General features: G+C 71.9%; 104 protein-coding genes and 1 tRNA gene (2 of these 105 running past the window's edge). 52 read left to right on the forward strand and 53 right to left on the reverse strand.

Annotation, left to right across the window (positions count from 1 at the left end; genetic code table 11):
- On the forward strand, positions 1 to 810 hold the 3' portion of the coding sequence (locus ACFY3C_RS10965; RefSeq protein WP_390770527.1) for a PAC2 family protein. Its footprint begins 228 nt before the window's first position; 810 of the gene's 1038 nt are visible here — the last part of the coding sequence; its start codon lies beyond the left edge, outside the window; its stop codon occupies positions 808 to 810.
- Between the two features lie 69 nt (positions 811 to 879).
- On the opposite strand, the gene mshC is transcribed toward ACFY3C_RS10965, so the two are convergent.
- The 4 genes from mshC to ACFY3C_RS10985 form a co-directional block, all read right to left on the reverse strand.
- Entirely contained in the window at positions 880 to 2109 is a 1230-nt protein-coding gene (gene mshC / locus ACFY3C_RS10970; protein WP_390770528.1) for a cysteine--1-D-myo-inosityl 2-amino-2-deoxy-alpha-D-glucopyranoside ligase, read from the reverse strand.
- A 93-nt stretch (positions 2110 to 2202) separates the two neighbouring features.
- Positions 2203 to 3021, reverse strand: coding sequence for an SCO1664 family protein (locus ACFY3C_RS10975; protein ID WP_390770529.1), 819 nt, complete (start codon positions 3019 to 3021; stop codon positions 2203 to 2205).
- Entirely contained in the window at positions 2985 to 3575 is a 591-nt protein-coding gene (locus ACFY3C_RS10980) for a DUF3090 domain-containing protein (RefSeq protein WP_386574682.1), read from the reverse strand. The genes ACFY3C_RS10975 and ACFY3C_RS10980 overlap by 37 nt, the downstream gene beginning before the upstream one ends.
- Before the next feature lie 91 nt (positions 3576 to 3666).
- Positions 3667 to 4353 (reverse strand): histidine phosphatase family protein, encoded by a 687-nt coding sequence (locus tag ACFY3C_RS10985; RefSeq protein ID WP_386574681.1) that lies wholly within the window; start codon positions 4351 to 4353, stop codon positions 3667 to 3669.
- A 62-nt stretch (positions 4354 to 4415) separates the two neighbouring features.
- On the opposite strand from ACFY3C_RS10985, the gene corA reads away from it, so the two are divergent.
- Complete coding sequence (corA, locus tag ACFY3C_RS10990; protein ID WP_386574680.1) at positions 4416 to 5411, forward strand: magnesium/cobalt transporter CorA; 996 nt, start codon at positions 4416 to 4418, stop codon at positions 5409 to 5411.
- Between the two features lie 7 nt (positions 5412 to 5418).
- On the opposite strand, the gene ACFY3C_RS10995 is transcribed toward corA, so the two are convergent.
- Together ACFY3C_RS10995 and ACFY3C_RS11000 are read right to left on the reverse strand one after the other, a co-directional pair.
- Positions 5419 to 6207 carry a ferritin-like domain-containing protein gene (locus tag ACFY3C_RS10995; RefSeq protein WP_390770530.1) on the reverse strand — a complete coding sequence of 263 codons (789 nt, stop codon included), beginning with the start codon at positions 6205 to 6207 and terminating at the stop codon, positions 5419 to 5421.
- Positions 6208 to 6408: 201 nt separating this feature from the next.
- On the reverse strand, positions 6409 to 7464 hold the full coding sequence (locus ACFY3C_RS11000) for an LLM class F420-dependent oxidoreductase (RefSeq protein WP_389187688.1): 1056 nt from the start codon (positions 7462 to 7464) through the stop codon (positions 6409 to 6411).
- Positions 7465 to 7637: 173 nt separating this feature from the next.
- Between ACFY3C_RS11000 and ACFY3C_RS11005 the strand changes: the two genes are divergently transcribed.
- Both ACFY3C_RS11005 and ACFY3C_RS11010 read left to right on the forward strand, forming a co-directional pair.
- Complete coding sequence (locus ACFY3C_RS11005) at positions 7638 to 8621, forward strand: aldo/keto reductase (protein ID WP_386574674.1); 984 nt, start codon at positions 7638 to 7640, stop codon at positions 8619 to 8621.
- Positions 8618 to 10798, forward strand: a complete 2181-nt coding sequence (locus tag ACFY3C_RS11010; RefSeq protein ID WP_390770531.1) for a helix-hairpin-helix domain-containing protein — start codon at positions 8618 to 8620, stop codon at positions 10796 to 10798. The genes ACFY3C_RS11005 and ACFY3C_RS11010 overlap by 4 nt, the downstream gene beginning before the upstream one ends.
- Positions 10799 to 10934: 136 nt before the next feature.
- On the opposite strand, the gene ACFY3C_RS11015 is transcribed toward ACFY3C_RS11010, so the two are convergent.
- Positions 10935 to 11651: a hypothetical protein gene (locus ACFY3C_RS11015; protein ID WP_386574671.1), complete on the reverse strand. Its 717-nt coding sequence runs from the start codon at positions 11649 to 11651 to the stop codon at positions 10935 to 10937.
- A 47-nt stretch (positions 11652 to 11698) separates the two neighbouring features.
- Here ACFY3C_RS11015 and ACFY3C_RS11020 point away from each other — a divergent pair, with 47 nt between their 5' ends.
- Positions 11699 to 11887 carry a DUF5703 family protein gene (locus ACFY3C_RS11020; RefSeq protein ID WP_005485166.1) on the forward strand — a complete coding sequence of 63 codons (189 nt, stop codon included), beginning with the start codon at positions 11699 to 11701 and terminating at the stop codon, positions 11885 to 11887.
- Between the two features lie 71 nt (positions 11888 to 11958).
- Here ACFY3C_RS11020 and ACFY3C_RS11025 read toward each other — a convergent pair whose 3' ends face one another.
- The 3 genes from ACFY3C_RS11025 to ACFY3C_RS11035 form a co-directional block, all read right to left on the reverse strand.
- The gene (locus ACFY3C_RS11025) at positions 11959 to 12798 is read right to left on the reverse strand and encodes a chaplin family protein (protein ID WP_390770532.1); all 840 of its coding nucleotides are present in this window, start codon (positions 12796 to 12798) and stop codon (positions 11959 to 11961) included.
- Between the two features lie 141 nt (positions 12799 to 12939).
- Positions 12940 to 13173, reverse strand: a complete 234-nt coding sequence (chpH, locus tag ACFY3C_RS11030; RefSeq protein WP_386574668.1) for a chaplin ChpH — start codon at positions 13171 to 13173, stop codon at positions 12940 to 12942.
- A gap of 146 nt (positions 13174 to 13319) precedes the next feature.
- Positions 13320 to 14645: a M20/M25/M40 family metallo-hydrolase gene (locus ACFY3C_RS11035; RefSeq protein WP_390770533.1), complete on the reverse strand. Its 1326-nt coding sequence runs from the start codon at positions 14643 to 14645 to the stop codon at positions 13320 to 13322.
- A 198-nt stretch (positions 14646 to 14843) separates the two neighbouring features.
- Here ACFY3C_RS11035 and ACFY3C_RS11040 point away from each other — a divergent pair.
- The 5 genes from ACFY3C_RS11040 (at position 14844) to ACFY3C_RS11060 (ending at position 23943) form a co-directional block, all read left to right on the forward strand.
- Positions 14844 to 14931, forward strand: a tRNA-Leu gene (locus ACFY3C_RS11040).
- A gap of 82 nt (positions 14932 to 15013) precedes the next feature.
- The gene (locus ACFY3C_RS11045) at positions 15014 to 17128 is read left to right on the forward strand and encodes an McrB family protein (RefSeq protein ID WP_390770534.1); all 2115 of its coding nucleotides are present in this window, start codon (positions 15014 to 15016) and stop codon (positions 17126 to 17128) included.
- Positions 17112 to 18398: an McrC family protein gene (locus tag ACFY3C_RS11050; RefSeq protein ID WP_390770535.1), complete on the forward strand. Its 1287-nt coding sequence runs from the start codon at positions 17112 to 17114 to the stop codon at positions 18396 to 18398. The genes ACFY3C_RS11045 and ACFY3C_RS11050 overlap by 17 nt, the downstream gene beginning before the upstream one ends.
- Before the next feature lie 266 nt (positions 18399 to 18664).
- The gene (locus ACFY3C_RS11055) at positions 18665 to 22525 is read left to right on the forward strand and encodes a Pls/PosA family non-ribosomal peptide synthetase (protein ID WP_390770536.1); all 3861 of its coding nucleotides are present in this window, start codon (positions 18665 to 18667) and stop codon (positions 22523 to 22525) included.
- A gap of 74 nt (positions 22526 to 22599) precedes the next feature.
- A complete protein-coding gene (locus tag ACFY3C_RS11060; protein WP_386574662.1) occupies positions 22600 to 23943 on the forward strand; it encodes a M1 family metallopeptidase in 1344 nt (447 codons plus the stop codon).
- On the opposite strand, the gene ACFY3C_RS11065 is transcribed toward ACFY3C_RS11060, so the two are convergent.
- From ACFY3C_RS11065 to ACFY3C_RS11080, 4 genes are read right to left on the reverse strand one after another with little or no spacing between them, the layout of a single operon-like run.
- The gene (locus tag ACFY3C_RS11065; protein ID WP_390770537.1) at positions 23940 to 24965 is read right to left on the reverse strand and encodes an L-idonate 5-dehydrogenase; all 1026 of its coding nucleotides are present in this window, start codon (positions 24963 to 24965) and stop codon (positions 23940 to 23942) included. The genes ACFY3C_RS11060 and ACFY3C_RS11065 overlap by 4 nt on opposite strands.
- A gap of 14 nt (positions 24966 to 24979) precedes the next feature.
- Complete coding sequence (locus ACFY3C_RS11070) at positions 24980 to 25744, reverse strand: SDR family oxidoreductase (RefSeq protein WP_386574660.1); 765 nt, start codon at positions 25742 to 25744, stop codon at positions 24980 to 24982.
- A 13-nt stretch (positions 25745 to 25757) separates the two neighbouring features.
- Positions 25758 to 27209 carry a GntP family permease gene (locus ACFY3C_RS11075; RefSeq protein ID WP_390770538.1) on the reverse strand — a complete coding sequence of 484 codons (1452 nt, stop codon included), beginning with the start codon at positions 27207 to 27209 and terminating at the stop codon, positions 25758 to 25760.
- A 39-nt stretch (positions 27210 to 27248) separates the two neighbouring features.
- Positions 27249 to 27767: a gluconokinase gene (locus ACFY3C_RS11080; protein WP_390770539.1), complete on the reverse strand. Its 519-nt coding sequence runs from the start codon at positions 27765 to 27767 to the stop codon at positions 27249 to 27251.
- Between the two features lie 142 nt (positions 27768 to 27909).
- Here ACFY3C_RS11080 and ACFY3C_RS11085 point away from each other — a divergent pair, with 142 nt between their 5' ends.
- Positions 27910 to 28611: a FadR/GntR family transcriptional regulator gene (locus ACFY3C_RS11085; RefSeq protein ID WP_390770540.1), complete on the forward strand. Its 702-nt coding sequence runs from the start codon at positions 27910 to 27912 to the stop codon at positions 28609 to 28611.
- 47 nt (positions 28612 to 28658) lie between these two features.
- Here ACFY3C_RS11085 and ACFY3C_RS11090 read toward each other — a convergent pair whose 3' ends face one another.
- Positions 28659 to 29033 carry a YchJ family protein gene (locus ACFY3C_RS11090; protein ID WP_386574656.1) on the reverse strand — a complete coding sequence of 125 codons (375 nt, stop codon included), beginning with the start codon at positions 29031 to 29033 and terminating at the stop codon, positions 28659 to 28661.
- Positions 29034 to 29148: 115 nt separating this feature from the next.
- On the opposite strand from ACFY3C_RS11090, the gene ACFY3C_RS11095 reads away from it, so the two are divergent.
- From ACFY3C_RS11095 to ACFY3C_RS11105, 3 genes are read left to right on the forward strand one after another with little or no spacing between them, the layout of a single operon-like run.
- A complete protein-coding gene (locus ACFY3C_RS11095; RefSeq protein WP_386574655.1) occupies positions 29149 to 29460 on the forward strand; it encodes a dsRBD fold-containing protein in 312 nt (103 codons plus the stop codon).
- Positions 29461 to 29472: 12 nt separating this feature from the next.
- A complete protein-coding gene (locus ACFY3C_RS11100; protein ID WP_386574654.1) occupies positions 29473 to 30777 on the forward strand; it encodes a phosphoribosyltransferase family protein in 1305 nt (434 codons plus the stop codon).
- A gap of 9 nt (positions 30778 to 30786) precedes the next feature.
- On the forward strand, positions 30787 to 31902 hold the full coding sequence (locus tag ACFY3C_RS11105) for a CapA family protein (protein WP_390770541.1): 1116 nt from the start codon (positions 30787 to 30789) through the stop codon (positions 31900 to 31902).
- Between the two features lie 9 nt (positions 31903 to 31911).
- Here the strand turns inward: ACFY3C_RS11105 and polX are convergent, their stop codons facing one another.
- The 4 genes from polX to ACFY3C_RS11125 all read right to left on the reverse strand — a co-directional run bounded on the left by polX (position 31912) and on the right by ACFY3C_RS11125 (position 36120).
- Entirely contained in the window at positions 31912 to 33639 is a 1728-nt protein-coding gene (gene polX / locus ACFY3C_RS11110) for a DNA polymerase/3'-5' exonuclease PolX (protein ID WP_390770542.1), read from the reverse strand.
- A gap of 47 nt (positions 33640 to 33686) precedes the next feature.
- Positions 33687 to 34313 (reverse strand): cytochrome b/b6 domain-containing protein, encoded by a 627-nt coding sequence (locus ACFY3C_RS11115; RefSeq protein WP_386574649.1) that lies wholly within the window; start codon positions 34311 to 34313, stop codon positions 33687 to 33689.
- Entirely contained in the window at positions 34297 to 35025 is a 729-nt protein-coding gene (locus tag ACFY3C_RS11120) for a molybdopterin-dependent oxidoreductase (RefSeq protein ID WP_390770543.1), read from the reverse strand. The genes ACFY3C_RS11115 and ACFY3C_RS11120 overlap by 17 nt, the downstream gene beginning before the upstream one ends.
- A gap of 78 nt (positions 35026 to 35103) precedes the next feature.
- Positions 35104 to 36120, reverse strand: coding sequence for a hypothetical protein (locus ACFY3C_RS11125; protein WP_386574647.1), 1017 nt, complete (start codon positions 36118 to 36120; stop codon positions 35104 to 35106).
- A 305-nt stretch (positions 36121 to 36425) separates the two neighbouring features.
- Here ACFY3C_RS11125 and ACFY3C_RS11130 point away from each other — a divergent pair, with 305 nt between their 5' ends.
- The 4 genes from ACFY3C_RS11130 to ACFY3C_RS11145 are packed head-to-tail and all read left to right on the forward strand — an operon-like array spanning position 36426 to position 38608.
- On the forward strand, positions 36426 to 37334 hold the full coding sequence (locus tag ACFY3C_RS11130) for a DMT family transporter (protein WP_390770544.1): 909 nt from the start codon (positions 36426 to 36428) through the stop codon (positions 37332 to 37334).
- Between the two features lie 33 nt (positions 37335 to 37367).
- Positions 37368 to 37883 carry an NUDIX hydrolase gene (locus ACFY3C_RS11135; RefSeq protein ID WP_386574645.1) on the forward strand — a complete coding sequence of 172 codons (516 nt, stop codon included), beginning with the start codon at positions 37368 to 37370 and terminating at the stop codon, positions 37881 to 37883.
- 21 nt (positions 37884 to 37904) lie between these two features.
- The gene (locus ACFY3C_RS11140; RefSeq protein WP_390770545.1) at positions 37905 to 38297 is read left to right on the forward strand and encodes a YidH family protein; all 393 of its coding nucleotides are present in this window, start codon (positions 37905 to 37907) and stop codon (positions 38295 to 38297) included.
- Positions 38285 to 38608: a DUF202 domain-containing protein gene (locus ACFY3C_RS11145; protein WP_386574643.1), complete on the forward strand. Its 324-nt coding sequence runs from the start codon at positions 38285 to 38287 to the stop codon at positions 38606 to 38608. The genes ACFY3C_RS11140 and ACFY3C_RS11145 overlap by 13 nt, the downstream gene beginning before the upstream one ends.
- A 74-nt stretch (positions 38609 to 38682) precedes the next feature.
- Here the strand turns inward: ACFY3C_RS11145 and ACFY3C_RS11150 are convergent, their stop codons facing one another.
- The gene (locus ACFY3C_RS11150) at positions 38683 to 39633 is read right to left on the reverse strand and encodes an NADP-dependent oxidoreductase (protein WP_390770546.1); all 951 of its coding nucleotides are present in this window, start codon (positions 39631 to 39633) and stop codon (positions 38683 to 38685) included.
- 113 nt (positions 39634 to 39746) lie between these two features.
- On the opposite strand from ACFY3C_RS11150, the gene ACFY3C_RS11155 reads away from it, so the two are divergent.
- From ACFY3C_RS11155 to ACFY3C_RS11165, 3 genes are all read left to right on the forward strand, one after another.
- A complete protein-coding gene (locus ACFY3C_RS11155; protein ID WP_386574640.1) occupies positions 39747 to 40046 on the forward strand; it encodes a hypothetical protein in 300 nt (99 codons plus the stop codon).
- Positions 40047 to 40213: 167 nt separating this feature from the next.
- Positions 40214 to 41236, forward strand: coding sequence for a phosphotransferase family protein (locus ACFY3C_RS11160; RefSeq protein ID WP_390770547.1), 1023 nt, complete (start codon positions 40214 to 40216; stop codon positions 41234 to 41236).
- Between the two features lie 6 nt (positions 41237 to 41242).
- Positions 41243 to 42466, forward strand: coding sequence for an acyl-CoA dehydrogenase family protein (locus tag ACFY3C_RS11165; protein ID WP_390770548.1), 1224 nt, complete (start codon positions 41243 to 41245; stop codon positions 42464 to 42466).
- Between the two features lie 75 nt (positions 42467 to 42541).
- Here ACFY3C_RS11165 and ACFY3C_RS11170 read toward each other — a convergent pair whose 3' ends face one another.
- From ACFY3C_RS11170 to ACFY3C_RS11180, 3 genes are read right to left on the reverse strand one after another with little or no spacing between them, the layout of a single operon-like run.
- The gene (locus ACFY3C_RS11170; RefSeq protein WP_386574637.1) at positions 42542 to 43135 is read right to left on the reverse strand and encodes a TetR/AcrR family transcriptional regulator; all 594 of its coding nucleotides are present in this window, start codon (positions 43133 to 43135) and stop codon (positions 42542 to 42544) included.
- A 24-nt stretch (positions 43136 to 43159) separates the two neighbouring features.
- Complete coding sequence (locus ACFY3C_RS11175) at positions 43160 to 44830, reverse strand: AMP-binding protein (protein ID WP_386574636.1); 1671 nt, start codon at positions 44828 to 44830, stop codon at positions 43160 to 43162.
- On the reverse strand, positions 44827 to 45600 hold the full coding sequence (locus ACFY3C_RS11180; protein ID WP_386574635.1) for an SDR family oxidoreductase: 774 nt from the start codon (positions 45598 to 45600) through the stop codon (positions 44827 to 44829). The genes ACFY3C_RS11175 and ACFY3C_RS11180 overlap by 4 nt, the downstream gene beginning before the upstream one ends.
- Before the next feature lie 158 nt (positions 45601 to 45758).
- On the opposite strand from ACFY3C_RS11180, the gene ACFY3C_RS11185 reads away from it, so the two are divergent.
- Positions 45759 to 46979 (forward strand): exo-beta-N-acetylmuramidase NamZ domain-containing protein, encoded by a 1221-nt coding sequence (locus tag ACFY3C_RS11185; RefSeq protein WP_386574634.1) that lies wholly within the window; start codon positions 45759 to 45761, stop codon positions 46977 to 46979.
- Positions 46980 to 47059: 80 nt separating this feature from the next.
- Entirely contained in the window at positions 47060 to 48334 is a 1275-nt protein-coding gene (locus ACFY3C_RS11190) for a serine-threonine protein kinase (RefSeq protein ID WP_390770549.1), read from the forward strand.
- An 18-nt stretch (positions 48335 to 48352) separates the two neighbouring features.
- Here the strand turns inward: ACFY3C_RS11190 and ACFY3C_RS11195 are convergent, their stop codons facing one another.
- Positions 48353 to 51142 carry a penicillin acylase family protein gene (locus ACFY3C_RS11195; protein WP_390770550.1) on the reverse strand — a complete coding sequence of 930 codons (2790 nt, stop codon included), beginning with the start codon at positions 51140 to 51142 and terminating at the stop codon, positions 48353 to 48355.
- Between the two features lie 258 nt (positions 51143 to 51400).
- Between ACFY3C_RS11195 and ACFY3C_RS11200 the strand changes: the two genes are divergently transcribed.
- Positions 51401 to 52003 (forward strand): hypothetical protein, encoded by a 603-nt coding sequence (locus tag ACFY3C_RS11200; RefSeq protein WP_386574631.1) that lies wholly within the window; start codon positions 51401 to 51403, stop codon positions 52001 to 52003.
- 100 nt (positions 52004 to 52103) lie between these two features.
- Positions 52104 to 52808 (forward strand): 3-keto-5-aminohexanoate cleavage protein, encoded by a 705-nt coding sequence (locus ACFY3C_RS11205; RefSeq protein ID WP_390770551.1) that lies wholly within the window; start codon positions 52104 to 52106, stop codon positions 52806 to 52808.
- Here ACFY3C_RS11205 and ACFY3C_RS11210 read toward each other — a convergent pair.
- Positions 52778 to 53512: a hypothetical protein gene (locus ACFY3C_RS11210; protein ID WP_390770552.1), complete on the reverse strand. Its 735-nt coding sequence runs from the start codon at positions 53510 to 53512 to the stop codon at positions 52778 to 52780. The two genes, ACFY3C_RS11205 and ACFY3C_RS11210, sit on opposite strands and share 31 nt — an antisense overlap.
- Positions 53513 to 53661: 149 nt before the next feature.
- On the opposite strand from ACFY3C_RS11210, the gene ACFY3C_RS11215 reads away from it, so the two are divergent.
- Positions 53662 to 54729, forward strand: a complete 1068-nt coding sequence (locus tag ACFY3C_RS11215; protein WP_390770553.1) for an RNA ligase (ATP) — start codon at positions 53662 to 53664, stop codon at positions 54727 to 54729.
- Between the two features lie 250 nt (positions 54730 to 54979).
- Here the strand turns inward: ACFY3C_RS11215 and soxR are convergent, their stop codons facing one another.
- Entirely contained in the window at positions 54980 to 55438 is a 459-nt protein-coding gene (gene soxR / locus ACFY3C_RS11220; protein WP_390770554.1) for a redox-sensitive transcriptional activator SoxR, read from the reverse strand.
- 117 nt (positions 55439 to 55555) lie between these two features.
- On the opposite strand from soxR, the gene ACFY3C_RS11225 reads away from it, so the two are divergent.
- Positions 55556 to 56017, forward strand: a complete 462-nt coding sequence (locus ACFY3C_RS11225) for a MaoC family dehydratase (protein ID WP_386574626.1) — start codon at positions 55556 to 55558, stop codon at positions 56015 to 56017.
- Positions 56018 to 56034: 17 nt separating this feature from the next.
- On the opposite strand, the gene ACFY3C_RS11230 is transcribed toward ACFY3C_RS11225, so the two are convergent.
- The 3 genes from ACFY3C_RS11230 to ACFY3C_RS11240 form a co-directional block, all read right to left on the reverse strand.
- Entirely contained in the window at positions 56035 to 56658 is a 624-nt protein-coding gene (locus ACFY3C_RS11230) for a TetR/AcrR family transcriptional regulator (RefSeq protein ID WP_386574625.1), read from the reverse strand.
- A 92-nt stretch (positions 56659 to 56750) separates the two neighbouring features.
- Positions 56751 to 57038, reverse strand: a complete 288-nt coding sequence (locus ACFY3C_RS11235; protein WP_041665905.1) for a YiaA/YiaB family inner membrane protein — start codon at positions 57036 to 57038, stop codon at positions 56751 to 56753.
- 60 nt (positions 57039 to 57098) lie between these two features.
- Positions 57099 to 58250 carry an acyl-CoA dehydrogenase family protein gene (locus ACFY3C_RS11240; RefSeq protein WP_390770617.1) on the reverse strand — a complete coding sequence of 384 codons (1152 nt, stop codon included), beginning with the start codon at positions 58248 to 58250 and terminating at the stop codon, positions 57099 to 57101.
- Between the two features lie 90 nt (positions 58251 to 58340).
- Between ACFY3C_RS11240 and ACFY3C_RS11245 the strand changes: the two genes are divergently transcribed.
- From ACFY3C_RS11245 to ACFY3C_RS11255, 3 genes are all read left to right on the forward strand, one after another.
- Positions 58341 to 58982 carry a TetR/AcrR family transcriptional regulator gene (locus ACFY3C_RS11245; protein WP_386574624.1) on the forward strand — a complete coding sequence of 214 codons (642 nt, stop codon included), beginning with the start codon at positions 58341 to 58343 and terminating at the stop codon, positions 58980 to 58982.
- A gap of 46 nt (positions 58983 to 59028) precedes the next feature.
- Positions 59029 to 59742 (forward strand): ArsR/SmtB family transcription factor, encoded by a 714-nt coding sequence (locus tag ACFY3C_RS11250; protein WP_386574622.1) that lies wholly within the window; start codon positions 59029 to 59031, stop codon positions 59740 to 59742.
- A gap of 351 nt (positions 59743 to 60093) precedes the next feature.
- Positions 60094 to 61023, forward strand: coding sequence for a DMT family transporter (locus ACFY3C_RS11255; RefSeq protein WP_386575011.1), 930 nt, complete (start codon positions 60094 to 60096; stop codon positions 61021 to 61023).
- Positions 61024 to 61026: 3 nt separating this feature from the next.
- Here the strand turns inward: ACFY3C_RS11255 and ACFY3C_RS11260 are convergent, their stop codons facing one another.
- From ACFY3C_RS11260 to ACFY3C_RS11310, 11 genes are all read right to left on the reverse strand, one after another.
- On the reverse strand, positions 61027 to 62109 hold the full coding sequence (locus ACFY3C_RS11260; RefSeq protein WP_386574621.1) for a Zn-dependent alcohol dehydrogenase: 1083 nt from the start codon (positions 62107 to 62109) through the stop codon (positions 61027 to 61029).
- A 15-nt stretch (positions 62110 to 62124) separates the two neighbouring features.
- A complete protein-coding gene (locus ACFY3C_RS11265; RefSeq protein ID WP_390770555.1) occupies positions 62125 to 63513 on the reverse strand; it encodes an aldehyde dehydrogenase family protein in 1389 nt (462 codons plus the stop codon).
- A gap of 91 nt (positions 63514 to 63604) precedes the next feature.
- Positions 63605 to 64054, reverse strand: a complete 450-nt coding sequence (locus ACFY3C_RS11270; RefSeq protein ID WP_390770556.1) for a DUF3574 domain-containing protein — start codon at positions 64052 to 64054, stop codon at positions 63605 to 63607.
- Positions 64055 to 64073: 19 nt separating this feature from the next.
- The gene (locus ACFY3C_RS11275) at positions 64074 to 65414 is read right to left on the reverse strand and encodes an ABC transporter ATP-binding protein (protein WP_390770557.1); all 1341 of its coding nucleotides are present in this window, start codon (positions 65412 to 65414) and stop codon (positions 64074 to 64076) included.
- Positions 65415 to 65630: 216 nt separating this feature from the next.
- Positions 65631 to 66332, reverse strand: a complete 702-nt coding sequence (locus tag ACFY3C_RS11280; protein ID WP_390770558.1) for a class F sortase — start codon at positions 66330 to 66332, stop codon at positions 65631 to 65633.
- Positions 66319 to 67002 (reverse strand): hypothetical protein, encoded by a 684-nt coding sequence (locus tag ACFY3C_RS11285; RefSeq protein WP_390770559.1) that lies wholly within the window; start codon positions 67000 to 67002, stop codon positions 66319 to 66321. Before ACFY3C_RS11285 ends, ACFY3C_RS11280 begins: the two co-directional genes overlap by 14 nt.
- A 102-nt stretch (positions 67003 to 67104) precedes the next feature.
- On the reverse strand, positions 67105 to 68340 hold the full coding sequence (locus tag ACFY3C_RS11290) for an MFS transporter (RefSeq protein WP_390770560.1): 1236 nt from the start codon (positions 68338 to 68340) through the stop codon (positions 67105 to 67107).
- Positions 68341 to 68361: 21 nt separating this feature from the next.
- A complete protein-coding gene (locus ACFY3C_RS11295; protein WP_390770561.1) occupies positions 68362 to 69756 on the reverse strand; it encodes a CitMHS family transporter in 1395 nt (464 codons plus the stop codon).
- Positions 69757 to 69879: 123 nt separating this feature from the next.
- The gene (locus ACFY3C_RS11300) at positions 69880 to 72120 is read right to left on the reverse strand and encodes a molybdopterin oxidoreductase family protein (protein ID WP_390770562.1); all 2241 of its coding nucleotides are present in this window, start codon (positions 72118 to 72120) and stop codon (positions 69880 to 69882) included.
- Between the two features lie 120 nt (positions 72121 to 72240).
- Positions 72241 to 72858 (reverse strand): TetR family transcriptional regulator, encoded by a 618-nt coding sequence (locus ACFY3C_RS11305; protein WP_390770563.1) that lies wholly within the window; start codon positions 72856 to 72858, stop codon positions 72241 to 72243.
- 108 nt (positions 72859 to 72966) lie between these two features.
- Entirely contained in the window at positions 72967 to 73500 is a 534-nt protein-coding gene (locus ACFY3C_RS11310; protein WP_386574609.1) for a hypothetical protein, read from the reverse strand.
- 155 nt (positions 73501 to 73655) lie between these two features.
- On the opposite strand from ACFY3C_RS11310, the gene hmgA reads away from it, so the two are divergent.
- From hmgA to ACFY3C_RS11325, 3 genes are read left to right on the forward strand one after another with little or no spacing between them, the layout of a single operon-like run.
- Positions 73656 to 74969: a homogentisate 1,2-dioxygenase gene (hmgA, locus tag ACFY3C_RS11315; RefSeq protein WP_386574608.1), complete on the forward strand. Its 1314-nt coding sequence runs from the start codon at positions 73656 to 73658 to the stop codon at positions 74967 to 74969.
- A gap of 45 nt (positions 74970 to 75014) precedes the next feature.
- The gene (locus ACFY3C_RS11320; protein ID WP_386574606.1) at positions 75015 to 75764 is read left to right on the forward strand and encodes a GntR family transcriptional regulator; all 750 of its coding nucleotides are present in this window, start codon (positions 75015 to 75017) and stop codon (positions 75762 to 75764) included.
- Positions 75765 to 75790: 26 nt separating this feature from the next.
- On the forward strand, positions 75791 to 76954 hold the full coding sequence (locus ACFY3C_RS11325) for a type ISP restriction/modification enzyme (protein ID WP_390770564.1): 1164 nt from the start codon (positions 75791 to 75793) through the stop codon (positions 76952 to 76954).
- On the opposite strand, the gene ACFY3C_RS11330 is transcribed toward ACFY3C_RS11325, so the two are convergent.
- Together ACFY3C_RS11330 and ACFY3C_RS11335 are read right to left on the reverse strand one after the other, a co-directional pair.
- Complete coding sequence (locus ACFY3C_RS11330; protein ID WP_390770565.1) at positions 76951 to 77187, reverse strand: hypothetical protein; 237 nt, start codon at positions 77185 to 77187, stop codon at positions 76951 to 76953. The genes ACFY3C_RS11325 and ACFY3C_RS11330 overlap by 4 nt on opposite strands.
- A 209-nt stretch (positions 77188 to 77396) precedes the next feature.
- A complete protein-coding gene (locus ACFY3C_RS11335) occupies positions 77397 to 78107 on the reverse strand; it encodes a TetR/AcrR family transcriptional regulator (RefSeq protein WP_390770566.1) in 711 nt (236 codons plus the stop codon).
- A gap of 63 nt (positions 78108 to 78170) precedes the next feature.
- Here ACFY3C_RS11335 and ACFY3C_RS11340 point away from each other — a divergent pair, with 63 nt between their 5' ends.
- The 3 genes from ACFY3C_RS11340 to ACFY3C_RS11350 are packed head-to-tail and all read left to right on the forward strand — an operon-like array spanning position 78171 to position 81147.
- Entirely contained in the window at positions 78171 to 79127 is a 957-nt protein-coding gene (locus tag ACFY3C_RS11340; protein WP_390770567.1) for an ATP-binding cassette domain-containing protein, read from the forward strand.
- Positions 79124 to 79906, forward strand: a complete 783-nt coding sequence (locus ACFY3C_RS11345; RefSeq protein ID WP_390770568.1) for an ABC transporter permease — start codon at positions 79124 to 79126, stop codon at positions 79904 to 79906. The genes ACFY3C_RS11340 and ACFY3C_RS11345 overlap by 4 nt, the downstream gene beginning before the upstream one ends.
- A gap of 44 nt (positions 79907 to 79950) precedes the next feature.
- Positions 79951 to 81147 (forward strand): CaiB/BaiF CoA transferase family protein, encoded by a 1197-nt coding sequence (locus ACFY3C_RS11350; protein ID WP_390770569.1) that lies wholly within the window; start codon positions 79951 to 79953, stop codon positions 81145 to 81147.
- Between the two features lie 42 nt (positions 81148 to 81189).
- Here ACFY3C_RS11350 and ACFY3C_RS11355 read toward each other — a convergent pair whose 3' ends face one another.
- The 3 genes from ACFY3C_RS11355 to ACFY3C_RS11365 form a co-directional block, all read right to left on the reverse strand.
- The gene (locus tag ACFY3C_RS11355; protein ID WP_386574599.1) at positions 81190 to 81474 is read right to left on the reverse strand and encodes a hypothetical protein; all 285 of its coding nucleotides are present in this window, start codon (positions 81472 to 81474) and stop codon (positions 81190 to 81192) included.
- Positions 81475 to 81600: 126 nt separating this feature from the next.
- Positions 81601 to 82419 carry an anti-sigma factor domain-containing protein gene (locus tag ACFY3C_RS11360; protein WP_390770570.1) on the reverse strand — a complete coding sequence of 273 codons (819 nt, stop codon included), beginning with the start codon at positions 82417 to 82419 and terminating at the stop codon, positions 81601 to 81603.
- Positions 82416 to 82958 carry a sigma-70 family RNA polymerase sigma factor gene (locus ACFY3C_RS11365; protein WP_386574597.1) on the reverse strand — a complete coding sequence of 181 codons (543 nt, stop codon included), beginning with the start codon at positions 82956 to 82958 and terminating at the stop codon, positions 82416 to 82418. Before ACFY3C_RS11365 ends, ACFY3C_RS11360 begins: the two co-directional genes overlap by 4 nt.
- Before the next feature lie 211 nt (positions 82959 to 83169).
- On the opposite strand from ACFY3C_RS11365, the gene ACFY3C_RS11370 reads away from it, so the two are divergent.
- The 4 genes from ACFY3C_RS11370 to ACFY3C_RS11385 all read left to right on the forward strand — a co-directional run bounded on the left by ACFY3C_RS11370 (position 83170) and on the right by ACFY3C_RS11385 (position 89693).
- Positions 83170 to 84711 (forward strand): DUF4331 domain-containing protein, encoded by a 1542-nt coding sequence (locus tag ACFY3C_RS11370; protein WP_386574596.1) that lies wholly within the window; start codon positions 83170 to 83172, stop codon positions 84709 to 84711.
- 99 nt (positions 84712 to 84810) lie between these two features.
- A complete protein-coding gene (locus tag ACFY3C_RS11375; RefSeq protein ID WP_390770571.1) occupies positions 84811 to 86433 on the forward strand; it encodes a tetratricopeptide repeat protein in 1623 nt (540 codons plus the stop codon).
- Positions 86430 to 88046 carry a sulfite exporter TauE/SafE family protein gene (locus ACFY3C_RS11380; RefSeq protein ID WP_390770572.1) on the forward strand — a complete coding sequence of 539 codons (1617 nt, stop codon included), beginning with the start codon at positions 86430 to 86432 and terminating at the stop codon, positions 88044 to 88046. Before ACFY3C_RS11375 ends, ACFY3C_RS11380 begins: the two co-directional genes overlap by 4 nt.
- Before the next feature lie 27 nt (positions 88047 to 88073).
- A complete protein-coding gene (locus ACFY3C_RS11385; RefSeq protein WP_390770573.1) occupies positions 88074 to 89693 on the forward strand; it encodes a protein kinase in 1620 nt (539 codons plus the stop codon).
- Between the two features lie 3 nt (positions 89694 to 89696).
- Here ACFY3C_RS11385 and ACFY3C_RS11390 read toward each other — a convergent pair whose 3' ends face one another.
- Entirely contained in the window at positions 89697 to 90503 is an 807-nt protein-coding gene (locus ACFY3C_RS11390; RefSeq protein ID WP_386574592.1) for an SGNH/GDSL hydrolase family protein, read from the reverse strand.
- Positions 90504 to 90774: 271 nt separating this feature from the next.
- Between ACFY3C_RS11390 and ACFY3C_RS11395 the strand changes: the two genes are divergently transcribed.
- From ACFY3C_RS11395 to ACFY3C_RS11415, 5 genes are all read left to right on the forward strand, one after another.
- Positions 90775 to 91209 (forward strand): hypothetical protein, encoded by a 435-nt coding sequence (locus tag ACFY3C_RS11395; RefSeq protein ID WP_390770574.1) that lies wholly within the window; start codon positions 90775 to 90777, stop codon positions 91207 to 91209.
- Positions 91210 to 91598: 389 nt separating this feature from the next.
- The gene (locus ACFY3C_RS11400; RefSeq protein WP_390770575.1) at positions 91599 to 92420 is read left to right on the forward strand and encodes a glycosyltransferase family 2 protein; all 822 of its coding nucleotides are present in this window, start codon (positions 91599 to 91601) and stop codon (positions 92418 to 92420) included.
- Positions 92417 to 93466, forward strand: a complete 1050-nt coding sequence (locus tag ACFY3C_RS11405) for a glycosyltransferase family 2 protein (RefSeq protein WP_390770576.1) — start codon at positions 92417 to 92419, stop codon at positions 93464 to 93466. Before ACFY3C_RS11400 ends, ACFY3C_RS11405 begins: the two co-directional genes overlap by 4 nt.
- A gap of 34 nt (positions 93467 to 93500) precedes the next feature.
- Complete coding sequence (locus ACFY3C_RS11410) at positions 93501 to 94301, forward strand: polysaccharide deacetylase family protein (protein ID WP_390770577.1); 801 nt, start codon at positions 93501 to 93503, stop codon at positions 94299 to 94301.
- On the forward strand, positions 94294 to 98109 hold the full coding sequence (locus ACFY3C_RS11415) for a lipopolysaccharide biosynthesis protein (protein ID WP_390770578.1): 3816 nt from the start codon (positions 94294 to 94296) through the stop codon (positions 98107 to 98109). The genes ACFY3C_RS11410 and ACFY3C_RS11415 overlap by 8 nt, the downstream gene beginning before the upstream one ends.
- An 18-nt stretch (positions 98110 to 98127) precedes the next feature.
- On the opposite strand, the gene ACFY3C_RS11420 is transcribed toward ACFY3C_RS11415, so the two are convergent.
- Positions 98128 to 99549: a xylan 1,4-beta-xylosidase gene (locus ACFY3C_RS11420; protein ID WP_390770579.1), complete on the reverse strand. Its 1422-nt coding sequence runs from the start codon at positions 99547 to 99549 to the stop codon at positions 98128 to 98130.
- A gap of 110 nt (positions 99550 to 99659) precedes the next feature.
- Between ACFY3C_RS11420 and ACFY3C_RS11425 the strand changes: the two genes are divergently transcribed.
- Positions 99660 to 100754, forward strand: coding sequence for a DUF5925 domain-containing protein (locus ACFY3C_RS11425; RefSeq protein ID WP_386574583.1), 1095 nt, complete (start codon positions 99660 to 99662; stop codon positions 100752 to 100754).
- Positions 100755 to 100783: 29 nt separating this feature from the next.
- Entirely contained in the window at positions 100784 to 101554 is a 771-nt protein-coding gene (locus ACFY3C_RS11430; RefSeq protein ID WP_390770580.1) for a DUF72 domain-containing protein, read from the forward strand.
- A 61-nt stretch (positions 101555 to 101615) separates the two neighbouring features.
- Here ACFY3C_RS11430 and ACFY3C_RS11435 read toward each other — a convergent pair whose 3' ends face one another.
- Positions 101616 to 101987: a GntR family transcriptional regulator gene (locus tag ACFY3C_RS11435; RefSeq protein WP_386574581.1), complete on the reverse strand. Its 372-nt coding sequence runs from the start codon at positions 101985 to 101987 to the stop codon at positions 101616 to 101618.
- A gap of 72 nt (positions 101988 to 102059) precedes the next feature.
- Here ACFY3C_RS11435 and ACFY3C_RS11440 point away from each other — a divergent pair, with 72 nt between their 5' ends.
- Positions 102060 to 102989: a GNAT family N-acetyltransferase gene (locus tag ACFY3C_RS11440; RefSeq protein WP_390770581.1), complete on the forward strand. Its 930-nt coding sequence runs from the start codon at positions 102060 to 102062 to the stop codon at positions 102987 to 102989.
- Complete coding sequence (locus ACFY3C_RS11445) at positions 102970 to 103470, forward strand: DUF402 domain-containing protein (protein WP_390770582.1); 501 nt, start codon at positions 102970 to 102972, stop codon at positions 103468 to 103470. Before ACFY3C_RS11440 ends, ACFY3C_RS11445 begins: the two co-directional genes overlap by 20 nt.
- A gap of 43 nt (positions 103471 to 103513) precedes the next feature.
- Here the strand turns inward: ACFY3C_RS11445 and ACFY3C_RS11450 are convergent, their stop codons facing one another.
- Positions 103514 to 104134: a class I SAM-dependent methyltransferase gene (locus ACFY3C_RS11450; RefSeq protein WP_386574577.1), complete on the reverse strand. Its 621-nt coding sequence runs from the start codon at positions 104132 to 104134 to the stop codon at positions 103514 to 103516.
- Between the two features lie 138 nt (positions 104135 to 104272).
- Here ACFY3C_RS11450 and ACFY3C_RS11455 point away from each other — a divergent pair, with 138 nt between their 5' ends.
- Positions 104273 to 104407 carry a hypothetical protein gene (locus tag ACFY3C_RS11455; RefSeq protein WP_386574576.1) on the forward strand — a complete coding sequence of 45 codons (135 nt, stop codon included), beginning with the start codon at positions 104273 to 104275 and terminating at the stop codon, positions 104405 to 104407.
- Positions 104408 to 104435: 28 nt separating this feature from the next.
- Here ACFY3C_RS11455 and ACFY3C_RS11460 read toward each other — a convergent pair whose 3' ends face one another.
- Positions 104436 to 104885 (reverse strand): GNAT family N-acetyltransferase, encoded by a 450-nt coding sequence (locus ACFY3C_RS11460; protein WP_386574575.1) that lies wholly within the window; start codon positions 104883 to 104885, stop codon positions 104436 to 104438.
- A 60-nt stretch (positions 104886 to 104945) separates the two neighbouring features.
- On the opposite strand from ACFY3C_RS11460, the gene ACFY3C_RS11465 reads away from it, so the two are divergent.
- Both ACFY3C_RS11465 and ACFY3C_RS11470 read left to right on the forward strand, forming a co-directional pair.
- Entirely contained in the window at positions 104946 to 105668 is a 723-nt protein-coding gene (locus ACFY3C_RS11465) for a hypothetical protein (RefSeq protein WP_390770618.1), read from the forward strand.
- A 208-nt stretch (positions 105669 to 105876) separates the two neighbouring features.
- Positions 105877 to 106830, forward strand: a complete 954-nt coding sequence (locus ACFY3C_RS11470; RefSeq protein WP_390770619.1) for a lytic polysaccharide monooxygenase — start codon at positions 105877 to 105879, stop codon at positions 106828 to 106830.
- A 55-nt stretch (positions 106831 to 106885) separates the two neighbouring features.
- On the opposite strand, the gene ACFY3C_RS11475 is transcribed toward ACFY3C_RS11470, so the two are convergent.
- The 3 genes from ACFY3C_RS11475 to ACFY3C_RS11485 all read right to left on the reverse strand — a co-directional run.
- Entirely contained in the window at positions 106886 to 107749 is an 864-nt protein-coding gene (locus tag ACFY3C_RS11475; protein WP_390770583.1) for an esterase/lipase family protein, read from the reverse strand.
- A 254-nt stretch (positions 107750 to 108003) separates the two neighbouring features.
- Entirely contained in the window at positions 108004 to 108978 is a 975-nt protein-coding gene (locus ACFY3C_RS11480) for a hypothetical protein (RefSeq protein WP_386574545.1), read from the reverse strand.
- Positions 108975 to 111355: the 3' portion of a DNA polymerase III subunit alpha gene (locus ACFY3C_RS11485; protein ID WP_390770584.1), read on the reverse strand. 1087 nt of this gene lie beyond the right edge of the window; only the last 2381 of its 3468 coding nucleotides appear in the window; its start codon lies beyond the right edge, outside the window; the stop codon is at positions 108975 to 108977. Before ACFY3C_RS11485 ends, ACFY3C_RS11480 begins: the two co-directional genes overlap by 4 nt.

Here is a 111355-nt window from a genome sequence, read left to right on the forward strand (position 1 = left end):
ACCAGGTTGTCGGTGGTCCGGGTCGGCGGCGAGAAACCGCGCGACCTGGTGCTGGTCCGCGGCATCGAACCGTCCATGCGCTGGCGCTCGTTCTGCAACGAGCTGCTCGGCTTCGCGCACGAGCTGGGTGTGGAGCTGGTGGTCGTCCTGGGCGCTCTGCTCGGTGACACCCCGCACACGCGTCCGGTCCCGGTCAGCGGCGTCACGTCCGACCCGGACCTGGCCCGCCGCATGGACCTGGAGGAGACCAAGTACGAGGGCCCGACGGGCATCGTCGGTGTGCTGCAGGAGGCGTGCACGCACGCGGGCGTCCCGGCGGTGTCGCTGTGGGCGGCCGTACCGCACTACGTCTCCCAGCCGCCCAACCCGAAGGCCACGCTGGCGCTGCTGAACCGGCTGGAGGACCTGCTCGACCTGCGCATCCCGCAGGGCGAGCTGCCCGAGGACGCGCGCGCCTGGCAGGTGGGCGTGGACCAGCTGGCGGCCGAGGACAGCGAGGTCGCCGAGTACGTCCAGACGCTGGAGGAGGCCCGGGACACCGCCGAGTTGCCGGAGGCCTCCGGCGAGGCGATCGCCCGCGAGTTCGAGCGGTATCTGCGGCGCCGGGACGTGAGCCCGCCGGGCGGGCACGCCACGGCGGACGGCGGGGACGCCTCGTACCTGCGGGACAGCCCCGGCGGCAAGGCCCGGCCGCCCCGTCCGCCGAGGCCGGGAGCCTCCGGGACCGCGGAGGGCTCCTCGGAGGGCTCTGCCGACGGTCCCGCCGAGGGTTCGTCCGAGGGCGGCGACGAGGACACGCCGGAGGACTGAGCCGACGGATCGGGACGACGAAAGAGGGGCGGTTCCCTTGCCGGAACCGCCCCTTCGCCGTACCTGCGGTTACAGGGCCACGCCGAGCAGCGCGTCCACCACCCGGGTCACGAGACCGGGCGCGGCGGTGTCGGTGCCGCCCTCCGCCTCCTGGCGGGCCGCCCAGCGGTCCACGGCGGCGAGCGCCGCGGGGGCGTCCAGGTCGTGCGTGAGGGCCTCGCGGATCTCCTCCACCAGCGCGTCGGCGGACGGGCCGTCGGGCCGGGAGACGGCCGCGCGCCAGCGGCCGAGGCGGTCCACGGCGTCCTGGAGCACCTGGTCGGTCCACTCCCAGTCGGAGCGGTAGTGGTGGGCGAGCAGGGACAGCCGGATGGCGGCCGGGTCGACGCCGTCCCGGCGCAGCTTCGAGACGAAGACGAGGTTGCCCTTGGACTTGGACATCTTCTCGCCGTGCAGGGCGACCATGCCGGCGTGCACGTACGCCTTGGCCATGGGGAACTCGCCGGTGAGCACCTGGGCGTGCGAGGCGCCCATCTCGTGGTGCGGGAAGGCCAGGTCGGAGCCGCCGCCCTGGACGTCGAAGCCCATGCCGAGGTGGTCGAGGGCGATGGCCACGCACTCGATGTGCCAGCCGGGGCGGCCACGGCCGAGCGAACCGCCGTCCCAGCTGGGCTCGCCCGCACGGGCGGCCATCCACAGCATCGGGTCGAGCGGGTTCTTCTTGCCCGGGCGGTCCGGGTCGCCGCCGCGCTCGGCGGACAGCAGCCGCATCGCGGCCGCGTCCAGGCCCGACACCTCGCCGAAGTGCGGGTCGGACTCGACGGAGAAGTAGACGTCGCCCTCCAGCTCGTAGGCCGCGCCGAGGTCGCGCAGCCGCTCCACGAGCGGGACGATGCCGGGTATCGCCTCGACGGCGCCTATGTAGTGCTGGGGCGGGAGCATCCGCAGGGCGGTCATGTCCTCGCGGAAGAGGGCCGTCTCCTGCTCGGCGAGGGCGACCCAGTCGACGCCGTCCCGCTCCGCGCGCTCCAGCAGCGGATCGTCGACGTCGGTGACGTTCTGGACGTAGTGAACCTGCCGCTTGGTGTCGAGCCACACGCGCTGAACGAGGTCGAACGCGTTGTAGGTCGCCGCGTGACCCATGTGGGTCGCGTCGTACGGCGTGATGCCGCAGACGTAGATACGGGCGACGGGACCGGGGTCGAGGGTGACGAGGCCGCCGGTCGCGGTGTCGTGGATCCTCAGGTCGCGGCCCTGACCAGGCAGGGCGGGGACCTCGGAAGCGGGCCAGGCATGCATGTACATGAGCCTAACCGGCCACGAGCTGCCGATACGAACGGGATCGGGCCGGATGGCCCGTCGGGCCTTCTTGTACATCGGCCCCGGATGTGCTCACACCGGTGGCCAGGGGATCGCCGGCCACTCCCCGCTCGGCTCCGGGTGGTGGCCGGCGGCCAGCAACGCCTCGACACGCGCGCGCGTGGCATCGATTTCGGCCGTCGTGATGAGTCCGGCCAGCCGCACGGCCAGCTCCCCGCCGTCGGAAAGGGTCTTCTTCAGCCGTTGGAGCACCTCGACGGCCTCCGGGGTGAGCGGCTCACCGGCCCAGCCCCACAGCAGCGTGCGGAGCTTGTTCTCGACGTTGAAGGCGACCCCGTGATCGATGCCGTAGAGCCGCCCGTCCACGGTGGGCAGCAGGTGGCCGCCCTTGCGGTCGGCGTTGTTGATCACCGCGTCCAGGACGGCGAGGCGGCGCAGCCGCTCGTCGTCGGCGTGCACCAGCAGCGCGGTGCGGCCCTCGCCGACCTCGGCGAACCCGATCGCCTTCCAGCCGGGCTCGGGCTCCTCGCCGTCGACCAGGGCGAGCAGTTCGGCCTCGGCGCTCACGTCGATCCACAGCTGGCACATGCCCTCGCCGTAGGGACCGTCGCGCAGCACGGTCGCCGGGACGAGCCCCCAGCCGGTGGCCTCGGAGACCTCGTAGGCGGCCACCTCGCGGCCGGCCAGGGTGCCGTCGGGGAAGTCCCACAGCGGGCGCTCGCCGGCGACCGGCTTGTACACGCAGGATGCTTCCTGCCCGTCGTGGACGACCGTGCAGAACAGCGCCGCGTTGGACGCCTCGCGGATGCGGCCGCGCACCTTCAGCTCACCGTTGGTGAGCAGTTCGGCGGCGGTCACGCTCCGCGGCGGTATCCGTTCTGGCGCGGACATACGTGTCCTTCCGGGTCGAGCGGGAGGCTGCACAGCGGGCACGGCGGCCGCCCGGCGTTGACGACGTCCAGGGCGCGCTTGGCGAAGGCCCTGGCCTGCGCGCCGGTCAGCCGGACCCGCAGCATGGGGGGCCCGTTCTCCTCGTCCTGGAGCAACCGCTCCTCGGCCTCGGCGAGGTCCTCCTCGGTGTCGGCGTCCAGCTCCACGAGGGCCTGGGCCTCCACGATCATGCGCTGTTCCTCGCCGTCCCAGGCCAGGGCCATGGTGCCGACCCGGAACTCCTCCTCGATGGGGGTGTCCAGCGGGCCGGTGTCGGCGACCTCCGTGGGGGCCATGGCGGGGACGGCCGCACTGCCGCCACTACGGCGTACGACCTCGTCCAACAGCTCGTCCATACGCTCGGCGAGCGCGGCCACCTGGGTCTTCTCCAGAGCCACGCTGGTCACCCGGGAGCCTGCGGTGGCCTGGAGGAAGAACGTACGGCGTCCGGGCAGTCCTACCGTGCCCGCCACGAAGCGGTCCGGCGGATCGTAGAGGAACACCTGACGGGACACGTCCTGTCTCCATTGGATTCGAGAGTGGGTGCGGTGCGGGCCCTGCGTGAAGGCGACTGTACGGATCGCTTCACCCTACTGCGCCCGACGATCACGGTGCGCCCGCACCGCCCCCGACCGGTGCGTCTTCCCCCGGAGGTTCCTCGCGCGGGGCAAGGGAGGCGAAATCGCCGGTGTCGCCGAGACGAACGAGAAACGGCCTGAGACGGGTGTAGCGGATCGCGGTGACGGAGCACGGCTCCACCGAGATCCGCTGGAAGAGGTCGAGATGCAGTCCGAGGGCGTCCGCGACCAGTGACTTGATGACATCGCCGTGCGAGCACATCAGGTAGACGGCGTCGGCGCCGTGGTCGCGCTCCACGCGCGCGTTCCACTCGCGTACGGCCTCGGCGGCGCGGGTCTGCATGGCCCGCATCGACTCGCCGCCGGGGAAGGCCGCGGCCGAGGGGTGGGCCTGGACGACCTCCATCAGCGGCTCGTCCTTCAGCTCGGCGAGCTTGCGGCCGGACCAGTCGCCGTAGTGGCACTCACCGATCCGTTCGTCGGTGTGGGCGCGCAGCCCGGGCCGGGCTTCCAGCAGCGGCCGTACGGTTTCCTGACAGCGTTCCAGGGGGCTGACGACGACCTCGGAGATCGGCAGCCCGTCGAGGCGGCCGGGCAGCGCGGCGGCCTGTGCGGCCCCCCGCTCGTCGAGGGCGACGCCTGGCGTCCACCCGGCGAGCACGCCCGAAGTGTTGGCGGTCGACCGTCCGTGCCTGACGAGGATCAGCGTGGGCATGCGGCCCAGCGTAAGCGCATCACGAGGTGCGCAGGCGGCCCGGTGAGGGGAGAATGCGCTCCGTGATCGTGGACTGCGCCATCTACCGGGACGGTCACCGTACCGAGGGCCCGGAGCACCTGTCCGACGCCCTGGACGAGGCACGGGCGGCCGGCGGTTTCATGTGGATCGGGCTGTACGAGCCGTCGGAGCGGGAGTTCGACCTGGTCACCCAGGAGTTCGCGCTGCATCCACTGGCGGTCGAGGACGCCCTGAAGGCGCACCAGCGGCCCAAGCTGGAGGTGTACGACGACTCGCTGTTCATGGTCCTCAAGCCGGTGGTGTACGAGCAGGAGAGCGACACCGTCTCGGCCGGCGAGGTCATGGTCTTCATCGGCGACGGCTTCGTGGTGACCGTCCGGCACGGCGAGGGCTCGCCGCTCGCCGCCCTGCGGCACCGGCTGGAGGAGGACCCGGAGATGCTGTCCAAGGGCCCCACGGCGGTGCTGTACGCGATCGCCGACGCCACCGTCGACCACTACCTGGAGGTGGCGACGGAGCTGCAGACGGACCTGGAGGAACTGGAGGCCGAGGTGTTCCAGCCGGAGCGCGGCGGCACCCGCCACACCGCGTCCCGGGTGTACACCTTCAAGCGGCAGATCCTGGAGTTCCGCCGGGCCACCGTGCCGCTGGCGGTGCCGCTGACCCGGCTGGCCGGTACCGGCGCGCTCGGCATCGCGGTGCCCTTCGTGCACGAGAAGGCGCGGCCCTTCTTCCGGGACGTGAACGACCACCTCGCGCGCGTGAACGAGTCCGTGGAGGGCCTGGACCGGCTGGTGTCGGACATCCTGTCGGCGCATCTGGCGCAGATGAGCGTGCGGCAGAACGACGACATGCGGAAGATCTCGGCCTGGGCGGCGATGGCCGCGATCCCCACCATGCTGGCGGGGATCTACGGCATGAACTTCGACCACATGCCCGAGCTGCACTGGCTGTGGTCCTACCCGGCGGTGATCCTGCTGCTGGTCGCCCTGGAGGTGCTGCTGTACCGGACCTTCAAGCGGCGCGGCTGGCTGTGAACGCGGCTCAGACGTACTCGGGGGCGGGGGTGGCGGGCCCGCCGAGGGCGTTGCGGTGCTCGGGCATGCGCAGGCTCACCATGCGGTGCCAGCCCGCCAGCCGCTCGTAGGCGTACACGGCGTGGATACCGGCCGCGAGGGCCGCGGACCTGGCCCGCGGCCAGCCGAGGATGCGGCCCATGTGGGCCATCACGGCGAGGCTGACGTCGCGGTAGACACGGATCTCGGCGAGCGCGCACTCGCGCAGGGTGCGCTGGATGAGCCGGCCTTGTCCGGCGGCGGCGAAGCGGAGCAGTTCCTCGTGGGCGTAGGCGAGGTGGTTGTCCTCGTCGCCCGAGATCATCCGTACCGCCCTGCCGACCTCGGGATGGTCGCCGAAGTATCTGCGGAGCATCTCCATCTGTTCGGAGGCCCGCTGTTCGGTGACCCGGCTGTGCGAGAGGTAGACGATGACGTCCCGCACGGTGAGCGGCTCGTCCCGCCGGAGCTTGTCGTGGGCGAGACCGATGCCCTCGCGCTCCAGGAGCATCGTGTAGTCGGTCTCGGGCGGGACCGGGACCGGGGTGAGGCCGCGTTTCTTCAGCAGGGCGTGGAAGATGCGCCCGTGCTTGTCCTCGTCGGCACCGTGCCGGGCGATCTTGGGGGCCATCGCCCGTTCGCTCTGCGGTACCAGCGCGGAGATCCGGCCGTTCTCCCAACCGCCCTGGGACTCCCCGCTGGCGGCGATGGAGCAGAAGAGCCGGAAGGACTCGTCGTCGTCGAGGATCTCCTGGAACAGACTCTTGGCCGAGAACATGGCAGACACCTCTCTGCAGGATTCCGCAAAGAACGAGTCAAATGCGGACAGAGTGGAGCCGCAACAGCTGCGCGGGCCGACTCGGCCGAAAGGCGTAGCACCGGGGTCGTAACCGCGCGGCGCCCGGCGCGTTGTTCCCCGTGACGGCCGTGGCGGGGAAGACCCCCGAGCCCCCACCACGGCCGCGGAAAACTCCCCCTGTCAGGCGAGCCCGGCGCGCTCCATGGCCTCGGTGCCGGCCCGCAGGGAGGCGAGCCGCTCGTCCAGCGTGAAGCCGGCGGGGGCGAGGGTGAGGGTGGTGACCCCGGCGGCGGCGTAGGCCTTCATGCGGTCGGCGATGCGCTCCACCGAGCCGAGCAACGTGGTCTTGTCGATGAGGTCCTGCGGGATGGCGGCCGCGGCACCCTCCTTGTCCCCGGACAGGTACTTGTCCTGGATCTCGGCGGCTTCCTTCTCGTATCCCATGCGCTGGGCGAGCTGGTTGTAGAAGTTCTGCTTGCGGCTGCCCATGCCGCCCACGTACAGCGCCGTGTAGGGGCGGAAGGTGTCGGCCAGCCGGGGTACGTCCTTGTCGTCGCCGACGGCGAGCGGCAGCGTCGGGCAGATGTCGAACCCGTCGAGGGTCTTGCCGGCCTTCTCCCGGCCCGCCCGCAGGTACTTGACCGCGGTGTCCTCGAGGTGTTCGGCCGCGGGGAAGATCAGCAGCGCGCCGTCGGCGATCTCACCGGTCTGCTCCAGGTTCTTGGGGCCGATGGCGGCGATGTACAGCGGGATGTGCTCGCGCTCCGGGTGCACGGTCAGCTTGATCGGCTTGCCCGGACCGCCGGGCAGCGGCAGCGTCCAGTGCTCGCCCTCGTACGACAGCCGCTCGCGCGTCATCGCCTTCCGGATGATCTCCACGTACTCGCGCGTGCGGGCCAGCGGCTTGTCGAACTTGACGCCGTACCAGCCCTCGGAGACCTGCGGCCCGGAGACGCCGAGGCCGAGCCGGAAGCGACCCTTGGACAGCGAGTCCAGCGTCGCCGCGGTCATCGCCGTCATCGCCGGCTGCCGGGCCGGGATCTGGAAGATGGCCGAGCCGACGTCGATGCGCTCGGTCTGGGCGGCGACCCAGGTGAGCACCGTGGCCGCGTCGGAGCCGTACGCCTCGGCGGCCCAGCACACGGCGTACCCCAGCCGCTCGGCCTCCTGCGCCACGGCCAGATTGTCCGCGTCCATCCCGGCACCCCAGTAGCCGAGGTTGATCCCGAGCTGCATGGCCGATTCCCCTTACCCGTGAGTAACGTCGCTTGGCGGAGACCATAGCGCGGGGTCGGGGCCGACGGGCAGGGCATGCCGGGGATCGGGGGCACCCGGCCCTGCCGATCACACCGGACGGAGTTGTCCACAGGCAACCCACCGCACCAGTTCTGGCCAGTAATCTCGCGCACATGGAGCAGAGGCATCTCGGCCGCACAGGCCTGCGCGTGTCCCGGATCGGACTCGGCACCCTCACCTGGGGCCGGGACACCGACGAGCACGACGCCGCGGACATGCTGAAGGCGTTCTGGGAGGCCGGCGGAAGCCTAGTCGACACCGCGGACGTGTACGGCGACGGCGAGGCGGAGTATCTGCTCGGACAGCTGATGGACGGACTGGTGCCGCGCCGGGACCTGGTGATCTCGACCAAGGCAGGCAGCGTGCCGGACCCCGACCGGCGCTTCGACGGCTCCCGCGGCCATCTGCTCGCCGCCCTGGACGCGTCGCTGGCCCGCCTCGGCACCGACTACGTCGACATCTGGCACGTCCACGCCTTCGACCCCGACACCCCGCTCGAGGAGACGCTCCAGGCCCTCGACCTGGCGGTGAGCAGTGGTCGCGCCCGGTACGCGGGCGTCTCCAACTTCTGCGGCTGGCAGCTCGCCAAGGCGGCCACCTGGCAGCTCGCCGCGCCGGGCACCCGTACCCGGCTGGCCAGCACACAGCTGGAGTACTCGCTGCTCCAGCGCGGCGTCGAGCGGGAGGTGCTGCCCGCCGCGCTCGACCTGGGCGTCGGCCTGCTGCCCTCCTCCCCGCTGGGCCGCGGCGTGCTGACCGCCAAGTACCGGCACACCACTCCCGCGGACTCGCGCGGCGCCTCCGAGCACCTGGCGCCGTTCGTCGCGCCGTATCTCGACGACACCGCGACGCGCATCGTGGACGCGGTACAAACGGCCGCCGACGGGCTCGCGGTCACCCCGCTCCAGGTCGCCCTCGCCTGGGTCCGGGACCGGCCCGGAGTGGCCGCCCCGATCGTCGGCGCGCGCAACGCACAGCAGCTCACGGCGGCGTTGTCAGTGGAGGCGCTTAATCTTCCTGACGAGATCTGCCGGGCGCTCGACGATGTGTCGGCGCCCGTGCACCGCTATCCCGATCACGACTGGAGCACGCTGTGAGCACGGAGCCGGAGACCACGGAGGACACCGGGCCGGGGACCCCGGAGAACCCGGAGAGCCCGGAAACCCCGGAGCAGGACACGGCGGCCGACGACAGCCGGGGGACCGCCGCTGCCGAGACCGCGGAGGGCGAGACCACCGCCGGCGAGACGGCCGAGGGCGCAGCCGCGCCCGAGCGGTCGGAGGCCGCGGCCGAGCTGGCCGCGCAGCAGGTCGAGCGGGAGCGGATCGAGCGACGCAAGGCGGAGAAGAAGGGGCCCATCGAGAGCGGCACCAAGCTCAGCGGCAAGGCCGCCGACCTGCTCGCCGCGGTCCGCGCGGTGGAGAGCGGCGAGAAGCCGGTCGCCACGGCCTTCGCCGAGCCGGAGCCGGCCCCGCGCCGACCCGCCCCGGCGCCCGTACGGCCTGCGCAGCCCGCCCCGGTGGCCGCCGCACCCGCTGCCCCGGCCGCCGAGGCCGTCGAGACCGTGCGGCGTGTGCTGCGCGAGGGCGGCGCACCCGAGGCCTTCGCGCCCCAGGTGGCGGCAGCCCTCGGCGAGGGCGCCGACACCGCCCTCCGGGAGGACCCCTGGCAGCTGCTGCGGATCGGCAGCGTACGGCCGGAGCAGGCGGACGGGTTCGCGCGGGCGCTGCTCGGCGCGGCGTGCGGCCCGGACGACGGGCGGCGGGTCCGCGCGCTGGCCGTCTGGCTGCTGGAGCAGGCGGCGCTGGCCGGGCACACCGCCCTGGAACTGCCGGCGCTCACCACGGCCCTGGCCCAGCGGGGCGTGCCCGACGCGGACGCGGCCGTGCAGGACACCATCGCCGAGGGCGAGGCGCTGGTCTTCCAGGACGCCCTGGAGGAGCCCGGCGCCCCGGCCCCGCAGGAGGAGGACGGCGAGGAGGAGGAGCGCCCGGTCCGCGTCCTCGTCGGCCTGGAGCGGTACGCGCTCGCCGAGGAGAGCCTCGCCGACGGCCTGGCACGCCTGGTCAACTCGACCTCCAAGGAAGCTGCCGAGCGGTGGGAGGCGGCCGCTGCCGGGGCGGCCGGCGGTGCTGCCGAGCTGGCCCGCGCGGTCGCCGGGCACGGCCTGGTGCTGCACACCGGCGCCGAGGCGGCCCGCGCCGAACCGGCCGCCCTGCTCGGCGCCGCCCGCTCCGCCGGTCTGCGTGCCTTCGCCGTCTGCCACACCCCCGACGGCAGCCGTCGCCTCGCCGCGCTGGTGGGCGGGGGAGCGGAGGAGGCCGTGGGCGCCGTCGCCGGTCTCCTGTCCGGTGCCGAGGGCCCCGGCCGGGACGCCGACGGCGCCCTGGATCTCGACCTGCTGATCGTGCTGGACGCGCCCCAACTCGATGTGGAGAGCGCCGCGATGCTGGTGGAGTCGCTGCCCGACGGCGCCCGTCTGGTGCTGAGCGGCGACCCCGCGGTGCTGTGGTCGGCCGGACCCGGGCGGGTCTTCGCCGATCTGCTCGCGGCCCGTGCCTGCCCGCAGATCGCCTCCCGCACCCCGGACCCCGGCCCGCTCGGCGAGCTGGTCTCCGGCATCGGCGTCGGCGAGCTGAACCAGGTCGAGGCGCCCGGCAAGGAGATCGTCATCGTCCCGGTGCGGGACGCCGGCGAGGCCGTGCACCGGACCGTGCAGCTGGTCGCGGACTCGGTGCCACGGGCCATCGGCGTGCCGGCCGAGCAGACCGTGGTGATCACCCCGGGCCACGGCGGCGCGGCGGGCACCCGGGCGCTCAACTCCGCTTTGAAGGAACGCCTCAACCCGGGCCCCGGCCGCTTCGGCGGCTTCGACGCCGACGACCGGATCGCCTACTCCCCCGCCCCGGGCCGTACGGTGCCGGGCCGGGTGGTGAACGCCGACGCCGACGGGCTGCACCTGGAGTGCGCGGGCGCTCCCGTCGTCGTACCGCGGGAGCGGGTGGAGCAGTGCGTACGGCACGGCTGGGCGCTGACCGCGCACCAGGCGGTGGGCGGCCGCTGGCCGGCCGCGGTGGTCGTGCTGCCCGGCGACGCCGCGCAGACGCTCAGCAGACCCTGGGTGTACACGGCGTTCGGCCGGGCGGAGCGGCATCTGTCGGTGGTGCACGGTGTGGAGCAGGCCCTGCCGAAGGCCGTCGCCGAGGTCTCGGCCAAGCCCCGCTCGACGCGCCTGCAGACGCTGCTGCGCACGCAGGTCCCGCCGGCCGGCTGACGACTCATCCGCCGCAACGGCGATCAGCCGCAAGGCCGATCAGCCGCAACGGCGGATCTGGGGGTCCCCCCACGCCCTTGAGGCAGTGGGGGAGGTGCCGTACGGGCGTCCGGCCCCACGGCACCGCCGCCTCGGCTCACCGCTCGGCGTCGATCGGCTCCAGGTCCTCGTCCTGGTCCTCGTCCCGGTCCTCGTCGCCGTCGAACTCGAGGTCGTCCTCCTCCTCGATGTCGTCGGAGACGTCCTCGTCGAACACCGCGCTGACGTCGAACCGGCACACCACCCGCTGCGGGTCGACCTGCTCGAACGGCGCCTCCAGCCACTCCCCGGGCTCGGCCGGCTCGTCCGCGGCCGTGACCCAGAGCGTGGAGTCGCCCTCCTCCAGGCCGAACTCCTTGTGCCGGGAAGCGATCTCGTCCGGTTCGAACTCGCCGAACAGGACGCCCAGCGCCCCGTGGACCGTACCGGCGGCGTCCTCCCCCGCGCCGCCGTCGTCCTCGTACTCCACCGCTTCGACCCGCTGGGCCTGCGCCAGCAGCCGCTGGGGCTCCGCCACGGCGTAGTCGCGTCGGATCAGCACACTGATCGCGTTCGGTTCCTCGGGGCCCGCGTACGGCGGCAGCGAGTCGTCCGCACCGGGGATCTCGAAGGGCGTGACCTCGTCGTAGCGGTCGTAGAGCAGCTCGTCGTACACCTCGGCGGCCGCGGCCAGCTCGTTGAACGCCTCGTAGACGGCCGGGTCGTCCTCCCCCGACCTGGCTTCGACCGCCGCCAGGTGACGGTCGAGCGCGGTCTTGACCGCCTCGGCGGCGGCGCGTACCTCGGCAGCGGTGGGCTGCGCAGCATCAGACATAGTGCAGACGCTATCCGTACCGGGCACCAGCCCGCACAATAGATGCGATGCCGGAATACGAATTTGTCGACGTGTACGTACCGCGCGGGGTGTCCCGCAAGGACGCGACACGTCTGCTGACGGACCATGCCGAGTACGGACACTGGGAGTTGGACCGACTGAGCCTGCTGCGAGACGGCAGCCGCAGGGTGCGGTTGCGCCGACGGATCATCCGCCAGGTGCGGGCCACGTGGTGAGGCGGCACGCATGAACGGAGCGGGCCCCGCCGTCCTGGCAGGGCCCGCTCCGTTGTCCGGCCGCTGTCGCGCTACGCCGAGGCCCGGGCCTTGCGGTACAGCACGACGCCCGCGAGCAGCGCGCCCGCGCCCGCCGGCAGCGCGAGGCCCAGCGGCAGGTCACTGCCGGTGTGGGCGAGCTGGTCGGTGTTCAGGTACGTGCTGGTGTGTCCGCCCTGCTGCTTGACCTGGGACGAGCCGTTCGGGGTGTGGCCGCCGCCTGCGGGCGGGGTCCCCGGGTGGCCCGGAGTTCCCGGGTGCCCAGGCTGACCGGGCGTACCCGGGTGACCAGGCGTACCGGGATGGCCCGGGGTGCCAGGGTGGCCCGGCTGACCGGGCTGGCCCGGGTGCCCCGGCTGACCCGGCTGCCCGGGATGCCCCGGCTCGCCCGGATTCCCGGGCGGCTGGCTCTGCTGACCGCCGCCGTTGGCACAGTCGTTGCCCGTGGTGGCGTTGCCTGCCCCGACGACGTCCACGCTGTTGCCGCACACGTTCACCGGGACGTCGATCGGCACCTGGACGGTGTTGCCCGAGCCGACGCCCGGCGAGTCACTGGTGTCGCCGCCCGCGTGCGCACCGCCGGAGCCGCTGGAGCCACCGGACCCGCCGTGACCCCCCGCGTCGCCGCCGCCATGATTGGCGCATTTGTTGCCCACGGCCGGGTTGAGGAGCCCGACCACGTTGACGGTGTTGCCGCAGACGTTCACCGGCACGTGTACCGGCGCCTGCACCGTGTTGCCGGACAGTACGCCGGGCGAGCCGGCCGCGGAGCCGATCGCGCCCGAGTCGGCCTGTGCGTAGCCGCTCGCGGCGGCGATCACACCGGTGGCGGCCGCCATGGTCATCAGGCCCTTGCGGGTGCTCTGTCGCATTTCTGGATTCCCCCCTGCCTTCGATTCTCCGTGCATTCCACGGAAAGGAGTTCCGCGGTAAAAAGACCGGTCGGCCTCGGAGCGCATGGCGTGCGCCCCGAGGCCGACGGCTCGTGATAGACGCTCTTCAGAAAGTCGGCGTCAGTCGTTGATGCAGGTGTTGCCGAAGGCGGGGTTCAGGAGCCCGATCACGTTGATCGTGTTGCCGCACACGTTCACCGGGACGTGCACGGGCACCTGGACGACATTGCCGGAAACGACGCCGGGCGAGTGCACGGCGGCACCCTGGGCACCCGAGTCGGCAACGGCCAGGCCCGCGCCGGCGAGAACCAGACCACCGGTGGCAGCGGCGGCAGCGACGACCTTCTTGATCATTATTCCTCCTTGTAGGCAAATGCGATCCACAGTGCGGCATCGCATCACCTGTAACGAGGAGGGAGTAATGGAGCTACGAGCTTATCGTCGCATTCACTCTTCTCAGTCGATCTCGTACGGGCGCCCGAATACCTGCGCCCAAGACTTCACGACGCGTCGATAAACCGGTCCAGGACCCGCACGCCGAACTTCAGTCCGTCCACCGGCACCCGTTCGTCCACGCCGTGGAACATGCCGGCGAAGTCCAGCTCCGGCGGCAGCTTGAGCGGCGCGAAGCCGAAGCCGCGGATGCCGAGGTCGTCGAAGGACTTGGCGTCGGTGCCGCCGGAGAGCATGTAGGGGATCGCCTTGGCGGTCGGATCCTCGGCCAGCAGCGCGGACTGCATGGCCTCGACGAGCGCACCGTCGAAGCTCGTCTCCAGCGCCTTGTCGGAGTGCACGTCCTCGCGCCGGACGTGCGGTCCGAGCAGCCGGTCGAGGTCGCCGAGGAACTCCTCCTCGTGGCCCGGCAGGAAGCGTCCGTCGATGTGCGCGGTGGCCTCGCCCGGGATGACGTTGACCTTGTAACCGGCGTTCAGCTGAGTGGGGTTCGCGGTGTTGCTCAGGGTCGCGCCGATGAGCTTGGCGATGCCGCCGAGCTTGGCCAGGGTGGACTCCATGTCCTCCGGGTCCAGCTCGGTGCCGAGCGCGTCGCCCAGCTCGTCGAGGAAGGCCCGGGTGGTCTTGGTGACCCGCACCGGGAACTTGTGCCGGCCGACCCGGGCGACGGCCTCGGACAGCTCGGTGATGGCGTTGTCCCGGTGGATCATCGACCCGTGCCCGGCGGTGCCGGCCACGGTGAGCTTCATCCAGTGCATGCCCTTCTCGGCCGTCTGGATCAGATAGAGCCGCCGCTGCTCGTTCACGGTGAAGGAGAAGCCGCCCACCTCGCTGATCGCCTCGGTGACGCCCTCGAACAGGTCCGGGTGCCGGTCGACCAGATGGCGGGCGCCGTACGTGCCGCCGGCCTCCTCGTCGGCGAGGAAGGCGAGCACGACGTCCCGCGGCGGCCGCCGCCCGCTGCGCAGCCGGTCGCGCACGACCGCGAGGGTCATGGCGTCCATGTCCTTCATGTCGACGGCCCCGCGCCCCCAGACGCATCCGTCGGTGACCTCACCGGAGAACGGGTGGTGGGTCCAGTCGTCGGCGTTGGCCGGTACGACGTCCAGGTGGCCGTGGATGAGCAGCGCGGGCCGGGAGGGGTCCTCGCCCTCGATCCGGGCCACGGTGGAGGCGCGTCCCGGGTGCGACTCGAAGATCTTCGGCTCCAGCCCGACCTCGGCGAGCTTCTCCGCGACGTACTCGGCGGCCGTGCGCTCGCCGGGGCCCGAGTGGTCGCCGTAGTTGCTGGTGTCGAACCGGATCAGCTCGCGGCAGAGGTCCACGACCTCGTCCTCGCCGGTGACGCCCTTCGCCGTGTCCGTCTCGCTCACGCTGCGTCCTTCCGCTGTCTGCTGGTGGTCCCCCTCATCCTCTCTCCGGCCCGGCCCCGGGCCCAAGACCGGTCCCGGCCCGTCACACGCCGTTCACGCGGGACCGGGGCAGCCGGACGGGGTGTGATCAGCCACCCCCGAAAGCCTGGTAATGTTTCCTTCGTCGCAGCGAGGGAAACCCCGCACGACAGACACCTTGTCCGGGTGGCGGAATGGCAGACGCGCTAGCTTGAGGTGCTAGTGCCCTTTATCGGGCGTGGGGGTTCAAGTCCCCCCTCGGACACCAGTGAGGGCCCCTGTTCATCAGGGGCCCTCTGCTTTTCCTCGTTCCCCTCCTCCGGCCGGCCCCCGGGGTGGATCATGGGCCGGTGGCAGACGAGAAGAGCGTGGAAGCAGCGGCCCGGGACTTCGACCGGGCGGCGCTGAGGGACTTACTGGAGCGGGCCGAGCAGGTCCGGCAGCGGGTGGTCGAGAGGTTTCCGCTCGACGACTGGCCCCGTCTGCCCTTGCGCCGATACGCACTCGGCACGCCCTACGACCCGGCGCTCGGCCGCCCGTTCTGCTGGCTGATGGAGTACGGGACGGATGCGCTCGGCAGCATCCGCGGCGGCAGCGCGGCGAAGCACATCATCTACCGGAGCCGGCGGACCAGTGAGTGGCGCATGCCGGCCCAGCTGCGGAAGGTGCACGCGGACGAGGCGTGGGACGTGGTGCGCGAGCAGTTCGTCGCCGCGTTCGCCCTCGTGCGGGCCGGGAACTTCCGCGCCATCGACGACCTCGACACCCTGTCCTACGGGCAGGCGCTGGTCACCAAGTCCCTGGCCACCTACTTCCCGGACGACTTCCTGCCCATCTACTCGGCCTCCCACATCCGGCACTTCACGGATCTGCTCGGCGGCACCGGGCATCAGGCCTACGGGAACGTCCGTTCCTGGCAGGCCAACCGGGATCTGCTCGCCCTCGTCCGCGCCAGGCCCGAGTTCGACGGATGGCACCCCCTGGAGGTCATGCGGTTCCTGTACGGCGAGTTCTCCCCGAAGCCCAGGCGCCGCGACATCTGGAAGATCGCCCCCGGGCAGAACGCCCGGCTGTGGGAGGAGTGCCGGGAGGGACAGCACATCCGGGTCGGCTGGGACGAGGTGGGGGATCTCGGTGACTACGAGAGCGACACGGAACTCAAACAGGCGCTGGACAACGTCTGGCCGCAGTCGGCGGGCGGGAATCTGCGGCTCGCGCGGCAGCTGCTGACCTATCGCGACCTCGAACCCGGCGACCTTGTCGTCGCCAACCGCGGCAAGTCGGAGGTGCTCGCGCTCGGCGAGGTCACCGGCGGCTACACCTACGACGAGTCGTACCCCGAGTTCCGGCACAAGGTGCCCGTGGCCTGGGACGAGAGCTACGCCCAGGTCTTCCCGTCACCCGAGAACGCCTGGCAGCCCACCTTCGCGAAGGTCCCCGAGAAGCTCCTGCGGCGCATCAGGGAAGGACGCGCGATGCCGGCCGTGACGCCGGTGTCGGTGGAGGTTCCCGGCGCGGTCGAGGACGTGCTCGACGCGCTGGAACACAAGGGGCAGGTGATCCTCTTCGGTCCGCCGGGCACCGGCAAGACCAGGCTGGCCCTGAGTGCCGCGCTGGCGCTGACCGGGCGGCCGGACGCCATCGAGGCGCCGCCGGCCGAACGCTCGGCGGCCGTGACGAGCCTGCTGCCCGCCGCGGGGACCGACGAGGTGACCGAGGTCTCCCTGGTGACCTTCCATCCGTCGTACGGGTACGAGGACTTCGTCGAGGGATACAAGCCCGACCCGGCCTCGGACCAGGCCGGGCTGAACCTCAAGCGGCGCGACGGGATCTTCCTGCGGATCTGCGCGGCGGCCGAGAAGGCGCCCGACCGGACCTTCCTCCTGATCGTCGACGAGATCAACCGCGGGGACCTGCCCCGCATCCTCGGTGAACTCGTCACGCTGCTGGAGCTCGACAAGCGGGCGATCCCCGTGACCCTGCCCGTCAGCGGGCGGCAGGTCGGCATTCCGCACAACGTCCGGATCATCGGGACGATGAACACGGCCGACCGCAGCGTCGGTCACCTGGACGCGGCGATCCGGCGGCGCTTCGCGTTCCTGGAGGTGCCGCCCGATCTGGACTCCGTCGAGGGTTCCGTGGGCGCGCTCGACCTGGCGGCGTTCCTCGCCGGGCTGAACACCAGGCTGGTCCGGGAGTTCGGCCCCGACCAGCAGATCGGTCAGGCCTTCCTGCTGCGGGAGGACCGGCCCGTCACCACGGAGGAGGAGCTCAGCGCCGTCTTCTACCACGACATCGTGCCGCAGATCGAGGACCACGGCATGGGCCGGCCCGAGCCGCTGCGGGCCGTTCTGGGCGACCTCGTGGACCCGGACTCCGGCCGTATCGCGCGTATGACACCGCAGGACCTCCCCAACAAGCTGGCCGCCGAGTTCACGGAGCCGGACGATGCCGTCGAGCGGTGAGCGCCGCTCGGGGCTCAGGGATGTCCCGCTGGAGGAGCACAAGTCCGCCGTTCTGGAGCGGGACGAACTCACCGAGGCCGATCGCCGCACCCTCGAACCGCTCCTCTCCAAGAAGCGGCTTCGGCTGCGCGAGACACGAAACGGCTGGCACCTGGAGGCCGAGTCCACGGTCGGGGTACTCAGACTGGAGCGCGTACGGCTCATCATCACACCGAAGATGACCATCTCCGGCACCCGGCTGATCTCCTGGCTGTGCTATGCGCGCGACACACCCGTGCCGCACGACCCCACCCCCAGGAAATGGCTGACGGGCAAGGCCGGTTATGCCGACGCCGTCCCCCACGCCCTGCTCATGGAATGCCGGGCCCTGCTCACCGAGGGCCTGCGGCGTGACTACGTACGCACGGAGCAGGTGCAGCCCGTGCTGCGCGGGCAACTGGACCTGCGGGCGCAGCTGACGCAACGGTACGGCGTGGTCGACCAGTTGCACGTGCGGACCTTCGAACGGCAGGTGGACATCTGGGAGAACCTCATCTGCGGCGCCGCACTGCACGCTGCGATACCGCTGGCCACCGACGCGAGCCTGGCCCGGGCCCTGCGCGACACGGCCGAGCACTTCCCTCGTCCGCGGCCTGAGGTGACGCCGTCCCGTCTTCTGGCTCGCGCCCGCTACACCCGGCACAACTCCCGCTACCGCGCCTCCCACTCCTGGGCCAGGCTGGTGTTCGGCGGTGGCGGGCTCACCGACCTGCTGTGCGACCGCGGCCTGCCTGCGGGAAGCCTGCTCCTGGGGATGGACCTGCTCTGGGAACGCGTCGTACGACGGATGGCCGCCCGGGCCGCGGCCGATTTCGGCGGGCGACATGTGGACGTCACCGGCGGCCGTGCCATCAGGACGAGCGACGAGACCGGCCCGTACCCGCAGCCCTTCCGGCCCGACGTCCTGGTGCGGTTCGAGGATCCTCGGGCGCGCTTCCTGCCCGTCGACGCCAAGTACATCGGGTACGACGGGAAGCGGCTCAGCGCCGGCAACCGGCATCAGCTCCTCACGTACATCGCCGGATACACCACACCGGACGCCCCGCTCGCCGCCCTCGTCCACCCCAGTCCGGAGGGTGCCACGAGCCGTACCGTGCGTATCGACGGACCGGGCGGGCGGCACCTCGGGACCATCCGCGTCCTGGGCATCGACACCCGGCTGGCGCCCGAGCAGGCGGCACAGCCCCTGCGGGAACTCGTGGCGGAGTTCGCGGCGGGCGGCGGGAGCTGACGGCCACACGAATTGCCCTGTGTGTCCGCTCCCTTGCGGTGCGTGTGGGGCATCTCTCGTGGGGCATGAAAACAGCAGGTCAGCAGCGTCGGTCCAGTCCGCCCCCGGTCACCCGGACAGCCTTGCCGGGTGGCTGGACCAAGTGGCGGAGCCTAGCGTCGTACTAATATTTCCGGCTTGTTACCGAGCTGGAGCCGGACAACCCCAGGCAGACCTGCGGGCCCGCCAGCGCCCCGGAGGCTTCCGGGATCGAGACGCGAGGACCGATGGCAGCCATAGACGAGAGCAGCGCTCTCGGCCTGCTCGACGAAGAGTTCCGCACGCAGTTCGGCGACAGGGCACGCTTCTCCGCGGGGCCCGCCGCCTCACCGCGCACGCTGGTCGACATCTTCGACGCCTCCGTGCGGTCGTACCCCGACGAACTCGCCCTGGACGACGGCACCCACCGCCTCACCTACCGCGGACTGGCCGTGGAGGTGGAGCGGTTGTGGCGGCGGCTCGCCGAGGCGGGCGTCGGGCTCGGGGACCGGGTCGGGGTGCGGGTTCCCTCCGGGACCAACGAGCTGTACGTGGCGATTCTCGCCGTGCTCGCCGCCGGTGCCGCCTACGTCCCCGTGGACGCCGAGGACCCGGACGAGCGGGCCGAGTTGGTGTTCGGGGAGGCGGCCGTACGGGCCGTCATCGGGGCCGGGCACACCGTCACCACCCAGGGCGCCGCCGGCTCCCCCGCCGCCCGGCCCGGTGTCGAGCACGACGCCTGGATCATCTTCACCTCCGGGTCCACCGGGAAGCCGAAGGGCGTGGCCGTCACGCACCGCAGCGCCGCCGCGTTCGTGGACGCGGAGGCGGCCCTCTTCCTCACCGACGAGCCGATCGGGCCCGGCGACCGGGTGATGGCGGGGCTGTCCGTGGCGTTCGACGCGTCCTGCGAGGAGATGTGGCTGGCCTGGCGGTACGGCGCCTGTCTGGTGCCCGTGCCCCGGTCGCAGGTCAGGAGCGGTGCCGATCTGGGGCCCTGGCTGGTCGAGCAGGAGATCACGGTCGTGTCGACCGTGCCCACGCTGGCCGCGCTGTGGGAGCCCGAGGCCCTGGGCGACGTACGGCTGCTGATCTTCGGCGGCGAGGCCTGCCCGCCCGAGCTGGCGCAGCGGCTGGTCACCGAGGGGCGCGAGGTCTGGAACACCTACGGGCCGACCGAGGCGACCGTCGTGGCCTGTGCGGCGCTGCTCACGGGTGAGGAGCCGGTGCGGATCGGGCTGCCGCTGAACGGGTGGGAGCTGGCCGTCGTCGACGAGAGCGGGGAGCCCGTGCCCCTGGGGGACAGCGGGCAGCTCGTGATCGGCGGGGTCGGGCTCGCGCGGTATCTCGATCCCGAGAAGGACGCGGAGAAGTACGCGCCGCTGGAGTCGCTGGGCTGGGAGCGGGCGTATCGCAGTGGTGACCTGGTCAAGGCCGAGCCCGAGGGACTGATCTTCCTGGGGCGGGCCGACGAGCAGATCAAGCTCGGCGGGCGGCGGATCGAGCTGGGCGAGGTGGACGCCGCGCTGCAGGCGCTGCCCGGTGTGGCGGGGGCCGCCGCCGCGGTGCGCACCGCCCGTAGCGGCAACCAGCTCCTCGTCGGGTACGTCGTCACCCAGGACGGCTGGGACCAGGCGGCCGCCGTCGAGAAGCTGCGCGCGGAGCTGCCCGCCGCGCTGGTGCCGCTGCTCGCGCCCGTCGCCGAGCTGCCGACCCGGACGTCCGGAAAGGTGGATCGCAACGCCCTGCCGTGGCCGCTGGAGGGCGTGGAGGCCCCCAAGGCCGATCTGTACGGCACCGAGGCCTGGCTCGCCGAGCAGTGGGCCGGGGTGCTGGGCATCCCGGTGACCAGCGCCTCCGACGACTTCTTCGCGATCGGCGGTGGCAGCCTGGCCGCCGCCCAGCTCACCACCCGGCTGCGCACCCGCTACCCGAGCGCCGCCGTGCTCGACATCTACCAGCAGCCCACCCTGCGCAAGCTGGCCCGGCGCCTGGAGGCCTCGGCGCAGGACGACGGCGCACAGCGGACGGTCGCTCCGGTGCCGGTGCGCGCCCAGGCCGTCCAGCTCCTGCTGCTCGTCCCGCTGCTCACGCTGCTCGGGCTGCGCTGGACGGTGGTCCTGGCCGCCGTCGGGAACCTGCTGCCCGCCTACGCCTGGCTGCCGACCGCCCCCTGGTGGCTGCTCGCGGTCGGCGCGCTGCTGTTCTTCAGCCCGCCCGGCCGGATCGCGATCGCGGCGGGCGGGGCGCGGCTGCTGCTGCGGGGCCTTGCGCCCGGGCGGTACCCGCGGGGCGGGAGCGTGCATCTGCGGCTGTGGACCGCCGAGCGGCTGGCCGAGTTCAGCGGCGCCACCTCGCTGACCGGCTCGTGGCTGGAGCGGTACGCGCGGGCGCTGGGCGCACGGATCGGGCCCGAGGTGGACCTGCACTCGCTGCCGCCGGTCACCGGCCTGCTCCGGCTGGGGCGCGGGGCCGCCGTGGAGTCCGAGGTGGACCTGAGCGGGTACTGGCTGGACGGTGACCGATTGGAGGTCGGTCCGGTGCGGGTCGGCGCGCACGCCGTCGTCGGGACGCGCAGCATGCTCTTCCCGGGCGCGCGGGTCGGCAAGCGGGCCGAGGTGGCGCCGGGGTCGGCGGTCACCGGGCAGGTGCCCACCGGTCAGCGGTGGGCGGGCGCGCCCGCGGTCAAGCTCGGCAAGGCCAAGCGCAACTGGCCGAAGGAGCGGCCGCAGCGGGGCACGTACTGGCGGGTCATGTACGGCGTGACGGGCGTTGCGCTGAGTGCCATGCCGGTGTCGGCGGGTGTGGCCGCGCTGCTGGTCGCTCGTGTCTTCGTGGCACCCGGGGCCGGACTCACCGAGGCCCTTCGTGGAGCCGCGCTCGCGCTCGTCCCGGCCACGCTGGCCTTCGGGCTGGCGTACGCGCTGCTGATCCTGATCGCCGTACGCCTGCTCAGCCTGGGACTGCGCGAGGGTACGCACCCGACGCACAGCCGGGTCGGCTGGCAGGCGTGGACCGTGACGCAGCTGATGGACCGGTCCCGCGAGACGCTGTTCCCGCTGTACGCCGGGCTGGTCACGCCGGTGTGGCTGCGGCTGCTGGGAATGCGCGTCGGGCGGGGCGCCGAGGTGTCGACCGTACTCGCGCTGCCGAGCCTGACCACGGTCGGCGACGGGGCCTTCCTGGCGGACGACACGCTGACCGCGCCGTACGAGCTGGGTGGCGGCTGGGTGCGGATCGGGCGCGCGGAGATCGGGCGGCGGGCCTTCCTCGGGAACTCCGGGATGACCGCGCCGGGGCGGAGCGTGCCGGACGGCGGCCTGGTCGGCGTGCTGTCGGCGACGCCCAAGAAGGCGAAGAAGGGCACCTCGTATCTGGGTCTGCCGCCGGTGAAGCTGCCGCGCAGTGCCGCCGGCGGGGACCAGAGCCGTACCTACGAGCCGCCCGCCCGGCTGCTGTGGGCGCGCGGTCTGGTGGAGCTGTGCCGGATCGTGCCGGTGTTCTGCTCGGCGGGGCTGGCCGTGCTGACGGTGGCGGCGCTGTGTGCGCTGGGGCCGTGGGCGCCGCTGCTGTCGGGGCTGGTGCTGCTCGCGGCCGGGGCCGCGGCCGCGCTCACCTCCATCGTGGCGAAGTGGCTGCTGGTGGGGCGGCACCGCACCGGGGAGCATCCGCTGTGGAGTTCCTTCGTGTGGTGCAACGAGCTGGCGGACACGTTCGTCGAGGTGCTGGCCGTGCCGTGGCTGGCCGGGGCCGTGCCGGGGACCCCGGTGATGACGGCGTGGCTGCGCGGGCTCGGCGCCCGTATCGGCAAGGGCGTCTGGGTGGAGAGCTACTGGCTGCCGGAGACGGACCTGGTGACCCTGGAGGACGCGGCCACCGTGAACCGCGGCTGCGTCCTGCAGACTCACCTCTTCCACGACCGGATCTTGCGGACGGATACTGTGGTCCTCCGTGAGGGCGCCACGCTGGGTCCTGGCGGGATCGTGCTGCCCGGCAGCACGGTCGGGGCCCGTACGACCCTGGGTCCCGCGTCGCTCGTCATGGCCGCGGAGTCCGTCCCGGACGACACCCGCTGGCTCGGCAACCCGATCGAGGCGTGGCGTCCGTGAGCGCAGCCTTTTCGGGCTCGGTGAGCGGTGCACCGGCACGGAGTGGTGGCACAGCGCAGGGAGCGGACAGAGCAGTGGCAGTTCAGCAGTCGGTCGGCCCGGACCCGTACTTCCCGGACAACGGTGACTCCCGCTACCGGGTGCACCGCTACGAACTCACGCTGGACTACCGCCCGGGCCCGAACCGGCTGGCGGGCACCGCCCGGATCAACGCCATCGCGGGACGGACGGCGCTCACCGAGTTCCAGCTCAACCTGGCCGACTTCAAGATCGGCCGGGTGCGGGTGGACGGCCGGCAGCCGCACTACACGCACCGTGGCGGCAGGCTGCGCATCCGCCCGGCCAAGCCGGTGCGGGCCGGGGCCGCCTTCACGGTCGAGGTGCACTGGTCCGGGAACCCCGGCCCGGTGTCGAGCCCCTGGGGCGGGATCGGCTGGGAGGAGCTGTCGGACGGGGCGCTGGTGGCGAGCCAGCCGATCGGGGCGCCGACCTGGTACCCGTGCAACGACCGGCCGGCGGACAAGGCGTCGTACCTGATCTCGGTCACCACGCCGTCGGCGTACGCGGTGGTCGCGGGCGGGCGCCTGCTGACCCGTACGACGAAGGCCTCGACGACCACCTGGGTGTACGAGCAGGCCGCGCCCACGTCCAGCTATCTGGTGGGTCTCGCGATCGGCAAGTTCCAGACGGTGCTGCTGGGCGACCCGGGGCCGGGCGGCATCCCGCAGCACGGGCACATCCCGGCGCAGCTGCTGCCCGAGTTCTCCCGGGACTTCGCGCGGCAGCCCGCGATGATGGAGCTGTTCCAGGAGCTGTTCGGGCCGTACCCGTTCGACGAGTACGCGGTCGCGGTGACCGAGGAGGAACTCGATGTGCCCGTCGAGGCACAGGGGTTGTCGCTGTTCGGCTCCAACCACGTGGACGGGGCGCGGGGTTCGGAGCGGCTGGTGGCGCACGAGCTGGCGCACCAGTGGTTCGGCAACTGCGTGTCCATCGCCGACTGGCGGCACATCTGGCTGAACGAGGGCTTCGCCAAGTACGCGGAGTGGCTGTGGTCGGAGCGTTCGGGCGGCCGCAGCGCCCAGCAACTGGCCGCCGCCGCACACCGGTTGCTGTCCACGCTGCCGCAGGACCTCCGGCTGGCCGACCCGGGCCGCAAGTCGATGTTCGACGACCGGCTCTACGAGCGGGGCGGCCTGACCCTGCACGCGGTGCGCTGCGCGCTGGGCGACGAGGCGTTCTTCCTCATGGTGCGCAGCTGGGTGCGGCTGCACCGGAACGGTTCGGTGACGACGTCGGCGTTCACGGCGCACGTGGCCCGGTTCGCGGACGAGCCGGTGGACGGGCTGTTCGAGGCGTGGGTGTACGGGGCGGCACTGCCGCCGCTGCCGATGCAGGGCACGCGGGCGGCCGTCTAGCTCTCGAAGTCGAGCAGCACCTTGCACGACCGGCTCCGGTCGGCGGCCAGGGCGAACGCCGCCTCGGCCTGCCGTACCGGAACGACCGCGCTGATCAGCCCGTCGAACTCCGCGCGGGCCGCCAGCAGGCGCAGTGCCTCGTCGAACTCGGTGTCGAAGCGGAACGCGCCGCGCAGCTCGATCTCCCGGCTCACCAGGAGGTTCCCGGGGAAGGGGATCTGTCCTGGCGGCAGCATCCCGAGTTGGACGACCACGCCGCCGCGCCGCACCAGCCGTAGACAGGTGTCGAGGCCGGCGGCCACCCCGGAGGCCTCGACGGCCACGTCCGCCTCGGCCGGCCACCCGGTGTCGTCCGGGTCGTCGGCCCGGACGAGGGTGTCGGCGCCGGCGAGGGCCGCGTACCCGAGTGCCTCGGGCAGCAGGTCGGTCGCCGTCACACGGGCCGCGCCGGCCGCCTTCGCCGCGGCGACGACCAGGCATCCGATCGGCCCGGCCCCGGTCACCAGCACCTGCCGGCCGGACACGTCCCCGGCCCGCCGCATCGCGTGCAGCGCCACGGCGAGCGGTTCGGCGAGCGCCGCCCGCCGCAGCCCGAGCCCGTCCGGAAGGGGCCTCAACTGTCGGGCCGGTACGACCACTTGGCCGGCGAACCCGCCCTGTACGTGCGGGAAGCGGGCGGCGCTGCCGAGGTACCGGGTGTCCCGGCACACGTTCGCCCGCCCGGCGCCGCACTCCGGGCACCGGCCGCAGGGGGTGGCGGGGTGCACGGCGACGGCCGTACCCGGAGCCGGACCGGTGGCTCCGGGGCCGTAGGAGACCACGGTGCCCACGACCTCGTGCCCGAGCACCATGGGCTCCCTGAGCCGGAAGTCGCCGACCCCGCCGTGCCGCCAGTAGTGCAGGTCGGAGCCGCACACACCGCCGTACCGTACGGCCACCAGGGCCTGGCCGGGCCCGGGTTCGGGTACCGGCAGCTCCGCCACGCGCAGCTCCCCCGCGCCGTGGATCACACAACCCAGCATGTCCGCCGCCCCTCTCAGAGCACGCTCGTCATACCGCCGTCGACGTAGAGGATCTGCCCGCCGACGAAGTCCGCGGCGGGCGAGGCGAGGAAGAGCAGCCCGCCCACCAGGTCCTCGGTACGGCCCCAGCGGCCGGCCGGGGTGCGGCGGCGCACCCAGGCGCTGAACTCCTCGTCCTCGACGAGGGGCCGGGTCAGCTCGGTCTCGATGTAGCCGGGTCCGAGCCCGTTGACCTGGACGCCGTACGGGCCCCAGTCGGCGCACATGCCCTTGGTGAGCATCTTCAGCGCGCCCTTGGTCGCCGCGTACGGCGCGATGCCGGGCCGTACCACCTCGCTCTGCAGCGAGCAGATGTTGATGATCTTTCCGTGGCCGCGTTCCGTCATCCGCCGGGCCGCCTCGCGGCCGACCAGGAACGCGCTGGTGAGGTTGGCGTCCAGGATCCGGTGCCAGTCCGGGTCCGTGAACTCCAGCAGTGGGGCGCGCAGTTGCATGCCCGCGTTGTTGACGAGGATGTCGAGCGGGCCCACCCGCTCCTCGACGTCCGCGATCCCTGCGGCCACGGACGGACCGTCGGTCACGTCGAAGGCCGCCGTGTGGATGCGGTCCCCGGCCAGTTCCGCGGCCGCTTCGGCCAGCCGGTCCGGGTCGCGCCCGTTGAGGACCACCGTGCAGCCGGCCTCCGCCAGGCCCCGGGCCAGTGCCAGGCCGATGCCGCGGCTGGAGCCGGTGACCAGGGCCGTACGGCCGCCGATGTCGAAGAGGGGGTGAGCCGTCATGGCCGTACCGCTCCTAGATCACCAGGGACAGCAGCAGGACCAGTCCGCCGGCGACCACCGAGATGATCGTCTCCATCACCGACCAGGTCTTGACGGTCTGTCCGACGCTCAGCCCGAAGTACTCCTTCACCAGCCAGAAGCCGGCGTCGTTGACATGGCTGAAGAAGAGCGAGCCGGCGCCGATGGCGAGGACCAGCAGGGCGGTGTGGGTGGTCGACATGTCGGCCGCGAGCGGCGCGACCAGACCGGCCGCGGAGATCGTCGCCACCGTCGCCGAGCCGGTGGCCAGCCGGATCGCCACCGCGATCAGCCAGGCCAGCAGCAGCGCCGGGATCGACCAGTCCTTGGAGATGTCCAGGATCATCTGGCCGACGCCGGAGTCGATCAGCGTCTGCTTGAAGCCGCCGCCCGCGCCGACGATCAGCAGGATGCCCGCGATGGGCATCAGGCCCTTGTCGACCGTCTGCTGGAGCCGGTCCTTGCCGAACCCGGCGGCCCGGCCCAGCGTGAAGAAGCCGACGATGACCGCGGCGAGCAGCGCGATCAGCGGGGAGCCGACGACGTCGAAGACCCGCTGGGTCATGTCGGTGGGGTCGTCGACGACGATGTCCACCAGCGCCTTGGCCAGCATCAGCACCACGGGCAGCAGCATGGTGGCGAGCGTCGCGCCGAAGCCGGGCCGGCGCTCCAACTCCTCGGAGGCGCGCTGCGGGAGCATGCGGTCGGGGGCCGGGACGTCCACCCAGCGGGCGGCGAACCGGGAGAAGACAGGGCCGGCGATGATCACCGTGGGTATGGCGACGAGGATGCCGAGCGCCAGGGTCACGCCCAGGTTGGCGCCGACCGCGTCGATCGCGACCAGCGGGCCGGGGTGCGGCGGGATCAGGCCGTGCATCACGGACAGACCGGCCAGCGCCGGGATGCCGATGCGCATCAGGGAGTAGTTGCCGCGCTTGGCGACCATCAGCACGACCGGGATCAGCAGCACGATGCCGACCTCGAAGAACAGCGGCAGGCCGACCACGGACGCGATCAGCACCATCGCCCACGGCATCGCACGACCTCCCGCCCGTCGCCCGCCGCCACCCTTCTGGGGAAGGGCCTCCGGCCCTGCACCTCCCCATTTGGCGAGGATCGTGTCGACGATCTGGTCGGCGCCGCCGGAGTCGGCGAGGAGCTTGCCCAGGATCGCCCCGAGCGCGATCAGGACGCCGACGCCGGCCACCGTGGCGCCGAGCCCGGTGGTGAAGCTGGTGATGGCCTTGTCCAGCGGTGCCCCGGCGACGGCTCCGAGGACCAGCGACCCGATGGTCAGCGCCAGGAAGGCGTGGAGCTTGAACTTGGTGATGAGCAGGACGATGACGGCGATGCCCGCCAGGACGGCGATGCCGAGCTGAGCGTGGCCGGCCGAGGTGATGGGCTGGACGGTGTCCGCTGCCAGCATCTCGACGCTGAGTCTGGTCACGGGGGTTCCCTTGCAGGTACGGGGGACGGGGGTGGGGTGCTACGCGGATGTGTCGGAAAGCGCGTCGAGTGCCTTCACGGCTCGATCGGTGATCTCCTCGGGGCTGCCGCTGACGTCCACGGCGACTCCCTGCTCGTCGGACTCCAGGGGTTGGAGGGTGGCGAACTGGGAGTCCAGCAGGGCGGTCGGCATGAAGTGACCCTGCCGGTGGGACATGCGGTCCTCGATGAGCCGGCGGTCGCCCGTGAGGTGCACGAACACGACCCCGGGCGCCACGGCCCGGAGCCGGTCCCGGTACGACCGCTTCAGCGCCGAGCTGCTGACCACCCCGCCGAGCCCGGCCCGCCCGTGCGCCCAGTGACCGATGGCGTCGAGCCACGGCCACCTGTCGGCGTCCTGGAGCGGGATCCCGGCCGACATCTTGTCGATGTTGGCCTTGGGGTGGAAGTCGTCGCCCTCGGCGTACGGGACGCCCAGCCGGGCGGCGAGCAGAGGACCGATCGTGGTCTTGCCCGTCCCGGCGACGCCCATCACGACGACGACCTGGGGGGTGCGCATGACTGCCTCGCTGTCTTCCTCGACATCCGACGCCGACGTCCGGCGTCGCCACACTGAAACCTATTAGGTACGACTAATTCAAGAGTGTGTGACATATAAGTCTGACTTTTTGGCTCTGTGATCCACGCCGTACTCTGAGTGCATGAGCACACCGGGCCGGGGGCTGCACGGCCGCGTACTGGACACCCTCGGTCCCGCGATCACCGCCGGCGAGTACCCGCCGGGCAGCGTGCTGCGCACCGACGAACTGGCACAGCACTTCGAGGTGTCACGTTCCGTGATGCGCGAGGCGGTTCGGGTGCTGGAGTCCATGCACCTGGTCGAGTCCCGTCGCCGGGTGGGCGTGACGGTCCGCCCCAAGGCCGAGTGGAACGTCTACGACCCGCAGGTCATCCGCTGGCGCCTCGCGGGCGCCGACCGCCCGCACCAGCTGCGCTCCCTGACCGTGCTGCGTTCGGCGATCGAGCCGGTGGCGGCGGGCCTGACCGCGAAGAACGCCACGGCCGAGCAGTGCGCCGAACTCACCGAGTGCGCACTGGGCATGGTGTCCAACTCACGCGGCCACCGGTTGGAGGAGTATCTGGTCCACGACATCGCCTTCCACCGGGTCATCCTCACGGCTTCGGGCAACGAGATGTTCGCGCGTCTCGGCGACGTCGTCGCCGAGGTGCTGGCCGGGCGCACCCATCACGAGGTGATGTTCGAGGACCCCGACCCGGCTGCCGTGACCCTGCATGTGCAGGTCGCGGAGGCGGTGCGCGCGGGCGACGCCGCCCGCGCCGAACAGCTGACCCGCGAGATCACCGTGGGCGCCCTCCAGGAACTCGACATCCTGGCGCCCTAGTCGGCGAGACCGACAGCCGGCGTGACCGACAGCCGGCGTGGCACGTCCTAGTCGAGGAAGTCCCCGTCGACGTACACCCACGCCCCGTCCACCCGCTCGAACCGGCTGCGCTCGTGCAGCGAGCCGCCGCGGTAGGAGGCGCGGAACGTCACCGTGCCGGTGGTGTGGAAGGCGGACCCGTCGGTGCTGCCGAGGATCTCCAGCCCCGTCCACTTCATGCCCGGGTCCAGGTCCAGCCGCTCCGGCCGGGTCCGGGGATGCCAGGTCCGCAGCAGATACCCTGTGTCCCCCTTCACGAACGCGCTGTACCGCGACCGCATCAGCGCCTCGGCGGTCGGCGCGGCGGCGGACCCCGAGTGGAAGCGGCCGCAGCAGGCGTCGTAGGACTCGGGTCGGCCGCAGGGGCAGGTGCGCGTGGTCATGGCCCACATTCTGCCCGTGACCGGGGAGGCGCCCGCCGCCGGTGCGGTGCACAGTGGAAGAGGAGACGCGCCGGTGCGTCCCGTTGCCTCGCAGCGCAGTGAGGAGAGACGGACCATGACTCGACCCGTCAGCAACCGTCCTCCGTCCGTCAAGGAATGGCGGCTGAACCTGTACCTGTCCGAACACGACCCGGACACCACGGCCCGGATCATCCTCGACACCGGGGACAACGTCCTGGAGAGCCACGCGGAGGCCCGCAGGAGCCCCTATGACACGGCGGTGCCCGAGATCGGTGACGAACTCGCGGCCGGACGTGCGCTGATCGCCATGGGCCGCCTGCTGCTGCGCGCGGCCCAGGGCGACATGAAGGAGATGGGCGCGATCGAGATCGACACTCCCGCGCCCCTCTGGCCCACCCAGGGATGACGGAGCTGTGCCGTGCTCTTCACCGACCGAATCGAGGCGGGGCGGCTGCTGGGCGCCCGTCTCGAGTACCTGAGGGGTCAGGACGTCGTGGTGCTGGGACTGCCGCGCGGCGGGGTGCCGGTCGGCGCGGCGGTCGCGGAGGCGCTCGACGCCCCCTTGGACGTCTGCCTGGTGCGCAAGCTGGGCGTGCCCGACCAGCCGGAGCTGGGCATGGGCGCGATCGGCGAGGGCGGCGTACGGGTGATCAACGAGGAGGTGCTGCGCCTCACCGGCGTCAGTGAGGCGGCACTGGACCGGGTGGAGAGACACGAGCGCGAGGTGCTCGCACAGCGGGCCGCCCGCTACCGGGGCGACCGCACTCCCGTCGCCGTCGCGGGCCGGACCGCCGTGGTCGTCGACGACGGCGTGGCCACCGGCTCGACCGCGCGGGCGGCCTGCCAGATCGCCCGGGCCCGGGGCGCGGCGCGGATCGTGCTGGCGGTCCCCGTGGCGCCACGGGACTTCGCCCGGCGGCTCGGCGGGGACGCCGACGAACTGGTCAGCCTGGACACCCCGGACGACTTCCTCGCGATCGGCCAGTTCTACGTCGACTTCGCCCAGACCGACGACGACGAGGTCACGGCCTGTCTGCGGCAGGCGGCCAGGCGCCACGCCCGCTTCGCCGGCACCGGAGCCGAGGACCGCGAGGTGGAGGTGGCGGCCGGTGCCGTACGGCTGCGCGGGCGGCTCACCCTGCCCGAGGGCGCGACCGGGGTCGTCGCCTTCGCCCACGGCAGCGGCAGCAGCCGGCACAGCCCGCGCAACCGGTTCGTGGCCGAGGGACTGAACCGGGCCGGCCTCGGCACCCTCCTGTTCGACCTGCTCACCGAGGCCGAGGAGCGCGACCGGGCCAACGTGTTCGACATCGGGCTGCTGGCCGGGCGGCTGGCCGGCGCCACCGGCTGGCTGCGCGAGGAACCCGACGTCGAAGGGCTCGCCGTCGGCTACTTCGGCGCCAGCACCGGCGCGGCCGCCGCCCTGTGGGCCGCCGCCGAACCGTCGGCGCGCCCCGCCGCGGTGGTCTCCCGCGGTGGCCGGCCCGACCTCGCCGGGCCTCGGCTGCCCGAGGTTACGGCACCCACGCTGCTCATCGTGGGCGGCGCCGACCTGCAGGTGCTCGGGCTCAACCAGGAGGCACAGGCACAACTGCGGTGCGAGAACCGGCTCGACGTGGTCCCCGGCGCCACGCATCTGTTCGAGGAGCCCGGCACCCTGGAGCGGGTGACCGAGCTGGCCCGCGACTGGTTCACCGACCACATGGCACCCGCGCACGTGTAGGTGGGGATCATGCCCGAGGGGCTCGTCACCCTGTTTCTCGCCGGTGACGTGATGCTCGGCCGGGGCGTCGACCAGATCCTCCCGCACCCCGGTGACCCCGCCCTGCGGGAGGGCTACCTGAACGACGCCCGCGACTACGTCGCCCTGGCGGAGGCGGCGAACGGTCCGGTACCGCGGCCGGTGGCCCCCGCCTGGCCCTGGGGCGAGGCGCTGCCGGTGCTGGAGCGTGCCGCGCCCGACGTGCGGGTGATCAATCTGGAGACGGCGGTCACCGGGGACGGCCGCTTCGCGCCCGGCAAGGGAGTCCACTACCGGATGAGCCCGGCCAACCTGCCCGCTCTCGCCGCGGCGCGGCCCGACGTCTGTGTGCTCGCCAACAACCACGTGCTCGACTTCGGGATGCCGGGCCTCCTGGAGACGCTGGACTCCCTGGCGGCGGCCGGGCTGCGCATCGCGGGTGCCGGCCGGGACGAGGACGCGGCCTGGCGTCCGGCGGCCGTACCGCTGCGGGCGGGCGGACGTGTGCTGGTCTTCTCCTTCGGGATGCCGTCCAGCGGCATCCCGCACGGCTGGGCCGCGGGTGCCGAGCGGTCCGGGGTGGCCCTGGTCGCCGCGCCGACCGAGGACGCCGCGGCCGCCTTCGCCGACCGGCTGCGACAGGCCGGCCGCCCGGACGACATCGTGGTCGCCTCCGTCCACTGGGGCTCCAACTGGGGCTACGGCGTCTCGCACGCCGAGGTCCGCTTCGCCCACGCGCTCGTCGACGCCGGGGTGGACGTCGTCCACGGCCACTCCTCGCACCACCCGCGCCCGGTGGAGGTGTACCGCGACAGACTTGTGCTGTACGGCTGCGGCGACCTGGTCGACGACTACGAGGGCATCGGCGGCTACGAGCGTTACCGGGACGACCTGCGGCTGCTGTACCTGGCCTCGCTCGAACCCGGCACGGGCCGGCTGACCGGCCTGCGGATGGTGCCGCTCCAGGCCCGCCGGATGCGCCTGGAGCACGCGTCGGCCGAGGACACCGCGTGGCTGCGCGCCACCCTCGACCGGTGCAGCCATGACTTCGGCACCCGCGTCGAGCTGGGGGACGACGGCACGCTCATGGTGCGGCCCCTGCGGTGAAACGGGAGTTCAGCTCCGCCCGGCCTTGCGCAGGAACTTGCGCAGGCGGGTCAAGGGCCAGGTGTTGATCACGTCGTCCTTGGTGAGCCAGCCGCGCTGTGCGGTGGCGACGCCATAGCGCAACTGCGCGAGGTGGAGGACGGAGTGGGCGTCGGTGTTCACGGCGAACTTCACCCCGTGCTCCCGGGCCCGGAGGATGTCCTCGTCGCGCAGGTCCAGCCGGTCCGGCTGGGCGTTGACCTCCAGCGCGGTGCCGTGGCGGGCGCAGGCGGCGAACACCTCGTCCCAGTCGGCGTCGACGCCCGGCCGTTTGCCGATGAGCCGGGTGGTCGGGTGGCCGATGACGTTCACGTACGGGTTCTCGCAGGCCCGCAGGAGCCGCCGGGTCATCGCCTTTCGGTCCAGGTCGAAGTGGGAGTGCAGGGAGGCCACGCACACGTCGAAGCCGGCCAGGAAGTCGTCCGGCCAGTCCACGTCGCCGTCGGGGCCGATGTTCAGCTCCGTGCCGTGCAGGAGTCGCATCCTGCCCAACGTGCCGTCCAGTTCCCGTAGTTGCTCCCGCTGGGCGAGGATCTTCTCGTCGGTCATGCGCTGCATGTACAGGTTGGGCGCGTGGTCGGTGACCGCGTAGTAGGCGTAGCCGCGTGCGGCGGCGGCCTCCAGCATCGTCTCCAGCGGTGCGAGGCCGTCGGTGAGGTCCGTGTGGGTGTGCAGGTCGCCGCGGATGTCCCGCTCGGTCAGCACCTCGGGCAGCTCGCCGTGCAGCGCGGCCTCGATCTCCCCGCGGTCCTCCCGCAGCGTCGGCGGGATCCAGGGCAGGCCGAGCCGGTCGTACACCTCCTCCTCCGTGCGGGAGGCGAGCGACTCCCCGCTCTCGGCGTCGAACAGGCCGTACTCGGAGAGCTTGAGCCCCTGGTGGACGGCGATGGTACGGGTGCGGATGTTGTGCGCCTTGGAGCCGGTGAAGTACTGCAGTCCGGCCCCCCACGAGTCGGGCGGCAGCACCCGCAGGTCGACCTGGAGGCCCTTGCCGGTGCGGATCGACGTCTTCTTCGTGCCCTGTGCGATGACCTCGGCGGTGGACGGCAGGCCGCACAGGGCCTCCATGAAGGGGGCGGATCGTCTGGCTGCCACGAGGACGTCGAGGTCCCCGATGGTCTCCTTCATCCGGCGCAGGGACCCTGCGTAGGTGCAGCGCTTGCAGCCGGTCACTGCGGACAGCTCGGCGACGATCTCCTCGGCGGTCTCCAGGGCGAGGGACAGGGGGATCCGCCCGCCCGCGCGCTGCATCAGCTCGATGCCGTGCCGGAGGTTCTCCTGCGTCTTCTCTCCGAACCCCTTCAGGTCGGCCAGCGCGTCCGCCTCGATGGCCGCGGCCAGTTCGTCCACCGAGGAGATGTGCAGGTCCTCGTAGAGCCGCAGCGCCTTCTTCGGGCCGAGCGTGGGGATCGTGATCAGCTCCCGCACCCCGGCCGGGATCTTCGCCCGGCGTTCCTCGACCACGGCCATGGTGCCGGTGCGCAGGTACTCGATCACCTTCTCGGCGATCGACCGACCCACGTTCGGGATCTCCTTCAGGCCGTTCGCGTCCAGCTGGGAGATGTCGGCGGGATGGCCGCCGATGGCACGCGCGGCCTTCTCGTAGGCGCGCGCCTTGAAGGCGTCGCCTCCGGTGATCGCGATGAGGTCCGCGTACTCCTGGAGGAGCGCCTCGACCTCTTCATTGGGCCGGGCCACCCTTCAAGTCTAGGAAGGCGTCCGGGAAGGCGCGGTCCGAGTCGTCGTCACGGACGCCACAGGGGGTGTTCCCGCTTCGCCCACTGCCTGCTCACCGACCCGGTCCGCAGTCCCCGGCGTGCCTCCGGGTCCGCCAGTGCCATGCCGATGTGGCCGGCCAGGACCACGCCGATGGTCAGCGCCAGCCAGTCGTGGACGAAGGTCGCCGAGGTGCGCCACATCAGCGGAGTGAGGTGGGTGAACCACATCATCAGGCCGGTGCCGAGCATGACCAGGGTGGCCCCGGCGATCCAGGCGGCGTAGACCTTCTGGCCCGCGTTGAACTTGCCCGCCGGGCGCGAGGAGTGGCGCTTGTCGCGCACGAGCACGGCGCGCAGCCACACGCGGTCGTGGGGGCCGAAGCGGTTGAGGAAGCGCAGGTCGGTGCGGAAGGCCCGGGAGGCCAGGCCGAGCAGGACCGGGACGGGCAGGGCCAGCCCGGCGCACTCGTGGATGCGTACGACCAGTGCGCGGCGCCCGACGAGCACGGCCAGCTGCGGGATGTAGAGGCAGGCCGCGGTCACCACGCACACGCCCATCAGGGCGGCCGTTGTGCGGTGCACCCACCGTTCGGCCCGGCTGAAGCGGTGGACGCGCGCGTTCGTCGGGGCCGGGGTCTCAGCTCGTAGGCTCATCGGTCCGTCCGTTCGAGCGGCCGACCCAGGCGTCGACGTCGTAGCCGAGGTTCTCCCAGTAACCGGGCCGGACCTCGTCGGTCACGGTGATGCCGGAGAGCCATTTGGCCGACTTGTAGAAGTACATGGGGGCGACGTAGAGCCGGGCCGGGCCGCCGTGGTCGTGGCCGATGTCCTTGTCCTGCATGCGCAGGGCGACCAGGACGTCCGGGCGGCGGGCCTGGGCGAGGGTGAGGCTCTCGCTGTAGGTGCCGTCGAAGCAGGTGAAGCGGATGGCCCTGCCGCCGGCCCGGACGCCGGCGGCGTCCAGCAGGTGGGAGAGGCGTACGCCCTCGAAGGGGGTGCCCGGGACCCGCCAGCCGGTGACGCACTGGACGTCCTTGACCAGCCGGGTCTGCGGCAGGGCACGCAGCTCGGCGAGGGTGTAGGTGTGCGGGTGGTCGACCAGGCCGTCGACGGTGAGCCGGTAGTCGGCGGGGCTCTTGTGCGGGACGGACGCGGCGACCGAGTAGTAGCGGAAGCCGCCGCCGTTGGGCAGCAGGCCGGTCAGGCCCGTGGGGTCCTTGCCGGATACGGTGCCGAGGAAGCCCTCCAGGCCGCGTTGCAGCACCGGAGCGGCGGCGACGCCGAGGGCGCCCAGGCCGAGGGTGCCGAGGAAGACACGGCGGCCGATCGGCCTGCCCTCCGGTTCCTCGGCCGGTTCAGAGTTCACGTAATCATTCGAGCACTTCTGGCCTTTCCCGGGCCAGGGAGTCGGGCCACAGGTCAGACTTCCGTAATCACTTCTCACCTAAGGCCCAGCAAACGACGCCTCGGGCGACGGCCTGCCGAGTGCGCGGGAGCGGGCGGCGCGGAAGGCCTGCCAGGCGTCGCGGTGCGGGTAGGACCAGGGGGCCCGGGTGGCGTGCCGGCCTATGCGCTGGAAGAGGGCCGCGGCCTCGGCCGGGCGGCCGGCCGAGGACATGGCGAACGCCAGGTGGTTGAGGTCGGTGTGGCGGCGGGGGTGGTCGTCGTGCTCCCACTCCAGCCACCAGTCGAAGGCCGCGCGCAGAATCCGGCGGGCTCGGGGGCCCGACCAGTGCCCGGAGCCGACCGGGTCGCCGGCGGCCGGCCCGGTGGCGGCCAGGACCCGGTAGCGCTCGGCGTACGCGACCACCGGCAGGACGGCCAGCGGGGAGTCGGCGGGGGCCTCGGCGGCGGCCAGCTCGGCGAGGTCGTACACCTCGTGGGACTCGGCCCGGCCGCCCTGGGGCCGCTCGGCGAGCCGGGCGACCAGCAGGTGGTGTCCGTGGTGGTGCTCGGGATGCCGCTCGCGCAGTTCTGCGAAGGTGCGCAGCACCTCGTGCTCCGGTCCCTGGGTGCGGGCCAACTGGAGCAGGCCGAGCCAGGGGGTGGGGTCGGCGGGGGCGAGCGCGGCGGCGGTGCGGCAGGCCTCGCGGGCCCGGTCGGCGTCGTCCTTGCCGCGCAGGGTGCGCTGGACCAGGGCGAGGGCGTGCAGGGTGGCGGCGTCGGCTGAGCCGGGCTCGGCGAGCAGCCACTCGTGGGACCAGGCGGCGGCGTAGGGCTCCGCGGCGAGCACGGTGGCCCGGTGCCCCCGCCGGTCCCAGTCGTCGCCGGTGTGCAGCAGCAACGACCGGGCGACCTGCCAGCGGCCCTGGGCCAGCGCGGCCCGGGCGGCGAGGAGTTCGGCGTCGCCGAGCGCGTCGTCGAAGGCATCCGGTAAGACGCCGGAGTCGTCCGGGGCGGTGTCGCCGGACTGGTCCGTGAGGGCCCGGCGAGCGCCGAGCAGAGGCGGGAGTGGGGTCACCGCGGAACTTCCTGATTCTCGGGCTGCCATCGACCGATCACGCACAGCAAACCCCCAGCCAAGGTTTGCGTCAAGCGGAACCCGGGTTGGTACTCACTTCAACCATCTTGCGGGGCAAGGCACTTGACACGCAGACGCCCTGCTTGCCGTACCGCAGAGGCGAGGTGGGGACGGGCTTCTGTGGCGTACGCCATGGCGCCACGCGTCCGCGCGGCAGACCATGGCCGGACTGTTCCGGGTCTCTCCGGGGCGATGCGGCCCCGGGAGCGCTACAGTCGGCCACTACGCGTCCGTGGTCCGGCCGGATGATCGAGGTACGCAGCGTGTCCGTTCTGGTTCTCCTCCTCGCCGTGAGCGCGGCCGGCTGTGTCGGTTTCGGATTCGTGCTCCAGCAGAACGCCGCCCAGAAGGCACCGCTCGGCGACTTCCTGTCGTTCCGGCTGCTGCTCGACCTGATGCGGGTGCCGCGCTGGCTCGGCGGCATCGGCCTGATGACGGCCGGCATGGCGCTGGGTGCCGTCGCGCTCGGCAAGGGTGAGATCTCGCTTGTCGAGCCGCTGCTCGCCACGAACCTGCTGTTCGCGCTCGCCCTCTCCCGCCACCGGACCAGACAGTCCCTGGGCCGTCAGGGCTGGACCGGCCTCGCGCTGCTCGCGGGCGGCGTGAGCGCGTTCATCATGGCGGGCGAGCCGCGCGGTGGCAGCGCGGTCGCCGACCCGGTGCGGCACTGGCTGATCATCGGCGCGATGCTCGGCGCGGCCATGGTGCTCACGACGTACGCCAAGCGGTCCCGACTGAGCTGGGGCCCGGTGCTGCTGGCGACCGCCGCCGGGCTGCTGTACGGCGTGCAGGACGCGCTGACCCGGGTGAGCGGCACCCGCTTCTCCGAGGGCGGCTTCACGGAACTGTTCACCAGCTGGCAGCCGTACGGCGTGCTCGCGCTGGGCATCACCGGTCTCGTCCTGGTACAGAGCGCCTTCGAGACGGCCCCGCTGCGCATGTCGCTGCCCGCGCTCACCGCGGCCCAGCCGCTCGCCGGCATCCTGTGCGGGGTGGGCTTCCTCGGCGACCGGCTGCACACCGACACCGGGGCGCTGGCCTGGGAGGCCGCGGGGCTCGCGGCGATCGTCGCGGGCATCGTGCTGCTCGGGCTGCACCCGGCGATGCCGTGCGGCACGCAGGCGGAGCGCGCGAGGGACCTGACGGCACGCTGAGCCGGCCGCGCGGGGCCCTGCTTGGATACGGGCATGAACCCTGCTGACGAGATCCTCGACGTCGTCGACGAGCACGACCGGGTCGTCGCCCAGGTCGCGCGCGGCGAGGCGTACGCCCGGGGCCTGCGCCACCGGTGCGTGTTCATCCAGGCCCGGGACGCGGCCGGGCGGCTCTTCGTCCACCGTCGCACCGCGACCAAGCTGGTGTTCCCGGCCCTCTACGACATGTTCGTCGGCGGGGTCGTGGGAGCCGGCGAGTCCTACGACGAGGCGGCGCTGCGGGAGGCGGAGGAGGAGCTGGGCGTGACCGGCCTGCCCCGGCCGGCCTTCCTCTTCAAGTTCCTCTACGACGACGGGGCCGGGAACAGCTGGTGGTCGGCGGTGTACGAGGTGCGGTGCGACCTTCCGGTACAGCCCCAGGCGGAGGAGGTCCAGTGGCACGACTTCCTGCCCGAGGACGAGGTCGAGCGGCGGCTCGGCGCGTGGGAGTGGGTGCCGGACGGGCTGGCGGCGTACGAGCGCCTGAGGGCGTTCCGTGCCGCCCGTTGAGGCCCCGGTAGGGTCCTACGCGTGATCGAATTCGTGCGGAACGTCCGGCTCTGGTTCGCCCCGGAACAGGTACGCGAGGAGGGCAGCACCCCCGACTACCGGTTCTCGCTGGCCAACGAGCGCACGTTCCTGGCCTGGCTGCGCACCGCGCTCGCGCTGATCGGTGGCGGTTTCGCGGTGGACCAGTTCCTGCCGGACCTGCGCTGGGCGTCGCGGGTCGGCCTGGCGCTCGCGCTGCTCGGCGCCGGTGTGCTGTGCTCGCTGCGTGCGGTGAACCACTGGGTGGCCTGCGAGCGGGCGATGCGGCGGGGCGAGGATCTGCCGTCGTCCCGCTTCCCGGCGGTGCTGAGCCTGGTGGTCGCGGTGGTGGCGGTCGCGATGGTCGTGGTGGTGCTGGTCGGATGGGAGGGGTGAGCACCGAGGCCCGGGATCCCGGGCTGCAGCCGGAGCGCACCCGGCTGGCCTGGCGGCGTACCACGCTGTCGAGCACCGTGGCCGCCGTACTCGCCGTGCGGACCGTACTGCACGGCGGGCCCACGGCCGTCGGTGTCGTCCTGGGCGCCCTGTGCTGCGCGCTCTGGCTGGGCTTCCTGTGGGTGGCCCACCACCGGATCCGCGCGCTCGCGGCCGGCCCGCGCCCGGCCGCGCTGACACCCCGGCACGCGACGGCGGCGGTGCTGTGCACGGTGGCGATGGCCGCGTGCGCGGCCGTACTCGTGTTCTAGCCGGCGCCTTCCCCGGCCAGGTCCAGACGGCGCCTTCCCCTGCCGGGTCCAGGCGGTGCCTCCCCCTGCCGGGTCTAGGCGGTGCCCTCCTCGGCCTCCCAGTCCACCGTGACCACGATCTTGCCCCGGGTGCGCCCCTCCTGGCTCAGCCGGTGCGCGTCCGCCGTCCGCTCCAGCGGCAGGGCCTCCTGGACGTGCACGGACACGGCCCCCTGCTCCGCCAGCTCGGACAGGCGGGCCAGGTCCGCGGCGTCGGGGCGGACGAAGCAGTACCGGCCGCCGTAGCTCAGCACCTCGGCGTCGGCGATGGACGCGAGCCGGCCCTCGGGGGCGAGCAGGTTGGCGGAGACCTTCAGCGTGTCACCGCCGACGGTGTCGAAGACCGCGTCCACGCCCTCGGGAGCCAGTCCGCGCACCCGTTCGGCCAGGCCCTCGCCGTAGGTCACCGGCTCGCCGCCGAGGCGGCGTACGAAGTCGTGGTTGCGCTCGCTCGCCGTGCCGATCATCCGGGCGCCCAGGTGGGCGCCGATCTGGACGGCCAGCGAGCCGACCCCGCCGGCCGCCGCGTGCACCAGCACGGTCTCACCGCGCTTGATCTCCAGCGTCTTCACCAGGACCTGGTAGGCGGTGAGCCCGGCCAGCGGCAGCCCCGCGGCCTCCTCGAAGGACAGGTTGCGCGGCTTGCGGGCCAGGGTGCGCACGGGCGCGGCGACGTACTCGGCGAAGGTGCCCCGGGACAGGAAGTCCTCGCGGACGTAGCCGATCACCTCGTCGCCGACGGAGAACTCCGTGACGGCGACTCCGGGCTGCACCACCACACCGCTCACGTCCCAGCCCGGGACGACCGGGAAGACGGCGTCCAGGACGGGGTCGAGGTAGCCCTCGCGGCACTTCCAATCGACCGGGTTGACCGCTGCCGCGCGCACCTTGACCAGCACCTGGTCGGGGCCGACCTTCGGGTCGCGGACCTCCCCGTACTCCAGCACCTCGGGTCCGCCGTAGCGGCTGTAGCTGATGCCCTTCATGCCCTCGACCCTCCGGGGTACTCGTACGCCACGCAACCGGTGTGCCCGATATGTACCGTTTGCGCGCGTAGCCTGTCGGTCGCCACCGTTCCGCACCCCTCGAAGGTGAACACATGACCACGCTCCACCAGGAACACACCGAGCACGGCACCCACAGCCACGGCCCGGGCTGCGGGCACACCGCCGTCCAGCACCTCGACCACCTCGACTACGCACACGACGGCCATCTGCACCGCGAGCACGGCGGCCACTGGGACGAGTGCGAACCGGCCGGCCACACCGCACACGAGGGCCACGAGCACGTGCACCACGAGGAGTGCGGGCACGCCCAGGTGCAGCACGGCGACCACGTCGACTACCTGCACGACGGACACCGGCACGCCGAGCACGGGGACCACTGGGACGACCACTGACCCCTGCGACAGAAGGGCCGACGGCTCCCCGGGCAGCGCGCGGGGAGCCGTCGGCCTATCGTGGCTCCGGTCACGTTTCTCGCCACGTTCGGTGTATGCACTGGACGGCATACCGACCGGTCGGCATCATAAGTCGGGTCCAGTTCACCCGTTCGTAGGAGTGATGTATGAGCGCCGACCACCCGCCCGGACTCGATCTCGACCGGCTGCGCGGCCTGCTCGACCGTGAGCGGCCCGGTCTGGTGAACGGCCCGCTGACCGGCCGGCTGATCGAGGGCGGCCGGTCGAACCTCACCTACGCGCTCTCCGACGGCACCTCGAAGTGGGTCGTCCGGCGCCCGCCGCTCGGCCATGTGCTGGCCACCGCGCACGACATGAAGCGCGAGCACCGGGTGATCAGCGCCCTGCACCCGACGAACGTCCCGGTCCCCCGCCCGGTGCTGCTGTGCGAGGACGAGGAGGTGCTCGGGGCGCCGTTCTACGTCATGGAGTTCGTCGAGGGCACCCCGTACCGCACCGCGGACCAGCTCGCCCCGCTGGGCGAGGAGCGCACCCGGAACGCGGTGCTGTCCCTGGTGGACACACTGGTCGAACTGCACGCGGTGGACCCCGCCGAGGTGGGCCTGGGCGACTTCGGCCGGCCCGAGGGCTTCCTCGACCGGCAGCTGCGCCGCTGGGGCAAGCAGCTGGACGCCTCCCGCAACCGCGAACTGCCCGGCATCGACGAGCTGCACGCGGCCCTCGGACGCGCCCTGCCGACCTCTCCCGCGCCCGCCGTCGTGCACGGCGACTACCGGCTGGACAACGTCCTGATCGGAGCCGACGACAAGATCAAGGCGATCCTCGACTGGGAGATGTCGACGCTCGGCGACCCGCTGACCGACCTGGGCCTGCTGGTGATGTACAGCCAGCCGCTCGGGATGCCCCACTCGCCGGTGTCCACGACCGCCGAGGCCCCGGGGCACCCGTCCCCGCAGGAGCTGATCGAGCGGTACGCGGCGCGCTCGGGGCGCGACGTCTCCGCCGTCTCCTGGTACACGGCGTTCGCCTGGTTCAAGCTCGCCGTGATCCTGGAGGGCATCCACTACCGGTACACGCTCGGCCAGACGGTCGGGCGCGGCTTCGACCGCATCGGCGAACTCGTGCCCGTCTTCATCGACCACGGACTGACCACTCTTCAGGAAGGCTGACCGGACATGGACTTCGCGTTCGACGCGCGTACGGAGGAGCTGCGCGCCAAACTGCTCGCCTTCATGGACGAGTACGTCTATCCGGCGGAGGCGGTGGCGGAGGAGCAGCGGGCCGCGCTGGCCTCACCCTGGGACACCCCGACCGTGGTCGAGGAGCTGAAGGCGGAGGCGCGCAGGCAGGGCCTGTGGAACCTCTTCCTGCCGGACGCCGAGTACGGCGCCGGGCTGACGAACCTCCAGTACGCGCCGCTCGCCGAGATCACCGGCCGCTCCCCGCACCTCGCGCCCACGGCGACGAACTGCGCCGCGCCCGACACCGGGAACATGGAGGTGCTGGCGCAGTTCGGCAACGAGCAGCAGAAGAAGCAGTGGCTGGAGCCGCTGCTCGCCGGTGAGATCCGCTCGGCGTTCGCGATGACCGAGCCGGACGTGGCCTCGTCCGACGCCACGAACATCACCACGCTCATCGAGCGAGCCTCCGATGGCACAGACGACTATGTCATCACCGGCCGCAAGTGGTACATCTCCGGCGCGATGAACCCGGACTGCAAGATCTTCATCGTCATGGGCAAGACGGACCCGGACGGGGCGGACATCCGGCGCCAGCAGTCGATGGTCCTGGTCCCGCGCGACACCCCGGGCGTGACCGTCAAGCGCGCGATGCAGGTCTTCGGTTACGAGGACCACTCCCACGGCGGCCACGCCGAGGTGATCTTCGACCAGGCGCGCGTGCCGGTGTCGAACCTCATCGGCGAGGAGGGCGGCGGCTTCGCCATCGCCCAGGCCCGGCTCGGCCCCGGCCGGATCCACCACTGCATGCGGCTGATCGGCATGGCCGAGCGCGCGATCGAGCTGATGTGCAGGCGGGCCGTCTCGCGCACCGCCTTCGGCAAGGCGCTGGCCCAGCAGGGTGTCGTCCAGAACTGGATCGCCGACGCCCGGGTCGCCGTCGAGCAGCTGCGGCTGCTGGTGCTGAAGACGGCCTGGCTGATGGACACCGTCGGCAACAAGGGCGCCCACACGGAGATCCAGGCCATCAAGATCGCCACCCCACGCACGGTGGTCGGCATCCTGGACCGGGCGATCCAGCTGTACGGCGCGGGCGGTGTGAGCCAGGACTTCCCACTGGCCGAGCTGTACGCGAGTGCCCGCACCCTGATGCTGGCCGACGGCCCGGACGAGGTGCACCAGCGGTCGCTGGCGCGACGGGAACTGAAGAAGTACCTCTAGGGAAGCGCGGGTAAGGGGCGGCCGCCATGGGCGACCGCCCCTTACAGGTACGTCTGCGCAGGTACGCCTACGAGGCTACGGACGCAGCGCCCGCAGCAGCAGGTCGGCCAGGTGGTCGGCGACCTCCTGGGGGGTGAGGGGGCCGTCGGGGCGGTACCAGGTCGACAGGTGGTGGACCGAGCCGAAGTGGTAGTCCACGACCAGGTCGGCGGGGGTCGCCGTGGAGAAGACGCCCTCGCGCTGGCCTTCCTCGATGAGCGCGCGGAAGCGCTCGTGGTAGCGCCGGCGCTCGGCGCGCACCTGCTTGTTCTTCTCCGGGCTCAGATGGTGCATGGAGCGGAAGAAGATCGACGCGTCGTCGAGGTTCTCGATCGTCGTGACGACGACGTCCGCGGCCGCGCCCCTGAGCCGCTCCTCCACCGGCGCGTCCATGGTGGCGAAGTGGTCAAGACGCTCCTGCTGGACGCGCAGCACCCGCGCGTACACCTCGTGCAGAAGGTCGTCCTTGGAGCCGAAGTAGTGGTACAGCGCGCCCTTGGTGACGCCGGCCGCCTCCACGATCTCCTGCACCGAGGTGCGGTCGTAACCCTGCTCGGCGAAGAGGCGGGTGGCGGCGTTCAGCAGCCGCTGCGGAACGGGCGTCCCGTCTCCGTCCGTCGTCCTGGCCACTGCCGCCACCTGCCTTTTCCGTCGTTACTGCTGATTGTCGTGGGCCCGGGAACGCAGTTCCCGACGGAGGATCTTCCCACTCGTCGTCTTCGGCAAGTCGGGCAGGATCTCCACCTGGCGCGGGTACTTGTAGGCAGCCAGTCTCTCCTTGCAGTACACCGCGAGTTCATCCGGGTCCGCCTCGGCGCCCGGCCGCAGGCTGATGTAGGCCTTCACGGTCTCGCCGCGGTAGCCGTCGGGGACGCCCACGACGGCGGCCTCGCGTACCGCCGGATGGGTGTAGAGGACGTCCTCGACCTCGCGCGGCCACACCTTGAAGCCGGACGCGTTGATCATGTCCTTCTTGCGGTCGACGACGTAGAGCCAGCCCTGCGGGTCCATGAAGCCGATGTCGCCGGTGCGCAGCTCCCCGTCCGGGAAGGTCTCGGCGGTGGCCTCGGCGCGCCGCCAGTAGCCGGGGACCACCTGGGGCCCGCGGACGACGATCTCGCCCTGCTCGCCGAAGGGGACCTCCTCGCCCCGCTCGTCCAGGATGCGCACGAAGGTGTCGCCGCCGGGCACGCCCACGGCGAGCGTCCCGGAAGCCGGGTCGACGGGCGACTCCAGGCCGGGCGGGACGGCCGCGGCGGCCCCGCTGCACTCGGTCAGCCCGTAGCCGGTGCGGATGTACTTGCCGCACTGGGCGCGGAACTTCTCCACCAGAGCGGGCGGCACGGGGGCGCCGCCCGAGGCGATGCCCACGAAGGAGGCGAAGTGCTCCGCGGTGACGTCCGGGTGGGCGGCCAGCGCCATGTAGGCGGTGGACGGGCCGACGGTGTAGTGCGGACGGTGCTCGGCGAACGCGTCCAGGACGACGCCCGGCTCGAAGCGGTAGGCGAGCACCAGCGTGCCCGCGCTGGTGAGGCAGGACGCGAGCTCGCTGACCATCCCGGTGATGTGGAACAGAGGCGCGAGCGCGAAGTAGACGGGTGCCTCCGGCAGGGCGAGCCCGGTCCGCTGCCGCTCGGCGTTGTGCATGATGTTGCCGTGCGTGTTGGTGGCGCCCTTCGGGGTGCCGCTGGTGCCCGAGGTGTAGCTGATCAGCGCGATGTCGCCGGGGCCCGGGGCGCGGCCCTCGGGCGCCGTGCCACCCTGCCGGGCGACGGCCACGAGGTCGTCGGCGTCCGGGGCCTGGGGCAGCCGCTCGAAGGTGAGCACGCGCGCGTCGTGGCGCGTCTGGAAGTCCAGCTCGCACCCGGTGAGCACGATCCGCACCGGCGAGTCGGCGGCCGTGTCCCGCAGATACGACTCCCAGGCCCGGTCGGAGCAGATCAGCGCGGCGACCTCGCCGTCCCGCAGCACATGGGCGACCTCGGCCGACTTGTACATGGGGTTGACGGGCACGACGGTCGCGCCCGCCTTCCAGGCGCCGAGGACGGCCAGGACGAAGTGCGGGGAGTTCTGCAGCAGGACGGCGACCCGGTCGCCGCGCTCCAGACCGCGCCCGGCGAGGTGAGCCGCCACGGAGTCGCTCAGCTCGTCGACCTCGCGGTAGCTCAGCCGGGCGTCGAAGTAGGCGAGGAAGGTGCGGTCGGGGGCGTCGGCGACGGCCGCGCGCAGGGCGTGCACGAGCGAGTCGGCGGGGTCGACCGGCCCGCGCTGGACCTCGTTGAGCAGGGCCAGCCAGGGGCGTGCCGCGTACGGCGAGGCGCTCACCGGGTGGCCTCCCACTTCTGCTGGATGTGGTTCATGCCGGCGAGCCAGCGGTCGGGGGTGGCGGCCCGCGCCCGGTAGTACTCGGCGACCTCGGGGTGCGGCAGGATCAGGAAGCGGTCCTCCGCGACGCCCTGGAACAGCGCCTCGGCGACCGCCTCCGGTTCGATCGCGGTCGGCTGCAGCACCAGGTCGCCCGCGCTGCCGGTGGCGGCCAGCATGTCGGTGCGGACGCCCTGCGGGCAGATGGCGTGGACCTTGACGCCCCGGTGGCCGTAGGTGAGCGACAGCCACTCGGCGAAGGCCAGCGCGCCGTGCTTGGTGACGGCGTAGGAGGGGGCGCCGATCATGGTGAGGAGTCCGGCGGCCGACACGGTGGAGACGAACCGTCCGCGCCCGCGCTCCAGCCAGTCCGGCAGCAGCGCGTGGGCCGCCCGGACGTGGGCCATCACGTTGACGTCCCAGGACAGCGCCCAAGCCTTCTCGTCGAAGGATTCACCGGCACCCGCGTCCTCGAAAGCGACGCCGGCGTTGGCGCAGAAGACGTCCACGGCACCGCCGAGCGCGTCACGGGCGTCGCCGACGATCGCGGAGGCGTCGCCCGGCACGGCGATCCCCCCGATCTCCGCGGCCACCGCCTCGGCCTTCCCGGCGTCCAGATCATTGACGACGACGCGGGCGCCCTCGGCCGCGAACCTACGGGCCAAGGCGGCCCCGATCCCCCCGCCCGCTCCGGTGACGACCACTCCGGCATCCTGCACGGCTTCCACCATCGGTCTCCTTCGGCACGGCGAGATTCGGCTCGGCGATCGCCAGACTAACCAGTCGGTATGTGTAAAAGGAAGGGTGCCTGGCCCAACCTCAAGGGGCGCGGGGAACTGCGCGAGCAACCACATACGGCCTGCACCTTCCACACAACGGAGGTCACCCTATGCGCCTGTCCAGACGAAGCCTTCTCGCATCGGCCACGATGGCAGCCGTTCCTGTCACACCCCAACACCGCGAACAACTGCACACCGGCTTCGAAAGACTCGCAGCCGACGGATACGCCCTCCTGGCCGGCCAGAAAGTCGGCGTCGTCACCAACCCCACGGGCATCACGAGAGACGCCAGCCACATCGTCGACGTCATGCACGCCGACCCCCGCTGCGAACTCACCGCGGTCTTCGGCCCCGAGCACGGCTTTCGCGGCACCGCGCAGGCCGGCGGCTCCGAGGGCCGCTACGACGACCCGGCGACCGGCCTGCCGGTCTACGACACGTACCTGAAGAGCGGCCGCCCGCTGGCGGACATCTTCACCGCCTCCGGCGTCGACACGATCGTCTTCGACATCCAGGACGTGGGCGCCCGCTTCTACACGTACATCTGGACCCTGTACGACTGCATGGAGGCGGCCCAGCTCGCGGGCAAGAGGTTCGTCGTGCTCGACCGCCCGAACCCGGTCACCGGCCGCTCGGCCCAGGGCCCCGTCCTGCACAAGGAGTTCGCCAGCTTCGTCGGCCGCCGGCCCATCGCGCAGGCGCACGGCATGACGGTCGCCGAGCTGGCCCGGCTGTTCAACGGGGAGTTCCTGAGCACGCCGGTCCCGCTGGAGACCGTCCTGATGACGGGGTGGAAGCGCACGCGCTTCTACGACGCCTCCGGTCTGCCCTGGGTGCCGCCGAGCCCGAACATGCCGACCCCGGACACCGCGCTGGTGTACTCGGGCACCTGCATGTTCGAGGGCACCAACCTCTCCGAGGGGCGCGGCACGACCAGGCCCTTCGAACTCCTCGGCGCCGAGGACGTCGACGGGCGCTGGGCCGCCGCGGTCAACGAGCTGGGGCTGCCGGGTGTGCGGTTCCGGGAGGCGTACTTCGCGCCCACGTTCTCCAAGTTCCAGGGCAAGACCGTCGGGGGCGTGCAGATCCATGTGCGGGACCGGGCCGCCTACGACCCCGTACGCACCGGGATCGCCCTGCTGGTGACCGCGCGGAAGGTCTGGGACGGCTTCGCCTGGCGGTCGGACAACTGGATCGACAAGCTCACCGGCTCCACCCTGGTGCGGACGATGATCGACGCGGGGGCCCGCACGGACGAGGTGGTCGCCGCCTGGCAGGACGAGCTGGCGGCTTTCCACGGCATTCGAAAGGAATATCTGCTCTACAAGTGACCCGCGTTGTATGGCCAACTCTGCCCCGTCGCAGGACGATACGTCCACATCGCATCGTTCGGGGGACGAGGGAGCCCGGCATGGCGGATCCTGGGATGAGCGTGACTCCCTACTGGGAGCTGACCTTCGATGCGGACGGGGACGTGGACGGCCCCGAACGCGACCGGCTGCTGGCGCAGGTCACGGACCGGGGCGTCCGTGACCTGATCGTCTTCGCGCACGGCTGGAACAACGACCGCTCGGGCGCCACCGCGCTGTACCGGCGTTTCTTCGCCCCGATCCCGAAGCTCGCCCCGAAGGCGCGGATCGGGTACGTGGGGGTGATCTGGCCGTCGATGCGGTTCTGCGACGAGCCGATCCCGGACTTCCCGAGCGCCGCGCCCGCTCTCACGGTGGGCCCGGCGCTGGACCCGGACACCCGGCGCGCACTGCTGACGACCTTCCCGGACCGCGCCGAGCAGCTCGACCGGCTGGCCCGGATGCTGGACGAACAGCCCGGCGGGGAGCAGGGGTTGGCGGAGTTCGGGCAGTTGGTGCGACAGCTGGTCGGGACGGCCCGGCCGCTCGCCGCGGCGGACACCTCGCAGCAGGGCGAGCCCCTCATGTTCAGCGGGGACACGACGACCGCCTGCGAGGAGTTCGCCGCGGCGCTGACCGGGCCGCACGCCGAGTTCAGCCTGCCGAATCCCTGGGAGGGCGCCAAGGAGCTGCTGCGGCAGGCGACGTACTACACGATGAAACGGCGGGCCGGGACGGTCGGCGAGCACGGACTCGGGCCCTTCGTCGGGCAGTTGGCCCAGGCGGCTCCCGGTGTGCGGGTGCATCTGGTCGGACACAGCTTCGGCGGGCGGCTGGTGGCGTTCGCGCTGCGCGGGCTGCCCGAGGGAGTGCGCACGGTGAAGTCCGTGACGTTGCTGCAGGGCGCCTTCTCGCACTACGCGTTCGCGGCCCGGCTCCCCCAGGACTCGGGCACCGCGGGCGCGCTCAAGGACCGGCACAAGCGGATCGACGGCCCGCTGGTGTGCTGCTACTCGCACTTCGACGACGCGCTCGGCACCTTCTATCCGCTCGCCTCGCGTCTCGCGGGGGACGACCGCTCGGTCCTGGGCGTCGACGTCGCAGGCGTGCTGGGCCCCGAGTGGGGGGCCATGGGGCACGACGGGGTGCAGGCGGTACCGGGCACCGCGAAGCTGGACCTCGCCGCGGCCCTGAACGGGGCGCTGCCCGGCTCGGGCTGTGTGAACGTCGACGCGGCCGCGGTCGTCCACCGCGGGGGCCCGCCGTCGGGGGCGCACAGCGACATCGTGCACCCGGAGCTGGTGCGGGTGGTGCTGGCGGCGGGCCGTATCGACTGACCCGCCGCCGTTCGGACGTCACCGGTGTGACGTGTACTCCACGACCTGCTGGAAGGTCGGCCGGTTCTGCCAGCTGATCTTCCCGTGCTTGATGCCGCCCAGGGTGCGCTGGACGATCGAGTCGGCGCACCACTGGTCGCCGGCCGAGCACTGGTCGTCGGCCGGGTAGACCTGGGCGGCGGTCAGCCCTGCCGCCTGCTTCAGGGTGCTGATCAGGCTGTCCCGGCAGGCGCTGAGGCTGCCGCCGCCGCAGTACTGCTGGGCGAGCGGGCCCTGCACGGACTCACCGAGGACCGACCGGATGTCCTTGTCGACATAGCTCCACCAGCCGTACTGGAAGGAGCTTCCGGCGTGCGAGCCGGTCGGGCCGTGCCCGGCGGACGGGGCCTCGTCCACGGGCAGGTTGTCGGTGAACGCGGTGTACAGGTCGCTGCCCAGGCCGGGCTCGAACTCCGCCTTCACCAGCAGCGGCCACCAGGCGTCCAGGATGCGGATCGCGTCCGCGTTGGCGTACGCCTTCGAACCCGCCGACGTCTCCGTGCGCCTGGCACCCGCGGTCACCCACACCTGGAGCTTGTTCACCGCGGCGGCGGCCGTGGAGTCGGTCACCGGGGAGGAGTTGATCACCTTGAGCAGCTTGGGCAGCACGTCCTCGGCGCGCAGGTCGGCGAGGGCCGCGTCCGCCATGGCCTGCACCAGCTTCGTACGGGTCACCCCGCCGGCCGCGACCAGCTTCTTCACCCGGTCCTCGAGCAGGTTGCCGCGGTGCACCGACCCGTCGCCCCAGGGCGCGGTCGTGTAGTCCTTGGCCTGCTTGTTGTTCCAGGAGACGTAGTAGTCCTGGTCGACCGAGTTGGGGTGCGCGGAGGCCGGGGTGTAGTCGGCCGTGTTGGTGGCCGGGTCCCAGTTCCGCCACTCGTACGCCGGCTGCGCCCACACCGGGAACTCGGCGTCGACACCGCTCGCCCGGACCGGGTTGTCACCGCTGTTGTAGTACGCGGTGTGCTGGGAGTCGGCGTAGAACCAGTTGAAGGTGTAGTTGATGTGCTGGGCCGCGCTCTGGAAGTCCTTCGGGCCCTTGACGTAGTCGGGGTCGTTCAGCATCTGGAAGCCGATGATCGAGTCGGCCTCGTGCAGATAGGAGGAGCGCAGGGTGGTGTAGGCGACCTTCTTGCCGCCGACGGTGGCGCGGTACTCGACCGGGCCGTACTTCGTCCGCCACACCCGCATGGTGTACGACCCCGCCGCGGTCCCGTCGGCGGTCGTCGGCTTCCACGCGTTCTTCTGCTCGACCTTGTCCATCGCGGTGCAGGTGCCGTGGTACAGGTAGTGGGAGTCGTCCTGGCACAGTTCGACGGCGTAGGTGTCGATGATGTCCTGGCCCGAGGTGGTCGCGCTCCACGAGTAGTCCTGGCCGCGGCCCAGTTCGACGTACATGCTCAGGCCCGCGAAGGAGGCGCCGCGGGCGCTGATGCCCGGGCCCTGGATCTCCTGGAGCATGAGCAGCTGCGGTGCGAAGTAGCCGGTCTGCGGCCCGAAGACGGCGATGGGGTGGCCGCTCGCGGTGTACTTGCCGCTGACCACGAGGGCGTTGGACATGCCGCGCTTGGCGGAGCCGAGGGTGGTCCTGGCCGCCGTGGTGGAGGCGCCGGTGGCGCTCGCGGTGGCGGCGCTGCCCGTGCGGTCGTAGACGAGCGGCTCCTGGGTGACCGAGCCGGGGTCGGGCAGGGCCTCGCCCTGGGGGTCGTCGGGCTTGGACGCGTAGGGGAAGCTCTCGCCGTTGTGGACGGTCAGGACGGCCTCGGCGTCATTGCGCTCGCGGAAGGACTCCCAGACCTTGGTGCCCTCCGCCACGCCGTACTTGGACTGGGCGGCGATCAGGGAGAGCGCGTTGTTGACCTCGCCGCCCCCGCCGGAGCCGAACAGCGAGCCGACGACGGAGCCGAGCGCCACCAGGTCGGTGATCTTGAAGTGGTCTATGGTGCCGGCGTTGGTGATGGAGTCCTTGTGGCCGGTCAGGACGTACTCGCCGGGGAAGTAGCGGCCGCTGTCGGAGGCGTCGATGTAGGAGTTGATGCCGGCGAGGTAGGCGTTGGCGTCGGCCAGGGCCTGCTGCCCGCGGGCGCCGTTGTTCGCCACGGCGTTGTCGATCTGCGCCTGCAGGTCGGCCTCGGTGTACGGCGCGTTGCGGTAGAACTGCTGCTCAAGGCCCTGGTTGGCGGCCGCGCCGCCGGCGAAGGTGGTCAGCTGGCCGCGGCCCACGTGCCGGAAGACGTCCATCAGCCACAGCCGGTCCTCGGCGGCCGCGTACCCGGCGCCGAACTCGGTGCCGTACCGGGTGGTGCCTGTGATGTGCGGCACACCGGTCTTCTTGTCACGGACGATCGTCACGTCGCTGCGCCCGGCCGGCTTCTCGGTGGAGGCGACCTGGTCGGAAGGGACGCCGAAGGAGGCGTCGTTGAAGAAGGTGTTGATCTTCACGTCGGTGAGCGCCGAGTAGCCGGTCGCCAGATTGGCGTACGGGCCGAGCTGGTCCTCGGCGTGGGAGGGCTGGGTGCCGAAGGCCTGGTTGAGCAGGATCTGGGCGAGGGTGGCGTTGCCGTTCTCGCCCGGCGGCAGGATGTCCGAACACTGGCCGCCGCAGTAGTCGTTCGAGGTCGTGGCGCTCTCCGCCGCCGCTGCCTGCGTGAGCGGGGAGAGGACTCCCGCGACGAGAACGCATACGGATGCCGTCTTCAGGAACCCGGTGAGCCTGCGGGGAGTTCTCAGTTTGTCGAACAACACGTTGCGTGGGGTGCGCCGTGGCATGGCAGCTCCTCCCGACGGGGGTGGGCCGGACGTTACCGCCGGTATCCCCGGGATTGAAGATGAACATGCGTCAAGTTTCGGAGTCACGAGGACCGGTGCGCCCGGCGGTCAACCCGGGGCGCCTTATGGGAGGGCATCGGAAATCGGATGGAGCCGGATCGCGTGTCGATACGTCTACTCGGCGACGTCGCGCGAAAGCCGTACGGCGACGCCGAAGTGACCGAAGTGCGGACGCAGGTGTGACGGAGGTGCAGGGCGATGGCCGGATTCCGAAGTCTGGCGAGACAGGTGCGCGATCCGCGGTGTGATCTGGCACTGCGACGCTACTCACTGCGTAAGTGCCTGGAGCGGTTCGCTCCTTACGGGCACCGGGCGACCTGGGACCACTTGTGCTCCCGGGCCGGTTTCGGTCCGGAGGACCGCTCCCCCGACCCGGCGCGGCTCGTGGCCGCACTGGAGGAGTTGGAGGCGGCGCGAGAGGTCTGGCTCACCTATGAGGGCGAGTTCGCCGAGCGCCGCAAGAAGGAGAAGCACGACGGGCTGCGCCGGCCGGGCACCGTGGACGACTGGCACCGGCTGACCTGGGGCGGGTTCGGGGTCGCCTGGTGCGACGACCCACGGGTCCACCCCGACGAGCCGCTGGCCGAGGTGCTGCGCCGGCTGATCGCCGCGCTGGAGCGGGAACCGGGCTCGGCCTGCCCGGTGTGTTCCGGTGAGCGCCTCGTGTGGAAGTACGACCTGGACCACGAGCCCTCGTCCGGTCCGGTCTGCACGGACTGCGGGATCCTCGTGCCCCGGCCCGTGCTCACGCCCCAGGCGCCGGCGGGCGCCGGGTGGGGACAGCTGCTGATCTCGGCCTGATCGGCAGGGGGGTGGAACCGGGGGGTGCGCAGGGGGATGCCGCACCCCTTGCCGGGACGCGCCGTTGGGCACTGTCAGTGGCGTCCGGCACCATCGACTCATGATGCAGGTGTGTCTCAACGGCCGCCGCTCGGCCATGGACGGCGCGTGTGTGCCGTTGTCCCCCGAGGACTTGGCGCGGTCCGCCGCCGAAGCGGTCGCGGCCGGCGCCACGGAGATCCACGTCCACCCCAAGACACCGTGCGGGCACGACAGCCTGTCCCCAAGGGTCCTCACCCCGACCCTGGACGCGATACGGGCGCGGGTGCGGGTGCCGGTCGGGGTGACCACCGGCGCCTGGACCGACCCCGACCCGGCCGCCCGCCTCGACCGGGTGCGCAGCTGGTCCGTACTGCCCGACTTCGCCTCGGTCAACTGGCACGAGCCGGGCGCCGAGGAACTCGCCGCGCAACTGCTCTCCCTCGGCGTCGACGTGGAGGCGGGCATCTGGTCCGGCACCGACGCGGCGTCCCGTTTCGCGACCTCACCGCTCGGACCGAGGGCGCTGCGGGTGCTCGCGGAGGTGACCGACCCGGATCCGGCGACGGCTCAGGCGTCGGCGCGCACCCTGCTGGCCGAGCTGGGCGAGGCCCACGGCCGCCCGGTACTGCTGCACGGCGAGGAGGGCGGCACCTGGCCGGTGCTGCGTCTGGCCGGACGGCTGGGCCTGGCCACCCGCATCGGCCTGGAGGACACCCTGGCCCTGCCGGATGGTGAACGGGCCCGGTCCAACGCTCAGTTGGTGGTGGAGGCGCTCTCCCAGTAGGCGTGCGCCCAGCGCTCGTCGTGGGGCAGGGCCAGGAGTTCGCTGCGCACGGCGAGGTCGTACTCGCCCAGGGCGTGCAGGCGGGCGGCACCGGGGCCGGCCAGCCAGGTACGCAGCTCGGCGACGCCCGTCTTTTCGCTGTCGTCGTACCACCAGGAAAAGGGGGAGTTGTCGGAGAGCAGGTCGTAGAGCCACTCGTCGGCGCACTCGATGAGGTGTCTGTCGGCGACCGGTCCTCGGGGCCAGCCGTCGAGGAACGGAGCCACGCTCCCCGCGATCGTGGCACAGACGTCGAAGATCTCGTCGATGGGGTAGGGCGGTTCGGCGGTCGCCAGGGCGTCCTGCCACCAGGCGCGCAGGAAGGCATCGATCGCCGCGGCCTGCTCGGCCGGCCAGGAGCGCCAGTCCACCCGGCTCAACCCGTGGCAGCCGAAGTCGATCCCGCCGAGGGTGGCGTCGGCCATCGCCCGTGCGGCCTGCGGGAGCAGGCGGCGCATCGCGGCCGCGTGATCGTCGAAGTGGTCCGATACCTCGAAGAGGTACATCTCCAGCACGTCGGCGGGCATGCGGACGTTCGGCGTGCGCAGGTACGCGGTCTCCTCGGGCAGGTGACACCGGCCGCAGCCGGTCTCGTTCGGGCTCGTGAAGCCGTTGAAGACCGTGTCGATGTCCGCGAGGGCGGCGTCAAGTGCGCGTGATGTCATGGGAGTCGGCCCCGTCGTGACTCCGTGCGCGGCGTCGCCGCCGGCCGAAGATCACGACGTTACCAGCCTCTAATCCGCTCGCTCCACCCCTTTCCTGTGCGGAGAGTGGGTGCCGATGAAACCGAACTGAGGAACCGAGGAGTCCCCAGATGTCGACGCTGCGCGTCACCGCCGAAGTGCTGACCGTCCACGAGCATCCGAACGCCGATGCGCTCGAGTTGGCCCAGGTGGGCCTGTACCGGGCGGTCGTCGCCAAGGGTGCGTACCGCACCGGTGAGGCCGCCGTCTACATCCCCGAGCAGTCCGTGCTCCCGCCGGGGCTGATCGAGGAGCTGGGGCTGACCGGGCGGCTGGCGGGCGGCGACGCCAACCGGGTCAAGGCGGTACGGCTGCGGGGTGAGCTGTCGCAGGGCATCGTGTGCCGGCCGAAGGCGCTGGCGGACGTGGACCTGGCGCGGGCCGCGGCCGAGGGGACCGACTTCGCCGAGCGGCTGGGCATCACCAAGTGGGTGCCGCCGGTCCCGCCCACGATGGACGGGGACGTGGAGTCCGCGCCCGATCTGCTGCCCTGGGTGGACATCGAGAACATCCAGCGGTTTCCGGACATCTTTACAGCGGGCGAGGATGTGGTCCTGACCGAGAAGCTGCACGGCTCGGCCTGCCTGCTGACGTATCTCGCCGACGAGGACCGGGTGCACGTCTCCTCCAAGGGCTTCGGCGCCAAGTCCCTCGCCCTGAAAGAGGATCCGCGCAATCTGTACTGGCGGGCGGTGCGCGGACACGGCGTCACCGAGGTCGCGGCCCGGCTCGCCGAGCGGTTGGGGGCGCGCCGGATCGGCATCTTCGGCGAGGTGTACGGGGCGGGGGTGCAGGACCTGACGTACGGGGCCGACGGCCGGCGGGAGACGCTGGGGTACGCGGCGTTCGACGTGTCCGCCGAGATCGACGGCACGGTGCGCTGGCTGGACCCGGCCGAACTCCTCGACGGTGAGCTGCCGTTGGTGCCTCGGCTGTTCTCGGGGCCGTACGACATCGAGCGGGTGCTGGAGTTCGCGAGCGGGCGGGAGACGGTGTCCGGGCGGGGGCTGCATCTGCGGGAGGGCGTGGTGATACGGCCCCTCGTGGAGCGCTACAGCGGGGTGACCGGGGGTCGGGCGATCGCGAAGGCGGTCAGCCCGGCGTACCTGACGCGCAAGGGCGGGACCGAGTACGAGTAGGTGTCTGGTTGCCCGGTGCTGGGGCTTCGCTCGAGCAGGGGGACCCCCATCGCCCCAGCGGCACGACTGCCCGCAGCTACGCAGGCATCTCCAGCGGCCGCGCAGCCGACGGGGCTGCAACCCCCAGGGGCGCGGGGCTGTATCGATATGCGGCTCCGCCGCGTGGGCGCGACCAGCCCCCACGCACCCGCACCCGCACCCGCACCCGCACCCGGCGACGCTCCGCAGCCGCTACGGCGGAGGCCCGCGCTCAGCGGCCCTCCGCCATCAGCCGCGACCCCGCCCTCTGCTCACCGAACACATCGTCCGGGTTGGACAGGACGCACGTGTCCAAGGACAGGCAGCCGCAGCCGATGCAGTCGGTGAGGTGATCGCGGAGGCGGTTGAGCTGCTTGATGCGTTCATCCAGCTCGGAGCGCCACGCCTCGGACAGGCGGGTCCAGTCCTCGCGGGTCGGGGTGCGCTCCTCGGGGAGTTGCGCGAGGGCCTCGCGGATCGTGGCCAGCGGGATGCCGACCCGTTGGGCTGCGCGGACGAAGGCGACGCGGCGCAGCGTGTCGCGGGCGTAGCGGCGCTGGTTTCCGGAGGTGCGGCGGCTGGTGATGAGCCCCTTGGACTCGTAGAAGTGCAGGGCGGAGACGGCGGCGCCGCTGCGCGCGGACAGCTGGCCGACGGTCAGCTCGTGGATCTTCTCGGGAATCTGGGGCACTCCTCAGAGACTACCGACAGACACCATCCGACCGGTCGGGCCGGTATCCGTTGACATCACCCTCTCACCCGACCATGCTAAGCAGTTGCTTAGACATGCGAGCGAGAGGCCGGGAACATGGCAGAACCGAGGACCTTCACCTCCCCCGACGAGCTGAAGGGCGCGGTGGGCGAGCAGCTGGGCCACACGGACTGGCTGGAGATCGACCAGAAGCGGATCGACCTGTTCGCGGAGGCCACCGGGGATCACCAGTGGATCCACGTGGACCCGGAGAAGGCCGCGGCGGGACCGTTCAAGACCACCATCGCCCACGGCTACCTGACCCTGTCGCTGCTCCCGCTCTTCGGGCCGCAGCTCATCAAGGTCGAGGGCGTGCGGATGGGCGTCAACTACGGGACGAACAAGGTCCGCTTCCCCTCCCCCGTCCCTGTCGGCTCCCGGCTGCGCGCCACCGCGACGATCACCGGCGTCGAGGACGTCCCGGGCGGCGTCCAGGTGGCCGTCGCCTTCACCGTCGAGCGCGAGGGCGGCGACAAGCCGGTCTGCGTCGCGGAGTCGGTGTCCCGGTACTACCTCTGAGTTCCCCGGGGGGCGCCTTACTTGGCGCCCACCATCCGCAGCACGAGGTCGGCGTACAGCGCGCCGACCTCCTCGGGGGTGCGCGGGCCGTCCAGGGTGAACCAGCGGGCCACGTCGATGCACAGCGACAGCACGGCGAGGGTGGTGCCCTTGACGTCGAGCACGTCGAACTCGCCGGAGGCCACACCGTCCTCGATGATCCCCTGCACCTCGGCGTCCACCTGGCGGCGCAGCGCGACGATCTCGGCGCGGGCCTCGGGGCCGAGCGCTTCGAGTTCGTACTGCACGACCCGCGCGGTGGTGCGCCGCCCGGCGTGCCAGCGGACGAAGGAGCTGACGGCGTCGGCGAGCCGCTCCGCGGCCGTGCCCTCGCGCCGGGCCGCCGTCCGCAGGATGTCCAGGGCCTTGTCGTGGCCGATCCGGCTGATCCGGTGGAGCAGCTCTTCCTTGGTCTTGTAGTGGATGTAGAGCGCGGCCGGGCTCATGCCGGCGCGGCCCGCGATGTCGCGGGTCGTCGTCGCGTGGTAGCCGCGCTCGGCGAAGGCCTCCACGGCGGCGACCAGCAGTCGCCGGGCCGCCTCAGGGGTGACCTCTTCCCACGGCTCGACCTCGCCGCCGGCCGTCTCCTCCGCCGTACTCATCGCTCGCTCGCCCCTCTCCGTGACAGGAGCACCACCATACCGCCGTAGGTGAGCGCTCGCTTAGAGTGCCCGCTCAGAGCCTGCCGTGCTTTTCACAGCTTTTCGAAGGGGTCGTGCTCGGCGAGCAGCTTCTCCAGGCGGGCCTGGTCGACGCGGCTGACGATCTGCCCGGCCTCCTGACGGTCCCGGATCACCTTGGCGAGCGTGAAGGCGGACGTGACGAGGTAGAGAACGGCGATGGCCAGGAAGCCCCGCACCCAGGCGCTGGCGTCCAGACGGGCGATGCCGATGGCGGTGGCCGCCATGGCGACCGCGAAGGAGGCGACGGCCTGGCCGTAGAAGGCGGCCGTGCTCTGCTGTTTGACGGGTGTGTCACTCATGGGAGAAAGGATCGGCGGACGTGGCCTGCGCCACATCCGCCGAAGTACTCAGGAACGTACTCAGAAGGCGGAGACCCCGGTGAGCGCCCGGCCGATGAGCAGCTTCTGGATCTGGGTGGTGCCCTCGTAGAGGGTCATCACGCGGGCGTCGCGCAGGAGTTTGCCGGCCGGGTACTCGTCGATGTAGCCGTAACCGCCGAAGACCTGAAGGGCGTTGTTGGCGGCGCGGACGGCCGCCTCGGAGGCGAACAGCTTGGCCTTGGAGGACTCGACGGCGAACGGCTGCCCGCGGTCGACGAGGTCGGCGACCCGCCAGGTGAGCAGCCGGGCCGCGTCCACGTCGACGGCGATGTCGCTGATCAGTTCCTGCACCAGCTGGTGATGGGCGATGGACCTGCCGAACTGCTCGCGCTCACCGGCGTACCGCACGGCCGCGTCCAACGCGGCCTGGGCTATGCCGACACAGCCCGCCGCCACCGACATCCGCCCCTTGGCCAGCGCGGACATGGCGACGGAGAAGCCCTTGCCCTCCTCGCCGAGCAGCGCGGAGGCGGGCACCCGGACGTCCTGAAGGACCAGTTCGGCGGTGGCCTGGCCGCGCAGGCCGAGCTTGCCGTGGATGGCGCGGCAGGTCAGTCCGGGGGTGTCGGTGGGGACCAGGAAGGCGGAGACACCCTTGTGTCCGGGGGCGTCGGTGGAGCGGGCGAAGAGCAGGACGACGTCGGCCCAGGTGCCGTTCGTGATGAACATCTTGGTGCCGTTGAGGACGTAGTCGTCACCGTCGCGCACCGCACGGGTGGTGAGGTTGCCCGCGTCGGAGCCGGTGCCGGGCTCGGTGAGGCCGAAGCAGCCGACGTACTCGCCCGCGGTCAGGCCCGGCAGCCAGCGCCGCTTCTGCTCCTCGCTCCCCCAGGCCGCGATCGACTTGGCGACCAGCCCCAGGGACACCGACACGATCCCGCGGACCGAGGAGTCGCCGCGGCCCAGCTCCTCGGTGACCAGGCAGTACGCGAGGTGGTCGCCGCCCGAACCGCCGTACTCCTCTCCGATCGTCAGGCCCAGGAAGCCGACCTCGCCGAGCTTCTTCACGATGCCCCGGTCGACCTCCTCGGCGCGGTCCCAGGCGACCACGTGCGGGGCGATCTCGCGCTCCACGAAGTCCCGGGCGAGCTGCCGTACCGCGGTCTGTTCGGCGCTGAGCCCCAGGTTCACCACGAGATCACCCCACACCAGATGGATCTTGAAAGCCGGACATTTAAATTAGCACTGCTAGTTTCCTGTCGCAGCCCTACTATGTGCGCCATGGCCCGACCGCGCAAGCCCCTCCTCAGCACCGACCGGATCGTCGAGACGGCACGGGAACTCGTGGACGCGGAGGGCCTGGCGGCCGTCTCCACCCGACGGCTCGCCGCCGAGCTGGGGGTGAGCGGGCCCTCGCTCTACAACCACTTCCGCACCAAGGACGAGATCCTGGAGGCGGTCGCCGACTCGGTGAGCGGTCTGGTGGACCTGTCGATGTTCGAGGACGTCCGGGACTGGCGGACCGCGCTGCACGACTGGGCGATCTCCTACCGCGCCGCCCTGCGCGACCACCCGAACATCGTCCCGGTCCTCGCCCGCGGGCCCGGCCGCCGCCCCGCCGCGCTGCGACTCGCCGACGCCGTGTACGGCGCGATGGTCGCGGCGGGCTGGCCGCCGGCGCAGGCCACGTCCATCGGCGCGCTGATGCGGTACTTCATCATGGGCTCCGCGCTCGGCTCCTTCGCCGGGGGCTTCGTGGACGACGCGAGCGCGTACGACCCCGCCGACTATCCCCACCTCGGGCAGGCGCACCTCCTCGCCGAACAGCAGGAGAAGATCGACGAACGGGCCTTCGAGACGGGACTGAGCGCGCTGCTGGACGGGCTGGCCCAGCAGTACGAGCAGGTACGGCAGAGCGTGTGAGCACACTTCGGCCGGCGCCGAAGTGTCGGTGCCGCATGCTGAAGCCATGACCACCAAGGACTCCCGGGCCGCCGGCCTCGCCGCACTCGCCTCGCTGGTCGCCGACGAGACCCGGGCCGCATGCCTGCTCGCGCTCCTCGACGGGCGGGCCTGGACCGCCGGGGAACTGGCCCGGCATGCCGGGGTCGCCGCGTCCACACTGAGCGAGCACCTGGGCAAGCTGGTGGCCGGCGGCCTGCTCGCGGAGGAACGGCAGGGCAGGCACCGGTATGTGCGGCTGGCCGACGCTCGTGTGGCACAGCTCGTGGAGGACCTTGCCGCGCAGGTGCAGGTGCCTGCGGCGCTGGTACGGCCGCGCTCGCTGCGGGCGTCCAGTGCCCGGTCCGCCATGGCCCGGGGCCGTACCTGTTACGACCATCTCGCCGGGCGGCTCGGGATCGCGGTCACGGATGCGCTGACGTCGCGCGGGCTGCTTCGGCAGGACACCGGGTTCGCGCTGACGGATGCGGGGGTGGAGTGGTTCGGTACGGCGGGCATCCCACTGGACCGTTCGACCCGACGGCCCCTGGCCCGAGCCTGCCTCGACTGGACCGAACGCCGTCCTCACCTCGCGGGTACGGCGGGCGCCGCGTTGTGCCGGCACGCGCTGGACGTGGGCTGGTGCGTGCGGATCGGTTCCGAGCGGGCGGTGAGGGTGACTCCGTCGGGGGAGCGGACGCTTTTTCGGTTGCTCGGCATCGAGGCGGCGGGGTTGGGTTGAGTTCGGCTACGGGGGTGGGGGGTTGTGTGGTGTGCCGGGTGCGGGGTGCGTGGGGGCTGGTCGCGCCCACGCGGCGGAGCCGCATATCGATACAGCCCCGCGCCCCTAGGTAGTTGCAGCCCCGTCGGCCGCATACGCACCGCCCGTAGCTGCGGGCAATCGTGCCGCTGGGGCGATGGGGGTCCCCCTGCTCGAGCGAAGTCGAGAGCTTGGGGGAGGGTGGGCGCAGCGGCACCCGGCCGGCGCCGGTGAGCAACCCCGCCCCCGCCCGGCTACAGCACCGGGCAACCAGTGACGCCGTCCGATTTCCGCCAGCCCACAGCCCCTTCGCTGCCTAGCTTCAGGAGCATGATGAGTACCTCCCCGCGCCAAAAGGTCCTCCCCACCGCCGCAGCCGTAGTCTCCGTCGTGCTCTGGGCCTCCGCCTTCGTGGCGATCCGGACCGCGGGAGACGCCTACTCGCCGGGGGCGCTCGCGCTAGGGCGGCTGGTCGCGGGGGTCGTGGCGCTGGGCGCCATCTGTGTCGTACGGCGGGAGGGGCTGCCGCCCAGGAGTGCGTGGCGGGGTATCGGGCTGTCCGGGGTGCTGTGGTTCGGGTTCTACATGGTGGTCCTGAACTGGGGTGAGCAGCAGGTGGATGCGGGCACCGCCGCTCTCGTCGTGAACGTGGGCCCGCTGCTGATAGCCCTGCTCGGTGCCAGGCTGCTCGGCGATCCGATGCCGCCCCGGCTGCTGGCGGGGATGGCCGTGTCGTTCGCCGGTGCCGTGACCGTGGGGCTGTCGATGTCGGCCGGGGGCGGGTCCTCGGTGTTCGGGGTGGTGCTGTGTCTGCTCGCGGCGGCGGCCTACGCCGCCGGGGTCGTCGCGCAGAAGCCGGCCCTCGGGCACGCAAGTGCCCTGCAGGTGACGGCCTACGGGTGCCTCGTCGGTGCCGTGGTCTGCCTGCCGTTCGCCGGACAGCTGGTGCGGGAGGCGGCCCGTGCGCCGGTCTCGGCCACCCTCGACATGGTGTATCTCGGCGTCTTTCCCACCGCGCTCGCCTTCACCACCTGGGCCTACGCCCTCGCCCGCACCACCGCCAGCCGGATGGGCGCGACGACGTACGCCGTTCCGGCCCTGGTCGTGCTGATGTCGTGGCTGGCGCTCGGCGAGGTGCCGGGGCTGCTCACGCTGGTGGGCGGGGTGCTGTGCCTCGCCGGCGTGGCGGTGTCCCGGTCCCGGGTGCGCGGGCGGACCCGGCGGGTCGCGGCCGGGGAGCCGCGACCCGAGAAGGTCGGCTGAGCGTCAGAACACCACCAGGGACCGGCCGCCCTTGCCCGCCAGCATGTTCTCGAAGGCTGCCGGGATGTCCTCCAGGGCGATCCGTTCGGTGACCAGGGCCGAGAGGTCGAGCCGGCCCTCCCGTACGTGTTCGGCGAGCACCGGCAGATCGCGGGCCGGGTCGGTGTTGCCGTAGACGCAGCCGGACAGGGTGCGGCCCCACTGGAAGATCTCCAGGGCGTTGAAGGTGACCTCCTGGTCCTTGCCGCCGATGCCGACGACCGTCGTACGGCCGCCCCGGCGGGTGGACTCCCAGGCGGCGCGGATGGTGACCGCGCGGCCCACGCACTCCACGGAGACGTCGACGCCCTGCTTGTCGGTGAGGGCGCGGATCTCGCGGGGCGTGGTGTCGGAGGCGAGGACGAAGTCCGTGGCGCCGGCGGCGCGGGCGAGTTCCTCCTTCTCCGGGGAGACGTCGACGGCGATGATGCGGGACGCGCCCGCGATGCGCGCGGACTGGAGGGTGGCCAGGCCCACTCCCCCGACACCGAACACGGCGACCGTCTCGTCCGGCCGGACCTTGGCCGAGTGGTGGACGGCGCCGTAGCCGGTGAGGACGGCGCAGCCGAGGAGGGCCGCGTCGGTGAGCGGGACGCCCTCCGGGAGAGGCAGCACGCAGGAGGAGGCGACGACGGTCTCCTCGGCGAACGCGGCGACGTTCAGGCCGGGGTGGAGGTCGGTGCCGTCCGCGGTGCGGGCGTAGACGTCCGCGGTGCCGTTCAGCGCGTTGGCGCACAGCCAGACCTCGCCGAGCGTGCAGGCGTGGCAGGTGCCGCAGGACGGCGCCCAGTTGAGGACCACGGGGCTGCCGGGCGACACGTGGGTGACGCCCTCGCCCACGGCCACGACCGTTCCTGCGCCCTCGTGGCCGAGGACCACCGGGACCGGTACCCGCAGGGTGCCGTTGGACAGGGACAGGTCGGAGTGGCAGACACCGGCGGCGGCGAGGCGGACGCGGACCTGTCCGGGGCCCGGCTCGGGCAGCTCGATGTCGGTGATCTTCAGCGGGGCGCCGATGGCGGGCAGGACGGCGGCTCGTACGGCCATGGGTCGTGGACTTCCTTAGAACTGGAGGGACTTGGTCTGGAGGTACTCGGCGAGCCCGTGGCTGCCCAGTTCCCGGCCGACGCCGGACTGCTTGTAGCCGCCGAAGGGGGCGAGGGGGTTGAACCGGCCGCCGTTGATGTCGACCTGGCCGGTGTCCATGCGGCGGGCGAAGGCGACGGCCTCGGCCTCGTCTGCGGCCCAGACGGCGCCGGCGAGACCGTAGACGGTGCCGTTGGCGATGCGCAGGGCGTCCTCCTCGTCCTCGTAGCGGAGGATCGTGAGGACCGGGCCGAAGATCTCCTCCTGCGCGATCGTCATCTCCGGTGTGACGTCCGCGAAGACCGTCGGGCTGACGAAGCAGCCCTTCTCGCGCGGGGATTCGGGGCCGCCGGTGACCAGACGGGCGCCCTCGGCGACGCCCTTCTCGATGTAACCGCGCACACGTGCCTGCTGCTTGGCGCTGACGACCGGGCCGATACGATCGCCGTACTTGGCGGCGGCCGCGGCGGCCAGTTCGACGGCCTCGTCGTACCGGTCGCGTTGGACCAGCATCCGGGTCCAGGCACTGCACGTCTGGCCGGAGTTGGACATGACGTTGGCGACGCCGACGTTGACGGCCTTGGCGAGGTCGGCGCTCGGCAGGATGACGTTGGCGGACTTGCCGCCCAGCTCCAGCGCCACCTTCTTGACGGCCGCGCCGGCCACCGCGCCGATCTGCCGGCCGACGGCCGTGGAGCCGGTGAAGGAGACCAGGTCGACGCCCGGGTGCTCGGCGAGCGCCTGTCCGGCGACCGGGCCGAGGCCGGTGACGAGGTTGAACACACCGGCCGGGACGCCCGCCTCGTGGACCGCCTCGGCGAAGAGCTGGGCGGTGAGCGGCGTGTACTCGGCGGGCTTGAGGACGAGTGTGCAGCCCGCGGCGAGCGCGGGGGCGACCTTGGCGACGATCTGGTGGAGCGGGTAGTTCCAGGGGGTGATCGCGCCGACGACGCCGATCGGCTCGTGCAGGACGGTGGAGTTGCCGACCTTCTCCTCGAAGGAGTGGGTGGCGGCCAGGTCGGCGTAGGAGCCCGCGACGGCGATCGGCACGCCGGCGTGGACCGCCTGCGCGAACTGCGGCGGGGCGCCCAGTTCGGCGGTGACCGTCTCGGCGATCTCGTCCTTGCGGGCCGCGAGCGCGTCCCGCAGCGCGGCCAGGCGCGCGGCCCGCTCGGCCGGGGGTGTGGCGGCCCAGGCCGGGAGGGCGGCGCGTGCGGCGCGTACGGCGGTGTCCACGTCCAGGGCGCTCCCGGCCGGGACCCGGCCGATGACCTGCTCGTCGGCTGGGTTCACGACCTCGATCACGTCCCGGCCCTCGGCGGGGCGCCAGGCGCCGTCGATGTACAGGCCGTCGTGTGCCTTCATGCTGCTTCCTCCCGGCAGGGCTGCGTCGTCCGGCAACAAACTAGCGGCGTTAGTTTTCAGGCGCCATACTGGACCGGACGTCCCCGGGATATCAGAAGTCGACCTGCGCCCGTTCGTCCACCCTGCCCACGGACTCCTGGCCGAAAGCCTTCTCGTAGGCACGCCGGATGTCCTCGATGCTGCGGTCGCTCACGTCCGCCCGCCCCTCCGGGTACAGCAGGATCAGCTCGTACGACCGCTCCTTCTCGATGATGCCGTGCGCGTCGCGCCACTGCCCGCGCCCGCTCTGCACGGTGAGCCCGGCCGGAAAGTCGGGCGTGACCTCCTTGTCGACGAAGTCCATGAACTGCCGGTCGGTGACGGCCGGACCGCCGTTCGGGCGCGCCGTGCCGAAGAGGAGCCGGGTCTCGACGTACGGCTCTCCGCGGATGTGCGCGGCCGAGTCCGGGGTGGCGAGCGTGGCGTACGCGGTCGGCGCGGCGGCCAGCAGCAGACCGGCCGCGGTGAGGGCGGCACGGGTGGGGGTGAGGTGATTGCGCATGCCCCCACCCCTAGCGGGCTCACTCCTCCAGGTCCGGCAGCCGCGCCGGGGACGGGCTGATGCGTTCGCCGTGCTGGTCGAAGACGAACAGGTGGGCGATGTCGACGAGAAGAGGGACCTGCATGCCGTGCCGGAGCTGGAGGTCCGGGGTGGTGCGCACGACCAGGTCGCCGGGCAGCCGGCCCTCCACAGGCACGGGTGCGGGGCCGTCGTCCGGCGGGTCCTCCAGGACCACGACCGGCCCGGCGCGCAGGGCACCGGCCCGCTCCCTGAGCCGGTCCAGGACCGTGGAGCCCTCCCGGCGGCGGCGCCGCGCGGGGCGGCCGGACGGGCGCGGGGCCTCCAGCTCCGGTACGACGGCCGGGCTCGAACCGGTGTTGAAGTGGACGAGGACCTCGTGCCCCTGGAACTCCACGTGCTCCACCAGGCCGCTGATCGGCACCTCCCCGGGCCGGGCGGCGGCGGGCTTGGCTATCCGGATCGCCTCCGAGCGCAGTCCGACGATCACCTCACGGCCCTGCTGGACCCGCAGCAACCGGTGGTCGAGGGAGAGGGGTTCGGGCAGGCGCAGCGCCTGTCTGCCGAGGCTGATGGTCATGGCGCCGTCCAGCGGGGCGCGGACCAGGCCGCGCAGCAGATTGATGCGCGGGGTGCCGATGAAGGCGGCGACGAAGACGTTGCGGGGCAGTGCGTAGACCTCGCGTGGGCTGCCGACCTGCTGGAGCACCCCGCCACGCAGGACGGCGACCCGGTCGCCGAGCGACATGGCCTCGGCCTGGTCGTGGGTGACGTACACCGTGGTCACGCCCAACTCCCGGGTGAGCTGGGATATTTCGGCCCTTAAGTGGTTGCGGAGCTTGGCGTCGAGGTTGGACAGCGGCTCGTCCATGAGGAACGCGGAGGGGTGGCGGGCGATGGCCCGGCCCATGGCGACGCGTTGGCGCTCGCCGCCGGAGAGCTGGCTGGGGAAGCGGTCGAGCAGGTCCTCGATGCCGAGCATGCGGGCGGTCGCCTCCACGCGCGGGCGGGGGTCGGCGCCCGGGGCCTCGATGCGCAGCGGGAAGCCGATGTTGTCGCGGCTGGTCATGCTCGGGTAGAGGGCGAAGTTCTGGAAGACCATCGCGATGTGCCGGTCGGAGGGCTGCCAGTCGTTGGCGTACTCGCCGTCGAGGAGCAGTTCGCCCTCGTCGATCTCCTCCAGGCCGGCGATCATGCGCAGCACGGTGGACTTGCCGCAGCCGGAGGGGCCCAGCAGGACCAGGAACTCGCCTGGCGCGATGTCCAGCGAGAGCCGGTCCACCACGCGGGTGCCCCGCGTGTAGGACTTGCTCACGTCGTGCAGAGAGATGGCGCGTGTCATGGCTGGTGCCCCCGGGGGCTGTCCGGAGCGCCGCTGCTCCGTGGGTCCGAAGGCCGCGTGCGGGTCGTACGAGGCCTGTGGGTCACGGAAGTTAACGGAATGTGCTCGGCCGGGGAAGACGGGGCGCGACATCGGACGCCGCGCCCCTGGCAGGGGCGGAAACGGACGGCGGGATTCGGGTCGCCGGGTGCGGTCGCCGCCGTGCGCGTCGTGCGGTCACTTGGTCGCGCTCAGGTGGGCGAAGACCACCACGTTGCTCGAGTAGCCCGTGCGCCGGCTGAACAGGCCGCCGCAGGTGAGCACGCGCAGCTCCGGGCGGCGGACCGGGCCGTACACCTCCTTGTCGGGGAAGCCGGCCTTGTCGAAGACCTTCACCCGGTCCACGGTGTAGACGGCGGTACGGCCGTCCGCCCGCTTGGCCTCGATCGGCTTCCCGGGCTTCACCTGGGCGAGTGCGGCGAAGACGGCGGGGCCGGTCCTGGTGTCGCGGTGGCCGACGGCGATCGCGATGCCGGACTCGCCCGGCGTGGCGCCGCCCTGGTACCAGCCGACCTCCTTCGGCCGGCCGAGCGGTGGTGTCTCCAGCTGCCGGTTCCGGTCGAGCCGTAGCCCGATGACCGGCGCGTCGATCCCGAGTGACGGGATACGGAGGGATGTCGGGCGGGACCGGGGCAGCGGGCGGGGCGGGGGCGTCGGGCGGGCCGGGGCGGGATCGTCCCGGCCGGCGCCCCGCCCGTCGGTGCGGGCGGAGCCCGGGTCGGCGGCCGGGCCGCCCGCCTGGAGGGAGGCGGCCGGTCCGCCGGCTCCGCCGCACCGGACCCCCACCGTCACCAGGACGGCGGCGAGCAGGGCCGTCCTGACGAGACGGTAGGCGCGGGTCCGGTGCCACGGCCTGCATCTGCGCCTACGCGGCGCCATGCGGCCGTCGGCGGATCAGCCGGAGGTACGCCACTCCACTGACCGCGACCAGGCCCACGGCCGCGGCCGCGGCCACGGGCGAGAAGGCACCCGAGGTGTCAACAAGGCCGCCGGCGCCCGCGTGCACACCGCCCTTCGGGGGGTCGTTGTGGTCGCCGCCCTGACCCCAGGGGTCACCCTGGTTGTTCTGCTGGTTGTTCTGCTGGTGGTCCTCGATCTGGCCCGGACCGTGCGCCGCGTCGTCCTTGCTCAGCTCGCGGCAGTTGACGCGGAAGACCTTTTCCTTGGTGGCACCCGAGACGATCCAGGTGACCTTGTACTGACCGTCCGCCAGCCCCAGCGGGTCGGTGTGCCCGGCGCCGCCGGCGAGCGGGATGGCGCCGGTGACGGTGGCGGCCGTGGGCAGCGGGGGCTGCGGGGTGATGGTGTAGGCGATGCTGGAGAGGGTGTCGAAGTTGACGGCGTCGAGATAGAACCGGCAGACCTGCGACTCCTCCTTCCCCGTGCCGGGAAGCGCGTAGACCCGGTGGACCCTGATGTCGCCGTTTTCCCCTTGGGCCACCGCGGTCGGCGCCGCCACCCAGGATGCTCCACTCGCGGCGAGGGCTGTGAGGACGACGGTGGCGCCCGCGCGGGAGCCGACGGCACGTGGGAGTGTCAGGGTGGGCATGCGCATTCCTCCGAGTTCAGACGATTTTCATACAAATCGCTCTTTCGCCTGGACTCTGCTTCACGAGCACCGCACCCCGCGGCATCGACGCCCGGCGCGCCGTCAGATATCGCTCGTGCGGCGCAATGCCGAGCGCCCGGGCCGCTCCCGCGCCGCACGTCCCGGCCCTTCGGGTCGCCCCGGCGTCCGCAGCGCCACCCCCGACGACAGCAGCAGCAACGCCCCGAGCATCACGAACGGCGCGGCCACCCCCGCCACACCCGCGACCAGGCCCGCGGCGGCCGGTGCGGCGACCTGGCCGAGCCGGTTGCCGGTCAGCCGCAGCGCGAGCGCGGTGGAGCGGGCACCCTCGGGGGCGGCCTGGACGACCGTCGTCATGGACAGCGGCTGCCCGACACCGAGGCAGAAACCGAGGACGGTGAGCATGAGGCCGAGCACCCACACCGGCACGGGCAGGGCCACCCCGGCGCACAGGACGGCCGCGAGAAGGCAGGTCACGGTGAGCAGCGCGGGCCGGCCGAGCAGCCGGAGCAGCGGGGTCAGGACCAGACGGCAGGCGATGGTGGCCCCGGCGCGCAGGCCGAGCAGGACGCCGATCACCGAGGGGGCGATGCCCCGGTGCTCGCCGACCACCGGGAGGTAGGCGGTGAGGATGTCGGTGGCGGAGAGCACGGAGAGGCTGATGAGCATGCCCGCGGGCACGCCCCGGGCCCGCAGGATCCCGCCGACCGGCACCCGGTCACCTTGCGGGGAACGGGAGTTGACCGCCGTACGGTCCTCGATGCGCCACAGCGAGGTGAACGCGACCGCACCCCCCACGCCCGCCACCACGAGCGCCAGCGCGCTGCTGCCCGCCATGTCGGGGCCGCTGATCAGGGCGCCCGCGACGACCGGGCCGATGAGCTGGCCGAGGGAGGCGCCGATGGTGAAGTGCCCGAAGTTGCGGTCCTGTTCGTGCGGCGCGGACTGGCGGGCCACCAGGGACTGCGCGCCGATCACGAAACACAGGTGGCCGAGCCCCATCACTCCGCTCCACAGGGCCATCGCCCACAGGGAGTTGACGACTCCGCTCAGGACGCAGCCGCCGGAGACGAGGACCACGCCCACCGGGAGCAGGGGTGCGCAGCGGCCGTGGTCGGTGCGCCGGCCGAGCGGTACGGCGGCGAAGAGCGGGAGCAGGGCGTACACACCGGCGATGACGCCGACCGCCCGCTCGTCGGCGCCCAGGGCGAGCGCCCGGTAGGAGACGGCGGGGCGGGCCATCGACACCGCCCCCTGCGCGAAGCCGAAGGCGATGACGAGACGGAGCAGCCAGCCGCGGTTCCCACCGGGCGCCATGGACGTGTCCTCCTTGAGAGATCAGACGATGCCGAAGAGGATCCCCGCCCCGAGCACCACGAGGGAGGTCAGGGCGGCCCACTTCACGACGAACCTGGTGTGGTCGCCGAACTCGACCTTGGCCATGCCGACGAGGACGTACACGGCCGGGACGAGCGGGCTGGACATGTGCAGCGGCTGGCCGACGAGCGAGGCGCGGGCGATCTCGACGGAGGAGACGCCGTGCGCCTGACCGGCCTCGGCGAGCACCGGCAGGATGCCGAAGTAGAAGCCGTCGTTGGACATGAAGTACGTGAGCGGGATGCTCAGCACGCCGGTGACGAAGGCCATGTGCGGGCCCATGCCGGTGGGGATGTTGTCCACCAGCCACTTGGCCATGTGGTCGACCATGCCGGTGCCCTGGAGGACGCCGGTGAAGACGGCGGCGGCGAAGACCATGCCGGAGACGTTGAGCACGTTCTCGGCGTGGGCGGCGATGCGGGCCTTCTGGTCCGGCATGTGCGGGAAGTTGACGGTCAGCGCGAGCGCGGCGCCGAGCAGGAACAGCACCGGGATCGGCAGCCACTCCATGATCATGGCTGTGAGCAGGGCGACCGTGAGCAGCGCGTTGAACCAGTAGAGCCTGGGGCGCAGGGTGGCGCGGTTCGGGTCGAGGCCCTGGAAGCGCTCGTCCTCGGGCTCGTCGGGCAGGTCCGCTCCGGTGCCGGAACCACCGCTGCTCCGGGGGCCCTTGCCGGTGCCGGCACCGACCAGGACGGTCTCCGTGCGGGTCTCCTCCACCAGCACCTCGTCCAGCGTCAGCACGCCGAGCCGCCTCCGCTCGCGGCGGCCGAGGACGTAGGCGAGGGCGAAGACGAACAGCAGGCCCATGGCGAGCGCCGGGATCATCGGCACGAAGATGTCGCTGGCGTCCAGCTTCAGCGCGGTGGCGGCCCGGGCGGTCGGGCCGCCCCAGGGCAGCGTGTTCATCACGCCGTTGGCCATGGCGGCCACACCGGTCATCACGACCAGGCTCATCTTCAGGCGCTTGTACAGCGGGTACATCGCCGAGACCGTGATCATGAAGGTGGTCGAGCCGTCGCCGTCGAGCGACACGATCGCGGCGAGGACGGCCGTTCCGACGACGATTCGCAGCGGATCGGCCTTGCAGAACCTGAGGATCGCCCGGACGATCGGGTCGAAGAGGCCGACGTCGATCATCACACCGAAGTAGACGATCGCGAACATGAGCATCGCCGCGGTGGGGGCGAGGCCGGTGACGCCGTCGATGACGTAGTCGCCGAGCCCCGCGCCCTTACCGAGGAAGACGCAGAACAGTGCCGGGATCAGCACGAGCGCCGCGATCGGCGACATCTTCTTCAGCATGATCAGGACCAGGAAGGTCGCGATCATGGCGAATCCGAGGATGGTCAACATGAGTGGATACCTAACGTTCGCCCTTGAACATCCCACCTGGGGCTGGCGGTGCGACGACGTTAGGTCGCGTCAAACGGCGTTAACAAGACGTTGACACGCGAGCAATAAGCGCAAAACTCCAGGTCACGGCTGTGCGGCGAGCGCGGCGATCTCAACGGGTACTCCGTTGAGGACCGCGTTGCCCGACAGCGGGTCGAGCAGGCTGCCGTCGAGGAGCTGGTTGACGTTGACTCCGGGCTCCCGGACCGCGTGGCTCATCCGGGTCCCGGGGCGGTCGTGACCCCAGCCGTGCGGCAGGCTCACCACGCCCGGCCGGACGCCGTCGGTGACCTCGGCGGGGGCGACCACCTCTCCCCCGGCCCCCTTCACGCGTACGTCCGCCCCGTCCCGCACGCCGAGGCGCTCCGCGTCCTCGGGGTGGATGTGCAGGGTGCAGCGGTTGCTGCCGCCGGTGAGGGCGGGCACGTTGTGCATCCAGCTGTTGTTGGAGCGCAGATGGCGGCGGCCGACGAGGACGAGCCCCGCGGGGCGCTCGCGCAGGGCCGCCCGGAGCCGGGGCAGGTCGCCGGCGATCGGCTCGGGCAGCAGCTCGACCTTGCCGCTCACGGTCTTCAGCGGCTGCGGCAGCCGGGGCTGCAGCGGGCCGAGGTCGATGCCGTGCGGGTGGGCGAGCAGCCGGTCCAGGTTCAGTCCGTCGGGCCGTACGCCGAAGCCGTCGCCGTAGGGGCCGAGGCGCAGCATCAGGTCGAGCCGGCGCTCGGGGCCGGTGTCCCCGGTGAGCTGTGCGGCGAGTTCCTTCGGGTCGCGGCCGTGCACCGGGGAGTGGGGCTCCTGGACGGCCTTGCCGAGGGTCTGCTCGATCACCATCGCGTCGACCGCGCCCGGGTCGGCGCCGTGCATGCCGATCGCGGCCAGGGTCAGCCGGGCGAGGATCTCGGTCTCGGCCATGCGGCCGGGTTCGAGGGGGACGGCGGGGCGGCTGTAGCGGACCTGGTTGCGGACGGCGAGGGTGTTGAAGGCGAAGTCGTGGTGCGGGCTCTGCGCGGGCGGCGGCGGGGGCAGCACGACGTCGGCGTGGCGGGAGGTCTCGTTGAGGTAGGGGTCGACGCTGACCATGAAGTCCAGCGAGTCCAGGGCCTTGTCGAGGCGCCGGCCGTCGGGGGCGGACAGCACCGGGTTGGCCGCGACCACGACGAGCGCGCGGACGGGCTCGCCCGCCTCGGTGGCGGTGTCGATCTCCTCGGCGAGCGCGGAGAGCGGCAACTCACCCTTGGCCTCCGGAAGTTGCCGTACGCGAGAGTGCCAGCGGCCGAGCGCGAAGCCGTGTCCGGGGCCCGCCGGGCGGGGCGTCCTGTCGGTGGCGGCCTGCGGGAACAGGGCGCCGCCCGGCCGGTCCAGGTTGCCGGTGAGGATGTTGAGGACGTCGACCAGCCAGCTCGCCAGGGTGCCGTGCGGGACGGTGCAGCTGCCGATGCGGGCGTAGACCGCGGCGGTGGGGGCGGCGGCGAGTTCGCGGGCGAGGGTGCGGATGAGGCCGGGCTCGACGTCGCACGCCTCGGCGACGGCCTCGGGAGTGAACTCCCGCAGGGAGTCGCGGAGTTCGGGCAGTCCTTGGACGTGCGGGGCGAGGTCCCCGAGGTCGGTCAGGCCCTCCTCGAACAGCACGGTGGCCAGCGCGGCGAGCAGCAGGGCGTCGGCGCCGGGCCGGACGGCGACGTGCCGGTCGGCGAGCTTCGCGGTGCGGGTGCGGCGCGGGTCCACGACGGTGAGCCGGCCGCCGCGGGCGCGGAGGGCCTTGAGCTTGCCGGGGAAGTCGGGTGCGGTGCACAGACTGCCGTTGGATTCCAGGGGGTTGGCGCCGATGAGGAGCAGGTGGTCGGTGTGGTCGAGGTCCGGCACCGGGATGGCGTTGGCGTCGCCGAAGAGCAGTCCGCTGGAGACGTGCTTGGGCATCTGGTCGACCGTGGAGGCGGTGAACAGGCTGCGGGTGCGCAGCGCGCCGAGCAGGACCGGCGGGTAGAGGGCGCCGGCCATGGTGTGCACGTTGGGGTTGCCGAGGACGATGCCGAGGGCGTCGGCGCCGTACCGCTCCACGACCGGGCGCAGGCCCGCGGCGACCGCGTCGAAGGCCTCCTCCCAGGTGGCTTCGCGGAGGGCGCCGTCCTCGCGGACGAGCGGGGTGCGCAGCCGGTCGGGATCGCCGTCGACGGCGCCGAAGGAGGCGCCCTTGGGGCAGATGAACCCCTTGCTGAAGACGTCCTCGCGATCGCCGCGGGCGCCGGTGACACGGGTGCCCTCGATGGTGAGGGTCAGCCCGCAGGTCGCCTCGCACAGGGGGCAGATTCGCAGGGCGGTGCGGGACACGGGTCCTCCCGGAGGGTCGGCGGCGGCCGTACCGCTGGGGCACAGGCGGGCTCGGGCGAGCATACCGACCGGTAGGCATGGAGGGGAGCCCCTTGTCGCCACCAGGATCCTTACGAAGGCTCAGTCGAGCACACGCCCCAGGTACGCCCGCAGCAGTTCCCGTGTCTCGTGGATGATCGCCTCGTCGCCCTGGGGGTCGATCCGGAAGGCCAGCTGCACCAGGGTGTCCGCGCTCTCCACCGCGACCAGGAAGACGCGTCGCAGCTCGTCGTCCGGGGTGCGGCCGAGGTAGCCGGAGAGCAGGTCGGTGAGGCGGTCGGCGACCCGGGTGTTGGGTTCGGCCTGGCGGGCGCCGACCGGGATCTGGTTGCCGAAGTCCACGAGGGAGAAGCCGGGCGCGGTGCGCTTCATGCTCAGGTACTCGTCCAGTACGGCGTCCATGGCACCCCGCCAGTCGCCCCGCTGCGCCTCCTGGAGGCGCTGGGTGACGCGGTCGGTGTAGCGCTCCAGGTTGCGCTGGGCGAGGGCGTCGGCCATCTGCCGCTTGTTGCCGAAGAAGCGGTAGACCGAGCCGATGGGCACTCCGGCGCGCAGGGCCACCGCGCGGGTGCTCAGCTCGTCGTAGCCGACCTCGTCGAGGAGGTCGGCGCAGGCGTCCAGGATCCTGGTCAGCCGTTCGGCGCTGCGCCGCTGGACAGGCGCGCGACGAAGCGATGTCGCGTGGGGCACGGGCTTCATGATGCCTTTCCGCCGGAGTCCGGTGAACCTCGCCCCCCAGTACGGAAAAGGGTGCCCGTTGCACTCACAAGGGGCCGCTCGCACTCGTGAGGGGGCCGCCCGCACGCGTCAGGAGGTCGCCGCCGACCCCGTCTCCGCGCCGGACGCCGTGATGTCGGCGGTGCTCTGGACCGGCTTGCCGTGCACGGCCCACACCGTGCCGTCGTCGGCGTACAGGCGGGCGGTGACGTGGTGGGTGCCGTGCGGGACCAGACGGGGAGCCAGGTGGTACTCGGGTGCGTTCAGCCGGGCCACCGGGCGGCCGTCGACGAAGAGGGACGCGAGGCCGCGCCCGTGGACCGCCTTCGACCGCGCGCCGGCCGGGGAGAAACGGAAGTGGCGCAGCCTCAGCCTGACGTCCCAGCCGCCGGCTGCGTCCGGGGTCACCTCGACGCCGACCTCGGGCGCGTCCTCCTTGCCGACCTCGCGCAGATGCCGGCCGGCCTCGTCCGTGTCGTCCAGGACCTTGCCCACCGGCGAGGGTGAGATGGCACCGGCATCCCCGTGCGCCTCACCGGTCCCGCAGCCCTGCGCCCCGAGCGGCAGCAGGACGCAGACCGAGAGCAGGGTCAGGGCTCTGCGCCTCCACGACGTCCACGACATGCCGGGGAGATTAGAACAACGTTCCGCCAACCGAATCCCCCTGAAGTCTGGTTCCGACCCCTCCCCCGGAGGGAGGACGTCCCGGCGCCCTCTTGCGCCCGCACGCGCTCATTCCTACGGTGATACATAGGAATGAGGAGCGCAAGGGAGCGATCATGAGCGGGGACGCACGGAAGACCGCCGAGGGCCTGTCGTATCTGTCCGGGTTCGGCAATGAACACGCCTCGGAGGCGGTGCCGGGCGCCCTGCCCGAGGGCCGCAACTCGCCGCAGCGCGCGCCGCTCGGCCTGTACGCAGAGCAGCTGAGCGGTTCGGCCTTCACCGAGCCGCGGGCGCACAACCGCCGCTCCTGGCTGTACCGCATCCGCCCGTCGGCCGCGCACCCGGCGTTCACCCGGACCGACAACGGCGCGATCCGCACCGCTCCCTTCACCGAGACCGTGCCCGACCCCAACCGGCTGCGCTGGAACCCGCTCCCCGAGCCGGCGGCCGGCACGGACTTCCTGGCGGGCCTGTGGACCCTCGGCGGCAACGGCGACGCGAGCCAGCGCACCGGCATGGCCGTGCACCTGTACCACGCCAACTCCTCTATGGAGCGGGTCTTCTCCGACGCCGACGGAGAGCTGCTGATCGTGCCGGAGCGCGGCGGGCTGCTGCTGCACACCGAGTTCGGCAGACTCCATGTGGAACCGGCCCATGTGGCGCTGATTCCGCGTGGGGTGCGCTTCCGTGTGGAGCTGCTAGATGAGTCGGCACGCGGCTATGTGTGCGAGAACTACGGGGCGCCCTTCCAGCTCCCCGACCTGGGGCCCATCGGCGCCAACGGGCTCGCCAACGCCCGGGACTTCCGGGCGCCGGTCGCCGCGTACGAGGACGTGGAGGGCCCGGTGGAGGTGGTGAACAAGTTCTGCGGCAACCTCTGGACGGCGACGTACGAGCACTCGCCCCTCGACGTGGTCGCCTGGCACGGCAACCATGTGCCATACGTCTACGACCTGCGCCGTTTCAATGTGATCGGCACCATCTCGTACGACCACCCGGACCCCTCCATCTTCACGGTCCTGACCGCCCCGTCGGACACCCCGGGCCTGGCCGGCGTCGACTTCGTGGTCTTCGCGCCCCGCTGGCTGGTGGGCGAGGACACCTTCCGGCCGCCGTACTTCCACCGGAACGTGATGAGCGAGTACATGGGCCTCGTCGAGGGCGCCTACGACGCCAAGGCGGAGGGCTTCGTGCCGGGCGGCGGCTCGCTGCACAACATGATGTCCGCGCACGGCCCGGACCGGGAGACCTTCGACAAGGCGAGCGCCGCCGAACTGAAGCCGCAGAAGGTCGACGACGGGCTGGCGTTCATGTTCGAGACGCGCTGGCCGGTGACGCTCACCCCGCACGCGGCCGGGGCGGACCACCTCCAGCAGCGCTACGACGACGTGTGGCAGGGACTCGAGCGTCACTTCCGCGCGCTGTGACACCCGCGTTGCACGGAACGTTCCTCAACAGGTACGGATAGCCATGTGACCTCCTTCGCTCCGGATTCGATCGTCCTGAACCGCAAGCTGCCGCTGTGGTATCAGGTGTCGCAGTCGCTGCGCGCCTCGATACTCGGCCGCTCGCCGCGGGATCCGCTGCGCCTGCCCACCGAGGAGCAGCTGGCCGAGCACTACGGGGTCAGCGTGCTGACCATGCGGCAGGCGCTGAAGGAGCTGGAGGACGAGGGGCTGATCAGCAGGCACCGGCGGCGCGGCACGTTCATCGAGCCGGACGTGCGGCGCGGTGCTCCGGTGCGGCTTCTCGGCTCGGTGGACGCGATCGTGGCCCAGCAGTCCGGCATGACGACCGAGCTGCTGGACCACGGCAACGCCCCCGTGCCGGCCGATCTCGCCGAGCACTTCCCGGACCTCACGGAGGTGGCGACGTACCACCGCCTGCGCAGCGACGAGACGACCGGCGAACCGACCAACCACGCCCTCAACCACGTACGCCCCGAACTGGCCGCGCGCATCGACCTGGACGACCTGGTCCGCTGGCCGATGACGAAGGTGCTGCGGGACGTCGTCGGGGCGGACATCAGCCGCATCACGGACACCGTGGAGGCGAGGCTCGCCGACCCGGAGACCGCCCGCCTGCTGGAGGTGCCGCTGCTCAGCCCGATCCTGCACTACACGGGCGTGACGTACGACGGCGAGGGCCGGGTCCTGGACGTGGCGGTCATCCACTACCGGGGGGACCGCTTCTCCTTCACGGTGACCTTGGACGCCACCTGACCCGGCGACCGGAGGCAGGCCGTACCATGCCCAGCGTGACGCGCGACGACGCTCCGCTGCTCGCGGACCTCATGCCGTGGTCCGTCGCACCGCTGCGGCCGGGCCGCGCCTGGCCGACGGCGCCCGACGTGGCTTCCCTGAAAGCCCGCTGGGAGGCCCTGCTCAAGTCCGAGGGGCCGGACCGGGAGGCCCTGTTCGAGCCGACCCGCTCCCGCACACCGCAGTCCGCGGTGGGGCAGCTGCCCGGCCAGTCCACCGGCACGGAGCGGCTGGCGCGCGCCGAGGGCCCCTGCGCCGAGCCGGTGCGGGTCCTGGCGGCGCCCTTCGACGAGCAGTGGCTGATCCCGGACCACCGGCTGATCGACACGGCCCGCCCGGAGTTGTGGCGGGTGGCGGACGAGCACCAGGTGTTCGTGGTGGAGACGGGCACCGAGACGACCGAGCACACGCCCCTCCTGGCGACGTCCCTCCTCCCCACCCTCCGCACCGGCCGTATCCGCCCGCTGTACCGCCGCCCGGGCGGCACGGAACCGAACCTGGCACCGGGCCTGCTGGACCACCTCGCCGCCCGCCTCGGCACCCGCCCCACCCCACCGGACGTACTCGCCTGGATCCTGGCGACGATCCGCCCCGACCTCACCGTGCCACTCACCGAGGACAGGGAGCTCTGGTCCGGGGGCGTCGAGCTGGGCCACCGCATGCTGTGGTTGATGCGCCGCGACGGCGACCGCCCCAAACTCCCCGGCGGCCGCCGCCCCTACGTCCGCGCACCCCTCCCCACCCGCCCTCTCACCCTCGACTACGACCGCGACGAGGAGGCCCTCCACCTCGACGAGGGCCGCATCTCCCCCGTCCCACCGCAGGCCTGGGACTACGAGGTGTCGGGAGCCCGCGTCCTGGAGACCTGGTTCGCCGCCCGCACGACCCCGCCCGAGCCGGGGACGCTGGCCGCCATCCGCCCGACCACCTGGCCCCAGCCCTGGACCTCCGAACTCCTCGAACTGATCACGATCCTGTCCCTGCTGTCGGAACTCCGCCCACAGCGGGCCGCCTTGAAGCCGACCTCGACGATCACCGCAACCGACCTCCGCAAGGCGGACATCCTCCCGGCCCCGGACTCCTCCCACCGCCCCGCCTCGGTCCTGGACCACCACGAGGAGGGCCCGGAGGGCCAGTTCGCGCTGCTCTAGCGCGGCTTGTCCAAGGCGGCCTGCAGCCGTGCGATGTCCTCGACGTCCTTGGCACGACGGGGCCGGGACGGATCCCAGACGGGCATCATCCACTTGATCTCGATCTGGGCGCGCGGACCGACGATCGGAACCTCCAGGGCCCCGATACGGCCCGGCTCGGCGTCGAGCAGGCCATCGGGCCAGGGCGTTCCGGCCCAGGGCTCACCGGCGACCGTGATCCGCCCCGCAGCCACAGCTCGACGCCATGGCCGCGAGCCGCCTCCAAGTCCTGGTGGATCAAGATTAGTTGGCGCTCAGCGCACTCCTCGTCCAGCATCGGGCCACCGATCCGATCAAGGCAGCCTCACGGCGACTCCCAAGGGGCGCGGGGCTGTTCGACATGCGGCTCCGCCGCGTGGGCGCGACCAGTCCCCACACAGCCGCACCCGCCAAACCACGCAAGCTAGCGCGGCGAAAACGCGTCCAACACCCGCTCCAACGCCCGCTGAAGAACCGCCTCCAGATCAACCGGCCCCGGATCCTCCGTGAACGCCGCCGCCATCCTCGGATAGGCGCCGGAGGCGAGCCGGCCGGTCAGGTACGCGGCGCGGGCCGTGTTCTCCTCGTCCTCCGACCAGGGCAGGGCACGTACCCGCTCAGCGGTGTCGAACTCGTTGCGGACGTACGTGGTCACCACGCCGTTCAGCATCGCGATCAGTTCCAATTTGGTGCCGTTGGACGCCTCCAGCGGGTCCAGGCACACGAGGCAGTGCTCCAGATAGCGAAGAGCATGCGGGCTGAAGCCGTAGACGGGGGACATCAGGCGCGGCACCCAGGGGTGGCGGTGCATCAGCGCGCGCGTCTCGTGGGCCACCCGGAGCAGATCCGCCCGCCAGTCCCCGCTGGGTTCCCACGGGACGTGCTCCGCGCTCACGGCGTCCATCATCAGCTCGTACAGGTCCTCCTTGCGGGGGACGTAGTTGTAGAGCGACATGGTGCCGCAGCCCAGCTCGGCCGCGACGTGCCGCATCGACACCCCGTCGAGTCCCTGCGCGTCGGCGATCCGGACGGCCGCCGCCGCGACGTCGTCGCGCGTGTACGCCGGCTTCGGGCCCCGGCCCGTGCGCTCGGGACGCGCCCAGATCACTTCGGGGACGACCCCTCGGACTGCCATCGATCATCACCTCGGCCACCATCGTAGTTACGTACGGCGTACGCAGTGCGGTATGGTCGCGACATGACTACTACGTACGCTGTACTCAGTGAGGGGCTGGAGAAGCGCTTCGGCGCTGTCCACGCCCTGCGGGGACTCGACCTTGCCGTGGGGCAGGGGACGGTGTGCGGGCTGCTGGGCCCGAACGGCGCGGGGAAGACGACGGCGGTACGGCTGCTGACCACGCTGCTGCGGCCCGACGCGGGTTCGGCGCGCATCGCCGGGCACGACCTGGTGCGGAACCCGGCCGCGGTACGGAGCCGGATCGGGGTCACCGGGCAGTACGCCTCGGTCGACGGGGACCTCACCGGCCGGCAGAACCTGCGGCTGTTCGCGCGGCTGCACCGGGTACGGGGCCCGGCCGGCCGCGCCGACGAGCTGCTGGAGCGGTTCGGGCTGGCCGAGGCCGCGGACCGCAGGGCGTCCACCTACTCGGGCGGCATGCGGCGCCGGCTGGACCTCGCGGTGAGCCTGATCCGCCGGCCCGACGTGCTCTTCCTCGACGAGCCGACCACCGGACTCGACCCGGCCAGCCGCACCCGCATCTGGGAGGCGGTACGCGACCTGAAGGCGGACGGCACTACGGTGCTGCTCACCACGCAGTACCTGGAGGAGGCCGACCAACTCGCCGACGACATCGCCCTGGTGGACCGGGGCAGCGTCGCGCACACCGGCTCGCCCGCCGAACTCAAGGCGCTCATCGGGTCGTACGCCGAAGCCGTCGTCGCGCACGCCGACGGGCTGCCGGACGCGGCCGCCGTGCTCGACCAACTCACCGGCTCCGCACCCGTGTTCGACCGTGAGCGCAACGCGGTCGGCGCGGTCACCACCGACCCGACCCTCACCCTGCCCCGCCTGGTGCGCGAACTCGACGCGGCCGGGGTGCCGTTGCTCGACGCGAGTCTGCGGCCGCCGACCCTCGACGACGTCTTCCTGCGGCTCACCGGGGAGTCCGCCGACGACAGGGAGCTGGTCGCATGAGCGCGTTGACCCACGACGGACTGGCGATGACGGGCCGGCAGCTGCGCCGGGTCCGCAACAACCCCGGCCTCGCCGTGCTGACCCAGCTGATGCCGGTCAACATGCTGCTGTTCTTCGGCTACGTCTTCGGCAGCGCCCTGGCGATGCCCGGCCGCGAGTACCGTTCCTTCCTCCTGCCGGGGCTGCTGGTCGCGACCGCCGCCGGCGGGCTCATGACCGGGATGTTCCAGGCCGCCGCGGACACCCACCGGGGCGTGATGGACCGCTTCCGCACCATGCCGGTGAGCCGGGCCGCCGTACCGCTCGGGCAGGCGGTGGCGGACCTCGTCGTCACCACACTCGGCACCGTGCCCCTGCTGCTGGTGGGGCTCGCGGTGGGCTGGCGGATCGAGGGCTCCGCGCCCGCGGCCGCCACAGCCGTGGGTCTGCTGCTGCTCTTCCGGTTCGCCTGCACCTGCGCCGGGATCTTCCTGGGGCTGCTCACCCGCAGCGAGGACGCCGCCGGGCAGCTCGGCGCCTCCTCCTTCGTGCTGCCGCTGCTGTCGAACGCCTACATTCCCACCGGCAACCTGCCCGGCTGGCTGCGCACGCTCGCCGAGTGGAACCCGATCAGCGCGGTGACCACCGCCCTGCGGAAACTGTTCGGCAACGCGCGGGTCCCGGCGGACTCCGCCTGGCCGGTGGCCCACCCGGTCGCCGGGGCGCTGCTGTGGAGCCTCGTCCTGATCGCCGTGTTCCTGCCGCTCGCCGTACACCGGTACGCGCACGGCGAGCGATGACCCACTGCTGACAAAGTCGCCGGTCAGGGGAGATCATCCACCCCATGGATCTTCTCCCGCTGCCCCTGGAGGGCATCACCGTCGTCGCCGTCGAACAGGCCGTGTCCGCGCCCTTCGCGACCCGGCAGCTCGCCGACCTGGGGGCCAGGGTCATCAAGGTGGAGCGGATCGACGGCGGCGACTTCGCACGCGGGTACGACACCGCGGCCGGAGGGCTCGCCTCGCACTTCGTGTGGTGCAACCGGGGCAAGGAGTCCATCGCCCTCGACCTCAAGGACCCGCGCGGCCTGGACGTCGTACGACGGCTGGTCGCGGACGCGGACGTGTTCGTGCAGAACCTCGCCCAGGGGGCCGCGGCCCGGCTGGGGCTCGACGCGGCCACGCTGTGCGCTGCGGACCCGCGGCTGATCGCCGTGGACATCTCGGGGTACGGCCGCTCGGGGCCGTACGCGGACAAGCGGGCGTACGACATGCTCGTGCAGTGCGAGGCGGGGCTGGTGTCGGTGACCGGTACGCCCGGGCAGCCCGTCAAGGCGGGGATCCCGGCGGCGGACATCGCGGCGGCCATGTACGCCTTCTCGGGGGCGCTGGCCGCGCTGGTGCGGCGCGGCACGACCGGCCGGGGCGGACCGGTGGAGGTGTCCATGCTGGAGGCGCTCGCCGAGTGGATGGGACATCCGCTGCACCACGCGATGCACGGGGGTGAGCCCCCGGCCCGTACCGGGCTCGCACACGCCGTCATCGCGCCCTACGACGCCTATGCGACGGCCGACGGCGGGCGGGTGCTGCTGTCGGTGCAGAACGACCGTGAGTGGCGACGGCTCGCCGAGCAGGTCATAGGACGGCCGGAACTGGGGGTGGATCCGGCCTGTGCGACGAATGCGGCGCGGGTGGCCAACCGGGAGCAAACCGATGAGCTGGTCGCCGGGGCGCTCGGCGCGCTGAGCGCGGACGAGGCGCTGGCCCGGCTGGAGCAGGCGGGCATCGCCTGCGCACGGCTCAGGGATCTGCACGAGCTGGCAGAACATCCGCAGCTGACGGCCAGGGAGCGGTGGCGTCAGGTGGGTTCGCCGGTCGGGCCGCTGAAGGCGTTGCTGCCTCCCATCACACTGCCGGGCGGGGACGAGGCACGGATGGGTGATGTGCCCGCGCTCGGACAGCACACCGGGGCGCTGCTGCGTGCCGTGGGGATGACGGACGACGAGATCGCAGCGTTGCGCCGGGACGGCGTGGCGGCCTGAGCGCGGGCCTCCTGGATCGGACTCCAGGGACTGCCGGTTCGCTCAGTGACCGCTCACTGTCCGCCGACCGCCGAACAGCGAGCGGCGCAGCCGACGCAACGGCGCGAAGAGGGAGACGCGGCTGACCCGCCTGCCTCGGTCGCTGCGCTCGTGCGGAGTGTCACGTGCCGTCAGCTCACGCATCAGTGAAGTCGCCTCGGCCGCCTTCTGGTGCGGTACGGCGGGACCCGCCAGCACCGAGAGATGGCGGTCGAGGCGCGAACTGGTCGCGCTGCTCCCGCAGGTGATAGCAGGGACCCTGGCCCTGCTCCGTGTTATCTGCTCCATGTCACTCCCCACCCGTACGAGTCCACCCGGCCCGGGCAGAGTAACCCTATCTCCCCAGTGGGGCACGCGTGTATCGCGCCCACAGGATTCACCTTCCCCGCAAGGCGGTTGACCATCCCTCGACGACTACTCTCCGAATCCGACCGATTTCAGGGTGAGTTGGACAAGCGGCTGGCTGGTGGGCTGCGCTGACCCTCCGTCAGGCTCGACGGTTACAGCGAGTGACGTCGAGGACTTCCCGAGACCCTTGGCGACCAAGGGCGTGTCGCCCGCGAAGAGCCCGAGGGAGCGCGGTTGCACATGGGGGCGCATGAGCCAGAGCTGGTGCACGCGGCCGCCGGACGGGGTGCCGTATCCGCTGAGGGTGACGACGGCCCGCCCCTGTGATGCGGAGGCGATTACTCCGATACTGCGGCCCCGCGCGTCCTCGCTGTTCGCGGCGCGGGCGTCGGGAGCGGCCAGAACGTGTGCGATCTCACGCGCCTGGGCCCGTTCGGCGTCGAGCTGGTCCCGAGTGCGGTTCGCCTGGACCGCGAAGAGGGAGGCGACGACGAGGGCCGCGGCGGCGGTCGCCGTGGCGAACGGGACGAAGAGGGGGCGCCCACGGGGCGTACGGGAGCGCGACGGCGGAGGCTGGGTGCCCCAGACGTGCGGCGGCAGTTGGGGTGAGCGCTCCCGCGCGGGCGCGGGCGGCTGCTCCTGCGGGGTGGTGCGGACGGCGGCGAGGACCCGGTCGCGCAGGGCGGCCGGCGCGGGGGCCGCCGTGGACCAGGCGAGGCGCACCGCGTCCTCGGCCAGGGCCCGCATCTCGGCGGCGCAGCGGTTACAGCCCTTGAGGTGCTTCTCGAAGCGGCGCCGCTCGGCGGGGTCGAGGGCGTCGAGCGCGTAGGGAGCGGCGAGGGAGTGCAGATCCTCGCGGCCCAGCATGCGGCCGAGGACGCTCATGCGGCACCTCCCAGGCACTCGCGCAGCCGGGTGAGTCCGTCGCGCATCCGCGTCTTGACCGTGCCCAGCGGCAGTTTCAGTCGCTCGGCCACCTCACGGTACGTGTAGCCGTCGTAGTAGGCGAGCGTCACGGACTGCCGCTGCAGCGCGGTGAGCCGGTCCAGGCAGCGGCGCACCCACTCGCGCTCCAGACCGGCCTCGACCTCCTCGGCCACCTGGTCGAAGGCGGGTTCCCCGGCGCGCAGGGCCTCGCGCTGTTCGCGTTCGCCGGCCGCGCGGGCGCTGCGCACCCGGTCGACGGCGCGGCGGTGGGCGAGGGTGAGGATCCAGGAGAGGGCGCTGCCCCGGGCGGGGTCGAACCGGGCGGCGGAGCGCCACAGTTCGAGCAGCACCTCCTGGGCGACCTCCTCGGACTGGGCGGGGTCGCGCACCACCCGTCGCACGAGCCCGAACACCGGTCCGGACACCATTGCGTACAGATCCTCGAACGCCCGCTGGTCACCGCCCGCCACGAGCACGAGCAGTTCGTCAGCCTCCACCCCGTTCCCCCTTCCGTGGCCGCAGCCGGCCGCTCTGCCTCTGACTCCACGCATCCGCACGAGCGCACACCTCCGGCGGGTGATACGGATCAGCATGCCGAAAGCGCGGGTTTGAAAAGGGGAAAAGATTTTTTCCGTCCGACCAATCCGATCGGCTTCCCGGCTCCGTATACCCGTCCGTCAAGGCAAGTTGGCACTGAGGACGGACGGCATGACACCTCTCATCTCCAGGAGCGGCACGGGACGCAAGGGCCTGGTCACGCTCATCTGTGGTGCGCTGGCCGCCGGAGGGCTCGCAGCCGCCGGCGTCGCCACGCTGGAACCCGGGGCGGCATCCGCCTCCTCCCACCGGGAGGCCCCGCTGATCTCGGGGACCCCGCAGTACGACAACACGGACCTGTACGCGTTCGTGAGCCCCGACAAGCCGGACACGACGACGATCGTGGCCAACTGGATCCCCTTCGAGGAGCCGGCCGGCGGACCGAACTTCTACACGTTCGCGGACGACGCGCAGTACGACATCCACGTCGACAACAACGGTGACGCGCAGGGCGAGCTGCTGTTCCGCTACACGTTCAAGACGCACGTCAAGAACAAGAACACCTTCCTCTACAACACGGGGGCGGTGAAGAGCCTCGACGACCCGAACCTGAACATCACGCAGACCTACGACATCGACCTGGTCAAGCTGCACAACCAGAAGGTGGTCTCCAAGACACGGCTCGCGGACAACGTGCCGGTGGCGCCGTCGAACGTGGGCAAGGCGTCGATGCCGGACTACGGCAAGCTGCGGTCCCAGGCCATCTACAAGACGGCGGGCGGCGGCGCGACCTTCGCCGGCCAGGCCGACGACCCGTTCTTCGCCGACCTGCGGGTCTTCGACCTGCTCTACGGCGGGAACCTCTCCGAGGTCGGACGGGACACGCTCAAGGGCTACAACGTCAACACGATCGCGCTGCAGGTGCCCAACGACCTGATCCGCGAGTCGTCCAAGCAGCCGGTCGTCGGCATCTGGTCGACGACCCAGCGAAAGAACGCGCAGGGCTACTACGAGCAGGTCTCGCGCCTGGGCAACCCGCTGGTGAACGAGGTCGTCAACCCGCAGAAGGACAAGGACAAGTTCAACGCGTCCCAGCCCTGGTACGACGCGCAGTTCCTGAAGAACGTGACCAACCCCGAGCTGCCGAAGCTCATCGAGTCGATCTACAAGATCAAGGCACCCGCCGAGCCGCGCAACGACCTCGTCGACGTGTTCCTCAAGGGCGTCAAGGGCCTCAACCAGCCGCCGTACGTGAAGCCCGCGGAGGAGCTGCGCCTCAACACCTCGATCAAGCCGAGCATGCACCCCAAGCGTCTGGGCGTCCTCGACGGTGACAACGCGGGCTTCCCGAACGGCCGTCGCCTCACGGACGACGTGATCGACGCCTCCCTCCAGGTGGTCGAGGGCGAACTGGTCGGTTCCAAGAACGACTTGGGCGACGCGGTCGACAAGAACGACAAGGGCTTCGAGAAGTACTTCCCGTACGTGGCCCAGCCGACGGCCGGTTCCCGCGGCGCCCTGGCCAAGGGCACGTCCGGCAACGCCGACGTCCGCAGCCAGCTCGGCGACGCCCTGCAGCCGGCCGGGTCCTCCTCCGACGGCTCCGGCAACACGATGCTGATCGCCGCCTCGGCGGCCTCGGGTGCGGCCGGGATCCTGCTGATCGGCACCGCCTTCGCCTGGTGGCGCCGCCGGATGCAGCGGCCGTACTAAACCCCCCACCCCCCTGACCGGCGCGGCCCGTACCCCCCTCCCCCACGGCGGGCCGCGCCCTTTTTCTTCCGAGCACGACCAGGCGACCGAGGAGAGGGCATGTCCCCGCGTACGAACGACGACGAGGCCGGCGAGCGGCCGGTGAGCACGGGCGGGGACGGCGCTTCGGCACTTTCCGCTCCCGAAGCCGATCCGACCAGGTCCGAGGCGGGGCCGGCCGAGTCCGAAACGGGCCAGGCTCCGCCCGAGACCCAGCCGACCGGGTCCCAGGCGGAGCCGGTCGCGGGCGGGGCAGACCCCGCCGTGGCGGAAACCGCGGCCGTCGTCCCCGAGTCGTGTTCCTTCGCGTCCGGCACCGACCAGCGCGTCGCCGCTGTCCGCCGGGTCGCCGCCACCGGGCGGCGCTGGCGGGCGGTTCAACTGGGCAGCTGTGCCGCGCTGTTGGCCGTGGCGCTGACGGGTGGAGCCATCGCCGTCGGGGCGGCGCGGGACGGCGGGCCCGCGGTGGCGGCCGCCTCCACTGCCGTCGATCCCGGGGTGCTGGGCAGCGGGAACCTGGACGCGAGCATCACCGCACTTCAGGTGCATCTGCGGTCCCAGCCGAGGGACTTCGGCAGCTGGGCCACCCTCGGCCTGGCCTACGTCGAGCAGGCGCGGACCAAGGGCGACCCGGCCCGGTACCCACAGGCCGAGAAGGCCCTGAAGCGGGCCCTGGACCTGTCCCCCGGCAACGACCAGGCCCTGGCCGGCCGGGCCGCCCTCGCCGCCGCGCGGCACGACTTCAAGGACGCCCTGACCTACGCGGACCAGGCCCTGAAGCAGAACCCGTACAGCGAGCGCGCTCTGTCCTCGCGCATCGACGCCCTGGTCGAACTGGGCCGGTACGCCGAAGCGGACAAGGCCGCCAGGACCGCCGACACGCGCAAGCCGGGCGTGCCGGTCTTCACGCGGTACGCGTACGTGCACGAGCTGCGTGGCGACGTGACGACCGCCCGGCGCGTGCTCAAGCAGGCCCTCGCCGCGGCCACTTCACCGGGCGACGTCGCCTACGTGGCCGCCCAGCTCGGCCAACTCGCCTGGAACCAGGGCGACTACGACTCCGCACTCACCTACTACGCCCGGGCCCTGGCCGCCGACGAGAACTACCTCCCCGCGCTGGAGGGCCGGGCCCGCGCCCAGGCGGCGAGCGGCGACCGGGACGAGGCGATCAAGGGCCTGGAGACCGTGGTCTCCCGCTATCCGCTGCCCGGCCCCCTCGTCGAACTCGGCGAGCTGTACGAGGCCCGAGGCGCAGCCGGCGACAGGGCCAGGGCGCACGACCAGTACGCGCTCGTGGACGCCTGGATCGCCCTGGCCCGCGCCAACGGCGTCAACGCCGACCTCGACACCGCGCTGGCCGCCGCCGACCACGGCGACAAGGCGTCCGCCCTGCGCGCGGCCCGCGCCGAGTGGGCGCGCCGGCACACCGTGCACACCGCGGACGCCCTCGCCTGGGCGCTGCACGTCAACGGCCGGGACAAGGAAGCACTTCCCTACGCCCGCCGGGCCACGGCCACCGGCTACCGCAGCGCCGCCTTCCGCTACCACCGCGGCATGATCGAGCTGGCCACGGGCCACACCAAGGACGGACGCGCCTCCCTGAAGGCGGCCCTGAAACTGAACCCCGGCTTCTCTCCCCTGGGCGCGGTCCGGGCCCGCAAGGCACTGGAGGCAGCCCAGTGAACCTCCGTCGCCCGCTCGCCTGTGCCGCGGCGGTCCTCACCGCCGCCTGCGCCCTCGTGCTCACCCCGGCCGCGGCCGCGAGCGCGCACCCTCTCGGCAACTTCACCGTCAACCGCTACGACGGTCTCGTCGCCGCCCCCGGACAGCTCCGCGTCGACCATGTGGAAGACCTCGCCGAGATCCCGGCCACCCAGGCCAAGCCGGACATCAAGCGCCTGGGCCTGTCCACGTGGGCCGAGCAGCGGTGTGCCGCGGCCGCGAAGGGCAGCAGGCTCACCGTCGGCGGACACTCCGCCCCGCTCACCCCCGACTCCGCCCGTGCGAGCCTGCGGCCCGGGCAGGCCGGGCTCAACACGCTGCGCGTGGAGTGCCGGTTCACCGCACCGCTCCCCCACGGGAACTCCGTCACCCTCGGCTTTCACAGCGCGGGTGCCACCACCGGGCCCGGCTGGCGGGAGATCACCGCGCGTGGCGACCGCATGACGCTCACCGCGACGGACGTACCGAAGAAGTCGGTCTCGCACGAACTCACCAGCTATCCCAAGGACTTGCTGTCCTCCCCCGCCGACACCGCCGCCGCCTCCCTGCGGGCGCGCCCCGGCGGCCCGGCCCTCGCGCAGGAGCGGCAGGACGCCCCGGGCGCCTCCGTACTGCCGCGGGGCGCCGACCGCTGGACCCGCGCCCTGGACGACCTCGTCGCCCGCCACGACCTCACCCTCGGCTTCGCCGCGCTGGCCCTGCTCATCGCGGTCGTACTCGGCGCGATGCACGCCCTGGCTCCGGGCCACGGCAAAACCCTCATGGCCGCGACGGCGGCCGCGCGCGGCGGCCGGGCCCGGATGCGCGACGTGCTGCCCCTGGCCGCCTCGGTCACGGTGACGCACACCCTCGGCGTGGTCGCCCTGGGCCTGCTCGTCACGGCCGGTTCCGCCGCCACGCCCTCGGTCATCGCCTGGCTGGGCATCGCCAGCGGCGCACTGGTGCTCGTGGCGGGCGCGAACCTCGTACGCCGCGCCTGGCGCAACCGCACTCACGCACATCCGCATCCCCACCCCCATCCCCACCCGCATACGCACGAGGAAGCCGAAGAACGCCCGCTGGTCCTGGTGGGCGCACACCAGGACGAGGAAGCAGCCCACGCTCACCATCACCACCACCACGACGGCCACCACCATCACCACCATGAGCACGGGCACGAACACGGGCACGAGCACGAGCACGGCGTGGTGCACACCCACGGCGGCCACACCCACAGCCACCCCACCGCCCCCACCCTCCGCGGCACGATCCTGCTCGGGTTCGCCGGCGGTCTGGTCCCCAGCCCCTCCGCGGTCGTCGTGCTGGTCGGTGCCGCGGCGCTCGGGAAGGCCTGGTTCGGGCTGCTGCTCGTCGTGGCGTACGGCGCCGGGCTGGCGCTGACGCTCACCGCGGCCGGGTTCGCCGTCGTCCGGCTGGGCTCGGGCGTCACCCGGGTGCTGGACCGGCGCCCGCGCTGGACCGCCCACCCGGTTGCCACCCTCGTGCGCCGGACCCTGCCGCTCGCGTCCGCGCTGGTCGTCGTCGCCCTGGGTGCCGGATTGGTGCTCAAGGGGGCCGCATCGGCGCTCGGCTGAGCTACGTTTGTGGAGAATTCACGTGAGATGCCGTGGGGGTCGCCCGTGTCCGAAGAGCCGGGCCATGAACGTGTGATCGCGGGCCGCTACCGCCTGCTGTCCCCGCTGGGCGAGGGCGGCATGGGCACCGTGTGGCGCGCCCGTGACGAGGTGCTGCACCGTGAGGTGGCGGTCAAGGAGGTGCGGGCCCCGGCCGGGCTGCCCGCTTCGGACGTCGAGCGGATGTACGCCCGCCTGGAGCGCGAGGCGTGGGCGGCGGCGCGGGTCACCAACCGCAACGTGGTCACGGTGTACGACGTGGCGATGGAGGGCGGCCGCCCCTGGATCGTGATGGAGCTGGTGCGCGGGCTGTCCCTCGGCGACCAGTTGGAGGCCGAGGGTCCGCTGCCGCCGCAGCGGGCCGCGCACATCGGTGCCGAGGTGCTGGCCGCGCTGCGTGCCGCGCATGCCGCCGGGGTGCTGCACCGGGACGTGAAGCCGGCCAACGTGCTGCTGGCCAACGACGGCCGGGTCGTCCTCACCGACTTCGGCATCGCGACGGTCGAGGGCAGTTCGGCGCTGACCATGACGGGTGAGGTGATCGGCTCGCCCGAGTTCCTGGCTCCGGAGCGGGCCCTGGGCCGTACACCGGGCCCGGAGTCGGACCTGTGGTCGCTGGGCGTCCTGTTGTACGCGGCCGTCGAGGGCAACACCCCGTTCCGGCAGGACACTCCGCTGAGCACCCTGCGTGCCGTGGTGGACGAGGAGTTGCCGCCGCCGCTCCGGGCCGGACCTCTCGCCCCGGTCATCGACGGCCTGCTGCGCAAGGATCCCGCCGAGCGGCTGTCCGGCGACCGGGCCGAGCACGATCTGCGGATCGTGGCGGCGGGCGGGACCATCGGACCGGCGCGCCCGGATTCGGTGCAGGCCTCGCCGTACGCCCCGACGATCGCGGCCGAGTCCGGGCGGCCCTCTCCCACACCGCCGATGCCCCTGTCCACCGGGTACCGGCAGCCGCAGACCACCTCCGTCGAGCCGCGACGCAACCGGCGGGCTGGCGTGGTGCTGGTCGCCGGTCTCCTCGCGGTCGTCCTGGCGGTGGCGGGACTGACGTACGCGCTGCTCAACCGGAACAGCGGCGGCGGTGGCGGGAACACCGGCGCCAACACCAGCCGGGCGAGCGGCGCCACCCACTCCCCCAGCCCGAGCGCGAGCGCCCACTCGGACACCGCGGCGCCGCCTCCCGCGCAGAGCAGCAGCGCCACGGCGAGCAGTCAGCCGGCCCAGACCGTGCGGGTTACCCTGACGGGCGCGCACACGGAGTACGACGGAAGCTGCCCGCCGCCGACCGCGCAGGCGCCCACGTTCACGGCGTCGTTCACGGTGGGGCGGGTGCCCGCGCAGGTGGAGTACCGGTGGGTGCTCGCGCACGGGTCGGTCTCCGACCCGGGGTGGAAGACACTGTCGTTCCCCGCGGACGGCGGGAAGACCCAGCAGGTGCAGGTGGTCGTGACCGCCTACTCCGACAGCGGGACGATCGAGAACGAGATCAGCGTGGAGGTGCGCAGTCCGGTGCGGACCACGTCGAACTCGGTGCCGTTCACGGTGACCTGCGCAACCACGGAGACCCCGACGGGCGGGGCCTCCGCTTCACCTTCGGCCTCGTGAGGGTCAGGCCGCGTTCGTGAGCACCGGCAGGTAGCCGCCGGACTGGCCGGCCGCGGTGGGGTGGTACGACTCGCCGATGGAGAGCCAGTTGACGCTGTGCAGCCAGGAGTTGCCGGAGCAGATCTCGTGGCCGGTGAACGTGGTACGGACGTCGCCGAAGACGAAGTTGTGGTCCAGGGCGCGCTTCTGGATGGCTGCGTCGATGTAGTCGGCCGCGCTGTTGATCGCGGACCGCTTGGTCTCGGAGAGGCCGAGGCAGGTCTGGCCGAGCTCGTAGAAGCGGGGGTAGCCGATGACGACCACCCGGGCGGACGGGGCTTTGGCGCTGATCGCGTTGTACACGGCGTCGAGCTTGCCGGGGAGCGTGGAGTCGACGTACGCCTTCGCCGTGTTGATCCGGGACACGCACGAGCTGTCGGACTGGAGCACACAGGTCGTCATGACGTCGGCGAAGCCGGCGTCGTTGCCGCCGATGGTGATCGAGACCAGGGCGGTGGAGGAGTTGAGGGAGCCGAGCTGATTGGCGAGCACGTCGTCCGTCTTGGCGCCCGAGCAGGCGTTGAAGGCGAACGAGGACGGGCTGTGAGCGGCGTTCCACAGGTACGGGTACGCCTTGGTGCTGCGGTCGCAGCTGCCGCTCGAACTGATGTAGCTGCCCGCTCCGACTCCGGAGGAGTAGGAGTCGCCGAGCGCCACATAACCGCCGTTGGCGGCAACTGTGGAGGCCTGCGCCGTGGCGGCCCCGGTGAGGGCGAGGCCGGTGGCGAGGAGGAGCGAGGTCACGTATGCCGCAAATCGGGAACGTCTCATGGAACCTCCCTTTAGCAGGATCTCTGCCACAACTGTCGTAGCAACTACGCGTGTTGACTGGAAGTGTTCATGCCAAGACTTTTTAGCCCTCAACGACGTCTCGACGGGATCGACCCAGAACATTCACGCCGATGGCGTGTGCATGTCAGACCAGGGCTCCAAAGGGCCTCCAGGCAACACACGTTCACGAAGGGACGTCGTCTTGACGGTCCACAGAGGCCTGCGCCACATTGAAGCCCGACATCCGGCGCGTCGGGGGGCAAAGTCGCCAATGCAGACCTTACGCATCAAGACACCTTCGGCAGACGGTGCCGGGGACGACGCCGAGCGGGCGCGGCCAGGTCCGGGGAGGGACCTGTCTCCGCTGCTCGCGGGGGCGGCCACGGCGGTGGGCGCGATCGGCGCACTGCTCGCGCTCGCTGACGCCGACTCACCGCTGCGCGGTCCGTGCACGCTGTTCTTCCTGCTCGCGGCGCCGGCCCTGGCGATCGGGGCGGCGCTGCGCGGGCTGGATCCCTTCGGCCGGGTGCTCACCGCGCTTGCGGGCTCGGTCGTACTGGACATGCTGGTTGCTCAGGGCATGCTCGCCGTGCACCGCTGGTCGGTCCGCGGCGGTGTGGTCGCGGTGACCGCGCTCAGCGTGCTGTTGCTCCTGCTCGTCCTCGGCCGGGAGAAATTCCGTTCGAGGAAAACGGCACAAGAGTGATGAAGCCGGGCCAAAGTTACGTAATGGCCAAACCAACAAAAACGTGCTACGCCGTTCCAGGTCTTGCCATTCTGCTTCAATCGTCAATATCGTCGTACATCTCACCCGCATCGGTCCGTCAGCACACGGTTCAGGGGAGGGCTCAGGGCCGTGACGTTCCGGCGCGGGGCGCGGTAGGGGGGTGCCGTGCTCGGTGACCGCACTGGTGACCGGGCCGTGCCGCGCGACCGGCTGTCGTCTTTTCCGGCAGCCCGGCCAGCTTTGCCAGCTCGTCTGCGTGCACGGAGACCGTTTCGCCGTGCCGCGGATGAGAACCCCCCTTTCGAACCGGAGCAAAGAGCCGGGCCGCCCAGGGGCGGGCGGTCCACCGGACGAGAGGGACCACACTCATGAGTTCCGTTCTGCATCCGCCGAGTTCGAGCCAAGATCCGTTAATGGCCGCCCACTACCGGCCCATCTCCTCTCACCTGGCGATCACTCCGCCGGTGAGCGTGGTGATCCCCGCCATGAATGAGGCGGAGAATCTGCCCTACGTCTTCAAGACCCTTCCGGACTGGATACACGAAGTGGTTCTTGTGGACGGCAATTCCACCGACGACACCGTGGAAGTGGCCCGCTCGCTGTGGCCCGGGGTGCGCGTCGTCGAACAGCAGGGGAAGGGCAAGGGGGATGCCCTGACCACCGGGTTCGAGGCGTGCACCGGCGACATCATCGTGATGGTCGACGCGGACGGCTCGGCCGACGGCAACGAGATCGTGTCGTACGTCTCCGCCCTCGTCTCGGGCGCCGACTTCGCCAAGGGCTCGCGCTTCGCCAACGGTGGCGGCACGGACGACATGACCTTCATCCGCAAGCTCGGCAACTGGGCGCTGTGCACCGTCGTCAACCGCAAGTTCGGCGCCCGCTACACCGATCTCTGCTACGGGTACAACGCGTTCTGGCGGCACTGCCTCGACAAGATCGAACTCGACTGCACCGGCTTCGAGGTCGAGACGCTGATGAACATCAGAGTGGTCAAGGCGGGACTGAAGGTGCAGGAGATCCCCAGCCACGAGTACCTCCGCATCCACGGCACGAGCAATCTGCGGGCCGTGCGGGACGGGATCCGGGTGCTGAAGGTCATCCTCGCCGAGCGCTCCAACCGGCGCGCCCTGCGCCGCCAGGCCCACCAGGAGCGGCTCCTGAACATCGGGCGGGGAGAGGTGTCTTGAGAGAGCCCGGCATCTCCGTCGTGATCTGCGTGTACACCGAGGACCGCTGGGAGGACATCCTCGCGGCGGTCTCCTCGGTGCGCGGGCAGTCGTACCCGGCGCTGGAGACGCTCCTGGTCGTCGACCACAACGGGGTCCTGCTGGAGAGGCTGGACCGCGAGTACAAGGAGGCCGGCGACGTGCGCGTGCTCGCCAACGCCGGCCCGCGCGGTCTGTCGGCCGGCCGCAACACCGGAGTGGCCGCCTCCCATGGCGAGGTGATCGCCTTCCTGGACGACGACGCCGTGGCCGAGCGGGAGTGGCTGCGCCGCTTCGCCGAGGGATACGCCGACCCGCGGGTGCTGGCGGTCGGCGGCCGTACGCTGCCCGTCTGGGCCTCGGGCCGGCGTCCCGCCTGGTTCCCGGAGGAGTTCGACTGGGTGGTGGGCTGCACCTACCGGGGGCTGCCTCCGGGCCGGGTCCGGGTGCGCAACGTGCTGGGCGGAAACGCTTCGTTCCGGCGTACCGCGTTCGACGCGGCGGGCGGCTTCGCGACCGGCATCGGCCGCGACGGCGACCGGCGACCGCTGGGCTGCGAGGAGACGGAACTGTGCATCCGTCTCACCCGGGCCCGCCCCGACGCGCTCCTGCTCATCGACGACCGCGCGGTGATCCACCACCGGGTGCCCGCCGCCCGCGAGCACTTCGCGTACTTCCGCACCCGCGCCTACGCCGAGGGCCTGTCCAAGGCGCTGGTGGCCCGCAGCGTCGGCGCCGGCAAGGGGCTCGAGTCCGAACGCCGGTACACCACCCGGGTCCTGCCCGTCGGGATCGCCCGCGGCCTGCGGGACGCCCTGCTGGCCCGCCCGGGGGGCGCCGGACGCGCGGGAGCGATCGTCGCGGGGGTGCTCACCGCGGCGGGCGGCTATGTGGTGGGCAGCGTGCGGGCGCGGCGAGGCGGGCCGGCGTTCTCCGTCGTGCCGGTCGCGTCGGTCACGTCGGTCGCGTCGGCGAGAACACCGGGGAGCGACACGGGCGCGGGGACGGAGGAGGGGGAACGCCCATGAGCCGCACGGGCGTACGGACCGAGGGGGAACGCCCATGAGCGACACCGCCGTACCCATCCTCATGTACCACGCGGTGGCGAGCGCACCGAACGACGCCACCCGGGCCCTCTCGGTCGCGCCGGAGGCCTTCGCCGAGCAGATGGCACTCATCGGGGACCTGGGCCTGACCCCCGTCACCACCGCCGACCTCGCGACCCGCTGGCGCTCCGGCCGCCCGCTGCCCGAGCGGCCGTTGCTGATCACCTTCGACGACGGCTACGAGGGGGTCCACCGGCACGCCCTGCCCGTGCTCGCCAAGCACGGCTTCGCGGCCACGCTGTTCGTCTCCACCGGCTGGATCAGGGGCGCGTACGACACCGGAGGCGGCCTGGACGCCATGCTCGACTGGCAGCAGGTGCGTGACCTCGCCGGCACCGGGATCGAGATCGGCGGGCACAGCCACTCCCACCCGCAGCTCGACCAGCTCGACGACGCCGCCCTGCGCGCCGAACTGGTCCGCAGCACGGAGATCGTCACCGACGAACTGGGCGCACGGCCGGTGTCATTCGCCTACCCCTACGGCTACTCCAGCCGCCGGGTCCGCGTCGCGGTGCGGGAGGCCGGGTACGGCCAGGCGCTCGCCGTCGGCAACGGGCTCGCCCGCCGCCGCCAGGGGCCGTACGCCCTGCAACGCGTCACCGTCCGTCGCGGCACGGACGTCAAGGAGTTCGAGCGGCTGCTCCAGGGCCGTGCCATCGCCCGTAACTTCGCCAAGGACCGCGCTCTGACCAAGGGGTACGCCCTCGTCCGCAGAGCCCGGCAGGTCCGCCGGAAGGCCATCCGTTCCCGTGTCTGACACGACCACCACAACCGAGGCCGCAACGCCCGAGGACCGGGCGCCCGAGCAGTCGGGGCGCCGCCTCCGTCTGCCCGGGACGGGCCGGGGGTCCGGCGGCAACCAGCTGTTCCGCAACGCCTACGCGCTGATGCTCAACACCGGCATCTCCGCCGTCCTCGGGCTGGGCTACTGGCTGGCCGCGGCACGCTACTACTCCGAGTCGGCGGTCGGGCAGGGCTCTGCCGCCATCGCCGCGATGAAGCTGCTCGCGGGGCTGACCGCGGTGACCCTGACCGGCGCCCTGGCCCGCTTCATCCCGGTGTCCGGGCAGCGCACCGGACGGCTCATCTTCCGTACCTACGCCGGAAGTTCGCTGGTCGTGGCGGTGGCGGCGGGGATCTTCCTGCTGACGCTGGACGTGTGGGGGCCGTCGTACCGCTTCCTGCACGGGCCGCTGGGCGGGCTCGGCTTCATCCTGGCCGTCGTCGCCTGGAACCTGCTCACCCTCCAGGACGGCGTGCTGACCGGGCTGCGCAGCGCGCCCTGGGTGCCGGTGGGCAACACCGTGTTCTCGGCGGTGAAGCTGGGGCTGCTCGTCGCGTTCGCCGTGGCGATCCCGACCACCGGCGTCTTCGTGTCCTGGGTCGCCGCGATCGCCACCTCGGTGGTGCCGCTGGGCTGGCTGGTGTTCCGGCGCCTGGTGCCCCGGCACGTCAGGGCGACCGAGAACCACGCCAGGCCGCCGACGCTGAAGGAGATCGGGCGGTTCCTCGCCGGCGACTACACCGGCTCGCTGTTCTCGCTCGCCGTGGTCTACCTCGTCCCGGTGATCATCGCCTCGCAGGTCAGCTCCGAGGACAACGCGTACTTCTACATCACCACCACCATCGGCGGCACGATCAACCTGCTCGCCATCAACATGGGCGCGTCCCTGACGGTCGAGGGCTCGCACGCCCCGGGGCGGCTCGCCGCCGACACCCGCGCCGCGCTCAAGCGGATGGCCCGGATCATGCTGCCGATCGCGAGCGTGCTGTTCGTCGGCGCCCCGTGGATCCTGGGCGTCTTCGGCGCCGGCTACGCGGACGCGGCGACCCCGCTGCTGCGCTGGTTCGCGGTGGGCGCGGTGCTGCGGGTCGTCATGGAGACGTACTTCGCGGTGCTGCGCGCGCAGAGCCGTACCGCCGGACTCGCCTGGCTGCAGGGCCTGTTGTGCGTGCTCGTGCTCGGCCTGACGCTGCTGCTCCTGCCCCGGATGGGCCTGACCGGAGCGGGCGCCGCCGAGATCTCCAGCCTCGCGGTGATCGTCGCGATCGCCGCGCCGAAGCTGTGGCGGACCATCCGGTCCGCACCTCCTGCCCTGCCGGAGACGGCGGCACCGGACGGGGACCTCGCCGACCTGGGAGTGCGCGAGGTCCCGGCCGTCGCCTCGGCCCACCGGCACAGCCCGGCCTGGTCGCTGGACAACGACACCCTCGCCCTCGGCATCCACGTCGACTTCGACCACGTCGAACGCCGGCCGGACGTCCGCCCGGGCCCCGGCACCCCGCCCGCGGGCACGCCCGTGCCGCGACCGGTCGAGGAGCCGGAACCGGGCGCGGAGGCGTCACTGGGTCCGGCCGAGGCGGCGCTGCTGAGGGAGGCGGAGGTCGACGCGCCGTTCGAGGTGGCGCTGTTGAAGGAGGCGGAGGTCGACGCGCCGTTCGAGGCCGTGGCCCCCGAGAATGCCGTGGTGGACGAAGTCTTGGACGAACCCCCGGACGTGGCCGTGGATGAGGCCGCGGGCGAGGAGCCGTCCGCACCGCCGACCCGTCCACGGCTCACCCGCTCCGGTGTCGTCCTCGGCTGCCTGCTGATCGCCGCGCTCCTGATGTACTGGGTGCCCGCGCTGCGGCTCGGCGAGGCCGACCTCGACAGGATGGGCGGGCTCGGCCTGGTCTCCGTGCTGCCGCTGCCGACGCTGGTGGGCGCCGCCCTGCTGATCACGGTGTTCGCCTCGCTGCTCTGGCTGCGCCGCGAGCACCGGGCCCTGCTGCTGGTCACGCTGCTGGCGACCGTGGTGTCCTTGCACGCGTTGCCCGCGGTGCTGGAGACCGAGCCGCGGTTCGCGACGGCCTGGCAGCATCTCGGCTTCATCGACTACATCGACCGCACCGGGTCCGCCGTACCGGACCTGGACGCCCGCTGGAGCTGGCCGGGATTCTTCGCGGTGGCCGCGTTCGTCGCCCGGGCGTGCGGGGTCGACGACTTCACGGAGATCATCCGCTGGTGGCCGACGGCCATCCAACTGGCCTATCTGGCCCCGATGTTCCTGCTCACTCGGTCGCTGCGGGCGAGCTGGCGGGCCAAGTGGACCGGCGTGTGGCTCTTCGTGCTCAGCGGCTGGGTCGGCCAGGACTACTTCTCCCCGCAGGGCTTCACGTTCCTCCTGTACCTCGTCTTCGTTGCGATCCTGCTGGTGTGGTTCCGCGCTCCCCACATGATCTGGACGAAGTTCCGCCCCGGCGAGGCCGAGGTAGAACCCACCGACCGGCGCCAACGGGCCGTGCTGCTCCTGGTGCTGATCGGCCTGTACGCGGCGAGCGTCCCGGCGCACCAGCTCACCCCGTTCGTGATGCTCGGCGTGCTCGCCGCGCTGGTGCTGCTCGGCCGGTCCGAACTGCGCGGGCTGCCCATCCTGTTCGCGGTGCTGGTGGCGGCCTGGGTCGGCTTCATGGCCGAGCCGTACTGGTCCGGGCACTTCGACGACCTCTTCGGCGGGGTCGGCGGAGTCGGCAGCAACGTCTCGACCTCGGTCTCCGGCCGTATCCAGGGCGGGAACTCGACGCACAAGCTGGTCCTGTACACCCGGGTCCTGCTGGCCGGCTCGGTGCTGGCCCTCGCCTGCTGGGGCTGGTGGCGGCGGCGCTTTCACCGGTACCGCGAACGGTCGCTGCTGGTGCTCACCTTCGTCCCGTTCCTGGGCTTCGGCATGCAGTCGTACGGCGGCGAGATGGCGCTGCGTGTCTTCATGTTCGCGGTACCGGGGGCGGCCCTGCTCGGCGCGCTCGCCCTGTTCCCGCGCACCGGCGTCACCGCGAAGGAACGCGAGAGGGAGCGGGTCGGCCTCGCCCCGCTGGCCGCGCTGCTGGCCGGGCTGCTGCTGATGGGCGGCTTCCTGGTGGCCCGGTGGGGCAACGAGTCGTTCGAGCGGACCCGGCCGGGCGAGGTCGCGGCCATGGACTGGGTGTACGCCCACGACCGGCCGACGGTACGGCTGCTGTGGCTGAGCCAGGACACGGTCAACGACGTGACCCCGGCCATGCCGTGGGGTGCCCGGGACATGGAGCGGGTGAACTACGTGCCGACCCTGGCACCCGTCGACCCGGTGCTGGTGTCCGGGCTGGTCAAGGCGCTCAAGGACGCGGGCCCGAACTCGTATCTGATGATCAACGAGAGTCAGGTCACCTATCTGGAGCTGGACGCGGGCTACTCGGCGACCTGGAAGTCCCGGCTGATCCACAACCTGGACAACCGGCAGGAGCTGACGCAGGTCCCGGTCAACGACGACGTCACCGTGTACGCGCTGCGCAAGCAGCCGGCGGGCCCGGTGCCGGAGCCGAACCCGGGCCGGATCGGGCCGCAGGTGACGTGGACGTCGTGGTCGGTGGTCGGCGCGCTGGCCGCCGTCGCGCTGATCCTGCTGCTCACCGCGCGCGAGGTGGTCCGGGTCGCGGCGCGGCCGAGCACCAGGCAACTGCGCCGGCTGCAGGGCAGTTTCTGGTTCTCGCTGCCGCTGCTGGCGGTGCTGCTGGCCTCGCTGGTCCAGCGGTTCCTGACGATGAGGTGACGGATACGGGGTGGTGGCTCAGCGGTCGAGCCACCGCACCTCGTACGCGTGCATGTCGAACCGCTTCCCGTCGACCTGGGCGCTGATCGTCCGGTCGAGGATGTTGACCACGAGGACCGTCCTGCTGTCGGCCAGCACGCGCACGTTGGGCACGTCGTCCTGGGCGACGGACACCGTCTCGTAGCGGGTGCCCGGCGGGAACGCCCGGTCGAACCGGGACACCAGGTCGTACAGGGGCAGTTCCCTGCCCCCGTCGGGCGTGTCGGTCGGCGTCCACAGGCAGCCGGGGCAGTCGGTGCCCGTCTTCTCCTCCGGGTTCCAGTAGAAGCCGGAGTCGGCGCCGCCCTTGACCATGGCGATCATCCCGGTGGCGTGCACGGCGAGGCGGTGCGCCTCGGACCAGGTCCTGCGTTCGTCCTTGCCGTCGGCGGGCTCGACGTAGTACTCGGCCCACCACAGGGGCAGGTCATGGGTCTGCTGCCGTACCCACTCGCCCACCGCGGTGAGCTTCTCGGTGGCCGCGAACTCGTTGGGCAGCAGGTCGTCGTCGTTGGTGTAGCTGGAGCCGTCGACGACCACGAAGTCGGCGCCGGCCCGATGGCTGTTCCAGTAGCCGAAGGCGTCGAGGACCCGCTGGTCCATGGCGCCCCAGGCACCCCGCAGGGCGGTCGACGCGTTCTCCTGCTGCCGCGGGTCGACACTGTCCATGGCCAGGTACGGGCCGCCGACCATGATGTCCTTGTCGACCTTCTTCAGCGCCTTGTAGACGAGGTTGTACATCGTCGTGTAGCCCTCGTAGTCCCAGCGGCCCTCGGCGTTGTTCCAGAAGCCCTTGAACTCGTTCCACACGATGAAGTGGCGTACGTCGGGATAGCGCCTGGCGACGGTCGCGGCGAGGTCGGCGAAGTCCTGGTAGTGGTCCGGGGTGGGCGCGGTCTCCAGGGCGGCCTGGCTCCAGTCGGTGTTGTCGACGCCGGCCCTGCCGCCCTTCATCCAGTCCGGCGAGCAGCACAGCGTGACCACGGGGGTGCCGCCGGACCTGCGGATGAAGTCGATCCGGCGGTCCATGGCGCCGAAGTCGTAATGGCCCTTCACCGGCTCCGGGTTGTCGGCGCCCCAGCCCATGAGGGCCTGGTCCTGCGGCAGCCCGCCGCTCTTCGCGAGCAGCCCGGCGACCCGGTCGGTGGCCGCGTCGCTGCCCTGGTCGGCGCTGTACTGGGTGTGGGTGAAGCCCCAGCCCACGTACGGTTCCGGGCGCCCCGGCGGGGTGGCGGGCGTGCCGTGGACCTTGTCGCCGTCGCGCGAGGTACCGGCGGTGCTTGCGCCGCCGGGCAGCGTGTTGACCAGGGTGACGATCAGGGCCACAGCGGCCACGCCCACCCCGAGCAGGGCGGTGAGCCGCCACCGCCGAGTCCTCATATTCCACTCATGACGTCCCATCACGGACAACAGTAACGGCGAGGACCACGTACGGGGCAGGTCTTGGGAACACCCGGGACAAGGGGTGGAAATGCCGTGCGCGGAGGGCATCGGTGCCGGATCATGGCGGCATGGCCGCGAACCCGCACGACGCTCTGCCGATCCGGCTCCACGTCGACGACTCCGACTCTCCGTCCGACGTCGTCGACGCGCTGTTCCTCGGCCGCTTCGCGACGGGCGAGCAGCCGTACTCGCACGCGGCGAACATCGACCGCGTGCGCTCCGGCGCGACCCTGCTGCCGGAGGGCGCCCGGGTGCTGCGGATCGCCCGCGACGACGACCGCAGCGCGACCCTCGCGGAGGGCGAGGGCTGGACCCTGCTGATCTCCCGCTGGAACCGCGGCGCGGACGTCACGGTGACCGCGACCAGCGCCGAGCTGGCGAAGACGGTTCTCGACCGGGCCACCGACGGCGCGGCCGACGAGCCGGAACCGCAGCCGGAGAACGTGACCATGGGCTTCTGGTACGTCTCCCCGCGGCGCGGCCCGCACCGCACCACCCGCCAGATCTCCGCGGGCACCTGGGACGAGGTGCGCCCCAACTACACGGCCCCCGTGGCGGACGCGATGGACCGCCTGATGAAGACGACCCCGGAGGACATCGCGGGCCGGCTGCTCCTGCTGCACGGCCCGCCCGGGACCGGCAAGACCTCCGCGCTGCGCACGCTCGCCCGCTCCTGGCGGGACTGGTGCCAGGTGGACTGTGTGCTGGACCCGGAGCGGCTCTTCTCCGACGTCGGCTACCTGATGGACATCGCGATCGGCGAGGAGGACAGCGCGGGCAAGGGCCGCTGGCGGCTGCTCCTGCTGGAGGACTGCGACGAGCTGATCCGTGGCGAGGCCAGGCACACCGCCGGCCAGGCCCTGTCCCGGCTGCTCAACCTCACCGACGGCCTGCTCGGCCAGGGCCGCAACGTCCTGGTCGGTGTCACCACCAACGAGGACCTGGAGCGTCTGCACCCGGCCGTGGTCCGCCCCGGCCGCTGCCTGGCCCGCATCGAGGTGGGCCCGCTGACCCGCCGCGAGGCGGTGAACTGGCTCGGCACCGAGGAGGGCGTCGGCCGCGAGGGCGCGACCTTGGCCGAGCTGTTCGCACTGCGCCGGGGCACGGCACCGACGTCGGTCCCGGGGGCCCGGGACGGCGCGGACGCGGGGCTGTACCTGTAGCCGATCGCCTTCGGTGCTTTGATGGACGTATGACCCTGTTCGTCGGCACGTCCGGGTGGCAGTACAAGGACTGGCGGGGGGTGCTGTACCCGGGCGACTGTCCGACCCGGCTGTGGCTGGAGGAGTACGCGACGCGCTTCGCCACGGTGGAGATCAACAACGCCTTCTACCGGCTGCCGACGCGGGAGAACTTCGAGGCCTGGCGGGACCGGGTGCCGGACGACTTCGTGGTGGCGGTGAAGGCGAGCCGGTACCTCACGCACATCAAGCGGCTGAAGGACCCCGAGGAGCCGGTCCACCGCCTGATGACCCACGCGGCGGGCCTGGGCGCCCGCCTCGGCCCGGTCCTCCTCCAGCTCCCACCCACCCTGCGCGCGGACCCGTCCCTGCTGGACACCTGCCTGGCCTGCTTCCCCTCCGGCACGAGAGTCGCGGTCGAGCCACGCCACGACTCGTGGTGGACCCCCGAGGTGCGCGAGGTCCTGGAGTCCCGGGGCGCGGCCCTGTGCTGGGCGGACGTCCGGGCCCACCCGGTGACCCCGCTGTGGCGCACCAGCGACTGGGGCTACGTCCGCTTCCACGAGGGCCGGGCCCAGCCTTGGCCGCGCTACGGCAAACAGTCCCTGGAGACCTGGGTGGATCGCATCGCGACGACCTGGTCCGACGTGTGCGAGGTGTATGCGTACTTCAACAACGACCCCTGTGGGGCGGCGGTGGAGGACGCGGTGACGTTCGGGAGGGCGGCGGCGAGAGCGAGCCTGACGGTGACACGAACGCCGGGCGCCCTCTCACGCCGTTAGGCGATGTCCGGCGCAACGGTGCTCAGCCACAGCGGCCCTTCCCGGCGGTGCCGAACCCTGCTCAGCCCTCCCCGTAAGCGGCCCGCAGGGCATCTCGCACGGCGGCCAACGCCTCGTCCTCGGTGAGCCCGAGCCGCCGAACCCGCTCCACGTAGGCCTGGGCGGCCAGCGACGCCTCACGCACCGCGGCCGAGCCGGCGGCAGCCACGAACGTGCCGTTGCGCCCGCGCGTCTCGATCACCCCGTCGCCCTCCAGCGCCCGGTACGCCTTGGCGACCGTGTTCACCGCGAGCCCCAGCGACTCGGCCAGCCCCCGCACGGTCGGCAGCCGGTACCCCACCGGCAGCACCCCGGACCGCGCCTGTTCGGAAATCTGCGCCCGCACCTGCTCGTACGGCGGCGCGCTGTCATCGATGTTGATCTTCAGGCTCACAAGGCCGATTGTCCCGTACCCACCGGAAAATCAGAGGCATCCCCCGCACATCTCCCCGTACGGTCCCTCCTCATGACTGTGATCGTGCGCGACCTGCAGCCCGACGTCCGAGCCGACGCCGAGGGCTACTCCCGGGTCCGCCATCTCGCCCTGCCGTACATCCTGTTCACCCCAGAGTCCGTCCGCCACACCCTCGCCCACAGCCACCCCGACGCCCACTTCCGCGCGCTGGTCGCGGTCGAGGACGGCGAGGTGATCGGCACGGCCGGGGTCTCCCTGGCGCACGACAGCACGGAGCCGGGCCAGGGGTACCTCAACATCTACGTACGCCCGGACCGCGTCCACCGCGGTGCCGGCGGGCTCCTCGCCCGGACCGCCGAGGAACATCTCGCCACCGTGGGCGCGACCAAGCTGTACACCTGGGTCCTCGACGAGCCGGCCCATCGCGCCTTCGCCGAACGGCGCGGCTACACCCGGGGCCGCCCTGCGCACTTCCTCCGTCTGGACCTGGCGCACGGAACCCTCCCGCCGCTCCCGGAGATCCCGCCGGGTGTGGAGCTGCGCACGGCCGCCGACTTCGCGGACGACCCGCGGCCGCTGTTCGAGCTGGACGCGGAGACGGTGTCGGACGAACCCGGCGAGGTCAACGTCGAGTTCACGGACTACGACGCCTGGCTGGAGCAGACATGGAAGCATCCGCTGCTGCACCCCGAGCTGACCATGGCCGCGGTCGTCGACGGCCGCCCGGTCGCCTTCAGCGTGGCCTACACCGACGGCGCCACCCGCTACTCCACGGCAATGACCGGCACCGCCCGGACCCACCGCGGCCGTGGCCTGGCCAAGCTCGTCAAGATCCACTCCCTGTACCGGGCGCGTGCCGCCGGCCTCACCGAGGCGTTCACGGGCAACGACGCCGGCAACGACCCGATGATCGCGATCAACAAGTGGCTCGGGTACGAGATCTGCGCTACGGAGGTGCGCTATGTCCGCGAACTCGGCTGAGACCGCTGCCCGGGTGGAGGTCGTCCTGGTCAAGGGCGGCCGTACGAAGATCCGTTATCCGGCGGAGCTGCTGGCCGACGACGGCGTCCGCGTCTCGGTCCGCGCCCCGTGGGCGGGTGGGGGCGTGCGTGACTTCGGCTTCGTGCGGTTCGAGGCGGGCGACGTGTTCACCGAGCACTACTGGCGGGACCGCTGGTACTCGGTGAAGGAGGTCCGGGCCGGGGACGGCACCCTCAAGGGCTGGTACTGCGACATCACCCGCCCGGCCGTCCTGTCCGGCACCGAGCTGGTCGTCGAGGACCTCGACCTGGACCTGTGGCGCTCCGCCGACGGCACGGACGTACGGCGTCTGGACGAGGACGAGTTCGCCGAGAGCGGGCTGGCGGAGACGGACCCCGAGGCCGCGTCCGCCGCCGTGGCCGCCCTGGACGAACTGGAGGCACTGGCCCGCGGGGACGGCTTCGAGAAGCTGCTGCCCTGACGCCTCGCAGTCGCCGCCCGCCCGGCTGCACCGTCTACACGGTTTACACGGTCGCGACCACCGCATACCGCTCGTCGTCCACAGCCTTCCCCCACAGCACGGGGTCGCCGGACAGCCGCTCCACGCGCACCTGCCCGGCGACGGGCGCCAGCAGGGCGGTGAGCCGCTCGGCGGGTATGCCGACCGGGGTGAGGGTCCCCCAGACGCCCTCGACCAGCACAAACCGGCCTCCGGGCCGCAGCAGGGTGCGCCAGTGCCGCAGGACGCGCGCGGGGTCGGGCAGCGTCCACAGCACATGCCGGACGAGGACGACGTCGTACCGCCGCTCCCCCACCGGCGGCGCGGCGGCGTCCCCGTGCAGGACCACCGCGTCCTGTCCGGCGAGCTTGGCCCGGGCCCGCTCGACCATGGCCGGCGAGCTGTCGACCCCGGTCACCCGGTGTCCCTGCTCGGCGGCGAGCAGCGACAGGCTGCCGGTGCCGCAGCCGAGGTCCAGTACGTCGGCGGGGTGCTCGGGCAGCCAGGACCGGAGCAGGGCCGCCCAGCCGGCTCGCACCTCGGGTGCGCGCAGGCCGTGGTCCGGCTCGTCGTCGAACGCGGTGGCCGCCGCGTCCCAGTCCACCTCGGCACCCACCGCAACCATGTGCTCACTCTCGTTCGTCATTCCCCCAGGGTGACACCCGCCACTGACAGTCCCGACGTGACAGCCGCCACTGACAGACCGGCACCGATGAGGAACTCTCGCCCAAAGGGTCTACCTCCGTGACACCGCGGATCCAGGTGGGCACTGAAGGAGGCAGCCATGCGCCGAGTGACCGTGCAGAAGCCCCTGAAGAGGACGGACGGCCGCCGGATCCGCGAAGAGGCGGAGGAGCGCCCCGCGGGGCGTCCGGAGGTGCGCAAGGACATCGCACGCACCTGGTGGCCGGACAGCTGACCGGACCAGCAGATCCCGGCGCCCGGTGTCAGATCAGTCGTTTCCGGTAGTGGATGCGGTCGTACGGCCCGTCCACGCGCCGCTCCACGACCTCGTAGCCGAACCTCGGATAGATCTTCTGGTTCTCCCACATCAGCGCGTTCGTGTAGAGCCTGACCTCGGGCAGACCGAGCGCACGCGCGCGTGCGTCCACGAACTCCAGCAGGCGCCGCCCCACCCCCTTGCCGTGCGCGTCGGGATGGACGGCGATGCTGTCGAGAAACAGGTGGTCGTCGTGAGCATCGACCACGACGAGCCCGACCACCGGCTCCCCGAACACGAACACCCGGCCCGCGGCCACGTCCGCCGCATGGTCCGCCTCCATGGGCTGCGGCACCACCCCGATGCGCTCGATGTAGCGCTGGTACGCCGCATCCGTCACGACCATCACGGCCGGCACGTCGGCAGCCCGGGCGGGGCGGATCTCGTCGTTCGTCATGGCGGGAACGCTATCCCGCCTCTCGCGACGGTACAGCCCGGCATTCACCCCTGAAGGGTGATGCTCGCGGCCCAAAGCGGCGACGAACGTGGTTGGAGTGGGGTCGGCCAGACGTTCGACAGGGAGTATCTGATGTCAACTACCCACGAGACCAGGCAGCTCGACGGGGTCCGCAACGCCCGCTACGGAGAGATCATCCTGATCAGCCCTGGGGAACGGGGGGAGCTTCGGGCCGAGGTGTACAACACCATGGGTCTCAACGACTGCCCGCCGGAGAAGTGGTCGGCTCTGGATGCAGTCAGCGTCGCCCGTGAAGCCGAGGTGCCTGCCGCTTGGTTGAACGGTCCACGGTTCTGGCTGATGGACCGCATCACCGCGTCCGGGGTCGGCGACATCCGCTCGTTCCAGGGGCTGGAGGCACGCCGGGTCGCCGAACTGGAGATTCCCGCGGGCTTGGACCTCAACAGCAGGGGAAATGAACGCTTCTACAAGGACCTGGTGGTCAACCGGGACAACGAATGGCTGTTCGCCGCGGGCAAGCCCGTCTATCAACTGCTCGATGCCGATGGCCGTACGTACGTGATGCAGGCGTACTCACACATCGTGGACGACACCCTCACCACGGACGCGCTTCCCAGGCTGGCGGACCGGCTACAACTCCCGGATGGATGGACGTACCGCGAGGACACCCCGGCACGCGACCTCTCGCTGCGCACCGTGAACGGACAGGCGCACGTCCTGCAGGACGAGCTTGAGAACACCTACATGCTCTTGACACAGTGAGGTGCCCACCCTCCTTCCTGAGCCCCCGGTTAGGCCCGCCTTAACGGCACCATAAGGATCTCCATCGCCTGCCCCCGACAGGCGATTTCACGGTTTCTTGGGGCTAGCTTCTGATCGCCCCCCCCCGGGATTCACCCCCACCCCCGAGGACCGTTCCTAGGAGTTCCCCATGTCCTTCCCCAAGCTCTCGACTTCGCTCGAGCAGGGGATACCCCAACGCCGTAAGGCTGCCCTCGTCGCCGCCCTCGGCAGCGCCGCGCTCGCGCTGTCCGCCGCGCCCGCCTCCGCGCACGGTTCGATGGGCGACCCGGTCAGCAGGGTGTCGCAGTGCTACGCGGAGGGACCGGAGAGCCCGAGGTCGGCCGCGTGCAAGGCAGCGGTCGCCGCGGGCGGTACGCAGGCGCTGTACGACTGGAACGGCATCCGCATCGGCGACGCAGCCGGACGGCACCAGGAGCTGATCCCGGACGGCAAGCTGTGCAGCGCGAACAACGAGGAGTTCAAGGGGCTGGACCTGGCCCGCGCGGACTGGCCGGCGACGAGCGTGCGCAGTGGGTCGTACACCTTCAAGTACCGCGTGACCGCCCCGCACAAGGGCACCTTCAAGGTCTACGTCACCAAGCCCGGCTACGACCCGGCGAAGCCGCTGGCCTGGGGAGACCTGGACCTGGAGCACCCGGTCGCGACGGCCACCGACCCGGTCCCCTCGGGCGGCTTCTACACCTTCACGGGCACCCTTCCCGAGCGCTCGGGCAAGCAGCTGCTGTACGCGGTCTGGCAGCGCTCGGACAGCCCGGAGGCCTTCTACTCCTGCTCCGACGTCGGCTTCGGCGGCGGTTCGGCGGGCGGCACCACCCCCGCTCCGAGCGCCTCCGCGCCCTCCGACGGGCAGATCGCGGACGGTGCCGACAAGTCGACGATCGAGCACCACGGGCACGGGGACGACGACGCGAGCACGTCCGCCGAGCCGGCCGCCGCGGCCCCGGCGACCCCGGCCAACGAGCCGAAGGCGGCCGGGACTTCGGAGAACCTCGCCGAGACCGGTGCCTCCACCGGCACCACGTACGTGGCGATCGGCGGCGCGGCGGCGCTGGCGCTGGGTTCGGCGGTGCTGTTCATGTCGGTGCGACGGCGTGCCGCGGGCGGCCGGCACGGGCGGTGATCCAGGACTCCGGGGCCTGTCCGGCGGCTCAGGTCGGACAGGCCCCGGCGGCGCGTCAGCTGAAGGCCGACGCGCAGGTGGTGGCCTTGGCGTGGGCCGGGTCGAGGGCGTTGGCCACCTCGTGGAAGGCGATCCGGTCGAAGAGCCCGATCGCCACGTGCTCGGAGAGGTCGAGCGGGCACAGGTCCTGGAGCAGGACGTTGTGGACGTCCGAGCCGCTCAGGTACTGGTCGCGCCAGGGCGTGGCCACCTCGTCGTACTTGGTGGCGATGACCGTGTAGTGCACTCCGGGGACGGTGTCGCCGCCCGCGTTGAGCTTGGTGAGGAAGGCGGAGCCGGCGATCTGGTCGGCGAGGCCGGGGGTGGTGGCCTTGATCAGGTCCTCGGCGCCGGGGAAGTACGGCAGCAGGTTGGTGAGGCCGTACAGGTCGGTGCCGTGGTTGTCGGGGGCGAGGCCGACTAGGGAGTTCACCTTCGCGGATCCGCCGAGGAACTTCAGGTAGTAGCGGGGCATCATGCCGCCCTGCGAGTGCCCGACCAGGTCGGCCTTGGCGGCACCGGTCGCGGAGAGCACCTTGTCGACGAAGGCGGACAGTTGCTCGGCCGACTTGTCGATGGGGCCGAGGCCGTAGAAGAGCGGGACGCCGGGCAGTTGGCCGTAGTCGAGGGAGTAGACGCAGTATCCGCGGGTCTTCAGATACGGTGCGAGGGACAGCCAGTTGTCGATGGAGTTGCCCAGGGTGCCGTGGACCAGGATCACCGGGCGGGGGTGGTCGGCGGAGGGCTTGCAGGAGTAGTTGTTCCAGCCGCTGCTGGGAGCGGCGTCGGCGGCGTGGGCGGTGGCGGCGGGAACGACGGCCACTGCGGCGGTCAGGAGCAGCGCTGCGAGGGGTCTGAACACTCGCGTCCAGGGCAGCATCGTGTGATCTCCTTGCGGCTCAAGGGAGGTGCGACGGCCTAACCCTGTGATCCGGATCACGAGGATGCTGTTCACTCGTCAAGTTACGGGCGAGTAGTGCAGCTGTGAAGTTACGCGTCAGTAAAAACTTCCAGTGATAACCAGCGGCTCGTTCAGCAGCCGATGAACCGTCACCAGGCAGGTCTGATCGGACGGTAGGGCATGATCCGCGTCAAACGCTCCCGCAACGCCCGCACTTCGCCCTCGCCCAGCAGTTACGCCGCCAGCGCCCCCGGCATCACCGCCCGTGGCCCGAACTTCGCCCGGGCCCGGTCCGCGACCTCCTCGATGCGGCGGACCTTCTCGTCCACGGGGTCGAAGGTGAGCTGGTAGGAGGCCTGGCCGGCGGGGGTCAGGCCCTCGGCACGCAGGGTGAGCGCGCGGACCCGGGCGCGCTGGAGGCCGAGCGCCTCGTACATGCCGTAGGCCGTCCTCGTCAGGGACGCCGAGTGTGCGGTCGGTTCCTTGAGGGTGCGGCTGCGGGTGGTCGAGGAGCGGTCGGCGTAGCGCACGGTGAGGGTCAGGGTGCGGCAGACCTTCTCCACCGCACGCAGCCGGGCCCCGAGTTCCTCGGCGGCGGACAGCAGTGCCGTGCGGTGCCGGTCGGGGTCCAACTCGTCCAGGTCGAAGGAGCGGTCGGCGGCGAGGGATCGGGAGACGGCGTTCGGTACGACCCGGCCCCGGTCGATACCGCTCGCCTTCTCGCGCAGCTCGCGCCCCGCCTTCGCGCCGATCAGCCGCTGCAGCGTGGACAGGGGTGCGGCGGCGACCAGACCCAGCGTGTCCAGGCCGTACTCGCACAGGGTGCGGGCGGTCGCCGTACCGACGCCGGGCAGTGCGGACACGGGCCGCTCGGCAAGGAACTCCGCGATGGCGGCCGGCTCCTCGGGCACGGCACAGGTCACCCCGGGACGGGCGTCGCGCAGCGCCACGCGGGCCAGCATCGGTCCCGGTCCGGCGCCGATCACACAGTCGACGCCGTACAGCGCGAGGGCCCGGACCCGGATCACCGAGGCCAGTTCCACACCGCTGCGCCCGAAGTACCGCTCGGCACCCCGGAGATCGGCCAGCGCCGCGTCCGGGGGCATGGCCTCCACGACCGGGGTGAACTCCTCCAGCAGCCCGAGCAGCCCGGGCAGGGCCGCCTCGTACATCGGCGGCAGCTGGAAACGTACGCAGAGGATGGTCATCCCGCACTCCCCGGACTCTGGTGCCACAACTTCCGTACCGCTGAAGGCCCTTGTGAGGCCTCCTGACCCGCGGGCCGCAGGTCGGCCCACGGATGCATCTCGTACCCGGTCGGCAGATGGATCCGGCGGCCACCCGTCGGGTCCGCCCCGTCCGTCCCGTCCGCGCCGTCCGCCTCGTCCGCGCCTTCCCGGACGGGCTCCGCCAGCCGGGCGGCCACCTCGTCGAGACCGCCCTCGGTGCGCAGTTCGACCAGTTCGGCGAGGTTCCAGGCGGCGGAGCCCACCACGCTCAGGCTGCGCGGGCCGCGCCGCTGCACCACTCCGCGCACCAGCAGCAGCCAGGAGTGGAAGACAGTGTGCGCGCAGGCGTCGTGCGAGTCGTCGAAGAAGGCGAGGTCGACCAGGCCCGTGCCGTCGTCCAGCGTGCTGAAGATGACCCGCTTGCCGGACCGGATCGGCGGGGTCTGGGTGGCCGCCTTGGCGCCCGCGACCAGCACCGTCTCCCCGTGCCGGGCCTCGCGCAGCCGACGCGCGGACACCACGCCCAGCTCCTTGAGGAACTCCCGGTGGTCGTCCATCAGATTGCGCGAGGCGTCCATGGACAGCACGCCCAACTCGGCACTGAGCCGCTCCGCCGAGGTCAGGTCGGGCAGCCCGGCCGAGGCCGTCTTCCGGCCACCGGCCAGAGGGAGCTGACCACCGCCCCCGCCCCGGGCGCCCCGGTGCAGCTCGGTCAGATGCAGCTGCAGATCCCGCCGGTTGGCGCCGAAGGCGTCCAACGCGCCCACCTGTGCGAGCCGCTGGGCGAGGGGACGGCTCGGCCGCGCCCGCTCCCAGAAGTCGAGCAGCGAGGCGTACGGCTGCCCGTCCGCGATCCGCTTCGCCTCGGCCTCGCTGATGCCGTACACGTCGGAGAGCGCGAGCCGCAGCCCCCACACTCCAGATTCAGACACCAGTTCGACCCTGTGTGTCACCCCGGACACATTCACGTCCAGCGGCAGGATCGGCACCCCGCGCCGCCGCGCGTCCGCCAGCAGCAGCCGCTTCGGATACATCCCGGGATCATGCGTGAGCAGCCCGGCGTAGAAGGCGGCCGGGTGATGGGCCTTCAGCCACGCCGACTGGTACGTCGGTACGGCGAAGGCGACCGCATGCGCCTTGCAGAAGCCGTACGACCCGAACGCCTCGACGATCTCCCAGGTCCGCTGAATCGTTTCCGCGTCATATCCGTTGGCCGCCGCATGCTGCGCGAACCAGACCCGGATCCGCCCCTGCGACTCCGGATCGGACAGCCCGCGCCGCACCGCGTCCGCCTCGGCCCGGCCGCAGCCGGTCATGATGTCGACGATGTGGATGATCTGCTCGTGGAAGACGACGACCCCGTACGTCTCCTTCAGCGGCCCCTCCAGATCCGGGTGCGGACAGCGGATCGGCGCCCGCCCGTGCCGCGCCTCGATGAACGGCCGCACCATGTCGGCGGCGACCGGCCCCGGCCGGAACAGCGAGATGTCGACGACCAGGTCGTGAAAGGTGGCCGGCTGGAGCCGCCCCACCAGATCCCGCTGCCCGGGCGACTCGATCTGGAAGCAGCCCAAGGTCTCGGCGGACCGGATCAGTTGATACGTCGCCGGGTCACCTCCCTGCACGGCATCCAGATCGATCCGCTCCCCCGTCGCCCGCTCCACCTCGGCGACCGCGTGCGCCATGGCCGACTGCATCCGCACGCCCAGCACATCCAGCTTGAGCAGCCCGAGGTCCTCCACGTCCTCCTTGTCGAACTGCGACATGGGGAACCCCTCGCCGCTGGTCGGCATGACCGGCGTACGGGCGAGCAGCGAGGCATCCGACAGGAGCACCCCGCACGGATGCATGGCGATCCCGCGCGGCAGGGCGTCGAGGGCCTCGACCAGCTCCCACATCCTGCCGTACCGCGCGCCTTCCCGCTGAAGCTCCCCCGCGAGCTGCTTCAGCTCGGGCAGCTCCTCCAGCGCGGCTCGGGCGTCCCGGGCCCGGATGTGCGGGAAGGACTTGGCGATGCGGTCGATGTCGGCGGGGTCCATGGACAGGGCGGCCCCGACATCACGAATCGCGTGCCGCACCCGATAGGTCTCCGGCATGGCGACGGTCGCGACCCGCTCGGTGCCGAACCGGCCGATGATCGCGCGGTAGACCTCCAGCCTGCGCGCGGACTCCACGTCGATGTCGATGTCGGGCAGGGCGAGGCGGCGCTTGGACAGGAAGCGCTCCATCAGCAGCCCGTGCTCGATCGGGTCGGCGTGCGCGATCCCGAGCAGATGATTGACGAGGGAGCCGGCGCCGGACCCACGGGCGGCCACCCGAATCCCCATGCCCCTTACGTCGTCCACCACCTGGGCAA

It is taken from the genome of Streptomyces sp. NPDC001410 (assembly GCF_042895235.1).
Classification (GTDB): domain Bacteria; phylum Actinomycetota; class Actinomycetes; order Streptomycetales; family Streptomycetaceae; genus Streptomyces.

What these genes read in the sequence shown, in the direction of transcription:
- mshC (WP_390770528.1), bottom strand. Translation starts at nt 2,109, where the DNA reads ATGCATGCCTGGCCCGCTTCCGAGGTCCCCGCCCTGCCTGGTCAGGGC.
- ACFY3C_RS10975 (WP_390770529.1), bottom strand. Translation starts at nt 3,021, where the DNA reads ATGTCCGCGCCAGAACGGATACCGCCGCGGAGCGTGACCGCCGCCGAA.
- ACFY3C_RS10985 (WP_386574681.1), bottom strand. Translation starts at nt 4,353, where the DNA reads ATGCCCACGCTGATCCTCGTCAGGCACGGACGGTCGACCGCCAACACT.
- ACFY3C_RS10995 (WP_390770530.1), bottom strand. Translation starts at nt 6,207, where the DNA reads ATGTTCTCGGCCAAGAGTCTGTTCCAGGAGATCCTCGACGACGACGAG.
- ACFY3C_RS11000 (WP_389187688.1), bottom strand. Translation starts at nt 7,464, where the DNA reads ATGCAGCTCGGGATCAACCTCGGCTACTGGGGTGCCGGGATGGACGCG.
- ACFY3C_RS11005 (WP_386574674.1), top strand. Translation starts at nt 7,638, where the DNA reads ATGGAGCAGAGGCATCTCGGCCGCACAGGCCTGCGCGTGTCCCGGATC.
- ACFY3C_RS11015 (WP_386574671.1), bottom strand. Translation starts at nt 11,651, where the DNA reads ATGTCTGATGCTGCGCAGCCCACCGCTGCCGAGGTACGCGCCGCCGCC.
- ACFY3C_RS11020 (WP_005485166.1), top strand. Translation starts at nt 11,699, where the DNA reads ATGCCGGAATACGAATTTGTCGACGTGTACGTACCGCGCGGGGTGTCC.
- ACFY3C_RS11025 (WP_390770532.1), bottom strand. Translation starts at nt 12,798, where the DNA reads ATGCGACAGAGCACCCGCAAGGGCCTGATGACCATGGCGGCCGCCACC.
- chpH (WP_386574668.1), bottom strand. Translation starts at nt 13,173, where the DNA reads ATGATCAAGAAGGTCGTCGCTGCCGCCGCTGCCACCGGTGGTCTGGTT.
- ACFY3C_RS11050 (WP_390770535.1), top strand. Translation starts at nt 17,112, where the DNA reads ATGCCGTCGAGCGGTGAGCGCCGCTCGGGGCTCAGGGATGTCCCGCTG.
- ACFY3C_RS11055 (WP_390770536.1), top strand. Translation starts at nt 18,665, where the DNA reads ATGGCAGCCATAGACGAGAGCAGCGCTCTCGGCCTGCTCGACGAAGAG.
- ACFY3C_RS11065 (WP_390770537.1), bottom strand. Translation starts at nt 24,965, where the DNA reads ATGCTGGGTTGTGTGATCCACGGCGCGGGGGAGCTGCGCGTGGCGGAG.
- ACFY3C_RS11070 (WP_386574660.1), bottom strand. Translation starts at nt 25,744, where the DNA reads ATGACGGCTCACCCCCTCTTCGACATCGGCGGCCGTACGGCCCTGGTC.
- ACFY3C_RS11080 (WP_390770539.1), bottom strand. Translation starts at nt 27,767, where the DNA reads ATGCGCACCCCCCAGGTCGTCGTCGTGATGGGCGTCGCCGGGACGGGC.
- ACFY3C_RS11085 (WP_390770540.1), top strand. Translation starts at nt 27,910, where the DNA reads ATGAGCACACCGGGCCGGGGGCTGCACGGCCGCGTACTGGACACCCTC.
- ACFY3C_RS11090 (WP_386574656.1), bottom strand. Translation starts at nt 29,033, where the DNA reads ATGACCACGCGCACCTGCCCCTGCGGCCGACCCGAGTCCTACGACGCC.
- ACFY3C_RS11095 (WP_386574655.1), top strand. Translation starts at nt 29,149, where the DNA reads ATGACTCGACCCGTCAGCAACCGTCCTCCGTCCGTCAAGGAATGGCGG.
- ACFY3C_RS11105 (WP_390770541.1), top strand. Translation starts at nt 30,787, where the DNA reads ATGCCCGAGGGGCTCGTCACCCTGTTTCTCGCCGGTGACGTGATGCTC.
- ACFY3C_RS11115 (WP_386574649.1), bottom strand. Translation starts at nt 34,313, where the DNA reads ATGAGCCTACGAGCTGAGACCCCGGCCCCGACGAACGCGCGCGTCCAC.
- ACFY3C_RS11130 (WP_390770544.1), top strand. Translation starts at nt 36,426, where the DNA reads ATGATCGAGGTACGCAGCGTGTCCGTTCTGGTTCTCCTCCTCGCCGTG.
- ACFY3C_RS11135 (WP_386574645.1), top strand. Translation starts at nt 37,368, where the DNA reads ATGAACCCTGCTGACGAGATCCTCGACGTCGTCGACGAGCACGACCGG.
- ACFY3C_RS11145 (WP_386574643.1), top strand. Translation starts at nt 38,285, where the DNA reads ATGGGAGGGGTGAGCACCGAGGCCCGGGATCCCGGGCTGCAGCCGGAG.
- ACFY3C_RS11150 (WP_390770546.1), bottom strand. Translation starts at nt 39,633, where the DNA reads ATGAAGGGCATCAGCTACAGCCGCTACGGCGGACCCGAGGTGCTGGAG.
- ACFY3C_RS11155 (WP_386574640.1), top strand. Translation starts at nt 39,747, where the DNA reads ATGACCACGCTCCACCAGGAACACACCGAGCACGGCACCCACAGCCAC.
- ACFY3C_RS11160 (WP_390770547.1), top strand. Translation starts at nt 40,214, where the DNA reads ATGAGCGCCGACCACCCGCCCGGACTCGATCTCGACCGGCTGCGCGGC.
- ACFY3C_RS11165 (WP_390770548.1), top strand. Translation starts at nt 41,243, where the DNA reads ATGGACTTCGCGTTCGACGCGCGTACGGAGGAGCTGCGCGCCAAACTG.
- ACFY3C_RS11180 (WP_386574635.1), bottom strand. Translation starts at nt 45,600, where the DNA reads ATGGTGGAAGCCGTGCAGGATGCCGGAGTGGTCGTCACCGGAGCGGGC.
- ACFY3C_RS11185 (WP_386574634.1), top strand. Translation starts at nt 45,759, where the DNA reads ATGCGCCTGTCCAGACGAAGCCTTCTCGCATCGGCCACGATGGCAGCC.
- ACFY3C_RS11190 (WP_390770549.1), top strand. Translation starts at nt 47,060, where the DNA reads ATGGCGGATCCTGGGATGAGCGTGACTCCCTACTGGGAGCTGACCTTC.
- ACFY3C_RS11195 (WP_390770550.1), bottom strand. Translation starts at nt 51,142, where the DNA reads ATGCCACGGCGCACCCCACGCAACGTGTTGTTCGACAAACTGAGAACT.
- ACFY3C_RS11200 (WP_386574631.1), top strand. Translation starts at nt 51,401, where the DNA reads ATGGCCGGATTCCGAAGTCTGGCGAGACAGGTGCGCGATCCGCGGTGT.
- ACFY3C_RS11205 (WP_390770551.1), top strand. Translation starts at nt 52,104, where the DNA reads ATGATGCAGGTGTGTCTCAACGGCCGCCGCTCGGCCATGGACGGCGCG.
- ACFY3C_RS11210 (WP_390770552.1), bottom strand. Translation starts at nt 53,512, where the DNA reads ATGACATCACGCGCACTTGACGCCGCCCTCGCGGACATCGACACGGTC.
- ACFY3C_RS11215 (WP_390770553.1), top strand. Translation starts at nt 53,662, where the DNA reads ATGTCGACGCTGCGCGTCACCGCCGAAGTGCTGACCGTCCACGAGCAT.
- ACFY3C_RS11225 (WP_386574626.1), top strand. Translation starts at nt 55,556, where the DNA reads ATGGCAGAACCGAGGACCTTCACCTCCCCCGACGAGCTGAAGGGCGCG.
- ACFY3C_RS11230 (WP_386574625.1), bottom strand. Translation starts at nt 56,658, where the DNA reads ATGAGTACGGCGGAGGAGACGGCCGGCGGCGAGGTCGAGCCGTGGGAA.
- ACFY3C_RS11235 (WP_041665905.1), bottom strand. Translation starts at nt 57,038, where the DNA reads ATGAGTGACACACCCGTCAAACAGCAGAGCACGGCCGCCTTCTACGGC.
- ACFY3C_RS11245 (WP_386574624.1), top strand. Translation starts at nt 58,341, where the DNA reads ATGGCCCGACCGCGCAAGCCCCTCCTCAGCACCGACCGGATCGTCGAG.
- ACFY3C_RS11250 (WP_386574622.1), top strand. Translation starts at nt 59,029, where the DNA reads ATGACCACCAAGGACTCCCGGGCCGCCGGCCTCGCCGCACTCGCCTCG.
- ACFY3C_RS11255 (WP_386575011.1), top strand. Translation starts at nt 60,094, where the DNA reads ATGAGTACCTCCCCGCGCCAAAAGGTCCTCCCCACCGCCGCAGCCGTA.
- ACFY3C_RS11260 (WP_386574621.1), bottom strand. Translation starts at nt 62,109, where the DNA reads ATGGCCGTACGAGCCGCCGTCCTGCCCGCCATCGGCGCCCCGCTGAAG.
- ACFY3C_RS11265 (WP_390770555.1), bottom strand. Translation starts at nt 63,513, where the DNA reads ATGAAGGCACACGACGGCCTGTACATCGACGGCGCCTGGCGCCCCGCC.
- ACFY3C_RS11270 (WP_390770556.1), bottom strand. Translation starts at nt 64,054, where the DNA reads ATGCGCAATCACCTCACCCCCACCCGTGCCGCCCTCACCGCGGCCGGT.
- ACFY3C_RS11275 (WP_390770557.1), bottom strand. Translation starts at nt 65,414, where the DNA reads ATGACACGCGCCATCTCTCTGCACGACGTGAGCAAGTCCTACACGCGG.
- ACFY3C_RS11280 (WP_390770558.1), bottom strand. Translation starts at nt 66,332, where the DNA reads ATGGCGCCGCGTAGGCGCAGATGCAGGCCGTGGCACCGGACCCGCGCC.
- ACFY3C_RS11285 (WP_390770559.1), bottom strand. Translation starts at nt 67,002, where the DNA reads ATGCCCACCCTGACACTCCCACGTGCCGTCGGCTCCCGCGCGGGCGCC.
- ACFY3C_RS11290 (WP_390770560.1), bottom strand. Translation starts at nt 68,340, where the DNA reads ATGGCGCCCGGTGGGAACCGCGGCTGGCTGCTCCGTCTCGTCATCGCC.
- ACFY3C_RS11295 (WP_390770561.1), bottom strand. Translation starts at nt 69,756, where the DNA reads ATGTTGACCATCCTCGGATTCGCCATGATCGCGACCTTCCTGGTCCTG.
- ACFY3C_RS11305 (WP_390770563.1), bottom strand. Translation starts at nt 72,858, where the DNA reads ATGAAGCCCGTGCCCCACGCGACATCGCTTCGTCGCGCGCCTGTCCAG.
- ACFY3C_RS11310 (WP_386574609.1), bottom strand. Translation starts at nt 73,500, where the DNA reads ATGTCGTGGACGTCGTGGAGGCGCAGAGCCCTGACCCTGCTCTCGGTC.
- hmgA (WP_386574608.1), top strand. Translation starts at nt 73,656, where the DNA reads ATGAGCGGGGACGCACGGAAGACCGCCGAGGGCCTGTCGTATCTGTCC.
- ACFY3C_RS11325 (WP_390770564.1), top strand. Translation starts at nt 75,791, where the DNA reads ATGCCCAGCGTGACGCGCGACGACGCTCCGCTGCTCGCGGACCTCATG.
- ACFY3C_RS11335 (WP_390770566.1), bottom strand. Translation starts at nt 78,107, where the DNA reads ATGGCAGTCCGAGGGGTCGTCCCCGAAGTGATCTGGGCGCGTCCCGAG.
- ACFY3C_RS11340 (WP_390770567.1), top strand. Translation starts at nt 78,171, where the DNA reads ATGACTACTACGTACGCTGTACTCAGTGAGGGGCTGGAGAAGCGCTTC.
- ACFY3C_RS11345 (WP_390770568.1), top strand. Translation starts at nt 79,124, where the DNA reads ATGAGCGCGTTGACCCACGACGGACTGGCGATGACGGGCCGGCAGCTG.
- ACFY3C_RS11350 (WP_390770569.1), top strand. Translation starts at nt 79,951, where the DNA reads ATGGATCTTCTCCCGCTGCCCCTGGAGGGCATCACCGTCGTCGCCGTC.
- ACFY3C_RS11355 (WP_386574599.1), bottom strand. Translation starts at nt 81,474, where the DNA reads ATGGAGCAGATAACACGGAGCAGGGCCAGGGTCCCTGCTATCACCTGC.
- ACFY3C_RS11360 (WP_390770570.1), bottom strand. Translation starts at nt 82,419, where the DNA reads ATGAGCGTCCTCGGCCGCATGCTGGGCCGCGAGGATCTGCACTCCCTC.
- ACFY3C_RS11370 (WP_386574596.1), top strand. Translation starts at nt 83,170, where the DNA reads ATGACACCTCTCATCTCCAGGAGCGGCACGGGACGCAAGGGCCTGGTC.
- ACFY3C_RS11375 (WP_390770571.1), top strand. Translation starts at nt 84,811, where the DNA reads ATGTCCCCGCGTACGAACGACGACGAGGCCGGCGAGCGGCCGGTGAGC.
- ACFY3C_RS11385 (WP_390770573.1), top strand. Translation starts at nt 88,074, where the DNA reads ATGCCGTGGGGGTCGCCCGTGTCCGAAGAGCCGGGCCATGAACGTGTG.
- ACFY3C_RS11390 (WP_386574592.1), bottom strand. Translation starts at nt 90,503, where the DNA reads ATGAGACGTTCCCGATTTGCGGCATACGTGACCTCGCTCCTCCTCGCC.
- ACFY3C_RS11395 (WP_390770574.1), top strand. Translation starts at nt 90,775, where the DNA reads ATGCAGACCTTACGCATCAAGACACCTTCGGCAGACGGTGCCGGGGAC.
- ACFY3C_RS11400 (WP_390770575.1), top strand. Translation starts at nt 91,599, where the DNA reads ATGAGTTCCGTTCTGCATCCGCCGAGTTCGAGCCAAGATCCGTTAATG.
- ACFY3C_RS11410 (WP_390770577.1), top strand. Translation starts at nt 93,501, where the DNA reads ATGAGCGACACCGCCGTACCCATCCTCATGTACCACGCGGTGGCGAGC.
- ACFY3C_RS11420 (WP_390770579.1), bottom strand. Translation starts at nt 99,549, where the DNA reads ATGGGACGTCATGAGTGGAATATGAGGACTCGGCGGTGGCGGCTCACC.
- ACFY3C_RS11425 (WP_386574583.1), top strand. Translation starts at nt 99,660, where the DNA reads ATGGCCGCGAACCCGCACGACGCTCTGCCGATCCGGCTCCACGTCGAC.
- ACFY3C_RS11430 (WP_390770580.1), top strand. Translation starts at nt 100,784, where the DNA reads ATGACCCTGTTCGTCGGCACGTCCGGGTGGCAGTACAAGGACTGGCGG.
- ACFY3C_RS11440 (WP_390770581.1), top strand. Translation starts at nt 102,060, where the DNA reads ATGACTGTGATCGTGCGCGACCTGCAGCCCGACGTCCGAGCCGACGCC.
- ACFY3C_RS11445 (WP_390770582.1), top strand. Translation starts at nt 102,970, where the DNA reads ATGTCCGCGAACTCGGCTGAGACCGCTGCCCGGGTGGAGGTCGTCCTG.
- ACFY3C_RS11450 (WP_386574577.1), bottom strand. Translation starts at nt 104,134, where the DNA reads ATGACGAACGAGAGTGAGCACATGGTTGCGGTGGGTGCCGAGGTGGAC.
- ACFY3C_RS11455 (WP_386574576.1), top strand. Translation starts at nt 104,273, where the DNA reads ATGCGCCGAGTGACCGTGCAGAAGCCCCTGAAGAGGACGGACGGCCGC.
- ACFY3C_RS11460 (WP_386574575.1), bottom strand. Translation starts at nt 104,885, where the DNA reads ATGACGAACGACGAGATCCGCCCCGCCCGGGCTGCCGACGTGCCGGCC.
- ACFY3C_RS11465 (WP_390770618.1), top strand. Translation starts at nt 104,946, where the DNA reads ATGCTCGCGGCCCAAAGCGGCGACGAACGTGGTTGGAGTGGGGTCGGC.
- ACFY3C_RS11475 (WP_390770583.1), bottom strand. Translation starts at nt 107,749, where the DNA reads ATGCTGCCCTGGACGCGAGTGTTCAGACCCCTCGCAGCGCTGCTCCTG.
- ACFY3C_RS11480 (WP_386574545.1), bottom strand. Translation starts at nt 108,978, where the DNA reads ATGACCATCCTCTGCGTACGTTTCCAGCTGCCGCCGATGTACGAGGCG.